The organism is Sutcliffiella cohnii (genome assembly GCF_002250055.1).
In the GTDB taxonomy this organism is placed as follows: Bacteria; Bacillota; Bacilli; order Bacillales; family Bacillaceae_I; genus Sutcliffiella; species Sutcliffiella cohnii.
In genome coordinates, this window is sequence record NZ_CP018866.1 from 3,895,123 (window position 1) to 4,010,465 (window position 115,343).

Here is a 115,343-nt window from a genome sequence, read left to right on the forward strand (position 1 = left end):
ATCTTCAGGGTTAAATCCTAATACTTTTTTATGAGAGGGAGAAGCGTATATAACGTTTCCTTCTAAGTCCCAAACGCCTACTAAATCGAGCATATTTTCCGTAATGATTCTATAATTTGCTTCCCTTAACTTTAACTCTTCCTCGATTTTTTTCCGAGGTGTAATGTCAAAGGAAGAACTGATTACTTCGACAACCTGACCCATTTTCTTTACCGGCTGCAAAGAGGTAATATAGAATACATCGTTTAATTTTGCTTCATACACTACTTTCTCGCCAGACCAAGCACGTTCATAATATGGAAGCTTTTCATTTACTAATTCTTTTTCAAGAAAGTCTTTAAGCTCTTTTCCGATGATTTGTTCTGGAATTAATCCAAATTTGTAAATTAACTCCCCACCACATAATGTGTGAATGAATGCATTTCCTTTTTTGATAAACTTCATAATCATTCCTTGCTGCTTACTAATCGTATCGATAAGTTCTTGGCGATCTACACTATTCGCTTCTTCAATCCAATGTTGGTTGGAAAGGTCTTTTGGTAGCCCGCTTGTAGGAATAACTTGCTCGACATCTTTTAAAATACAAATCAACTCTTCCGGTGGAAGCGGCTTACTAAATAAATAACCTTGTGCTTCATCACAGACGTGTCGCTGGAGGAATAAAAGATGTTCTTTAATTTCTACTCCTTCGGCAATAACTTCTAGGTTTAATTGATGTGCCATCGCAATAATAGTTTTAACGATTGTTGCATCATTCGTATCGATAGAACAATTTCGAACAAATGATTGATCAATCTTCAGCCGGTCAATCGGAATATTTTTTAAATAATGGAGAGAACTATAACCTGTTCCAAAATCATCTAAGCTTATTTGCACTCCGAGGTTTTTTAAGTCTCTTAATACAGGAATACTTTTTTCATGATCCATTAGCATGCTTTCCGTTATTTCAAGCTCTAAGTATGAAGGGTCCAACTCTGTTTCGTTTAAGATTTGCTGAACAATCGGGACAAAACCAGGTTGATGCAGTTGTCTAACAGATAGGTTTACAGACATTAACATGGGAGGATGACCTTCTTCTTGCCAAGCTTTATTTTGGCGGCATGCTTCACGAAGTGTCCATTCTCCTATTGGGATAATAAGCCCGCTTTCTTCTGTAATAGGAATAAACTCTCCAGGTGAAATCAATCCTCTTTTTGGATGTTTCCAACGAATAAGCGCTTCTACACCGACGATTTTTCCAGTCGTTAAGCTTAATTTCGGCTGGTAAAATAAAGTGAACTGCTTTTTATCCAGCGCATACTGTAGCTCAAATGCGGTAATCCATTCTTTCTTTATTAAGGCGTCTTTTTTCACTTGCGGTGAAGGATTATTGACCTCGCTTTGATCTTTTACAACGAGAAAATATCCTTTTAATTCACCCTTTTCTACAATTGGAATAACCTGTACTTCCACGTCCACCTGATCGCCATTTTTATAAGTAAGCTGTGAAGCCATTCTATCTTCATGGGAAATGGAAAAATCGACACGGAGAATTGTTTTTATATGTTTATGTAATAAATCATTGATGCTGTACCCATATTTAATGAGATTTTGGTTCGCACCTACGATCTCTTCTTGGAGATTTATTATAAATACTAGCTCTGCATGATAAAGATATAACAACTTGTAGTATTGATCATAGCTAGTTAACTTTAAAGATTTCATTTACTCCATACCCTTCTGTTATGTAGAAATATCGTATAGTATTCAGTAATATTTCGTAAATAATGTGAGATTTTTCCTCACTCTATTATAATAATACAAATTTCGTGTAAATTCGATACTTTTCGTCAAAATTAGACATTTTATTAGGATGATTTTACTAGGGAAGGTAGTTTAGAAGAAAAGGATGCTAGTGGGAGATAGGCATCCTTTAATGAAATATAACTGTTTTTAAGTGTGACTGTAAATGAATCTTCCAAGCTTCAAAAGCTGGTATAATATGATGTTGAAAAATTTCGTTAGAAGCATGAACCGGTTCCGTACTAATTTTATCTAATTCATGCACTACTACCTCAAATGAAGCAATTGCTTGCACTTTCTCTGTATCATCATGAAAAATATCCAACAACGCCTCATTCATTTGTTGTATTTTAAGAAACGCTAATAAAGAATCGTAGTAGACACGCTCCTCCATTTCGCTACCAGCATTCGTTCGGTCCGAACCTAAATATCGAAGCGCCTCTACTGTTACTTCTAAAAGTTCATTGTATTCTCGGATAAAGGTGATTTGTTCTTCTGTCATGCAGGTCACCTAGTTTCGTTTGTCGTAGTATGTGCCGTCAAGGCTAGGTGCTTGAAAAGAATTAGCATAAGCTTTATTCACCTTTTTTGATTGCTTTATTTTCATCATTTCCTCGCTAATTCTAACTTTACGGTTTTGAAGTAATTGTTGAATTTTTATATCTAACTGCACTACACTTTTACCAATTACCTTTTCTTCTTCTGAGTAGGGAGGTTTTATCACCTCTAATAAAACCTCTCTTTTTTGCAGTAATTCATTCATTGGTTGCAAGTAGTCATCATCTTCTTTAATAGGTGGTAAGTTTTGAAGAAGGTGAAGTAATTCTAAACTAACATCGTTATAAGCTTGCATTCGATTCATTACACTTGTCCACCTTGACCAAATTGCTTCTGGCGATTAATTTTAATTACTTCTTTCCACGTATCTCTTAACTCTACTAAGTATCCTTCCGCTTCTACTAATACATCTGCACTATTCGTCGTATTTGCTTCTACTAATCTACGATTAATGTAATCATACATCGCCATTAACGATTTTGAGATTTCAATGTCCATATTTAATGTCACCATTAGTTCTCTCACGATATCTTGAGCTTTTATTAAATGTGTATGTTTAGCAGAAATGTTACTATCTTGGATTGCTTGTTTTGCTAGTTTCACATTTTTAATAACACCATTATATAGCATAATAGTTAACTCTCCTGGAGATGCTGTTGAAACACTATTTTCTTGGTAAGCTTTGTAAGGATTATTCATTGCCATTTTTTATTTCCCTCTCTTAACTCATAAATTGAGAATATAAGTAGTTCGCTTGACTGTTCATTTGTGATAATGCTTTTTCCATAGCAGTGAACTGGCTCCAGTACCTATTTTCAATTCCTACTAATCTTCGTTCAAAATCTGTAATTCTTTTTTCAACGTCGATTAACTCACGCCCTAATGAAAACTGTTGATTTGTTCGGTATTGATTTCCAGCTTTCGTTTCAATACTTTTAATCGTATTGTCGGCGATAGTACGAAGTCGTTGAGCAAGCCCCTTCTCCGCTTGTGTTGGACCATTTTGTCCAAAAAGCTTCCTTACTTCATCCGGGTTGGAAGCAAGTGCTTCTCTTAGTTTTCCTTCATCAACAATAAGTTTCCCACCTTCACGGAAATCACGGGAAGTTGTTATACCTATTTTCGCTAGTTGGTTGAACGCTGGGTCTACACCTTCTACTATGTTGAACATTTCTCGTCTAAACTGATCTAACGCGCTACGTAATGTCGAATCACTCTGGAGTAATCCACTACGAGCTTTCTCTTCCCAAAGTTCCACTTCACGGTCACTCAATTCACGCTTTTGTTCATCCGTTAGCGGTGGGTAATTTCTATTCTTTTGCTCGTTTACCTTCCCACTTATTTCTCCAATAAGCTCATTATACGTGTTTACAAAGTTCATAACCTCATCAAACGCTTTATCCGTATTAGCATTTACTGTTAAGTTGATGGACTCATTACCAACTGTGTTGCTTTTTAGTGTGATGGTCATGCCGTTCATCGTAAATGTATTACTTTTACGAGACGTTTCTAAACCATTAATGGTGAACCTTGCGTCCGAACCACCTGTTTCTCTAGAAGGATCCATTTGTAAAACACTCGTTAAAAACGCTCCTTCAAAAGTCATTTCTGGTCCTTCAATATTAAAATTCCCTGTTTCTTTTCTAGTAAAAACAATTTGGTCCGATTGACTATCGTAAAGTGCAGTGACACCAGCTGCTGATGTATTTATCCCAGAAATAACTTGGTTTAACGTTGCGGTACCGTCAAATTCGAGCGGAGTTGCTTTTGCCGTGCCGTTCGCATCATACGTTGTAATCGAAAAATTAAAGGAATAATGATCATAAGAAAACGACTGAAGTTCATCTCCCTCTTCAAATGTTTCACTAAAGGTTACTTGTCCGGTGTTTGTGTCAACGAAAAATGCTTGACCACCATTCTCTAATTCTTCAAGCGAATTTACTCTTGTAAAATCACGTGAAGATACAGTTAATGTATTAGGGAATGTCTCGCTATTGATAGCTCCTTTGGAGAGACGAACCGAGTTTTTGTTCGAGAGAGATACTGCTGACTGTTCAAAAGAATTCTCTACCCAAACGTCAGAACCTTCTACGTTTGCTAAACCGGCTACTTTATCACGTTGACTCCATAAACTTTGTGTAGGATCTAATTTATTTTGTTCATCCGAAGAGATCGTCCCGGCGCTAATATTTGTAGCTGCACTTGCTAACGTGATGTTTTCCAGTTTATACGAACCAAACGCAGCCGATGAAGAGGCCGTTGCCGTTGCGATATTAGTATTAGATGTTGAAACTGTTTTTGCTCCTAATGAAGTAGAGAGCGTTAAATTCCTAGATAAATCACGGAAATTGGCTAACATCGTATTCATTTCGCGATACGCATCACGTTGCCATTCTATTGTCGTTCTTCTTTGATAAAACTTGTCCAAAGGTATACGTTCGGCTTTCATTAAGTCTTTTACCATTTGGTCAATGTCCATACCACTTGCAAATCCACTTATTCTCATGTTGTCGTGTTCCTCCTATATTTTTTGGTCTACAAATAATCCCATAAACTTGGCCATTTCTGCATACATGTCTAACAATTTCTTAGGTGGAATTTCCTTCACAACCTCTTTCGTTTCTTGGTCCACTATCGAAACATAGTACTCATTTAATTCATCATGAAAAGAAAATTGCACCGATGTATTTAAAGGTTTTAAAAATTGGTTAATACTATCGACAACATTTTCTACGTTTTTATGTTCTTTTGCAATTTCTACCTCTGAAGTTTCTGTCTTTACGTTGTAAGTGTTAGTAGAAAGAAAATTTGTTAATTTAGAAGAGTTAATCTCCATTCCCCATCCCCGCTTTCTAACAATACAGCTTTTCTTTTTATATCGGTTATTTTGGTGAATTCTTTAGACAAAAAAAAGAGAGCCAAAAAACTTGGCCCTCTTAAGTAATAATTAAAACTTCATATTTTTCCCGTTATTATTGCCACTATTACTTTGAACTTTAACTGTTGTATAGCCTACTACAAGCTGCCCATCAACATAACCTCTAAATTCCAGGACTTGCTCATATTGATTCCAAACAAATTCGTCTCGATTGAATTTGAATTGTCCATTTTCGGCTTGCTTTTGGCTTCCATTGCTCTTATTAATAGCGTTTACTCCATTTATTGTTACCGTATTAAGATTAATACCTTTTGTATTAAATTTCCCCGCTAAGTTAACTTTTACTGTAAACACACCTGTATTTGGTGCAATTACTTTAGGTAATACTTCAAAGTCTACTAGTGGAATGTAAACGACAAATTCTGATTCAAGTGTTGTAACATTACCTGCATTGTCTACCACTTCGAATTTTAACGTATATTTTCCTGGTTGGTCAAGTGCAACAACATCGCCATTGTTGTATTGCTTACCATTAAATAACAATGTTTCTGATTGAATACCGGAAAGTGCATCAAAGGCATCATAAGTTAATGTTAATTCTGTACCTAATGCATACTCATCTTCGTAATCCCAGCTAACAGCAGGAGCTGTTTTATCAATTTTTACGTATTCCGTTTGTTCAGCTTCCACATTGCCTGCTTGATCGACGCTATAGTAGCTTACTTCGTATAGACCTTCTTCTTCAAACGTAATGTTTGTGTTTTCTTCATAGTTAGATCCATTTACAGATACGTATGTTTTCATTACACCACTTAAATTATCCGTTGCAGCTAGTTGTAGTGTAAACGCCTCTGCTAACCAAGCATCTACTATATTTGAACTAGTTTCTGGAACTGTGAAATCAAGCTTCACTTGCTCTGTTTTCACTTCTTCTACATTGACAGCGTTGTCTACACTGTAATAGCTTACTTCATGGATGCCTTCTTCTTCGATTGTGAAGGATGTTCCTTCTACAAAGTCAGAACCGTTTAATGAATAGTACGTAGTTGCTACTCCGCTTTTTTCATCAGTAGCAGTCAATTGTACGCTATACACTTCTTTTAGCCAGCCTTCTTCAATGTTCGAAGTTGTTTCTGGCAGTGTGAAATCAAGCTTCACTTGCTCTGTTTTCACTTCTTCTACATTACCAGCCTTGTCAACACTGTAGTAGCTTACTTCATGGACACCTTCTTTGGAGATAGTAAAGCTTGTTCCTTCTGTAAATGCTGATCCGTTAATAGAGTAATAGGTGTTACCAACACCACTCTTACCGTCTTCAGCTGTAAACTCAACCTTGTAAGCTTCATTTAACCATTTTTCATTACTTATGTTTGATGTCGTTACTGGAGATGATTGGTCTATCTTCACTTTCACCGTCTGAACTTCTTCTTTATTCCCTACTTTATCAACAGAGTAGAAGGATATAGTATGAATCCCTTCGCCCTCTACTACAAAACTCTTTCCTTCCACAAAGGCACTATCATTAATTGAATAATACGTGTTTGCTACTCCTGTATCTTCATCTGTAGCAAATAAAGTTAAAGTAACTGATTCATTTGTCCAATTTTCCGGTGCATTGATGGTAGTAACCGGTGGTTCAGTATCAACGATTAATTTTGCTAAAACGATATTGGAACGTGCTGATTCACCAAATGAGTTACTATAAGACGTTACAACATATTCATGGTTTCGATAAGATAAATCCCTAACTGTGTAAGATAGGTTGTTTACCCTTTCTGCTATTAAAACAGCTTCTCCATCTATTAATTCATAAATATTGTAGCCATTTGCATATGTAACAAAATCCCACGAAATTCGAGCACTCGTCTCACTTAATAAAACTAAGTTTGCTACCGGTGGCTCCATAATTGGATAAATAATCGTTTCTGTTATTCTATTTGACGGTTTTGATTCCCCAAACCTTGTATTAAAAGAAGTAACCTCAAAGGAATGAGTCTCCTCTGTCAAATTGTGAACGGTATAATTTCTCGCTGTACCTTTATAAAGCAACTCTCTGCTTTCATTATTCACTTTATACACACGGTACTCATTTGCCCATGTGGAAGCTGGCCATGATAACGTAACATTATTTGCATTTACAACTGTGCTCGAGATTTGTGGTGACTGTACAGTTGGCCATACTAACGTAAAATCGAGTGTGCTACCTTCTGGAGATTCATCAAAGCGATTACTAAAGGAATGAACAACATACTCGTAATTTCCTTCAGGCATATTCGTAAAAGTAACGGAAGTACCAGATACCGTTCTTTCTAATACTAATTCCTCATCGATGACTCGGTATACTTTATAGTTGTTAGCAAATGTTGAAGCACTCCACTTTAGTGCAATATCATTACCGTTTGAAATACTATTCGTTAAATTACCTGGTGGCTGCATAATTGGATGAAAAAGAGTAAAGGAAATAGTTTCTCCTTCAAACGACTCACCAAAGCGGTTACTGTTCGAGTGAACCACATAATCATATTCCCCTTCAGGCATATTCGAAAACGACGTTACAGTACCTGAAACAGTTCTTTCTAATACTAACTCCTCATTAACGACTCGGTACACTTTATAATTGTTCGCAAACGAAGAGGCATTCCACCTTAAGACAATATCATTTCCATTATTGATACTATAGGTTAAATTTTCTGGTGCTTGCATTGTCGGGTGAATAAGTGTTAAAGATACTTCACTTCCCTCAGCCGACTCACCAAAGCGAGTACTATTCGAATGAACGATATATTTATGTTCACCTTCAGGCATATTGCTGAACGTAGTCGCAGTACCTGACACCGTTCTTTCTAATGCTAGTTCGCCATCAATAAATTGGTATACTACATAATTTGTTGCATATTCCTCTGCATTCCATCTCAACACAACGTCGTTTCCGTTGTTAATAGAGTAAGTGACGTTTTCTGGTTTTTGCATTTGCGGAAAGACAACTTCTTGCGTAACTTCAATACCTTCTGCGGATTCTCCGAAACGATTGCTAAAAGAATGCACAACATACGTACGCTCCCCTTCCGCTTCGTTTGAAAGAATAGTAGATAAAGAGGTCACTGTCCTTTTTAATTCCTTCTCTTCGCCTACCACTTCGTAAATACGATAGTTATTCGCAAAAGGCACTGATTCCCAGTTTAATACTACATCATTACCGTTTTGCACTCTTGATATTGCAGTATTTGGGGCTTCCATAGTCGGATGAACTAAAGAAATTTTAACTTCTGCTCCTTCTGGTGATTCTCCTAGTAATGTGGAGGCAGAATGAACAACGTAATGATAATCTCCTTCTGGTAAATTAATAAAGGATAAAGCTGTACCAGTGATGGAATTTTTAAAAACTCTTTCCCCATCAATGATTTCGTAAATGTTATACCTATTTGCATATTGGACACTTGACCAAGTTAAACGAATATCGTTTCCATTATTAATGGTATGCGATAGATTAGTAGGAGTGGCCATTGTTTCCCCATTCATTGTTACCTTTAGCACTGAACCTTCTGGAGATTCTCCAAAGCGGCTAGAAAAGGCATGAACGACATACGTATAGTCACCCGGTGCGATATTTGAATAGGTAACACTTCTTCCTGACACTGTACTTCTTAATACTTTGTTTCCATCTACTACTTGATAGACTCTATAATTATTCGCGTAAGGAGCTACATCCCAATTTAACGTAAAGCTAGTTGGATTATTTATAGATTGAATTAAATTTTCCGGTGGTTTAACAACCGGGTGTTCTAAAGTGAAAGATAATTGACTTCCTTCTTCGGACTCTCCAAACCTAGTAGAAAAGGAATGTACTACATATTCGTAATTTCCTTCTGGCATATTTGTAAAGGTTACACTAGTGTTGGTTCTTGTGCTTACTAACACCTTTTCTCCATCTACAATTTGGTATATCTTATAGTTATTTGTATTAGATGTAGTATCCCAGCTTAAAGCGATATCATTACCATTATTTATTTTATAACTAAAGCTATTCGGCGCTTCCATATCTACTTTTTCTACTGAGAAAGTAACAACACTACCGTCCACCGATTCACCAAAGCGGTCACTAAAGGAATGTACCTCATATACATAATTACCTGCTGGCATAACAGGATAAGTAACGCTTGTACTAGTTACGGTACTAACTAAACTTTTCCCTTCATCGTTAACTTGATATATTTTGTAGCTTGTTGCGTAAGGGACAGTCCCCCATGATAAAACAATATCGTTATCGTTCTGGATTTTGTAGGTGAAATTAGCTGGTGCTGTCATCGTGATTTCACTTACATTAACATTTAGTAAACTTCCTTCTTCGGACTCTCCAAAGCGATCATTGTTAGAACGAACTTCGTATACATATTCACCCGGAGGTTGGTTTGAAAATGTCACTTTATTATCTGAAATAGTCCTTTTTAAAACCCTTTCGCCATCTAATATTTCATAAACATGATAATTTTTCGCGAAAGAAACAGCATCCCATTTAAGTGACACATCGCTTCCGTTAACTAAAGAATACGTAAAATTTTGTGGAGCTGCCATTGTCGGATAAGCAACTTCCACTTCGACTATATGGGATAACGATGATTCACCGTATAAAGAATGCGAAGCAGAAACAGCATATGTATACAGTCCTTCAGGGGCATTATTAACTTTGTATGTAGTTCCAGCTTCAGTTTCTATTAATGAAGCATCACCTTCTGAGGATATTTCAAAAACATGATACGTTTCTGCATATGGAGAAGCTTCCCAGTTAAGTACAATATCGTTACCATTTTCTATCTTATATGTTACCGTCGATGGTGATTCCATAGTAGGATACGTAATATCAACATTAATCGGGGCACTCGGTCCAGATTCCCAGTCGCCATTTAGTGTAGAAACAACATACCTGTAGGAACCTTCCTCTAAATCATTCAAAGTGAAATTAGCAGCTGTTGTTTCCCCAAGTAAAATTAACTGCCCTTCTGTAATTTCATAAACATGATAGCCTGTTGCTCCGTGAACAGAATTCCATACTAACTTAACATCATCTGGCGTTATATATTCCGCTGTTATATTACTTGGAGGTAACATATTGTTATCGGAATTGGCAAACGCATTAGCTACTGGAAGTAACGTCTGAGCAATAATAAGTAATAATGCTAATAACGTAAACTTCCTAAAAAACGATTTTTTCATCCTTTTGTCCTACCTTTCATTATTTTTGACCAAATAAAAAAGAACCTTCTACAAGGTTCATAGGTTAGGAACTATGATTCCTTGTGGCAACCGGCTACCATCCACGTTTTATCTATCACGCAGAACAGGTCCTTGGCTTTGCGTCTCATAGTTTCCTATGATTTGCCTTTTTCACTTGGTATTTATTACTATAATAATAGGATAATAGATTCAATAAATTAAATGAATGAGTAATTTATCCTATGTTTTATTTAAAAAAATTGGTTTAAAAGAGTAAATAGATTTAATTTTTATGGTAATATATTGAAACTTATCAAAACACCACTAATCTTAGGTATTAATTTTCAAACTCATGTGATGAAAGTGTTTCAGAAAAGCTCATATGAAAAGAGACCTTATTAATAAAGGTCTCTCTTTTTGTTAAAATTAACGAAGTAATTGTAATACAGCTTGTGGCTGTTGGTTAGCTTGAGCAAGCATAGCTTGAGAAGCTTGGTTTAGGATGTTAGAGCGAGTGAACTCCATCATTTCCTTAGCCATGTCAGTGTCACGAATACGAGATTCTGCAGCTTGTAAGTTTTCAGAAGCATTTTCAAGATTTTTAGTAGTATGTTCTAAACGATTTTGCCATGCACCAAGTTGAGAACGCTCAGAAGATAATTCTTTAATTGCATCATCGATAGTCGTTATAGCTCCATCCGCTCCAGTTTGAGTTGCGATATCAACAGCATTTACTGCAAGAACAGTAGTAGCTCCCATATCTCTAATTGTAACATTTAACGCTTGCCCTGCATCTGCACCAATATGAATTTGAGCATCAAAGTTACCGTCAAATAATACTTGTGAGTTGAATGTTGTGTCAGTAGCGATACGGTCAATTTCCTCAATTAATTGTGCCACTTCTTTTTGAAGTTCAGCACGGTCATCGTCAGTATTAGTATCATTGGCTGATTGAACCGACAATTCACGCATACGCTGAAGAATTGCGTGAGTTTCATTTAAGGCACCTTCTGCTGTTTGGATTAAAGAAATACCATCTTGAGCATTTCGACTAGCTTGGTCTAATCCTCTAACTTGCGCACGCATTTTTTCAGAGATAGCAAGACCAGCCGCATCATCACCAGCACGGTTAATCCGTAGACCGGAAGATAACTTCTCCATTGCTTTACCATTAGCGTTTACGTTCATTCCCATTTGACGATGAGCGTTCATTGCGTTTAAGTTGTTATTGATAATCATTTTGATTTCCTCCTTGAATTGTCCATCCACATCCATGTGGGGTATTTTTCAAAAGTTTTTTGTCGGCCGACTTTGAACTTTTGTTTTACATTCTTTATATCGACACGTTTTTATAAAACTTTACACTTATTTTAATTTTTTTATATCTATTTTCCTAGAAATTGCATTTTTGTTTTCGTTTTGGATTGCTTCTAGTACTTCTTTTCGATAAATTTCGATTTCTTTCGGTGCTTTTACACCTATTTTTACTTGTTCACCATCTATACTTTGAATGGTAATTTCGATGTTTTCATCGATAACAATTGTCTCATTTAGCTTTCGAGTCAGAATAAGCATTATTTTTCCTCCTTTTCACTAATAGGGAGGATGTGTTTCGTATTGTATTTCGTACCGTTTACAACAATTTGTTTCGCCAGTTGATTTTCCTTATTAATTACGATAGGGCCTTGTAAGTTAGCTGTCGACTTTTCGAATGGATCTGCAATGGTTAGAACAACATAAATTTCAACAGATTGGCTAGCTGAAATTGCTAGAGCTTGCTGAGTAGATTCTTCTAACTCAAACTCATAGTCATTATAGAAAAGAAATGGATTTGTAACGATAAAAGCTAAGTCTGTTGTATTTACACTTTGCAACGAGAAATAAACATTTTCCTCTGTTAGTGAGAGTAGTACGAACTTTTTTTCATTCTCAAACCCAGGTAAACCGTTTTTAAAGGTAATAATGTCGGACTCCTGAATCGTAATATCTCCGTGATAACATGTATTAATTTTCATATGTACTCCATCCTTATATTTTAAAATCTATATCAATTGAATTATATTGCTTAATCTCAAAATCTAAACTTCCTGGTTGATACGTTAAATTCACTTTATTAGCGTGACTATTAATGATCGCTTTATTCACTTTCACATCAACATTTAACTCGCTTGGTTGATAATCTATTTTGACACTAAAAGGCGATGGAATAAAGCCAATGTTGAATTCATGCATTTTCCTCGTTCCATTCCTTTTACTAATTTCGGTTAATGCATTATATTTATTCTCGATCTTCATTAACTCGTCGCCATCGCTTGCTCTACGGGCCATTCCTTCTTGAACATGCTGATGTCCTTTTTTTGCTTCTTCCTCAATGGAACGAAATATATGTTTTAATCCCATGTCCTCCCATGCTTGTGTTTGGTCAATTGTCAATTTACTCGGTATCGTTTGCATTGATACTTCCGCATGAGGCTGTTGAATATCAATCGTTGCTTGGGGTTGTTCAATTTCAAGCGTATGCCATGTACTCGATGATTCCATAATAAATGGCTTTGTTTCTATCGTTATTTGAGGTATTTTCATAGTCTCCCTCCTAAAAAGAAAGCTACCTACAAAAAGTAGATAGCTAAAATTATCTTAAAAAGTCTAATAAAGAAGGCTGAATAATTCTTGCACCTACACCTAATGCAGCACGGTGTACACTTTCAGCAGTGATTAAATCGGTAATAACTTCTTCTAGGTGAGCATCTTCGTTATCGGATAACACTCTAGTCGCAACATATTCTTGATATGCAAGGCGATCATCAATCATTTCTAAGCGATTATAACGAGCACCGAGCTCTGAACGTTCGGCGTTCATGCTGTCGATTTGGTTATCTAATCTACCTAGAAAAGCGTCTAAGTCTACAGAGTCATCACCTGTTAAGCCTTGTTCAATTTGATTCATGATTGTAAATAATTCCTCGTTAAATACGTTGTTCGCATCAATATTCGCTTGAAGCTTTATTCCCTTTGATACTTCAATCATGAATGGCTCGTTTAAGTCCTTAACTGTAGCCGGGGCGCTTCCATCTGTAACTCGCGGTTCATTTATCGCTGTTCCATTGAAAATATATCGCCCAGTAAATTGCGTATTTGCCACTTGCACAAGTGCTTCTTTTAATTGCCCAACTTCGGAAGCAATAGCATTTTTATCTTCATCTTGAAGCGTTCCATTTAACCCCTGTACTAATAGCTCCCTTACACGACTCAATACATTCGAACCTTGTTCAATCGCAGCCTCGGACTCTTCCATCCACGCATAAGCTTCGGAAAGGTTTCGCTTATATTGTTGAACTTCTGTTAAGTTTGTTCTGTAGTACATTCCCTTCATCGCAACAACTGGGTCATCTGAAGGACGAGTAATCTTTTTACCAGTAGAAAGCTGTTCCTGTAATTTGCCCATTTTATTGAAACCTTGGCTAATATGGCGCAAGGAGTTACCTGCTAACATTGATTGTGTTACACGCATAGCTGTTCACCTACCTTCCTACTAATCCCATACCGTTAATAATTCTATCTAATATTTCATCTGTTGCTGTAATCATTCTTGCAGATGCGTTATAGGCATGCTGGAATTGAATCATATTGGTCATTTCTTCATCTAATGAAACGGAGCTTACCGATTGGCGACGTTGGTCAACAGAAAGTCGTAACGTATCACTATTATACGAAAGTCGATTTGCTTCTTGAGCGTCTACTGCCATTGAGCCTATTAAACTTTCGTAAAAGTTTTGAATAGTCGTAGTGTCTCCACCAATATTTAACGCGCTATTTTTCACTTCAGCAAGTGCAATTGCCCCTTGTCCGTCACCTAAATTTCCGTTTGACGAAGCAGCGATATTATTTAAAGAATCATAGATTACATCATCCAGTTTAATCGCCTTTGCAGCACCATCGCTACTATCTAACGGGGCAAAGAAGTTATATTCTGTATGTTCTCCCGCCTCGATGCTAGATACGCTCCAGCCTTCATTATGAACACGGTTAAATTCGGTAATGAAATCAAAAGCCATCGTGTCTAACGCTTTTAACATTTCTGGATAAAGGCCTTTTTCTTCTGTCCCTTTCATGTACCCGTGTGACTCAAAAAGAGCTTTTAGTTTTCCTGCTGATTTAAACTGGTCTGTCTCTAATGACACAATACCGCCGATGGAAATTTCACTTACTAACCCTGTCGTATTGTCATATTTAACATCAAGATGATTTACTCTATTTGTTTGCCCATCCACTAGTTTTCCAGCCATAGGTATTGGAACACCGTTATCGTCTACTAATTCAATACTATATTTACCTTCTGCTATTTCTAACGCATTACCACCAGATTTAACTGGAGTTACTTTAATATTAACTAATGAAGAAAGCTCGTCCACTAAACGGTCTCTTTCATCATATAAATCATTCGGTAATAGTCCGTGTGGTTCTACACTCGCTATTTGTTCATTTAAGTTATTAATTCTTGTTGATAAAGAATTTATTTGTTTTGCCGTAACATTAATCTCGTTCTTTAAGTCTTGTTGTATAGATTTCATAGAATCTGATAAATAATTAAACGTTTCCGCTACCGCAATTCCTCGTTGGCGAACTACAGAACGAGCACCTGTATTCGTTGGATTTACAGCTAAATCCTGGAATGACTGCCAAAAGCGGTCTAACGTTTTCGATAGACCAGTATCAGATGGCTCGTTCATTATTTCCTCCATCTTTTGTAAGGAATCCGCTTTCGTTGACCAGTAGCCGAACTTATTGTTTTCTCCGCGAAATTGAATATCTAGAAAACTTTCGCGTACACGTTGAATACTTCCTGCCTCTACACCCGTTCCTAACTGACCAGGTATTTGCGGACGATTCATCGAAGCAGGAGGATAAGGTTCTGTTTGGACGAAGTTTACTCGTTGGCGTGAGTAACCAGGTGTATTAGCATTGGCAATATTATGCCCCGTAACTTGTAATGCTGTTTGTTGAGTGGTAAGTCCACGTCTTGCAACTTCAAGACTATGAAACGTTGAACGCATCTGTTTTTCCTCCTATGCTTTTGAATCGAACATCGAACGAGTTGGTGTAGCTGGCTTCTTCCCTGTTGCAGCCTTTTCGTACGTTACGGACGTTGGCTCTGGGTTTATAGAGTTTAACGTGACTTGGACAAATTGTAATGATTGTTGTAAAAGTCCTTCGTTTAGTTCGTTCCGTTCTTGTAATTGTTTAATAACGTGAGTTAATTTATCTTTCAATTGTAGAAGCTTGTCCGCTTCTGAATCTGTCGCTTTTTCGATAAGCTCCGAAATGGTAGCACCCGTACCTAAATTTGCTGTAAGTGTTAGACGCTCTTGCTCTAGTTGACCGATTGCTTTTACAAATTTGTTTTCTTCTTTTGTTAGCTGCTGCAATTCCTTTGCGTCACCAGACTTGACGATGTCTGTCTTTTTCACAGCTAGCTGTAATAAACCTTCATGAAGGGCTAGCAATTTTTCCATTATTACGATCACTGGTTGTAAAGTCATTGCCGGATCCCTACCTTATTTTTTGTAATAAAAATCAATCATTTTATTTGCTACAACGTTAGGGTCTACTTTATACGTACCGTTTTCAACCGCGATTTTCAGCTTATTTACTTTTTCTTCACGCGCTGTTTGGATTTGGTTCATTTCTTGTAATCCCTTTGCTTCTGTAGAAATTTCTACCTTATCTTCTTTAAAAGAACTAACAGATTTTGGCTGTTGATTCATTTGATTACGTTTATATGGATTAATCCCGGAAGGTCCAATATGATTAATTTTCATCGTATCCCTCTTCTCGTACAAATATCTATTATTAGTATCGGTAAAAAATATAAAAAGTTTATTATTTATCCCAAATTCCTTTTGCACCTTTTACAGCATGGTACGTTTTAATTTTTTCTTCAGCACGGTTTCTCTCTTCTTCACGGTCCAAAGCCGAGATTTGACTATTAATATCTTTTTTACAGTCATCACAAAGTTTACCTGTTTTAATGTACGCCCCACAACGGTCACACGGATAACCTAAGTTTGGAAATTGGCTAACCTGAATTCGGCCTTTTTTTATAAATTTTATAATAAGCTTCTCCTCAACACCAGTACCATCTACTACTTGTTGCATCGTTGCTGTCCGATTTACTCGTTGACGAATGAATTTATATACTGTTGTGTACGCTTCTTCTTCTTGCCTATAACATGTCTCACAAACATCACGCACAGAATTTTTAATATGAAGCTGACCACAGTTTGCACAATTCGTAAGCTGTTCCATCGGTAACATCCTCTCCCGCTTTTCTTCTATCTTTTATATCGTACAATTTCACAAAATGTTAACTACGAACGAGGGTGAAGGATGATATTTCCGTTGCACCTGCCTCTTTTAACCGTTTTGCAGCCATTCGAATCGTCGTACCGGTTGTGTATATGTCGTCAATGAGGACGATTCTTTTTTCAGGTGGAGGTTGTTTTACTTCAAAACTATTTTCCGTTCGCAAGCGCTCGTGTCGGGATTTTTTCGACTGCTTTACTGTTTCGTTTTTCGTTAAAATATCAGCGAATTGACCTGGTAGCATTTCTGTTAAAGCAAGCGTTTGGTTGAAACCTCGTTCGTAAAGTCGGTCTTTTCCTAACGGGATTGGTACGAGTAGTAGGTCTTTTTCGGGAAAGTGGTGTTGGAATGCCGCTGTCCACTTTTTTTGGAAAACTTTTACTAACGCCACATCACCACGAAATTTATATTGCGCGAGCACTTCTTTCATAAAATCGTTGTAAGCATATACGGATATGTTCCGGTGAAGTGTTCCTTTATACTGTTCGTCCATTTCCCATTTTTTACAGTCGTCACATACAGTAGCGTCACTTTGTGGGCGGGAGCATTTCGGGCAAGTGTCGCCAGTTATGAGCTCGAACTTCTTTTCACAGTCGGCACAAGTGACATCTGTTTCGTTGGAAAAAAGAGTTGTCCAAGTAAACTGTGCGGAATTGTCACCTTCACAAATAAAACATTTACTCAATATAACCAGCCTCTTTCGCACGATTGTTCATTTTTAAAATATGTTGGCGGGCCCGCACCATTTCGGTTGTTTTGCCGTAGTGGAAAAAACGAATATCTCCGTTTGGAGCGTGGGCACTCCGACCAGCACGACCAGCAATTTGAACGAGTGCACTTTCGGTAAAAATCGGATCTTCTGCACCAAACACTCCGACTTGCACGTCTGGGACGGTGACTCCTCTTTCAAGTATTGTCGTTGTCAGGAGCAGACGAGTTGAACCGTTGCGAAACTGGGATACTTTTTCTTTGCGGTCGGGGTCTTCTGCGTGAACGGAATCTATTTTTTCATGGAACTGAGATTGTAGGAGTGTCATAATTCCCTCCATCTTTTTTATATCCGGGAGAAATAAAAATAGCTGTTTTCCTTGTTGTAGATGTTTTTTTATCCAACCCGTCACTTGGAGAGGTAGCCTCCCCTTTTCTAATTTCTTTTTCCAATTTCCACACCAATGGAACGTTGGTACTGGTAGGGCATGGCGATGGTAGCGGGCCGGTATGGTGACAGCATGAAGTTTTTTGAGCTGTACGTTGCGCTGCATGTCGGTGGATGGCGTGGCGGAAAGGTAAATCGTTGCACTTTGTTCTTTTTGCGCCTGTTGTACAGCGTATTGAAGTGATGCATCGATGGAATACGGAAAGGCATCCACTTCATCAATGATGATTGTATCGAATGCTTTATGGAAGCGGAGAAGCTGATGGGTCGTCGTAATTGTCAGTTGGGCATTTTTCATCCGCTCCTCACTTCCACCGTAAAGAGTAGCCATTTCAGTTGTAGGGAATGCTTGTTTAATCCGTGGAGAAAGTTCGAGTACGACGTCTGTTCTTGGGGTGCAAAGGCAAATTCGGTGGCCAAGCTGTATCGCTTTCTCGATTCCTTCAAAGAGTACTTCCGTTTTTCCAGCACCACAAACAGCCCAAACTAGCAGTTCTTTCTTTTGCTCTATCGCTTGAACTACTTCGTCGGATGCAGCTTGTTGCCCTGGCGATAAAGTACCTTCCCAATGTAACGGATTTGTTTGTGTGTGGAAAATAATCGGAGGGCCTGTCCATTTGACAAGCGGTGTACATTCACTCACCCTTCCCATCATGATGCACTTTCGGCAGTACGTGCAAAGCTCTTCGCAACGAGCACATTGAAAGCTCGCAAAAAGCTGCGGATCACTGTTTCCACAACGGGTACAAGTTTGGTTAGAGATTCCCGGCTCATACGTTATATAGCCATTTTCATAGTGAGATTGGATTTCGTCGATTAGGAACGGGATTTCGTCTAGCAATAAACGTCTTCCTGCTAAATGTTGTTGCAGTTGTTTTGAAAAAGTAAATTTAAGGTTTCGTGTCGGAGTTTTTATCGAAGGAAAAGCATTCATTTTTTTGGTCGGTAGTGGTTCAGGTAATAAGGTTTCTGGTATAACATATTCGTTTTGACTTGCAAATCTCATGGTATCCTCCTTTCATTTTTATATTACGATGCTCGCGTCAAAATTCCTCCTTAAAAGTGAGAAAAAACACTGCATTTCTACAGTGTTTTCTATATTATTTTAAATACCAGCCAACACCGAGGGCACCTTCTCCTAAGTGCGTTCCGATTACAGGTCCAAAATAGCTTACGTAAAATTCAACGTGAGGGTATTTTTCTGATAGCTCTGCTTTTAATTCTTCTGCTTCACTTTCTTGATTACCGTGAATAATAACTGCTCGCATCGGAGCACCTAGTTTTGCATCATCATCGAATAAATCTAAAATGCGTTTTACCGCTTTTTTGCGTGTGCGAATTTTTTCAAACGGCACGATCTTTTTATCAACAAAATGAAGGAGTGGCTTCACCTGTAAAAGACTTCCGACAAACGCTTGAGCACTACTTAAACGACCACCACGTTGTAGATTGGATAGGTCATCAACCATAAAGTATGCACGCATCGTTCTTTTCATATCTTGAAGACGGGCCATAATCGCGTCCGCACCCTTACCTTCTTTCGCCATTTCTGCCGCTTCAATTGCATAAAAGCCTTGTACCATACAGCTAATTTCCGTATCAAACACGTGAACAACAGCACTATCTACCATGTCCGCAGCCGCTACCGCTCCTTGATACGTCCCACTAATTCCACTGGAGAGATGAATACTAACAATAGCATCATAATCTTTCGCTAGTGATTCAAAAAGCTCTACAAACTTCCCAATCGCCGGTTGAGATGTTGAAGGCAAATCAGGGCGATTTTTTATTTCTTCATAAAATTGCCCTGCTGTTATTTCCACTTCTTCTTGATAAGATTCTTCTCCAAAGATGACATTCAATGGAATCATATGTATATTATGCTGCTCACGAAGTTCCTTCGGTAAATACGCAGTACTATCTGTAACAATCGCAGTTTTCATATTAGATTAAAACCTTCCTTAGCATAGAATAGTTTTCTTACTTTTATCTTACTATAAAATAAGAGAGAGTGGTATAACCTTGGGGTATATTTATGTTAAAAGTAGGTTGTTGCTCTAGCCATCGTAATAAGTTAAGTGGTAGGTTGTTCCCTTTGTATTCCCAGTCTTTTTATAGTTCGAGAGGAGCCTTAACGCAGACCTCGGAGCAGTTATTTTTAGGAAGTTTCTTAATTCACAATTATTTATTCCACTATTAACCAAAAGCAAATAATCATTTAATGAAAATTTGAAAGCATCTTTACTAATAAACTCGCAAGATTCACACTTCCAATGCCCTTTTCTACTTTTTATCAAATTAAAATTAAAACAACGTGGACAATGTATCCCACTTATTAACTCCTCTTTTTTCACATCAAATTTTTCTAACACATTTGGATTATAAGGTCTATCTCTTTTTACTAGTATCCTACCTAGCTTTTTTAGGTCCTGATAATTGATATACTCTTTTTTATATGATTGATTCATTTCTGTTAGTTTACTTGGTAATGCCTCAGCTCTAATTAAATTTCTAGGGATTTTCATATAATCTGACTTCATTTTTAACGAAACGGAGGAGTTTGTTAAGACGGCAAGTGTAAGAAGAGGCGTTGGTTGGATATTCAATAAACGTAGGAATTCAATTAATTGTATTTTTTGTCTTTCAACTTGTAGTACTGGATCAGAGAACAATTCCATTTCTGTCCCCTTCTTTCTAACTAACTCATTTGTCTCTATATCATAAACAAGTTCCCCTGAGGTATTTTTAGATTCAATAATTAAGAAAAATCTTGGATTAAGTACTAATGTATCCATTTGAAAGTGAAAGTTATTGTTGTTTTGTAGACGGAGATTAGGAAGGATAATTGTTTGCTCTTTTGGGAGAAGTGATAAATAATAATCTACAGTTTTTTCGCCTCTGAACCCTGATTGATGTTTTAAATACTCTTTTAATATCATTTGTTTATTTGGATGCGTATCTGGGACTCGCCTCAATGCAGCTTCTAACTTCAGAAGATAAATCGGTTTTGTTCTCTCTTTAATAAAAATCACTCCTAACTAATTATATCATTTAAATACTTCTTCATTTTTGCAAAAATCCCTTCTATTACTTATATTTTTTAAAAAATTCTTGATTTAAGTTTAGCTGAAACTGAGGTTTCATTACTAATCGGACTCGTTTTTAGTACCAGCTGGGGACACTATTTTGTAAGTCCGCTGCTAATTACGCCAATTGCGATACTTTTTCGGCCAAACGGAACTTGATTTCACGCCAACTGGGGCTCCTTTTCGGCCATCTGAAATTGCTTTCGCGCCAACTGCAGGCACTTTTCGGCCAACCCAACTTGCTTTCACGCCAACTGCAGTCGCTTTTCGGCCAACCCAACTCACTTTCACGCCAACTGCAGTCGCTTTTCGGCCAACCCAACTTGCTTTCGCGCCAACTGCAGTCAATTTTCGGCCATCACAACTAGCTTTCACGCCAACTGCAGTCGCTTTTCGGCCAACCCAACTTGATTTCACGCCAACTGCAGTCAATTTTCGGCCATCCCAACTCACTTTCAGGCCAACTGCAGTCGCTTTTCGGCCAACCCAACTTGATTTCACGCCAACTGCAGTCAATTTTCGGCCATCCCAACTCACTTTCAGGCCAACTGCAGGCACTTTTCGGCCAACCCAACTCGCTTTCACGCCAACTGCAGGCACTTTTCGGCCAACCCAACTCGCTTTCACGCCAACTGCAGGCACTTTTCGGCCAACCCAACTCGCTTTCACGCCAACTGCAGGCACTTTTCGGCCAACCCAACTCGCTTTCACGCCAACTGCAGGCACTTTTCGGCCAACCCAACTCACTTTCACGCCAACCGCAGTCAACTTTCGGCCAACCCAACTCACTTTCACGCCAACCGCAGTCAACTTTCGGCCAACCCAACTCACTTTTACGCCAAGCGAACTCACTTTTACGCCAACCGAGAGATCTTATGCTCCAACTACCTACCTCGCTCCCAAAAGACAAAAAGAAAAAGCCCCAGCAGCTTTGTTCTCCTGTGGGCTTATCGTACTTCGACCCAGCCGTTTTTGATGGCAACTACTACGGCTTGTGTGCGGTCGTTTACGTTCATTTTTTGTAAAATGTTACTTACGTGGTTTTTCACCGTTTTTTCACTTATGTATAAAGCTTCTCCGATGGATTTGTTACTTTTTCCGTCTGCTAGAAGTTGAAGGACTTCACATTCGCGACGTGTTAATAAATGTAGCGGGCGGCGAATTTCTAATTGTTGTAATACACCATTTACGTGACCAACCGTTACGTGGTCGTTGTTTGCTAGACGGCGGTACTCTTTTACTAGGTTGTGCGTTACTTTCGGGTGTAGGTATGAGCCACCTTCAGCAACTACTTTCACAGCATCTACTAGTGCATCTGCGTCCATGTCTTTTAGTAAATAGCCACATGCTCCTGATTTTAATGCATGTGTTACATAGTTTTCGTCGTCATGGATTGAAAGCATGATTACCTTCGTATCTGGGTTCTCTTCCACTAATTGTTTTGTCGCTTCTACTCCATTTATATCTGGCATGTTTATATCCATAATGACCACATCAGGTGAATATTGATTAATTAAACTTACTGCTTCGTTTCCGTCGTCACCTTCTGCAACTACTTGAAAATTTGGTTCGAAGTCTAAAATACGTTTAACACCTTCACGAAATAGTTGATGATCGTCTATAATTACAATTTTTGTTTTTTCCATCTTTCTCATCTCCCTAATATCAATCTGTCGGTATTTGTATTAATACGATTGTCCCTTTTTTAGGTTGAGACTGAATCGTTAACTCCCCACCTATTAAATCTACCCGTTCCTTCATTCCTAATAAACCAAATGATTCTGCTTTTTTTACAGTCGTATCAAAGCCGACTCCATCATCTTTCACTAGGATGTACACTTTCTTTTTCGTAATTTCCAATTTCACTTGAATAAGTCGAGCCCGTGAATGTTTAATTGCATTTTGTACGGACTCTTGAACTAGTCGGAATATAGCTACTTCTAAGTCATTAGATAGTCTAGTGTCTGTTCCAATCTCTACAAACTGGATACTCGGTTTTTCTTTATTGTACTCTTCGATTGTCGAAATATATTTTTTTAAGGTAGGGATTAATCCGAGATCGTCTAACGCCATCGGGCGCAAATCATATATAATTCTGCGCACTTCGTATAATGCATTTCGTACCATTACTTTTAAATCTTTGATTTCTACTAATGCAGCATCCTTGCCTTTTTCCCGATAAGTTCGTTCAATAAGATCGGAGCGCATCATGACATTTGCAAGCATTTGGGCTGGGCCATCATGAATTTCACGAGAAAGCTTCCTTCTCTCCTCTTCTTGAGCCTCCATAATTTTAAAGCCAAATTCTCTTTTTTCCGCAGCATCAGCAATCAGTTCGCCTACTTGTTGAAGATCGTTAGTCATGTAATTTAGGACAACGGAAATTTGACTTACTAGTTGTTCGGCCTTTGATATCGTTTCTTCAATTCCAATGAGGCGCCTTTCGATTTCATCTCGTCTTACCCTTAATACAGCTTCTTTCTGTGCTAATGAATGAAGCTTTAATTGAAGGGCATGAGCTTGATCATAGGCTTGTCTTATTTGTTCTTCACTATATTTTGTAAATTGCTTACTCACTTCTGATAGTCGGTTTCTTGCAGACCGAACGAGATTTTCTAAAGAATCTTGCTGTTGGATTAATTGCTCCACTTCTACTTTAATTACTTTTAACTCTTCAGATAGGCTTTCAAATTCTTTCCGAGAAGACTCACCGATTTCAAAAACTTCTGATTTACTCTTCTGAACCGTTTGAATCATTTTATCAAGTATTTCATCTAGTTGTTTTGAGTTTATAACTTTACGTGACATCGAACATCCTCCAAAAGTCCCTGTATTCTTAAAAGAATATTGTTCTCATTAGGCGGAGTGAGTAGTTCTTTTTACCTACACACATTATAACACGAACAATATATCATTACCTTTGCACCTCTTTGTTTGTGGGGGTACAACGGATAGTTTATAGTGAAATCTAGAAATTTACATAATCCAGTAATGTGACGTTTGTTACATTTACATTAAATTTTTCTCATTTTGTCGAAATATAAAGGATTTGCACAATTTTTCAATTGATGTACTAATACAATGACCTTATAATAAAATGTATGGTTTCTTATACCTAGTACAATAAGTGAGGAAGTGAAACCTTGTTATCCCATTATTATACCGTGAAAGAGTACGGAGAACACGAAATTTCTATTCAAAAGTCAAGATTTATTGCATACATCAATAGAGCGACCACTGTCGAAGAGGCAGAAACTTTCATACAAGACATAAAAAAGAAGCATTGGAACGCTACTCATAATTGCTCTGCTTATTTAATTGGTGAAAACGATCAATTCCAAAAAGCAAATGATGACGGTGAACCAAGCGGTACAGCCGGAGTGCCGATGTTGGAAGTATTAAAGAAAAAAGGGTTAAAAGATACAGTTGTTGTCGTAACCCGTTATTTTGGTGGCGTGAAGCTTGGTGCAGGTGGGTTAGTAAGAGCATATGGAAAGGCAGTTTCAGAAGGATTAACATCAATAGGCATAGTTGAGCGAAAATTGATGAGAATAATGCATACAACGATTGATTATACATTACTAGGGAAAGTAGAAAACGAATTAAGAAATTCTCACTACTCCTTAAAGGAAATTCATTATTTAGAAAACATTACAATCGACACGTATGTTCTTGAATCTGAAACAAATCAGTTCAAAGAGTGGATGGTTAACTTAACAAATGGGAAAGCCGATATTATTAAAGGCTCCACCACTTATTTAGAAACAGAACTATAACGAGGGGAATTTTATTATGGATAAAAATTCAAGGGTCTCAATGAAAAAGACTAAAAAGAGTAGAAAGAAGCGAACGATATTAGTTACAATTCTTACGCTATTCTTAATAGTCGGTGGATATGCAGGGTATTTAGTATATGAAACAGTTCGAGCAGCAAATGACGCTTACACAGAAATAGATAGAGGGAATAAGTCAAAATTAAGGGAAACAGAAATTACGATGGGAAAAGATCCATTCTCTGTTCTTTTAATGGGGATTGAGGATTATTCTACCGGAGGAACGAACGGAAGAACGGATACATTAATGCTAGCAACGTTCAATCCTGACACACAAACGATGAAGCTCCTAAGTATCCCCCGTGATACTAGAGTGTTCTTCCCAGATCGTAACTATTACTCCAAAATTAATCATGCACACGCTTATGGCGGGAAAGAAATGACGATTGACCGTATAGAAGAATTACTCGGGGTTCCTGTTGATTATTTTGCAACAGTAAACTTTGATGGTTTTAAAAATATTATTGATATTGTTGGCGGAGTAACGGTTGATGTTCCGTTTAGTTTCTCAGAACGAAGTGATACGAGACCGCGTTATGATATTCACTTCACTGAAGGTGAAATGACGTTAGGTGGGGAAGAAGCACTAGCATACGCTAGAATGAGAAAAAAAGATCCTCGTGGGGATTTCGGTCGTAATGATCGACAAAAACAAATTGTGGAAGCTACTATTAATGAACTTACCTCCCCACAAAATTTATTGCGAATCGATCGTATCGCTAGAGAATTAGGACAAAATATTGAGACGAATGTACGGATAACAGATGCTATTGGACTTACATCCGTATACTCGAACTTTAATACGTCGAAAATTGAACAGCTAAGCATTAAAGGTACGGACGACTATATAAACAATATCTATTATTTCATTCCTGATGAAATAGCACTTCAAGAGGTTCAAACAGAGCTCAAAGTTCATTTAGGTATACTACCTGAATCTGCATTAACTATCGATGAAGAAGGAACAGAGGGAACACCAGAAACAACGATTCCACCAGCACAACCTGGTACTCCATAATAAAAGGCTCGCAGCTAAATAACTGCGAGCCTTTTATTTTCCTACTACGATCATATACATTTTTTTAAATATGTTATTCCAATCTTTGCTCTCTGCTAGTTTTTTTCTGTCTTCTACATGCTTCTCGTTGTTATCAGCTAATAGTTTGGAACAATGGGCGATAAATTCGTCAACATTTCTACCCTCTCCATATTCGTAAATCCACTCTTGTTGATACTTTTTCGTTGAGGGTAAATTATAGCCGACTATCGGCTTGCCTGCAGCCAAATACTCAAATAACTTTAGCGGAAATACCGCTTTATTATATTCGGACGGTTTGTACGGTAGTAAGCCAATATCAATTTTATTTAACCAAGCTGGTACTTCATTCGGTTGAATTTTACCTAAATACTTAACATTTTCGTTTTGAAGTAACTGGTGAAAAGTTGGGTCACCATTCGTTCCTTCGGGGCCAGCTAGTAACAACGTCCAATCCCCTCTATGCTTCATCACCTCATTAAGCAAGTCAAAGTCTAATTTCGGCTTAATTCCCCCGATATAGCCAATTACAGAGCCTGACAGGTCATTACCTTTACTTAGCTTAACTCGCTCCTCAAACAGGTGATATTCTACTCCGTTTTCTAACGTCAGTGGCTTTTGGGCAGGATTATACGTTTTTACAAGATAGTCATTTAAGAAGTCTGACGTAGCAAATAGCTTATCGACCGTTCGGACAATTCTTTCTTCCGCTTGTACAATGCTCTGCTCCCTAAGTTTTAGCACAATATTTTTTTTACCAGTCATGGAAGAAGCCCACAAATCGCTACAATCGTAGGTAGTTGTTTCCCAGTCAATTAGCTTCTGAATGGCCGGAAAGCCAGGAAACGTATACCATAAGTATTTTTTCGTACCTTTACTCTGCAAATGCGCTTGTAGTGCTTTTAATTTATGTTTATAAAATAAATCAAAATATCTTCCAAAGCGAAACAATTTATGACTATGCACATCAGGAATTCCGTATTGCACAATTCCGTTAGAAAGTTTCTGGAAGCTTTGTTTTCCGGTAGTGGGACAAACCCATATCACTTCTTCCGTGTCTCTTTGTTTTAATAAAAATTCTGCTAAACGGTGTCTACGGTAACGTAAATGATCTTGGTCCCAATCGCCTGTAGCGACGATAACGTGCGTTTTACTCTCCATTATCGCTCCTCAGGCTTTCGTTTTGTAATTTTGATATTGAAGTGTTTGTAAATATTGAACAACTTCATCTCGTAAGTCTTCACGATCCAAACTGAAATCGATTGTCGCCTTCACAAATCCGAATTTATCTCCTACATCGTATCTCGTTCCGCTAAATTGATATGCTAGCACTTGTTGGATTCCATTTAAACTATTGATTGCATCTGTTAATTGGATTTCTCCACCAGAACCTTTAGGAGTTTTCTCTAAAATATCAAAAATATCAGCAGTTAGTACGTATCTTCCCATAATCGCGAAATTGGAAGGAGCTTCTGCAACGTTCGGCTTTTCAACTAGCCCTGCAATTTTCACAACGTCTTCAGCAATTTCGTCACCCTTCGGAGCAACTATACCGTATTTGGATACTTCTTTTTCAGGAACACCTTGTATTCCAACAACGGACGAGCCGAATTGATCGTATACATCAATAAGCTGCTTTAAACAAGGTGTATCTCCTTTAACGATGTCGTCCCCTAACATAACACCAAACGGATCATTGCCGATAAACTTTCTTGCACACCAAATAGCGTGGCCTAATCCTAAAGGTTCTTTTTGGCGAATGTAGTGAATGTTTGCTAATTCAGAAATACCTTGAATTTCATGCAAAATTTCATATTTTTCTTTTTTTAGTAACGTCTCTTCTAGTTCATACGATTTATCGAAGTGATCCTCAATTGCACGCTTTCCTCTACCACTAACGATAATAATATCTTCAATTCCTGATTGTACCGCTTCTTCTACTATATATTGAATCGTTGGTTTATCTACAATTGGTAGCATTTCTTTTGGCTGTGCCTTCGTAGCTGGTAAAAATCTAGTTCCTAAACCTGCTGCTGGAATAATTACCTTTTTAATTGTCATTTCCTACTACTCCTTTTTACATATATGTCTTATAAAAGTATATCATAGTCAAATGTATGATTAGTAAAGTGACTGTTAAGAACATATTACAAAATAAGACATACGTAGATACTTTAGTTTTTCTAGCATGACCGGAAAATATGAAAAACAGACTAACATAGTAGTTAGCCTGTTCCTCATTAATTTCGCTTGTGAGCTAACTTGTTGCTCGGTTGCTGTTCTTTTACACCTTCTGATTTATCTTTATCAATAATAACTAATAACGTTCTTAAAATGATAAGGATATCAAACATAACTGAATAATTTCTAATGTAGTGCAGGTCAAATCGCAACTTATCCTCTACACTTGTCGTATATTTACCCATAATTTGAGCGTATCCAGTAATACCTGGCTTCACACTATTACGATATTCATACGATTTTAATTCTTTCTTAAACTTTTCAATAAAGAAGCTTCGTTCCGGGCGAGGACCAACAATGGACATATCCCCCTTCAAAACGTTTATTATTTGTGGGATTTCATCAATTCTTGTCGCGCGTAAAAATTTACCGATTTTCGTTATTCTCGGATCTTTATCTGTTGCCATCGTAGGGCCTGTTTTACCTTCTGCATTTTCTACCATAGTACGAAATTTAATAATATTAAATTCTTTATTATCTTTTCCTAAGCGCTTTTGCGTGTAAAAGATGGAGCCTTTCCAGTCATCGATTTTAATTAAAATCATCCCAATTAGGAAGAAAGGGATAAGAAATGGAAATGCTACTATAGAAACAACTAAATCAAAAAATCGTTTCATAAATTGTTGATCAATCGTTAAACCGAATGGCTTAATTGCAAGAGACATCGTATCTTCAAACGGTGTAATTTCTGATTTGGATAGTAACAAATCATAGAACGACGGTACTAAATATAAATTTTTCCCATTTTTAAAAGAGGAATAAATAATTTTAGATTTCTTCTCATCCGTATCTTTTGCACCTAACACAATCGTTTCAGATCGTTTAATCGCGTTATATATTTCTGGAAGTGGTGCATGGTAGTTCACGTATTCGACATCTACTTTTGATGCAAACGTCCCTATTACTTGATATGTTAGTTTATTTTTCTCATGTGGTTCTGCAATTAATAACACTTTTTCAGGCTTAGATTTCTTTAAAGCAAAAAACACAACTTTCCAAAGCGTTAAGAGCACAACCGCAATGATAAAGGACAGCAGGATAACCGATCTTGGTAATGCAAACGCTCGAAAGAAGAACGAAGCAGCCATCGTCGTTACTGTAATCGACGCGGTACTAATAAAAATACTTCCAATATAATCGAATACTCTTTTTCGTCTCGAAGGGTTAACTTCATAAACAAATAAGAAGAAAGTACTGATTATAATAATGTATGGAAGTACCGTGAAGAACGAGTCCCAGTTTCTTGTTACGTACGTTTCACTTCGTATATAAAACGCTAAGAAATAGGACAGTGTAATAATGCTAATATCAATAATAATAAATGATAACCGTTTCGTTTTTTCGTTTGTATAAGTATTCATATAAAAGCTCCTTTGTTAAGGCCTTAATACGTTAGACGTTTTGTTTAACTATTAGTTTCTCCAAACAATGCACAAATTTCCCTTAATTATAATGGAAATTGTAATAAAAAGAAACTTCCAACCTACCAATATATAAGTTTACAACCTTCTCTTCTAAAAATAAAGTTAAAGTTCCATTAGAAAATCGCAAGCCCCATTAACTGGTAGTTAACCTTCACCACTTACTAGAATATTTATTCTCACCCTATAAAAACGTATAGTTTTCTTTAAAATCGACGATGCTAAAACTATATAGGTGAGAGGAGAATTTTGTTATGAATAAGATGCAGTTAGTTCTAATAAGTATATTTATAGTTTTAATTATTATCGTCACACTCCCTACTAAGTCTACTAGTAAACACTTGCCGATACGAGCAGAAACTGCCCTTTTAGAAAAAGAAATTCCTAACGAAAACTTTTTTTCTTTGGATAAAAATGTAACTTTTCCTGTATTCCAAACGTCTAATAATTGGACAGACGAAAATGTTGTTCAACAATACGAAAAGAAGCTAGAACAATTACAAGTAGAAACAGAACAAAAATTGAACGTTGCGCTCGAGGATTTAAAAGAAAAGCTACAGGAAGAACGTAGTTTAGCCTTATTGTTAGAAGGGTACCAAATATTAAAGGAACTTGAAAAAGAAACGGACGAGTCTTTTTATCAAATTTTAGAAGAATTAAAAAGTCATAGTCATGTAGAGGAAGAAAAGCTCCAACACTACCAATCACATTACGAAAAAACGAAAGAAAGCTGGAAAAACAGTTTGATGAACTTTTCTAACTAGTCATATTTAGTTAGTAGTGTTAATAGAATGATAAGTATAAGCATAGGGAGAAGTGAGGGATAAAGATGGCAGAAATAGCGAGTAGATTCGAACCAATAATTAAACGTCTTAAAAGTTATCCTATACATTTTAATTGGGAGGCCTTGTTTTTATATTTAAAAAATTATTCCTTCCGCATCATGATCATTGTTGGCTTATGCCCAATATTTGTTACGATTCCAGCGGTTATGTTTTATTTCGGACTCGAATATAGCACATTTAGCTTTTACGCTCTGTCCATCATCATGCTCGTACCGTGGCTGTTAATACCGTTTCTATTTATTCAATATATAACCGAGCGTTCTAAAGCCGGCAAAATTATTTCATATGTAGTTACTGGATTAGTTCTCGTAGCATTTATCATTTGGGTTTATCTATTTTCGATATGGAAGTTATTTTAAATAAATTAGGACAGTATAATTAATCTATACTGTCCTCTATTTCATCCCCTGTAAAGAAACGCAATAAATATTCTGCCCACGCGTTATTCCCAACCTCATTTGGGTGTTGCGTATCGTCAGAAACATATTGTTTAAACTCGACATCATTATGGTGAGGCCAATTCGTCCAATGATTTAAATATAAATAACTCTGTTGTTCAGCAAACTTTTGTAGCGCTTCTATTTCACGCGGATAGTTTCTAGCTCCGTAAAGCGGCATTGAAGGCTGTATTAACATCACAACTTCTTCATTTTGCTCTTTATAACCATTAATCATTTCGTTTATGTTTGCAAACCTTCTACTCATTTGCACGAGCCCATAGTTATCCTCTATTACAAATGGATCGAGAAGGACAACATCTGGAACGATTTCGTCAAGAAGGTGAAGCTGTTGTTCTACTACTTTTGAAGATGTATGATCGGTAATTTCTTGTATGTAAAACTCGAAAGTGTCCCCATAATATTTTTTCATTTCTTCTTGGAGTATGTTTGGCCAAGCGGATTCACCGGTTAAGCCTTTTGAACCAACGATAAGAAAACGTACTTGTTCACCACTCGTCACCTTTTGTAGAACAGCTTCTTTTAATGGTGAAGGCAGCTGATTTGCGTATTCAGCAGCAAGCTGGGCACCCTGGTCATCATTTTGTTCATCCTGATCCTCAACCTGTGATTTTACCGGTGCTTGTTCATTTAAACTAGCAATATTAGTAGCTTGAATCTCTTGGCCCGTTGATGCAATTTTATTTTCCCAATGGAAATGTCCTGCAACAATCGAACCTAAGCAAATTAATAGGACGGCTAATACAATTCCGTTTCTCATTTTACCACCTCTCTCTCAATATACTATTATTCCCATTACTTTTCTACAATTGTCTACAAAATATTGCAAATTCAACAGACTATTTACCTATAAACAGAAGCGGAGCGCTCAGCTAGACGTAACGAAAGTAAAGCTAACGTTTATAGTTTCCTGGTAAACGATTAAATAAAAAAAATCCAAGCAGTACATCCGCTTGAATTTTTCATATATGTTAAAACAACCCTAGTAGCTTTTTCTTTCGAATACGCTCCGGAATTTCTTTTATAATCGTTTGGCCTTCAATTAAAAGCTCAGCATTTTCCATAAATACGTAACGAGTTTCCTTACCGAACTCTTTATCAATAAGTTCAAACGCCTCGTCCATTTTAAACGTACGATTTTTAATATTGTGAGCATCTGATGCGATAAAATGAGCTAAATTAGCTTGAATAATATCATGTGAAAACTTTTTGATTTTCTTTCCAAAAGCCCCTACTAAACTAGCCGCCGTCAATTGTGTGCATGCACCCTTTTTTACTAATTGGTATAGTTTATCAGGTGATTGTAAAAGTTCAGCATTTCGTTCAGGATGAACAATGACTGGGATCAGCCCTTCAAGCTGTATATCATAGATTAACTTTTCTGTGTAAAGAGGAACGTTTGCAGAAGGAAGCTCAATAAAAACATATTTTCCTTTATCGTTCATCGTAAGAACTTCACCATTTTGATAGGATTCTAGTAATTCACCGTGAATTCTAGTCTCTTGACCCGGAAGTATTGTAATCGGAACATTTTCTTTTTTTAAGCGATCGTTAAGCTCGGCTACAAGTTGGATTATGTCTATTCTTTTGTTTGTATACTTCTCATTTAAATGATGAGGCGTCGCTACAATCGTTGTAATCCCTTGTTCTACCGCAACCCTAGCCATCTCAATACTTTCTGTCATATGTTTAGCACCGTCATCCACACCTGGAAGTATATGACAATGAAGATCAATCATAGTTCTTCCCTCCTATCTTGGTTTATAGACCAAATTTCCCACGTTAGTTATTTATTAATATTACCATAGTATAAACATATTGAGAACGGGTGTATTTTGTCGAAAATTAACGAATCGCGATTTCAGAATTGTTATATTAGTATAACAAAAACACCGAATAAGACTATATTCAGTGTTTTATCATCATTATTTACTTTTTGACTGGTTTTGCATATAAAATATAGCGTTCAGGAGTTGGTCCTAAAACGTGAAAAGGGTAGCACGTAGTTAATATAAATTCTTCCGTTTCCTTTTGCAATGTAATAATCGAAAGGTCATTTTCATCTACTATTTTAGAATCATAAATTTCATACGTATATTCTCCGTACGGCATCTTTACTTGGAACGTATCTCCCATTTCTAATTCTCCCAATCTCAAGAAAACGGTATCGTTATGACCCGACATGACGATTTGTCCAATTTCACCAGGGTAAGAAGAGCCTGTATAATGCCCGACCCCTTTTGCTAGTTCATTTGGATCTGTTCCAGCTACAATTGGAAGTTCTGCCTCTATTTTTGGAAGCTCTAAAATACCTATCGCTTCACCAATTGCAGGATCCCAATCTTCAGGCACTCCATTTTCTGTAACGATCGAGGAGCTTGTTGTTTTCTCGATTGCTTCTTTTAAAGCTGCTTCTGTTTTTTTATCCATACTAATTTTTTCATATAAACCATAGCCAATGAACCCTAATCCGCTAATAATAAGTAAAAACGCAAATACCATTCCTTTTTTCAAAGTAAATCCGTTCCTCTCTTTTCTATATTTTCCTCAAAGCTCCTTCAATGAACTTAATGAAAAAAGGTAAACCGATTGCAAATAAATGGAGCACAATTAAAGTAAAGTGATAAAACCGTTGCTTCGTCATTTTGAATAATAGTGGAATTAAGATTAATAGTATACCAGCAGTACTTAACAACATGTATAACATTTCACCTTGATCTTCGCCAAATCGAATTAATAATATAAAATATCCGATTATACTAACATTATATATTAGAAGTAAAAGTGATAGTGTGAAACATATACCGTTAACGGAACCTTTAAACCATTTACTCGTAAAAAACTTTTTTACTTTTTCCATTGTCAATCTCTCTCCTACACCCCGATATTGTAATTACAATTTATGTATAATTGTATTATATACTATCCTTTAGCCCTACGAATAGACTGAAATTTCTAACTCGAAGTTTATCTGCTATACATTACGGGTAAACAGTAACTTTCTTCATACCTTTCACGACTAATATAAAAACAGGACATAGGAGGTAATATTTATGTTAAAAAAACTGACACCTTTATTTTTATTCGTACTATTCGTTGCAGCTGCTTGCGGGACGACAAACTCGACAGATAATTCATTAACTGAAAATAACTCCTCGCCGTCTACAGGGAGTAAAGAGGAGAAGAAAAGAGAACTGGAACTTACCAATCCTGATAACACGTTGCAAGCCAATGTTCAACTTGAAGAAGATTCGTTTATATTCATAGTCGAAAATACAGATGAAAATGATTTAGAAATACTTTTTTCTTCCAGTCAAGAATTTGACTATATTGTTTTTGATGAAAATGGAAAAAAGATAAAGCAGCACTCCGACGGTATGATGTACACACAAGCAATAGTGGAAACGACACTCTCTAGCGGTGAAAGCTTAACGTACACTGTCTCTACGGACGAAGTAAAAGCAGATTTACCACAAGGTACGTATAAAATACAGTTTCTATTTGCAGGAGCAGACCTACCTGTTCAAGCTTCCACTAATTTTGAAGTAAATTAGTTTGCTTTTGCTTGTTAGGTTGTAACGAAAGTGGAAAAAATCTATAATTAAAGGTATGGAAATTTTTAAAATACTGGGCTCGCCTATTAGTAGGAAGCCTTTTCTTAGTTTTAAAAGCAAACAACTTTTGGATGGTGACGAAATGGACCAGTTTACAACCTTTTTAATAGAAGAATATCCTCTTCAATATGAAGAAAATCGACAACTATTAAGTAAAGCACTTCGGCTCTTTCGTAGTGGGAACGTTCACAACGTCTATCAAGACGGAACGAATATTTTCGGAAAAGTAGAAGTAGGGTCCAGTACATACCATACGCTCATCGATACAGATATGGGAGAGTTCAGCCGCTGCTCGTGTGACACCTCTTCCCTTTGCCCTCATGCACTTGCCGTCTATTTAACGATGTGGGCAAAATCAGAACCGATTACTACTTTAATGGAACAATGGAAAGCAGCAAAAAAAGAGAACGTACCAACACAACTAGTGTACGACGAAAGTTCATTAGCTAGCTGGCTTCAATACTTACAATCACAATATGAACACTTTCGCTCTACAGCATCGACGAATCATCAAATTTCATCTATTTATTATACTTTTTTACCGAAAGTACAGCTTGTTGCTCCGAAAAAAGGGGAAATTAGACAGCTTTTCATCGTCCATGCAGCTATTTTTTGTATGGAAAAAATGATGGAAGAGGCAGATCAACACCCACCTCAATACGTTCGTGATATGATTTTACGCGTAATTGACGTGCTAGAAGAGCAATCGAAAAGTTTGGCCCATCACGCCCTTTCCTTTCAACTTGATACGTTACTGAAGGAAAGTTGCGAGGTAGTAAATCAATTTTTCTTAAAAGAAGACGATTTTTTAAACGAAAAGTTTTTCGTCGTCGAATATATGTGGAAAACCGTGTATCAAAAGCGAAATTGGATGGGAACGGTTCGAAAAGACATTGCCGAACTAACTTCATTCCCAGCATCGATTTTAAACATTCACTTACTCCTATTACTAAAAAAAGAGGAAGAAGCTCTACAATGGATAAAACGAGATCGAATTCGATATGGTCCTTTTATTTTCCATTGGTTACGAATGTTATCCAAAACTGGTGCATGGTCACAAATGGCCAAACTAGTTGATGGTGCCCTATCCTCCGTCATCGATTATATTTTAGCCGAAGGAATCTATAATAAGAAAAGACAGCTTTCCTCCTATTTATTAAAGCTACTAACAAGCTTAGCGAAAGAAACCGGCAATGATGAACCATACATATATGCGATGGAAAAACTATTGCCATACAGCTTTACTGAATATGAATGGTACCTATATGAAACGAAAGAGTATCGAAAATGGATGGAACTGCACTTATTTTTAGGGTTTGATTGGAATGCACTCGATTCTTACCGGTTAAAAATGATTCAAAAAGAAGCTCCTTCTGTTCTTTTACCTTTTTATCATCGCGGGGTGGAAGAAAAAATAAACGAACGTAATCGTAAAAGCTATAAAGAAGCCGTTCGATTATTAAAGAAACTACTCGCTATTTACAAGAAAGAAAAAAAGCTCTCCTATTGGGATGCTTATTTCCCAGAGTTAGCAAACAGGACGAAACGATTACGCTCGTTTCAGGAGGAATTGAAAAGAGGTAAACTTTTACCATGAACGAATTAATGATTCATGCTATTTACTTACAAAAACTACATAAATTTTTCTTATACGGCGAGGAAGACGGGAACATTATTCCTCCTTCTAACTATATTTCATTGCTTTTTACTTGGCATGAAAGCTCCTTTTTTGGCACAGCTTTAAAAGAGGACACGTTCGAAGGAAAAAACGGACTATTTTTGACTGCTTATGAAGCGTTAGAGCTTTTTGCAGAAGAAACTGGTAACTCCTTTTATGAAGTATTTTGGAGTGATCAAGCGGAAATATATCGGCTTGTTGCACCTACTTTAAAAACGATTATCGAGGAAAAAGCGTTTGAACCTTCTTTCGCAGCTTGGAAGGAAAATGAACTTACCTATACCCTTACCGGCGAAGGAAAAAAGCTTACGGATCAAAACATACTAGTTCGTCCACATCTACCTCTTATTCAAACTTGGCTGGAAAGTACGATGCAAAAGCTAGTTGAAGAAAAACAATATTTTCTGCTTGAGCCTATTTGGCCAAACCCTGAAAAGCTTACACCCGCTTTTTTTGAAGATTCATTGCAAGATTTATACGGCGAAAAGGAAGATTGGTTACTAGATATCGGCTGGTATAAAGATGAAACACCGTTTACAATCGGACTTCGCATCTCGGAACCTGAGGAAGATGGGTACGATTGGACGATGCAAACGATATTAAAAGACAAAAAGACAGACACCCAATACGTATTCGGTGAAGATAAGCTTCCAGCTAAGTTTTCGAAACATAAAGCAGCCATCCAGAAAGCACATAGAAAGTGGGAGTTTGTTACACCAACCATTTTTAAAAAGGAAAAGTTGAACGCTACTATTTCAGAAGAAGAAGCATGGGATTTTTTACTCACTGGTAGTGAAAAGCTCATTCAAATGGGCGTCGATATTTATTTACCTTCATGGTGGCAAGCGGTGAAAAACTCTCGTCCGAAAGTAAAAGCGCGAGTTACTAGCACGAATCAAAATAGTCAATCGTTCGTTGGACTAAATTCTCTCGTAAATTTTGAATGGCGCTTTTCCACACGGAATCGCGAACTATCAGAGGAAGAGTTTCTTGCACTTGTCGAGCAAAACCGTCGACTCGTACGAATACAAGGAGAATGGATGGTATTAGATCCATCCTTCATCCAACAAATACGTAAACTAATGCAGCAAGCAGAGCAAAATGGAATTTCGTTAGAAGATGTATTAAAAAATAATGCTGGCGATGGGTCTGAAGCAGACTTTCAAGATGATATATCAGATATACAAATTGAAATGTCCGGTGAAGTAAAAAAACTATTTCACCAGCTGTATGAAGGTAAAGAATATCAACAGTTTGATGTTCCTCCTAGCTTTCAAGGAGAATTGCGCCCCTATCAAACGCACGGAGCTGGTTGGTTAACATTTTTACGAAAACACGGGTTTGGCGCTTGTTTAGCTGACGATATGGGACTAGGAAAGACGATTCAATTAATTGCTTATTTCCTTTCCGCTAAAGAAGAAGCGTTTGAAAAAGGGAATAACATTAATCCATGTTTAATTATTTGCCCTACTTCTGTACTTGGAAACTGGCAAAAGGAATTAGAGAAGTTTGCACCAAATTTAGGAGTGAAATTACATTACGGACCTAATCGTGTTAAAGGGGAAGCGTTCGACTCTTTTGTTAAGGGGGCCGATGTTATTCTTACCTCCTACGCTCTTTCACATTTAGATGAAGAAGAACTCACTAACGTTCATTGGGATGCTATATGTTTAGATGAGGCACAAAATATAAAGAACGCCGATACAAAACAGTCACAATCTGTTCGAAAATTACGCGGCCGTCATCATATTGCATTAACTGGAACACCGATAGAAAATCGTTTATCAGAATTATGGGCTATTTTTGATTTTATAAATCCTGGATATTTAGGATCACTCGGTAGTTTCCATCGCCAATTTGTCGTACCTGTTGAGCGCGAGCAAAATAAAGAGAAGATTGAGCAATTACAAAAATTAATACAACCTTTTCTTTTACGTCGTACGAAAACCGATAAACAAGTTGCATTAAACTTACCGGACAAACAAGAGCAAAAAGAATATTGCCCTTTAACAATAGAACAAGCATCTATTTACGAACGACTTGTGAAGGAAACGCTCGAGCAGGTAGAGAAATTAGCAGGTATTCAACGTAGAGGACTTGTCTTAAAAATGCTCGGTCAGCTCAAGCAAGTGTGCGATCACCCTTCCCTTTATTTAAAAGAAGATGAACCAACAGACTTAATCTCTCGCTCCTCGAAAATGGAGAAGCTAGTAGAGTTAGTAGAAGAAGTACGTGACAGAAATGAGAGCTGTTTAATTTTTACGCAATATATTGGAATGGGTAATATGATCGTTCAAGCTCTGCAAAAAAAATTAGGTGAACGCGTAAAATTTTTACACGGATCTGTCAGCAAAAAAGATCGTGATACGTTAATCGACGACTTTCAAGCAGGAAAGTATAACGTTCTAGTTTTATCTTTAAAAGCTGGTGGTACTGGACTGAACTTAACGGCTGCAAACCATGTTATTCACTACGACCGTTGGTGGAACCCAGCAGTAGAAAATCAAGCAACAGACCGAGCGTACAGAATTGGTCAAAAGCGTTTTGTACACGTTCATAAATTTATTACAACAGGAACGCTCGAAGAAAAAATTGATGCGATGATTGAGTCCAAGCAAAGCTTGAATGATCAAATCATTACGAGCGAAGGCTGGATAACAGAATTAACAAACGAAGAACTACAGGACTTACTAGTACTTCGCAACTAAAACAAAAGCGGAGGCGCTTCGAACAGGCCCGTACAAACTGGACTGTTCCGGTAGGAGATAAAGGAAACACGGCGAACAACGTTTAGTCGATGTTGACTTATCGTACGGACGGAACAGGAAGTTTGATAGGGCCTAAGCGCCGGAGCTAGACGTAAAAACATGTCAGTAGTAACCTAAACAGAAACCAAAGCCAGGCATTGAGCTTTACCCATTGCCTGGCTTTTTTTATTCTTTTTTCGCACGCGGACGAAAGTGTGATAGATATGTAATAGTGTCATTATGCTTAATATATATTCGTTGAAGCAACTCTAAAATAACTGAATCATCAATATTGTAGTTATCGTTATGTCTTAAATACCTACTCCGATATGTTTGCCATCCGTAAGAGTATATGTCAACTTCAAACGTTGGCAAATGGACCATTATCGAAATAATTTGTTTTTTATTCTCGTAAGAACGAAAATGGAACTCAATAGACTGCAGCCGATTAATAACGATAGATCGCCAACATTCCTCTTCTATTACGTTGGAACATAGTTGAAGGGCATCATAAAACGAGCTAGCTTCTTTACTAGAATTGGAAGTGTGAAAGTCTTTCACATAAATATAGTAATTCGAAATATTGGCCACATGCTTATAATCATTCTCATGAAAACTGACACTCGACAAATAAAACATTACTACTTCTCCCGCTCCTTATTTTTATTATTGTTATCATCTACAGCGGTTCTAGTTGCTTTCGGCGTAGTACGCCAGTTTGGTACATCTCATTTGCATGGTTTTTAAATCCAAAATTATCCAAACGATTCTACTTATAGTTTACCTATTTCGATAGATTCGTCAATATCTGTGTTCTTATATGCTTTTTCATAAATTTATATCTTTTTTCTCCATTTTTCTCGTTCTTTCTTCCTCGTACTAACTACCTAATAACTGTTCTGATTATGAACTTTTGTAACCTTTGTTCTTAATTGGAACATTCAACATAATACCTTTCCTATACGGTTATAGTAGCCATTTATATTGAATAGGAGGTATTCTCTTGTCCCATTCTGTTTTAGCTAGAAATATTAAATCGTTACGTACACAAAAAGGCTGGTCGCAAGACGAACTAGGAGAACGTATCAATCACTCCCGTTCACAAGTAAGCAAATGGGAGACAGAAAAGCTCACACCAGATACAGAAACGATTCAAAAGATTAGTGATGTTTTTGGAGTAAGTGTTGCATATTTAATGGGGCAACACACATCAGAACAATCGTATATAAATGAATTTAAACGTCTATATAATTTACCAGAGAATGATACACAACTACTTGATATCGTTAACTTTTTGCAACATGCTCCTAACTTTAAACAGCAATTACATACATATACAACATTATCCAAACAGCAACAAGAGTATATAGAACAAATATTTCAATTATTAATCAAACAACAAACAGATATAAAGAAAAAATAGTAGCCAACAAATAATTGCTGGCTGCGGAGGAGAGTATCGGGGAAGTTTTATTTGATAAATGTGAATGGATGTTCTTCTCTATTTGAGGTTATAGTTTTGTAGAGAAGCAGGACCTACCCAAAGCCCTGCCTCTTCTACATGTACGAAAGATTATAAATACCCTTATTTTGACGTTTCTAATTGTATATCAGTCTTTCTTTCACTTCTACCTTCTGTAAAAATAACGTTTTTCTCTTTTCGTTTGTCCAGAAACCTTACATCGTCTCCCACTACATCTGTCACGTAGACCCAAGATCCGCTTTTGTCTTCGTAGCGACGAGTTTGAATTCTTCCCGTTATGCCGATCAGTGACCCCTTTCGACAATAGTTTGCAACATTTTCTGCAAGCTTACGCCAAACTCGACAAGAAACAAAGTCAGCTTCTATTTCTCCAGCTTGATTTTTAAAATTTCTATTTACCGCTAAATGAAACGTCGCTACAGCAGTTCCTTCACTCGTATAGCGGAGCTCAGGGTCTCTCGTTAACCGACCAACAAGAGTCACTTGATTGATCATTCTCTTCCCTCCTTTCAGTGCTTAACTTGAACTGCAACTCAATAGTATTACGTGTGGAATAATACGTAAAATGAACGAAAAAACATTTTTGCAAGTAAAAAGGTAGAAAACACTCTATTTCTTCTAGCAAAATGAACTTTTTGACTCCTCAATCAACTGTTTTATACTTCTAACATAATTTTAATATTCTCATACATAGAGTGGAAAACATTGCAATATGCTATAATCGTAGTTATAGTAAACGGTAAAAATAAAGTTAAGCAAAATAGTCCTGAAAACTTTTGACTACCTATAGGAGGGAAAGAATGAAAACGTTCAAGCTCGTTAGTTTAGCTCTTATTGAGGAAAATAAAAACCGACCTATCCCATTAATCGACGGCCTTATTATTAATAAAGAGTTGGATGAGCAATGGCTAGTAGAGGCGTACGTTCCAAAGGACAACCTCGTATTATTTGAGAACCTTGTCAATAGTGAAGAGCTTATTCCGATACAAACGATTATTTCTAAACCAACAAATGACCCAGCCACTTTTCATGCTAGAGTAAAGCATATTTCCGTTATGGAAGAGCATATTAGTGTCCTATTCGATGCACAGCTTTTCCGTCGCAACAATAGCTTTCACGTAGACCTCCTATCCAGTCTCGTAGGAGAAGGATTAGCTGGCGACGAATTACTCTCCCAATTTATTACTCGTTCAAAAGATGATACAACGAAGCCACAAACTGCTAAATCATAAAATAAAAGCTACTTACCATCACGGTAGGTAGCTTTTTTATTTTATTCGTTCTGCTATAACAATGTATCGCTCAGGAGCGCTGCCGATAAATTGAAACGGATAACATGTCGTAATCGTTAATTCCTCCCTGGGACGGGGTACAAGGACGGTCCCATCATCCTTATCGACAATTCTCGTCTTTTTTATTTTGTACGTATAGTGTTCGCCATTACTTTCAATGGTGAGCTCGTCTCCAACGCTCCATTCATCTATATGAAGAAATACGGTATCACGATGTCCTGATAAAACGATATTTCCGACCTGTCCTGGGAATGAGCTTTTCGGTAAATGGCCAATTCCTTTTTGTAGTTCTTTCTCAGATGTTCCTTCAAAAATGCTAATCTTTTTTTGTTGTGCAGGAATATGTAAGTAGCCTATTTTCTCACCAGCCATAAAGGTCTGCTCAATAGTAGGCTCGATTGGAGGTGGAACCGTACGCTCAATCACTCCTTCTTCCACTGACCGTATTCCTTCCCAAAACGCAATTCCACTTTGCAGAAATAACACCGCACCCATGCTAATAAAAAACATCGAAATTACTTTCGCCTCTCTCATTGTCGGACCCTTCTCGATAAAAACAATCCAACAGCCATTAAGCCTAGTCCAACTAGCATTCCTGCTCCATTCGAAGTTGCTGTTTGCGGCATCCGAGTTCCATATAACTTGTCACTTAATTGCATAACTACTTGGGCTGTAAAAATAAGCTCTTCTCCCTTTTCTGCTGCATACGCACTTGTTAGCATTTCTTCATTTAAAGTTAGAGAGGCTAAAACATCGGTCGTACTCGCAGTGGAAAGCTCTAAAATCCACGTAGCATTATCCATTTGCTGAGAAGAAAGCATATCTTCCCTATTTATTACTGATCGACCTTGGTCATCCACTTGATAAACTGTGGCACCTAATTGAAACACTTCAAAAAACTGTCGCCAAACAGTAAGCGCCTCTTCATTCGTAGTAACTTGCCTTAAATCGTCTTGAATTTTACTTAATGCTGGTAGTAGCGTATCTTTATCTAAACGTAAAATATGTTGAAATAATAAATGTGCTTCACGCTCTTCAAAGCCCATCGATACGAAAAATCTCTCTGCTCGAGCTACTTCTTCCTCATGTGTTAAGTAAAAATCGATCGCCACATCTAAATCTTCAATGAACGTATAATCTTGAATTTTCTCTCCGAACCTTGCTAACAAAATATTTAATTCTTCCTCTGTAATATTGTACGAATCCAATAATTCGTGTAGACTTTCTTTCGTAATTGGAGTACCTAATTCTTTTCGTAATGCTTCAATATTTTTAAAATCTTGGAGCGATACTTCATAAAAATCTAAATACGCCTTTAATTCCCGCTCAGTCCAACCAATTTCACGAAGATATGTTTGAACTTCTTCGTCTGTAGGTGCAGCCGAAGTTATGTTCGGGAACTGCAATAAAGATAGAATTATTCCAATGACTAGCATTTTTATAATAAATTTCATAAAATCTCCTCCACAAGTTGATGATGTTATTATTACCTGTGATGGAAAAATTTATGTTTGTTTTTTATTAGATAAACTCGCAGATCGCTTAGTCCTTGCTGCGAAGCAATCTGCGCTAGTTTATCTTATGCGACTTTAGGAAGAAAACACTCTTTAATAAATAGAGCTTGTTCGTTATTTATAGATTAATAAACTTTATACTTTCTTATAGGCTCAAAAAAAGAACTAGACTTTATAGTAATCTATAAGTCTAGTTCTTTATGTAGTCCTCGTTATTTTCTCTAATCTTTTACTTATCTTTTCTACTAATTCTTTTGCTGAGATGTTTTTTTGGTTGTTACCTTCCTGGAAAGCATACTGTAAAACATTCAAAATATCATTAGTAGAGTGAAGATCACTTTCCTTTTTCACCCTTTGCACCACCTAATATCTTACAAAACTTAATAAAATAGTACTATATTAGGTTAGGTATTTCAACATGTTTTTACAAAATATTTTATATTTAGCATTTTTCTACCAGTTATTTCAATTGTAATGCTTCGAGACCTACTTCAGCTAAGTTCCGCAAAGGTTGGATAAATATCATTCACTCGTACATATTCTGCCTAATTTGAACCGTATCTTCTATGTGCATATCCAATAACAATAACGATGTTCGCTTTTCCTAACGTAAGTATCGAGATTTGCTCGTTTACGGAAGGCAGCAAACTAACACCAATCCTCCACTGAATTATTTAAAAATCAGTTGTAATGTTTTTGTAATATTAAACATATAGTGATAAGGAAATACAGTTACTATAAGAACTTTTAATTTAACTCTGAATATATAAATATATAACGATCCGAATGGAGGGCATTTTTTAAATGAAGAACTTAATCACAATAGGGTTATTATTTTTATTAGTACTTAATAGTGTCGGTACGAAAACAGAATATGAAGGCTATTCCCCTCTTACTTCGGCAACAAAAGAACAGACTGAACAGGTAGTATCCACAGCTGAAGTCTCAGTAAATAAAGCAGAAGAGGATACAGAAAGTGAACAAGAACAAGCTGAATCGACTGTAGATTCAACTGTTAAAGAAGAAACTAAAGAAAGCGAACAAGACCAGGCTGAATCGAGTGTAGATACAGAGGAAGAAACTGCGACAGAAACTGAACTTCCAAACACTAGAGCGTTTACTGGTGAGGATGGAAAGTTTTATGTAAAAAATAGTCCGACTGATTCAGAAGCAATTACGGTTGGAGATACAGTAGAGCGAGTCAAAAGTGTTTTCGGCGAGCCAAACTATATCGAGCAAGATGAGCTATACTCTTTAGAAGATATGCTCGTTTATGAATATTCTACTGGAGAAAGTACGATTATTCGTATTAACCATCAAGGGTATGCTGATTTTATGATGGTTTTTTCCAATAGTCCCATTATTAATGAAAACTACTTACAGCCTTTTAAAGGTGATATATATAAAATCTCTGGTGAATATTGGATGTATTACTTGCTTAATGATGTAGACCAGTCATTAGCAACATACAGTATGGAAAATAATATGTACACGTTAAAGTTATTTTCGAAGGATCATTATGTAGAAGAAGAACTACAATTTTCATTAGACATGGCTAAAAAAATTATGAAAGATCAATGGTAATGTATAAGCCTTTTCGCTCGCCTTGTTTTAAGGCGGGCTTTTTATTTTTAAAATAATTTTACATAATTTGATATTTTAGAGAGATGTTAAAAAATATCCACTTGTACAAATATGGAACAACGAATATAATTTAATAGATTCGATTACTATAATACAAATAAAGGAAGATACGAGGATGAGATCTGAACGTAGACAAAAGAAGAAAATGAAAAAATGGGTAAAAGTCACTCTTAGCATTCTAGCTGTATTTGTCCTGTTAGTTGGTGGTTATATTGGATATACGTTATTTACTTTAAATAAAGCATTAACAACGATGCACGACCCTTTAGATCGAGATTTCTCAACATTGAGAACAGGTCCTGTCGATTTGTCTAAAAAACAGCCATTTTCTGTCCTTATAATGGGGATTGATAAAGAATCAGGTGGAACAGATCGAGGCCGAACAGACTCTTTAATGGTGGTCACTGTTAATCCTGCAGACGATTCCATGAAAATGATGAGTATACCGCGTGATACTCGTGTTGAGCTTGTTGGTAGAGGAACATTAGATAAAATTAATCATGCTCACGCTTTTGGTGGAGTCGAAATGAGCATACCAACAGTAGAAAAGTTTTTAAACATTCCAATTGATTTTTATGTAAAAATGAATATGGAAGGTTTTAAAGATATCGTAAACGCAGTTGGCGGTGTAGAAGTAAACAATTCCTTTGCTTTTACGCAAGATAAGTTTACTTTCCAAGAGGGCCGAATCTCTTTAAACGGAGATGAAGCACTTGCGTTCTCACGAATGAGGAAACAAGATCCACGAGGAGATTTCGGAAGAACAGACCGACAAAAACAAGTCGTCCAAGGTGTTATTAACAAAGGCGCTTCCGTAACAGGATTGGCTAACGTGAATTCTTTACTTGGTGCAATCGGTCATAACGTCAATACAAACCTTTCCAGACAAGATATGATGCTTATTCAACGTAACTATTTAGAAGCACGTCATAATGTGGATACATTACAACTTAGCGGCTCAGGGTCCACTATTAACGGAGTATACTATTTTGTTGTCCCTGAGGACGAAAGAACGAGAGTGTCAAATATCTTTAAAGAACATTTGAATATAAATTGAAAACTAAGCTGGCTAGTAGCTGTTAGCTATTAGCCACTAGCTTTTTGGCAGTTAACATCGGCTCCTATCCTTCCTTCCAACATCCTACTTTCCACTAACCAACTAAAACCTACCCACCTTTCTCTCAACATCATAAAAAAAGCCCCAATAGCCAGTTATACTGACTTTTGGGACATCCTCTTTTTACTTATTTTAAAGCTTCTGTCAAAACAGGAACGATTTGCTTTTTACGTGATACAACGCCTTTTAACACAGCTGTATGATTATCTAACGTTACGTTAAATGCTTTTTCGACTGCATCCGCTTTTTGGCCGAGTGCTAAAGCAGTGGAATCACTGTTTAGTATATCTGTTACAACTAGAACAAATAAATCTAATCCTTTGCTGGAAATAACATCATTTAGTTTTTCTTCAAGTTCCGTCTGGCGTGCCATTACTTCTGAAACGTCAACAGCATTCACTTGTGCAACCTCTACTTTATAATTACCCATTGCAAATTCCTTTGCATCGATAGAAATTAATTCTGCAGCTGTTTTTTCACTTAAGTCAGCACCAGCTTTTAACATATCTAAGCCGTATTTATCTACATCGACACCTGCGATAGTCGCTAGCTCTTTTGCAGCTGCAATATCTTCATCTGTGCAAGTTGGAGATTTGAATAGAAGCGAATCAGAAACAATTGCAGATAACATTAAACCTGCAATGTTTTTCGGGATTTCTACGCTTTTTTCTTTATAAAGCTTGTTTAAAATCGTTGCCGTACAACCAACTGGCTCCACACGCATGTATAACGGATCTGCCGTTTGGAAATTAGAAACACGGTGATGATCAATCACTTCCAAAATATGAGTATCTTCGATATCAGCTGCACTTTGCTGGAATTCGTTATGGTCTACTAATATTACACCATTCGATTCATTCGCTACAGTCTCTACTAAACGAGGAGCCTCAATCCCGAAGTGTTCAAGTGCGTATTTTGTTTCACCATTTACTTCACCTAATCGCACTGCTTCAACATTCGCACCTAACTCCTTTTTTAAATGAGCATATGCAATAGCCGAACAAATAGTATCCGTGTCTGGGTTTTTGTGTCCGAAGATTAATGTTTTGTTCATTATGAAAACTCCTTTTACGAAGAATAATTTATATTATGTACCTACACTATTTTACACAAAACAAACTAAAAAACACAATAGTTAAGATAGTAACATAAATTTTAAAAACCACCATAAAATTATTATGATGGTTTCATGTATACTACATATTTATATATTCATTTCTCTTTACTGCCTTAGGTTCCATATTATTAAATACCAACTTTACATTTCCAATTAATGAATCATGATTATTATTATTTTCATTCACGAAAACGTAAGTTTCATTTGTATTAATTTCCGGTGCACTATCCAATGCATATTCTAAAACTTCTGGACTACCTATTATTGTTTTATCTGTTTCGACTACTTCATTAACAACAAGTATATCAACCTTGTAGTCATTAACAATTTGGTATACTTCATCTGCAATAGGTTCAAGTGCACTATTATTATAATGAGGCCAATGAAAAATCGCTACCTTATTTCCATTGTCTCGTAAAGACTTAATATGTGCTAAGATTTCTGCATCTGATTTTGAAAAATCAGCAATATAAACAAAATCATATAAACGTGATTCAGGTTTATTAACCATATTTGGAACAGGACAAGGGAAACTTCTATTGACTTTCTTTGGATCTAAATAAAACTCGGAAATGTGACCAATAGACTTATGCCACCATTGGAAAGACTCTCTATAAGTCCTTCTTAAACCATACATAATAGTTTTAACATGAGTTGCACTTTTTCCAGTTAGTGAGTTTTCATTAGATAACGCAAACGATAAAGGCACTTTAGGCAATACGCGAACAATACTTTCTTTACCAAATAAATTCTCTATTCTCCAAATAAATTCAGTGTCTCCTGCTACACGTACACTATCCCAGCCACCAAGCTTTTCTAAAACTGATTTATGAAATAATAGTGAAGAAGAATTCATCATAATAAATTTATTACTTAATAGTGAACCTGCATTAACAGGCGTTAAATCTTCTAATGACCGTATTAAGTAAGAAACCGAACCAACAGAATTGGAATTATCTAAAATTGCTTGGAGTTGTAATTCTAATTTTTGAGAGTGAGACCAATCATCACCGTCATGGATAGTAATATAATCACCGGTAACATGGCCTAGTGCTGTGTTTCTAGCCATATAGGCACCTTGATTGATTTCCTTTTTTATAAGCTTTATTCTATTATCTCTCTTTGTATACTCCGTTACTACTTCTATCGTATTATCCTGACTACAGTCATCTACTACAATAATTTCTATATTTGATAACGTTTGTTTTAATAAGCTTTCTAGAGCAATATGGATAGAGTCGGCAGAATTATAAGCCGGAATGATAATTGATATTTTATACTGATCTAGAGAATTAGCTTTCTTTGCACTTGGATTATAAATGTTTTCAATACTTGCTACTCTACTTGTATCAGTAATTTCTATTGGTGATAATCCGTTTTTCTCATATATTAAATTAAACCATTTTAATTTTTGTTGCTCGTTATCATTTAAGTAAGCCATTGAAATACATAATTCTGCTTCAAATCCATTGTAATCTATTGTTTCCCAAACTTTTTGTTTAGCTTTTTCTGTTTGATCTATTTTTTTCATAACTTTTATTTCTGGTATTACCCGATCAATATTAGGTCTTTTTAATTTTTTTGTTTCATCTATAAATGCTAATTCTGCAGCGGCCTGTTGAAAGTTGCCTTTATCGTAGTGCAATCTTGCTAAAGCTCGGGCTGCTTTAACTCTTTCATCAACTGGTGCCGTTTCAGTATTTTTTATATTGGTAATTTCCTCAAGTGCATAAGTGAAAAATCCTCCCCATAACTTCCGATCTAAATTACGGACATTTTCTCGCTTATTTTTAATTACTGTTGAGCTCGTACTGGTTCTTGAATTCTTCACAGTATTTTTGTTATTTACTTTCAATATACTTTTGAAGATATCAGTACTTTTTCTTATTGGACTAGTTAGTCTCCAACTAGTACTTGTAACGAGTTTATCATATTTCTTTTTTAATTTATTCCTACTATGCTGCTCACTTTTTAAATGGCTTTTTGCTCGATTAACTTGTAACTTAAGTTCATTTATGCGATTTGAAAGCTCTTTATCTCTATAAAGTACATCCTCATATTCTTGTTTTAGATCGTCATATTCATTAATTGTATTGTTTAGCTTACCACTTACACTATCTTCTATATCTTTACTACTATAGGGCGCTTCCATAAGATGTTCCTCCTTAATACGGTATTACTTTTTCCCTTTTATAATATCGACAAATCTCCTTAATGGATAAGTAATCTTCCAAGAAGTACTACTGATTACTTTATCATAGGACTTTTTATAAAAACGCTTTTGTTTTTTTACAGCCTTTCTTTTCCTTTCCAGCTCTTCCAGCTCATTTTCTAGTTTTGATATTTCGTTATAGCGATTCTCGTTCTTTATCGCTTGGTCCGATATTTTATCTCTTAATCGCATTACTTGTAATTCTAAGCGAAGAATTTCAGTAGTGTCTTTTTGATTATTTATCAATACTTGTAGTTTTTCTTCTAAATTGATAAGGTTAACATTCTCATTAATTGTGTTTGATTCAATCATATTCATCCCTCTAAACGTTTTTGCCTGTTTTAAAGCCTCTCCAAAATTTACCGGTTTATTTTGGTAATAGCATATCAGCCTTTTATTCATCTTTTTTTCTGGTATTCTTAATGGTTCTTCTACAATAATGTAATATGATGGTTCTTTTCCCATCCAGCTATTAACTTTTTCTAAATCAATTGGATCGTGCACGTGTTCCTTATCTGAACCTACTGGCCATAAATAGGGAACTGAAATTAATACTTTATCTGATATTTGAAGTAGCTTTCGAGCAAACTCCTGTACATCAGGTATATGTTCCAACACCTGTAAGCAAGTTACAAAATCAAATTTTCTTGTCGGTTCAAACTTTAGGAAGTCCATCTCAATTCCTTGTACTGTGTCAGAACTATACGGATTTTTTATGTCTAATGAATATCTTTCAGGTATCCAATTAAAACTTTCTATGTAACGGGTATTTGCAGTTCCAACATCTATCATGCTTTTTGCATTAGAAGCAAATGCTCCTACTAAAAAATCAACGTATTTATAATACATCATTGATGTTCGGTCACTCCAATATTCCCCTCGCACCCCTTGTTGTTGATATGCCAAATGAATCAGCTCCCGGTATATAAATCTTTCATAAATAACATAAAGTGAAAAACTACCAACTCAAGTAAATTAAACCTAATAATCGACAAAACTTTTCATTATCTTTATTTTATAAACATTAGCATATCATACGAGTATGAAAAAAAAAAGAGGACGGTCACCATCATTAAAATGATTAGGTGGACATCCTCTTTCTAAAAATTACTTATATTTAGGAATATCAAAATGCAAGACAGGAGCTTCTAGTTGATTGTACATATTTTTAATATTTGGTAACTGTTTAGTTGCCCATTCCACATCTGTGGCATATTGTTTGGTTCCAGGATTCGCTGGATTCCACCTCATTTTATATATGGTGTTTTGGCCATTTTGATTATGGATATAGTCTTCTCCAATAAACCTTGCTCCTCCAATTATAGCTGCGTCCACAGTGAACCAACCTTCTCTATAAGCTCTAAACGCACCTAATCTTTCAGCATCTCCGTCATTTGCACCTATGCCGAACATATTATAGGTTGGTTTAATATCTGTTAACGAACTTCTATTAGAAGATGTTACAAGCTGCAAATTACCATTTCTATCTTTCCCGACCTCTAATTTACCGGTAGCTAAATCAGATTTACCATGACTGGTCTCTAATAGAGCATGAGAAATTAAATAAACTTCGTTCACAGAATGTAATAAGCTTGCATCAATAAACGCTTGTCCTTTACCTTGTAATACTCCTTTACCCGAAAGCAAATTATTAATTTGTGTTGCGGAAACACCCACACTAGAAGTTAAAACTAGGTGTTGGAATATATCATTGTTGTTAGGGTCAAGCATTGATAATACGTCGCTTTCTTTTGCATTACGCCAAGCCCCTAAACTAATTTGTTGCCAATTACTATTTTTATTATAGTTTACTAGAACTACTTCACTCTCTGCATTTCTCGTACCATATACGTGACTTGTCGTGCTAGTACTTTCATATGCTGGTGTACTACTAGCAAGCTTTCCTATATTTGTACTAGATGCTAAGTTAGAGTGGATATATAAATCTCTCTTTTCAAACCTAACTTTGTACCAAATATCACTACCATTCCACATATCGCCTTTTTCACTACCTAATATTTCAAAAGTAGTTCCTTGTACTACCGTGAAAGCAACCGAACCAGTTAAACTAGGAGTTGTCCGTAAATTACTACCCGCAGTTGCTATTCCTCTCGTATACACTTCTGATATACTAGAAGTTTGAATATAAGCAGGTGCATTACGATAACGATCAGTTTGTGGTAGGTCTCTTAATGACATTTGAGTTCTTAACGCACTAGAGAGGGTAACATTATATTGAGTGTATGTGATAAACTCTCTTTTAGGTGTTTCTTTTTTCTCAGCAGATACTAAAAGCCTGCTTGCCATTTCTTTAACACTATTCGATACTCCAGGTGCATTTAAAATTCTATTGTATCGATCGATGGCAGTATCAAATCTTCTGTTTTCATGTTGAATTTTAGCCCAGTTTAGTAAATTTAAAGCACTTGCATTTACACCATAAATGAACCTTTCGTCACTCGGATATAATACATACCCATTAATAAATAAATTAAACTTACCTGTAGCACTATTATTGCTTTCAGCTTCATTAATCAATTGATTCGCTGAAGGAATTTGCTGATTTTTTGCTGCATAGCTTTGTTTAATTTCTGCTTCCAACAAAATGTCACTTCTAACTTCTGGGGCAGAAAGAATTCGTTCATAGCGATCCGCTGCAGTACTATAATTACCATTTCTATGCTGATTTGTAGCCCAATTTAATAGGGATACAGCACTAGAATTAATTCCCTCTATAAATCTATCATCTTGCGGATATAATATATACCCATCAATAAATGCAGCTAATAAATGGGATGCACTCGTTTGACTACTCGCATATTCAAATTGTTGTTGTGCAGATGGATAATTTAAATTCTTATTGGCATAACTAAGTTTTAGCTGTGCTTCTTGTTTAATAATGTCAGCTAATACCGGGATATCCAAAATTAATTGGTATCGGTTTATCGCTGTTCCAAATTGGCCATTCTCGTGTTGATTACTAGCCCAAGATAATAAATCTCCAGCAGTTGTATTAATACCGTTAACCAATACTGAGCTTTCATTATAAATTGTCCATCCATCAAGCATCATATTTAACCTATTAGTTAATGTCGGAACTTCCATTGCTATATTATAGAAACCATTAGGTGTTGGTATCAATTCATTCTTTTTAGCGAAACTTAACTGTATAGTAGTTTTCTTAATTAATTCATTAGAAATAGTTGGTGCCGATAGGATATTTTGATATCTACTTAAAGCAGTATCTATATCTCCAGCTTGATGCTTGTTTGTTGCCCATATAAATAATGAAATCGCACTAGGTTCAATTCCACTAACAAACCTGCTGTCATTTGGATAAAAAGTAAATCCTTCAATATACAACTCTAGTATTTTTGAAGCACTTGTTTCTTTTTGCGCTAAATCAAAAATAACATTAGCTGGGCGCTTCCCAATTTTCGCATCAGTTAAACGGGATTGAACACTTCCTAATAAAGAATTATTAATACCTGATACAGCTAAGATCATTTCGTAACGATTAATTGCTGTTTCATAGTTTCCAGCATCATGTTGTCTTACTGCCCAATTAAACAAGTTTTGTGCACTTTTCTGTAATCCCTCAACAAAGCGCTGGTCATTAGGATATAACTCAAAACCCTCAGCATAAGTTTGAAATATAGCTGAAACTTGAGTCTGAGCCTTAGCGGTATTGAACAGTTGATCCGCAGACGGGATAACCTTTTTAGCTAATGCATATTCTAAATGTTTTTCAGTAGACTGAATAATAACGTCGTTTACAATTGGCGTATTTAATATAGTATTATAACGGTCAATTGCTGTATCATAGTTTCCTCTATTATGTTGACCTTTCGCCCAGTTTAACAAAAGTTGAGAGCCTGTTTGAATCCCATCGATAAATCGTTTGTCGTTTGGATAAAACTCATAACCTTCAACATATAAAGCTAGTTTACGAGATGCACTAGATTCATTGACTGCTAAATCTAAAATAATTTTAGCGGATCGTTTCCCAATTTTTGCGTCTGCAAGACGAGATTCTACGTTACTAATAATAGTTTGATTAATCCCAGCAACACTTAATATCGTTTCATAACGAGCGATTGCAGTACTAAAATTACCGGAATCATGCTGTCTTATCGCCCAATTATATAAATTTTGCGCACTCGATTGTAGCCCTTGTTGAAACCTACCATCTTCCGGATACCATTCGTATGCGTCTACATAACTCGCAAATATTCCAGAGACAGTTGTCTGTTTACTAGCGATACTATAAAGACTGTCCGCACTTGGGATTAATTTCTTGCTGTTAGCGTAAGATAAATGCTTTTCTGTTGATTTCTGGATTGCATTATTCAGTTGTGGTGCACGAAGGATTCGCTCATAACGGTCAATAGCAGTTGTAAATTGCTGCTGGTTATGCTGCCTTCTAGCCCAAGTTAAAAGCGATTGAGCACTACTTTGAATACCATCTACAAATCGACTATCATTTGGATACTTTTCATAGCCTTCAATAAATAATTCTAACTTTTTTGAGGCGCTGTTTTCATTTACTGCTTGCTCATAATAGTAATCTGCACCTTTATCTGATTCAATAGATGTTATAGTAGTTGCTTCTACAGTATCCATTTTTCTAGTATTAACAGTTACCGATGATTTTTCAATAACCTCTTGTTCATCAGTCTGTTTATCATTACCAATATCTTTTGCAGTTTCCTCATCTATATCCGAGAGTTCAACTTCTGCAATCTCTTCTTCTTTAATAATATCTTCTTTTCGTGCGTCGGCTTCATCATCAACCGTAAACGCGTTTTCTTCTTCTTTTGATTCCGTATCGACAAACTCTTCTTCGATTACATTGGCATTTGAATCATTTGCCATTACAAACTGAGAAGGGGACAAAAGCAACAAAACACAAAGGGTACTTACTGTTTTTTTCATGTCATCACCTTTCTACTTATATTGCAAGATTCGACTAAAATCTCCTTTATCTACTATAAACTAAACACCACAATTTGAAAACATAATATCGCTTTATATTTTTTGTAAGTTTTTGTAAGAAGTTCAATCAGAATATAAAAACAAGGCTAATTAAGGTAAAAAAATACCAGAATCAGCCTTGTTTCTTATTAATTATTATAAGCTCTTAATTTTAGCCTTCTGTAATGTGTTTCATAACTAGCATTTTCTTTTACGTAATTCCAACCTTTTTCTATTTGTTCTTCATATAAATGAGGATCAGCCAGTAAGTTATTAATTACGTTTTTTACTTCACTAGGTTTAGAGTAAATTGCTGCTTCACCGAACAATATTTCGTACTGTTTTGGAAGAATAACTGGGATACCTACTGCCATAGCTTCTATTATTACTCTCCCGTAAGATTCAATCCAGTTTGGATGTGTAAAATATACGAAAACATCAAGATTTGCTAAGAACTCTTTAGGTGCAACTTCCCCAAACTTATATACAGACCAATTTTCCGGGATGTAACCTAATACATCTTTTACTGAATTGGCCCCACCTAACACTCTAACCTCATATTCTTCTTGCTCAGGGTAAATTGACAATAGTTGTTCTTTGTCATTTGGCCATTTCACAACATTATCCCTTGAATGCCTACCTATAACTATATTATTTGCTTTAGATTCAGAAATTTGTCGGTCATTCTCTTTCCAATCATTTAGATTAATTATATTTGTCCAGTCTTCCTTTGCTAACGGTATTTCTGATAACGATTGGCTATGATAATTTTCTAAAGCTTGCCTTACCAAAGGTCCAATGGGATGCCAAATCCCCGCATTACCAAAGTATTCTATTAAACGATCTTTTACAGTCTTTAAATCATACCTTAAAACACCTTGTGGCCCATAATCACTCATAGGAGTTTGATTAATAATTAACCTTATTTCCTTTGCTTCAACATTCGGAATATACTCTTGTTTTACTTGTAATACAGGAGGATATCTAACTATTAACGTATCACAAGAAACATTTTCACCGTACACTATCATTTCTACATTTTCCCCGTCTAACAAATCTCTTACTTTTTGATTTATTTTCTTTTTAGGGGAATAATCGTAGCGTGCTAATTGAATTAGACCCGTTTTTAATCCGATTTGTTTATGAGCCTTAATTTCCTCTACGCTTGATAGGGTTGAACCTCCATCTAATCGGAAATCTGACAGTATAATTACATCAAAATGCTTACGAGTATCTCGTGGTAACCTGTTCGGCTTCATAGGTTCAGGTATAGGGAAAGGACGGTTCTTTTGTGGAAAATCATAATACAAGTTCTCAGCTTTTTTATGATAATCAACTTGAGCTTCTAAATACTCTTTTCGAGCTCCCATAAAATAACCTGGAAAACCGAAGTAGGAATTGCCAGTTAAAGAAGATTCAGATTGCCTTTGGAAGGAGAGTGGTCCTGTTGGTAATTCTAATATACTATCTTCACCAAAGACATGTTTAATTCGTTTTATAAATTCAGAATCCGCTCCGAACCTCACACAGTCCCAGTATCCAAGAGCCTTTGTTACTTTTTTTCTTCTAAACATAAAAGAAGACATATTACTGAATATATATAAGCCTGGCTTTCCACGTCTGAAAAATTTTAAATTTTCAGTTGCTCTTGCTTGTTGTGAAGTGTTCCCTATAATTCTTGGATTGTTTAATAAATGTGTTACTTGTTTTTCAATTTTTTCTGGGTGTGACCAATCATCTGCATCATTAATTGTTATAAAATCCCCTGTTGCTACTTGTAATGCTAGATTACGCGCTGTGTATGCTCCACCATTTTTACTTGCTTTTACAAGCTTAAGTCGTTCGTCCTTTTTCTGTATTTCTTCTACCAATTGAACTGTGCTGTCGCTACTGCAATCATCAACCACAATAATTTCGAGGTTTTTCCATGTTTGTGTTAAGACTGAATTTAAAGATGTTTCTATTACATCTTCTGCATTATAAACAGGAATAATAATAGATACTTTTCCCGAATTCTCTTTATAGACAGCCTTGGCTTTCTTATGACTTAAATTATCATAAAAATTCTTCGTTGTTTCTTCTTCCAAAAGGACAGATGTTAAGCGATAGAATGTATACATTTTATTTATCCACTTTAGCCGTTCGTCAACATTAGTTTCACAATTTGCCAATGCTAGAAATAAATCAGGATGTTCTTCTCTTTTAAGAGCAGTTAATAATGTACGTTTAGCCTCTTCGTTTTTATTTACAGCTATCAAACATTCTGCTTCTATAATAGTAATTTGTCTTAATTGCTCTTTATCTTGTTCACCCTCATATAAAAACGGGATATACTTTAGACATTCTTTAGCACCTTCCGGAGTTTGCTTATTGGCATGCCATAAAGCAATTTCCCAAGCTGCAGATTTCCTTAAAACTGCGTTTGGACTATTTTTATATAGATCTTCTAAATCCTTTAGCGCTTCTTCAAAAAAACCTAAATTTCGTAATTTATACCTTAGTTGTTCAATTTTTCGTAAATTCGTTTGAGTCTTTCCCTTTTTAAACAACTTCTTTACTCTTTTCCTATTTTTAGAAGAGAGTAAAGTAAAAATTTTACGTCTTTGACTAGAATTAAAAAATTTATAAAAAAACCATTCGAGGATATTAATTATTCTCTTTTTTAAAATCTTTAGCATATTTGCCTACACCTTCGCTCTATTTAAGCTTTTTGTTTTTTTGTTTCACTTTTTCCTTATATAATGCTACAGCTTGTTTTGGATCGCCATCAAAAAGGATTTGCCCTCTTTCAAACCAAATTACTCTTGTACAAACTGTTTCTATATAATTCATACTGTGTGAAACAATTAAAACTGCCTTTGCATCTTCAATCATGTCCTGGATTCTTTCTGTAGCCTTCTGCTTAAATTGCATATCTCCAGTAGATAACGCCTCATCGATAATAAATATATCTGGTTCAAGAGTGGCTGCAATACTGAATCCTAATCTCGCTTTCATACCACTTGAATACGATTTTACTGGTTGGCTAATTTTTTTTCCTAACTCTGAGAATTCAATTATATTATCCACGTTGGAATCAACTTTTTTCAAAGGCATTCCTAATAACATTCCATTTAGATAAATATTATCCTTTCCGGATAATTGTTCGTTGAATCCCGTACCGTATCCTAGTAAAGCAGATGTTTCTCCATGTATCTCTATGCTTCCTTTTTCTGGCTCTAATATATTTGTTAAAACTTTACATAGAGTACTTTTCCCAGCCCCATTGTGGCCTATTATACCGATAATTTCCCCTTCTCTTATTTCAAAAGAAACATCTTTCAACGCCCAGAATGTTCCTTTTTTCAATTGGTATGAAACACTAACATCTTTTGCTCTAATAACTAGATCATCTTTAATATTAGAAGTCGTTTCGTTAAAGTTGATTTCTAATTTTTTCTTTGGTTTTCTAGGAGGAATAGATTCTTTATATTTTTTGATGACCAAAGTAGGGTCTCCAATTTCTTTTATTACTCCCTTGTCTAACCAAATTAATCTATCACAATTTTCTTGTGCAAATTTCATACTATGAGTAACTAGGATTACCATTTTTGCTTTATTTACAAGTTCTTTTATTTTGTCAGCAGCTTTATTACTGAATTCACTGTCACCTGTGTTTAGTGCTTCATCTAATATTAGTATTTCTGGTTCTAAATATGCAGCAACACTGAACCCTAATCTTGCTTTCATCCCACTTGAATAATATTTCATTGGTTGATCTATAAATTCACCTAGACCCGAAAATTCGTGTATTTCTTCAATAAACGAATGAATTTTTTCTTTTTCAATTCCTAACATCATACCGTTTAAATAAACATTTTCTCGACCTGTTAACTCTTTATTAAACCCCATACCTAGCGAAAATAAAGCTGACACCTTTCCCTTGACGGTTAATTGCCCCTCGTCTGGAACTAGAATGCCACTAAGCATTTTACAAAGTGTAGTTTTTCCAGAACCGTTAGAGCCAATAATCCCTAACACTTCCCCTTTATAACCAGTAAAGTTTAAATTTCTTAACGGCCATACAACTTTACTACTCCGCTTTTTTTTCTCTCTTTTAAAAAAATCTATTACATGAGATTTATAATCATCCTTTTGCCCGGTGCTGAAGCTAACTCCTAAATCTTTGGCATCAATAATAACTTCTTTTTTATCTATTGGAACTGTTGCTGAACTTAATGACATAATAAAACCTCTTTTAATTATAATGCTTTTATTATTTTATGTTCGTTTTTACTATAAAAATATATCATTGCTGCTATACATATAATAGAAGTAAATCCAATTACAAACAGACCTAAAAATGCAGGATTTTGATTGTACATTAAGACACTTCGATAAGAATCAACAATGATAGCAACTGGATTTATCGCAACAACCCAGTCATATTTTTCTGGAAGACGACTACCCTCCCAAATAATCGGTGATGCATAAAAGAACAGTCTCATAATATGAGATAGTATATTATCAATATCCCTTATAAATACACATATATACGCAAGAAATAGTGCTATCGCTAAAAGTAATACGAGTTGAACTAATACAATGACTGGCAAGTAAACAATATGCCAACTTGGGAATATTCCAAAAATAACTAAAAATATAGCTACCACGATAAGTCCAAATGCAAAGTTAAATAATTGTGTAGAAGTAGTTGCTAATGGAAATATTGATTTCGGTAAGTATACTTGGTTAATAATAGAACCGTATTTACGAATAGCTTTTGCAGATGTTGTAACGGTCGTGTTCATCCATCTCCAAACTACTAGTCCGATAACAAGATAAACTGCATAATTCTCTCCGCCTCGTTCTAAGATAATCACTACTAAAAAGTAATAAACTAGAACATTTAGAAGTGGATCTAATAGCCACCAAAAGTATCCAAGGTAACTGTTTCGATTTTCTGCTTTTAAACCTGACTTAACTAAGTATAAAAGTAAGTCTTTTCGCTTTAACATTTCTAACAAATATTTACGCATAATTCAACGTGACACCGCCTGAGTTTAACTAATTATAAAAATTCTTTTAGACATCTTACTTTAACATGTCTTTTATAAACTTTCCAATATAATATCATTACATAGAGGCTGTAGTACTATTTTGTTTAACAAATGTCAAATAAATTAATATTACTGTAACAAAATTAAAATCCCTTATTTCATTATATTATTTATCAATATAGCCATAAATATCTCGTAGAAAATTGTAAATTTATGTTGTAAAATGAATGTTGTCTTGTCCGCTAAAAAATTACTGAAAAGGGGTTATAAATGAAAATAAGACTTTTTTTACCATTTATTTTACTATTCATCTTCCCTATTTCAACTTTCGCTGAAACTATTAATAGTCAGGAAGTTGAAAAAACCACCATTCATTCACATGAAGAAGAGGATTCAAATTTTGAGAGCTCATTGAATGAAAAGGATAAAAGCGAAGCTGATGTTGAGGATGGTTCTACTCAATTTTTAGAAATCGAATCTAATGTGTTAGAAGAAGAAGCTGATATAGAGGAAGATATTACGGTAAATACTACTTCTGTTGAAAAGATTAGCGAAGGAAATGTTACTGAAATACATACAACTATAAATGATGAAGTATCTACTAACGATACTACAAACGAAATAATAGACAATCATTTAACTAGTGACGAAATGTATTTAATAGCGGTAAATGAAAATAGCGCCTCAAAAAAATTGGAATTATTTATTGAAGGATATGAAAAGTTTCCAAACGATAGTCGATTTGTAGATGGGATTCAAAGCAGTGCTCAATCCCTTTTAACTTGGGCTAGAAGGCAGCATAACCAGATGCAATTTTCAACAGCTATTGACCGTTATGAGCGAATCCTTCTTGCACCACAACTGAATAGCACAATTCAAAAATCAACAGAAAAGCATTTAACTTACGCTAACAATAATAAATCAGTCCCGAGTGCGGAAGATCTTTCTAGTAACGCTAGTAAACAAACAACCGTATCTGGAATATTTACGAGTTATGTAGACGCATACGAATGGTATCCGGAAGATGGTAGGTTTCAACAAGGGCTACAATCGAGTGCGCAAAATTTATATAATTGGGCGGTAAGACAGCATGATTCCGGTAACTTTAGTACTGCAATAACCCGTTATGAAACTATATTAAGTGTTAATGGAATTAATCAAACCCTAATAGGCAGTGTGAATTCTAGCCTTGCAGATGCAAAAATTGGGAAACGTTCCGCTAATATTATTTTAGAGTTAGCAGTCAATGAATCTAGTGCATCTCGTAAACTAGCTTTATATGTTGAAGGTTATGGTTTCTATCCAAACGATCACCGATTTGTTGACGGGATACGATTAAGTGCCCAACTTTTGTTAAACTGGGCAAGAGGTCAACATAATAGAGGGAATTTTGATACAGCAATTGACCGTTATAATACGATTATTCAAACTCCTGTTTTGGACGATACATTATTAAAAACTACAGAAAAGCATATTCAATACGCGAGTACTGGAAAACTATATCCTACTGTAGAAGAATTAATTCATAATGCAGAAAATCAAGGACAAGTATCTGCTATATTTACAGGTTATTTAGATGCATTATTACATTATTCCGAAGACGAAAGAATATTAGCCGGCCTTCAAAAAAGCGCAAAAAATTTATTTGTTTGGGCTACAAAACAACATGACTTAGGAAACTATGAAACCGCAATTAATAGGTATGAACTACTATTATCGGCTTCAAATGTTAATCAAGCATTAGTTAAAGATATTCATTCCCGTTTACAAGATGCATTAATCGGTAAACGCCCTGCAAATGTAATTCTAGATTTGGCACAAAAAGAAGCTAGTGCTTCAAAGAAACTAGATTTATTTTTAGAAGGGTATATGTTCTATCCTAACAATAAAGATTTTTATAACGGAATATCTACTAGCGCAGAACTTGTATTAAACTATGCGACAAAACAACACCAACAAGGTAGCTTCGATATTGCTATTAGTAGATACGATTTTATTATGAGCATTAAGGAAGTTTTGCAATCAATAAAAGATAGAGCTCAGTTACAAAAACATTTTGCAGAATCAAACAAAAAAATCCCTTCTGCTTCTGAATACTTTGATCAAGCAATGTCTCAATCGACCCTAACTGTAAGGTTAAATACTTTATTAGATGGTTATTCCATTTATAAAGAGAGCCGACAGTTAAGAGATGGTATTCACCAAACAGCAAAAGATTTATTAGCATGGGCAAGTAAGCAACACGAGAGCGGTAACTTTAGTACAGCTATGAATCGTTACGAGACTATTATCGAGTTACCAACCGTCCCAAATAATATAATAGAAGAAACTAAAGTTAAACTTCGTTATGCTAAACAAAATAGTAAATACCCGACAGCTCAAGAAATGTATAACTATGCTAATAACCAAACGAGTGCATCTCATTTATTAACGGCTTATATTGAAGGATACTATTTATATCCTAATGATCAAAGATTCGTTAATGGAATTAATAATAGCGCTCAGTCCTTACTTAACTGGGCAACAAACCAGCAACAAAGTGGTAATTTCAATACAGCTATTGATCGATATGAAAGGATCCTATCTGCTCCTAGAGTGAAAACTACGATAGTACTAGAAGCAGAGGCAAAGCTCTCATATGCGAAAAATAATAAACGCATCCCATCTGTTAATTCTTTAATTAGTGAAGCTAGTAAGAATAGTACTGTTACAGGTAGGTTTAATATTTTGTTAGATAGTTACTTTTTATATCCTAATGACAAGAAACTTATTAGTGAACTAAATGAAAGTGCAAAATCTGTATTAGATTGGGCAACTAAACAACACCAATCTAGGAATTATACAACAGCACTCGACAGATACAATCGAATAATACAAGCATCCGCCATGGAAGTAAATCTTATTAGCGTAGCTGCTATCCAGAAAGAGTACGCAGTAAATAAAATATTACTACCAAGAATTTTATCTATTGCTACTATTAATAGCTCAACAACACTTAAAACTGGCGCAGGTGAATCTTACAACACTATTGCTACTCTATCAAAGAACGATTATGTTGAAGTAGTCGCTATTGAACGAAATGGTTGGTTAAAAGTTATCTACAATAATCGAACCGCATTCATAGATGGAGAAAAAGTAAGTGTTGAATATTATAGAACAGATCAAAAAAATGGTCTGCTTGATGGCATGGTTATTGTTTTAGATCCAGGTCATGGTGGAAAAGATCCTGGTGCTAGTGCAAATGGCATTGTTGAAAAAAACTTAGTACTTGATATATCATTACGTGCAAAAAAGCTTTTAGAAGACCAAGGTGCAATTGTTATAATGACTCGAGAAACAGATGTTTTCCTTGAACTTCACGAAAGAGCTGCAATCGCAAATTCATCTAATGCGGATATTTTCATTAGTGTTCATGCCAATAAGTTCAATGGAAGTGCTAATGGAATTGAATCCTTTTGGTATGGAAAGCACGAAAAAGAATCAAGTATAAAGTTAAGTAATTCGTTACAAAATGCATTAGTACAAGCAACTGGAATGAATTATCGAAGAGTAGCCGAAGGTAATTATCACGTTATACGTGAAACGAAAATACCTAGCTCTTTAATTGAAATTGGTTTTTTGGACCATCCAAATGATAGTAGTAAATTAAAGCAGGCGAAATACAAACAATTAGCAGCTGAAGGTATTTTACAAGGTATTATCAATTATTTTCTAAAATGAAATAATAAAACGTATAAAGGACATTTGTCTTTATACGTTTTTTTATTTCTAAAATACCCCTCCCTAAAATTACCCATATTTTCTATTTACACATATGTGAATGTTCGTTATCATGTATGAGGAATAAGTCATACAAAACTTAAAGGGAAAATGGTCTTTTATAATTTATTGAAAGAAGGAATGGTCCTATTGGAAACAAACTTAAATCAACCTAGAAAATTCAGATACGAAATTGAAGGTTTAAGAGCAGTAGCTGCTTTACTAGTAGCTGTTTACCATATTTGGTTAGGTAATGTATCAGGAGGAGTGGATGTCTTTTTTATCGTATCAGGATTCTTAATAACTACTTCTCTATTAAAAAGAATGGAAAGATACAATAAGATAGATGTACTTGACTTTATCATTGGACTTGCAAAACGATTATTTCCAATGGCCTTTCTAGTATTATTTTCTGTTACGATTGCATGTATTATTTGGTTACCTCAAGTTCGGTGGGATCAAACGATACAAGAAATATTGGCTTCAGCTTTTTATTTTCAAAACTGGCAATTGGCCTTTAATGCCGTTGACTACTTAGCTCAAAATAACGAAGCAAGCCCTGTGCAACATTTTTGGGCATTATCCTTACAAGGTCAATTTTATATTATATGGCCTATTGTTATATTTGGTACAGCTTACCTTGTTAAATCGATATTCAAAAAAACATTTAAACAAAGCCTAGTAATGATGTTATTTACGGTATTTACATTATCGTTTATTTATTCAATTTATAGCACATATACTAACCAAGCTTGGGCTTACTTCAACACATTTGCAAGAGTATGGGAATTTAGCATGGGTGGAATCGTTGCTGTACTCGCATCTCATATTGTCTTACGTAAAACATTAAGCTTTGTTTTAGGTTGGGTTGGACTTGTCGCAATTATAAGTTGTGGTATTGTTATTCAAGTTTCAACTGTATTTCCTGGGTACGCTGCACTTTGGCCGACATTAGGCGGTGTATTTATTATTTTAGCCGGCGTTAGCGGAGGTAAATACGGAGTCCACCGTATTTTAACAAGCAAACCTTTATTAAAATTTGGTAGCATATCTTATGCCTTTTATTTGTGGCATTGGCCTGTATTAACTTTTTACTTTATTATTTCAGGAAATGAAACAGTATCAATTGCTCATGGAATTGTATTAATTCTACTATCCATGTTCTTATCCTACTTCTCTACTAAACTTATAGAAAAGCCGGTACGTTCATTGAAAGTCCCAAATAAAAACTGGAAAACAGTATCATTAATTTTAGCCTTTATGTTGCCAGTTGTTATTTTAACAAACACATGGTCCTTTACAGTGGAAAAACAGCACACGCAATTAGCAAGTGCAGTGATGACGGATGAATATCCTGGAGCTATGGCCCTCCTATACGATAATCAAGACGGTATATATACAGGAGATGCACCCGTGAAGCCTTCACCAATACAAGCTAGACAAGACCTCCCTAAAGTATATGAAGATGGTTGTCACCAAAACCAAACAGACACAAATGTTATTGAATGTATATACGGTGAAACAGAGAATGCCAAATATACAGTTGCTCTTGTTGGAGGTTCTCACTCTGCTCATTGGTTATCAGCACTTGAAGAAATAGCAATTTCCGAAAGTATAAAGATTTTAAGTTATACGAAGAGCGCTTGTCGTTTTACAACAGGCGATGATATGACTGAGTCTTGTCTTGAATGGAATAACAATTTAATTGATACTTTAATTGATAATAAACCTGATCTAATATTCACTACAGCTGATGTAGGAAACAGAAAGAATAATGTAGTTCCAGAAGGATTTATCGAGCAATGGGAAAAACTTAATGAAGCCGGATTAAAAGTATTCGCTATTAGAGATAATCCTTGGTTTGGTTTTGATGTGCCATCCTGTGTGGAAGAAAAAGGTGAAGATTCTTTGGAGTGTACAAAGGAAAGAGAGGATGTTTTATCTTCAATAAGCGCTTGGGAGAAACTAGATAATCCACCACCTAACGTATATTATGCTGATTTAAATGATTACATTTGTGATGACGAATACTGTAAACCTGTTATTGGAAATGTTCTTGTTTATAGAGATGCACATCATCTCACTGCAACTTACGCGCGGACATTAGCTCCAATGCTAAAAACACCACTAATAGACGCTTTACAAAGTAAATAACCATATAAAAACGTCGTATACTTCGACGTTTTTTCTTTTGAATTCTAATTGTATATTATTTTCACTTTTCGGGTATTAATAAAGTAATAATACTACTCGAGGTGAGAATAAATGTTCAAGAAAATTTTAAACTATTTTAATTCTAGACAAGTTCCTGAATATTATGTAGATGAGGAATTTGGACTTTATCAAGAAATAGATGAAGACCTCGGTATGGAGAACGAAAACGAAGAAAATGATAGTGATATTGATGATGATATTGATGAAATATATATTGACGATGAAAATTATTTGTAAAAAGTGTATTCCCAATGGGAATACACTTTTTTCTTTTACAATCTCCACAAATTAATGTTAGGAGGACAAGTATCTTTATTTAATTTAGCTTTAATATCTACAATAATACCTTTATCAGAGCTAAATAATTTATTATATTCATCCCACTCTTTATCAAGGTAGAATTTATGCGGAACAGCCATAACTACCGCATCAGCTGGTTTTAATTCTTCATAATTAGTTAGATCTACTCCGTATTCTTCTTTTGCTTCTTCAACAGATGCATATGGATCAGAAACTTGAACAGTTATTCCGTATTCTTCTAATTCACGAATTACATCAATAACTTTAGAATTTCGTAAGTCCGGCACATTTTCTTTGAAAGTTAATCCAAGAACTGTGACTGTTGAACCAAATACAGGAGATTTTTGTTGGATCATTTCTTTTACTAAAGCTGTCGCGATATACTTACCCATATTGTCGTTGATACGACGTCCAGCTAAAATTAACTCAGGACGATATCCAACCCTTTCTGATTTATGTGTTAAATAGTAAGGGTCTACACCAATACAATGACCACCAACAAGCCCAGGATTAAACTTCAGAAAATTCCATTTCGTCCCAGCAGCTTCTAATACTTCAGCCGTGTCTATATCCATACGGTCAAACATAATAGCTAATTCATTCATTAGGGCAATATTTAAATCACGTTGTGTATTTTCGATAATTTTAGCTGCTTCTGCAACTTTTAGAGAACTAGCTTTAAATACACCAGCCTCGACGACACTTTCATATACTTCAGCTACAATTTCTAAAACTTCAGGAGTTTGTCCAGAAACAACTTTTGTAATATTTCTAAAAGTATGTTCCTTATCCCCTGGATTAATTCTTTCTGGTGAATAACCAATAAAGAAATCTTCTCCAGCTTTTAGTCCAGATTCTTGCTCTAATATTGGTAAACATACTTCCTCTGTAGCTCCAGGATAAACTGTTGATTCATAAACAACAATTGTTCCCTTCGTTAAATTAGCACCTACAGTCTTGGAAGCACCTTCTAACGGACCAAAGTCAGGAAGCTTATTAATATTGATTGGAGTTGGGACTGCTACGATAATAAAGTCGCAGTCACGTAATCGTGATGGATCCATTGTGAAGTCTATATCCGCAGATTTTAGCTCATCCACATCTACTTCATTAGTATAATCCTCATTATTTTTTAAAGTATTTATTCTGTGCTCATTGATATCGAATCCTACAATATGGTGTCTTTGACCAAATGCAACCGCAACTGGTAATCCAACATACCCTAATCCTACTACACCAATTTTTCTATCCAATTTTGTCACCTCTTAGTTCAATTCAATTCAATTCAATTCAGTTGATGTTATCTTTTTATTGATGAATCACAATTATACTTTTTTTGAAAAATCTACTTCTTTTTTATGACATTCTTTACTATATAGTTTAATTAAAAAAAATTCAATTAAAAATATACAATTTTCTACAAAATTCTCTTAGCTTTATGAAATAAATGTATAATAAAAATAATAATACTTTTTACTAGACCAAACCCTTCAATCTCACGATAAACTTTCCAATTTTGTTTTGCCATTTTTAGTTTATTGCTTGAGACAGAGTTAGGTCGTTCCCTATATTTAGCTAGTACTTCTTGTAATCCATGGGCTTGAAACCCTTTTTTTAATATTGTTAACCAAAGTACCCAATCTTGACGAGTACGGATGTTCTCCATTTTCAAATTACCGACTTTTTCTTTGTCCACCATAACCGTTAGACATCCGATAACATTATCTTTAAGAAGTCGTTTATAAGAAAGTGTGTCAGGCGCTTCAACAATTGTTCCTATATCTTTCCCATCTTCATCTACTTTCATATATTTAGTGAATGAAAATGCAATGTCGTTCTCTTGCATGTGTAATAATTGCTTTTCTAATTTCTCGGGTAACCATTGGTCGTCACTGTCTAAAAAAGCTAAATATCGCCCTCTCGCGTTCTCCATAGCGGTATTTCGAGCAACAGCAGGACCACTATTCTTACTTAATTGAACTAGTTTAATTCGCGGGTCAGAATACTGCCTAACCATTTCAACAGTCTTATCTTTAGAGCAATCATCTACAATAATCATTTCCCAATTAACGTACGTTTGTTTAAGTACTGAATCTATTGCGTCCTTAATATACGCTTCTGAATTATAAGCAGGAGTCACGATAGAAATTAACGGATTATTATTTGTGTTACCTAGCATAAAGCTTTCTCCCTTTATGAATTTAGTGCCTGTAAAAACACCTCTTCATACTGTTTTACTATTTTTTTTGCATCAAAATGTGATGCTCGTTCGTAGCCTTTATTAATAATTTCTTCCACTTCTTCTTTTGGCTTAGATAGAATCAATAACATCTTTTCAGCCATCTCATCTGCATCTCCAACTTCACATAACTGACCGTAAAGACCGTTATACAACACTTCGGATGGACCAGATTTACAATTAGTTGATACAACTGGTACTCCAGTTGCTAAAGCCTCAGCGATAACATGGCTAAATCCTTCGTGTTTTGAAGATAACACGAATAAATCCGCATGCTTGAAGTAGATGTACGGATTACTTTGGAAACCGATGAAGTGTACTTTGTCGGCAATGCCTAATTCACTTGCTTGATTAGTCAATTGCTCCTTTAGAGGGCCTTCACCTAAAATAACTAATCGGCTTTTTATCTGTTCGTTTACTTTTGCAAAAGCTTGTAACAACGTTTTTTGATCCTTTTGCTCCACTAACCGTCCCGCTGTTACAATAACCTTTTCGTCCCGATTATAAAGATCCTGTACATGTGGATCCATTTTACCTTGATCGATTCTTTTATTGATAATCTCAACGTCAATTGGGTTATATACGACTTTAATATCAGAAGGCTTTACCTTATAGCGATTTACTAAGTTTTCTTTTACACCTTCTGACAATGATACGATTTGGTTCGAAAATTTATAGGCAAATCCAAATCCTAATAGCTGAAGATTTGTTTTCCAGTCTCCACCTAAATTATCTGCCTCGCGAATAACACATTTCGCTTTTGAATTAGCTAATTTTGTTGCAAGTATTGCTATCGTATTTACTCGTGGTATCGTACTAAATACAATATCAATTTCTTCCTTTTTAATAATACGTGATAATTCAAATATAGATCGACTTAAGCGTGTTGTACTCAACTTGATAAACTGAACATCATCTTTTAGTTCGCTTTCGTATGAGCCGTTAAAGTTAAGGGTAACTAATGTAGGCGAAAATTTAGTTCGATCTAAGTTATTAATAATATTTAATAACGTACGTGCAGCTCCACCGCCACCCATTTGATAAATAAAAAATAAAATTTTCACTTTTTGCATTTGTTTCAGCCTTTCTTATTTTGGCCTTATAATCCTTCTTACAATATACTGTAATTCGTTACTAGTTGACAAATTTCTACCGTACGATAACTTTTGTACAATAAATTGTCGTTTCTTATCTTATCAAAATTATGTAAATATATAAACCGTTACTTTTTATTACATCTAACAAAAAAAAAGGAAACTCATCAATGGACAAGTTTCCGGGTAGAACATAACTATTAATTTTTCAATGCTTCTGTAATTGCATCCGACGCTCTCTTTAACACTCCTTCTGGGTCTCCATTTTCATATAACTCTTCAATTGCATTTTCCACAATGTTCCGCGCTTCTGGAAATACGTTCATTAAGGCTCCTTGTGTCGCAGGAGTTAATTGTGTGTTTTGAAGTTGTTGAACAGCAGTTGTGAACTGAGGGTGCTCTTCGTAAACAGCTTTTAATGTATCTTCTTCATAAGCCGCTTTCGTAATTGGGAAGTAACCGGTTGCTGCTGCCCACTTTGCTTGCATTCCTGGTTGAGTTGAAAACTTAATAAACTCCCAAGCCGCATCTTGCGTGTCCTCTGAAACTTGGTTTGTCATCCATAAAGAACCACCACCAACGATAACACCATTTGGCCCAACACTATCTGGGTGTGGTAGGAAGGCCGTACCAACTTCAAACGGAGAATGTGTAACATTATCTCGAGTAGCTGCCGTACTATCTAAATACATGGCAAGCTGACCTGCACGGAATGCTGCACGAATATCATCCCACGTCCGACCGAAGTTTCCTAAATAGCCACTTTCGTTCATGTCATGTAAAAAGTTGAAAACCGCTTGCCCTTCCGTACCGTCAATTGTCGCTTTAGTTGGATTTCCACTTCTGCCGTTATCAGCATCTAAATATAAACCACCTTGGTTTGCTAATAATTGCTCAAAAAACCATCCGTAAATTAAAATCGCAAATCCATACACTTCCGTTTCATTTCCACTTTTCTTTGTTAGTTTTTCAGCAGCTGCTTTCACTTCAGAGAACGTTGCTGGAGGATTTTCCGGGTCTAATCCCACCTCCGCAAACATGTCTTTGTTGTAGAACATAATCGCATTCGACGTATTAAACGGCATCGAATATAGTTCACCATCTAGCTGATAATACCCTAAAATATTTTCCTCTAAATCACTTAAGTCATAATTATTCTCGTCAATAAACTTTTGCATCGGTGTTATAAAGCCACTTTCACTCATATATTTCGTTCCAACCTCGTACACTTGGACAAGTGCTGGCGCTTCACTTGAACCTCCAACTGCACGCAATTGGTTTAGCAGCTCCTCGTAACTACCTTGATAAACGGCTTCTACTTGCACTGAATCAGATTGCGCGTTGAAGTCCGCAACCATTTGATCAATCGCTTCTCCAGGCCCTCCGCCCATCGCATGCCAAAATGTCACAACTTTCTTTCCATCTTCCGTAACTGTCTCCCCACCACTGTTACTACAAGCTGCAGCAAATACTAGTACTGAGGCGATAACTACTAGTAGTAATGACCTTTTCCAATTCATTCTTTTTCCCCCTTGTTTTGAAGCATTTATCCTTTTAAAGCTCCAGCTAGAAGACCTTTTCGAATATACTTCAAGCCGAAGAATAAAAGCAGAAGTGTTGGCAGTAAAATTAGCACTACCGCTGCCATGACCATGTTCCAGTTCGTAGACGATTCTTGTGCAATCATCATTTTCAAACCAATCTGAACTGTGCGAACATCGTTATTACTCGTAACTAATAGTGGCCATAAATACATATTCCACGTTGTTAAAAAACCATAAATACCAAGTGCGCTTAACGTAGACTTAGATAGGGGCAATACAAATGACCAATAAAAACGAAATCGAGAGCACCCATCCATTTGAGCCGATTCAAAAATGTCTCTTGGAATGGTTAGGAAGTGTTGACGTAATAGGAAGACACCAAATGCTAAAGCGAAAAACGGCAGCGTTAATCCTTGGTACGTGTTCATCCACCCTAAATTTAAAATCGTTAAGTAGTTTGGAATAACCGTTGCTTCCCACGGGATAAGCATCGTTGACAAGAAAACGAAAAATAAAAAATTTCTTCCTTTAAAAGGAATAAACACGAAAGCATATGCAGCTAGACTACAAACTACTAATTGACCAAGCATGACAATGAAGGAAACAACAAAACTATTAAAAAGAAATTGTAAGATTGGAACCCGATTGACAGCTTGACTATAAGCCTCCAAGCTAGGCGATGAAGGAATTAGTGCACCACTAAAAATCTCTTGCGGTGTCATCATACTAGCTGAAATAGCATATAAAATAGGCGCAAACAACAAAAAGGCCGACAAAGTTAGGAGTATATATATAATGATTTTTTTGATCATTGATAATGCACCCTCTTTTCGCCAACCTTAAACTGTACAATCGTAAATACTAATATGATTAAGAATAGGACAATGGCCTGTGCACTTGCATAGCCAAATCTACCGTTATAGAATGCTTCACGATATATAGAATAAACTATTAGATTCGTAGAGTTAGAAGGGCCTCCACCTGTTAAAATATCAATTTGACCAAACGTTTGGAACGAGTTAATCAACGTTACAACGCTAACAAAAAATAATGTGGGAGATAGTAATGGGAGTGTGATACTAAATAATTGTCGCCAATAGCCAGCACCATCCATTTTTGCACTTTCATATAACTCTTCTGAAATATTTTGAATACCACCAAGCAGAATAATAAAATTAAAACCAATATTCATCCAAATGGTAGTAATAGCTACTGATACTAGTGCCCACGAAGAAGAGGTTAACCATTTAATAGAGCCTATTCCAAGTAACCCTAATATGTTATTAAGTACACCGAGTGTAGGATGAAAGAAAAACAACCATATCGTCGCCCCAGCAGCTACCGATATTCCAAGCGATGAAGAAAAAACAATTCGAAAAAAGCCTATTCCTCTTAATTTTTCACTAGCAATAACGGCTAATGCGAGTGCAATGACAATTCCAGTGGGAACGGTATAAAGAACAAATAGAAATGTAGATTTTAGACTACCTAAAAAAAGCTCGGATTGAAATAGCCGTGTATAGTGATCAAACCCTACAAATCCTTGTACAATCCCCGCCCCAGCAGTTTGGAAGAAACTAAAATATAATGTCTTAAACATTGGATAAAATAAGAAAACAACTAAGAAAAATAAAGCTGGCGACAAATAAAGCATGCCAGTCCAAAATAACTTCCTTTCCCTACGCTTCCGATATGTTTTTGCTGTCAAATCTTTTCTCGACTCAACAGCGATATTAGGCTCCATTTAACCACTCCTTCCTCTATAATCACAATATCTTTCAGCCCGTATGGTCACATTCAGTAAAGTGTATACAGGCCCGTATATTTTTATTCCAAAATATTCTAGAACAAAAGATGTAGATGTAGAAAAAGGAGGATAGTACTATTTAAATTTCCTTTAGAAACGGTTCGATCAATTACGATACAGCATAATTTCCTGTCGAATATTTCCTCGGAAATTTGTCAAATGCTTTCTTAATTTGGACTAAGTGTCGAATAAAAGAACAAAAGCGTAGGCGGCTCGCTCAGGTCCAATCAAACTGGAGCCTTTCCGCAGGAGATAAAGGAATCACGGCGAACGTCAGTGAGTCGATGATGACTTATCGTACGGAGGAAAGGTGAAGTTTGAGCTGGACCTAGCCGCCGGAGATAGACGACAAAAAAATGAGCTAGCTCTTATTAGAGTTAGCTCATCATTATTTATACTATTCGTCTTCGTCTGTTAAACAATAGGGTTATTCCACCAATTGTTAGTAACACAAATCCAACAACCAAGAAATTCATCATATTTGTTGCTGTTTTCGGTAGTTTATTTCCTGTGTTACTTATTTTTTCTTCTTTTTCCCCTTCATTTTTTGAAGCCCCATCACCTTTACCTGTTTCCACTTTGTCATTTTCTTTTTCTTCTTTTTCTTCTTTTTCTTCTTTTTCTTCTTCGTCTATCGGTTGTTCCTCTACTTCAGCTAAAGTTTCGATCTCCATTTCATTATAATCAATGAAATCACCGTACTCATCATATGCTGCAATACCTACTGTATATACCGTTTCAGATAGTAACTCGGAGAAATAGAAATATTCTTCATTTACAATATCAACTAGCTCCCCATCTAAATATACTTCATAATGATCTACCTCATATTCACCAGCGTAGAACCACTCTAATTCAATTTCCGAGCTTGTTACATCTAGTAAATGGAAGTATAAATCAGAAGAACCATAGAAATCTTCTTCAGTTAAGAAGACGATAACTCCTCTTTCTTCTAATAGCTGTACGATACGTAATTCCTCCGAACCTTCTTCAAAAGTTAAAGAAGGAATGTTAAATAGAGTCACCATTTCTAAATACTCTAACTCTAGCAATACAGAGATATCAGAAATATTCGTATCGTGTAAAAGTAAGTAATACAAGTCAATCAAGGTAGAAAGAACGTTAATATTTGTAATTGGATTGTTCGATACATCTAAAAAGATTAATGGTAAATTTTCTAAAGCTGTTAAATCTGAAACATTATTACTTCCTACAGATAAAAAGATTAAAGGTAAATTCTTTAATGGAGTTAAATCTGTTATTTCATTACCTTCAACATATAACATTTCTAAATTCGTAGCCTTTTCCAACCCTTCAAGGCTTGTTATGCCTAAGAACCCAGCGTCTAACCACTCTAATCTTTCCATATCAGATTCATAGATTGGACGATTTTTAATGTAAAGACTTGTTTTTATTGCTTGTTCTAACATTTCATCTTCTATAACTACAATTTCTCCAGTTGGCAGAGGTAGTGTATGAAATAGGTAATATCCAACATCTACCACTTCCCCATTTTGGTCATATACATGAACTTCTAGCTCATATTCCGTATCTGGATTTAAGTTTGTCAGTTCTATTTCAAATTCTGTTGTTTCCGTTAAATATTCTCCGTTTAAATAAACTTTGTACGTATAATTTGGATTTTCCTCATCGAAATGCCACCAATAAAAATATGCACTATTTTCATTAACGCCTTCTAACCATATTTCAAAGTTTTCATAGTAATACTCATCGAAAACATCAATATATACACCCGCATCAAACAACGCCATTAATAACTCATATGTTGACGTACCCTCTGAATAATCTACATTTGTCCCTTCAATTGTTAAATGTGTTAAATGCGTAAAGTTTTCAATTACTTGTATGGAAGATACATTCGTTTCATGTAGAAAGAGATATTCTAAATTAACAAGAGTATCAAGGCTACTAATATCTGCTACAGGATTATTCGCAAGCCAAAGAGTAACTAGATTCGTTAATCCCCTTAATGGTGTTACATCAGTTATGTTGTTCATATCTAAGTCTAAGTCAACTAAATTAGTTAACTCGCTTAAGTAAGAAATATTTCTAATTTTATTTCCAAAAATATATAAAACTTTTAGGTTAGTAGCTTTTTCAATCCCTGATAGATTACTAATCCCCATATTAGATGCATCTAAATAAGTAAGCTGTTCCATATCACTTTCATAAATGTCACGCGTAACACCAATTTGTTGTTGAATAGCTTGTTTAAGCTTAGCATCTGTAAAAGTCACTTTATTTCCTGTCGGCATTTTCCAAGTTTTTGCAGTAAGGCTATTTTCGACAATTAGTTTTCCCGAACTATTATATGCTTCTACTTTTACGTAATATTCCGTATCTGGTTGTAAATTAGTAAAAGTATATTCAGTTGTACGATGATTAGGAGATAATACTAAACTATCATTCAAGTATATTTTATAGGATGAAACTCTTTCACTTTCCGAATATGCACCCCAATATATACGAAAACTATTTTCATTCACATAAACCGTGTCAACAAACAGAAAATCACCGTCAATGAACTCTATCTCGTCATCAAGATTAATTTCTTCGCGAATTGCTTGTTTTTCTTCATCAACAGGTTGTTCTACTACTTCATTTTCTTCCGCTTCTTCTGGAATTTCTTCTACTGTTGCTTCAGTTAAATCTACTTCCTCTGTAATTTCTTCTTCTTCTGTAACTACATCTTCAACTGCTTCCTCAACTATCTCTTCTTCTGATGTACTCTCTTCAGATGCTTCCGTATTAAACGGCTCGTCAGTGTTTACTGTCTCTTCTTTCAGTTGAATTTCTTCCCCGGGCTGAACAGGTTCTTCAGCAAAAGTGGAAATTGGACTTAGTAGAGAGATTAGTAACGTTAAAATTACTAAAATAGAAAAGCCCTTTCTCATTTCCCATCCTCCTAAAATTATTATCAAACAAGATGATTATATATCGTATTACTATTTTTTGGAATATAGTAAACTTTCGAAAAACAACAATATTTTTCGACATAAATTTTAGTGTAAAGATGATGTAATTTGTTTGGAAGAAACCTAATAAAAGCAGAAATCTATTAAACGTTACATAAGCTTGTGCAAAATTAAAAATTTACAATATATTCGATGTACATTCGTGTCGAAAAACCGTATAATTCAAAGTAGAATATACAGATAAAGGAAGAAATTAATGAGAAAAAAACTAAAAAACTTAAAAAAGTGGCAGAAATATACTTTCTTAATAATCGGTGTTTTATTTTTAGTCGTTGGAAGTATGGTAGGTTATGCATTTTATAATGTGAATAAAACATTAAGTACGATGCATCAACCGATTGAGAGAGAGCATTCAGATAAACGTCCTGAAAAAGTAAACTTTATAGAACAAGATCCAATTTCTATTCTCTTAATTGGAGTAGATTCTAGAAACGGCAATTTAGAGAGAGGCCTCTCAGACACCTTAATGGTTATAACGGTAAATCCAGACGACAAATCGATGAAAATGGTAAGTATTCCACGAGATACAAGAACGGAAATAGTCGGTAAAGGTTTTGAGGATAAAATAAATCATGCCCATTCGTTCGGTGGAGTGGAAATGGCTATTCCTACTGTCGAAAACTTTTTAGATATACCGATTGATTATTACGTAAAGATCAATATGGAAGGCTTTAAAGATTTAGTAGATGCTGTAGGAGGAGTAGAAGTCAACAATAGTTTTGCCTTTTCTACCGGCGGAATGGACTTTCCAGAAGGGAAGATTTCTTTAAACGGTAAAGAAGCATTAGCGTTTTCTCGAATGAGGAAGCAAGACCCTCGTGGTGATTTCGGACGAACAGATCGACAAAAGCAAATAGTTCAAGCTGTTATTAAAAAAGGCGCGTCATTCTCTGGCATAACAAACTTAGACTCTATTTTAAATGCTATTGGCCAAAATGTTAAAACAGATATAGCATCAACAGAGATGCTAGATATTCAAAAAAATTATAAAGAGGCAATAAATGACCTTGAAGTTCTTCAAATAACCGGAACTGGAACGACGATTAGCCGTATCTACTATTTACAAGTTCCTGAAGAAGAACGTTTACGCATTTCTACTATTTTAAAAGAACATTTAAAATTAAATGAGTAATAGGAAAAGCAGGGAATCTCACAATTGTGAAGCCCTGCTTTTTTCTTTTATACGCTAGTCATTTCTTTTTGCCTTAACTCAATTCTTCTAATTTTTCCAGACGTTGTTTTCGGTAGATCCTCTACAAACTCGATTTTCCTCGGATATTTATACGGTGCCGTCAATTGTTTTACATGCTCTTGTAATGTTGGGATTAACTTCGGATCATTAGAATCAATTTCATTTTGTAATACGATGAACGCCTTTACGACTGTCCCACGTACTTCATCAGGACTAGCTACAACTGCGCATTCGCGAACGTACGGATGTTTTACTAAAGCATCTTCTACTTCAAACGGGCCAATCGTATAACCGGAGCTAATAATAATATCGTCTCCTCTCCCTTCAAACCAAAAATAACCGTCCTCATCTTTTTTCGCTTTGTCCCCAGTTATATAGTATTCTCCTCTAAACTGACGAGAAGTTCGCTCTGGATCTTTATAATACCTTTTAAATAACGCCGGTGTACTAACGTGAACAGCAATATCTCCTACTACTCCTGGATCACACACTTCACCTTCATCATTAATAACTTCTACTACATTACCTGGCGTCGGTTTTCCCATTGAACCAGGTTTTATTTCCATTCCTTTTAACACACCAAGCAATAACGTATTTTCTGTTTGTCCGTAGCCGTCACGCACTTCAACATGAAAGTGACGTTTGAACGTATCAATTACTTCCCGATTTAATGGCTCTCCAGCAGAGACGGCACTATGTAATCCTTTTAATGAATAATCATTTAAGTTTTCCACTTTCGCCATTAAGCGATATTCTGTTGGTGTACAACATAATACATTTATTTGGTATTGATCTAACAACTGTAAATATTTATTCGGTTCAAACTTACCATTATATACGAACCCTGTTGCCCCAGATCCTAAAGTAGAAAGAAAAGGGCTCCAAATCCATTTTTGCCATCCAGGTCCAGCAGTTGCCCAAACAACATCATTTTCCTCAATAGCTAACCAATGGGGTGCAGCGGTTCTTAAATGTGCAAACGCCCAACCGTGTGTGTGGACAACACCTTTCGGATTTCCAGTTGTACCTGACGTATACGATAAAAATGCAATATCGTCTCTTAAAGTTTCTGCTGTTGCTAGTTGATTCGATTGTAATGTCATTTCTTCTTCAAGTTGAATCCAACCGTCTTTTTGATTTCCGACTACAAAACGGGGACTATCCTTGATATTCTCTACTTTCTCTAACTCTTCTACGTAAGGAAAATAGGAAACGACTGCCTTTACATCACCATGCTCGATTCGATAAGCAAAGTCTTTTGCACGTAGCATTTCTGAACACGGAATAACGACCAAACCTGCCTTTAACGCTCCTAAATAAACTTCGTATGCTTCCACAAGCCTTGGTACGACTACTAGGACAACATCACCTTTTTCAAGGCCTTTATTTAAAAAAACATTTCCAATCTTATTCGCACTATCTACTAATCTCTCATATGTAATTGCCTTACTTTCACCTAATTCATTTTCCCAAATTAAGGCTACTTTCTTTTTGTCTGAAGTAAATCTTTCCACTTCAGAAACTAAATTATACTGTTCTGGAGCAATCAAATCTTCTCTTTTCATTGGACACACTCCTCTTTAAAATTAACTTCTTTTAATTGTACTAAAAATTAAGAATTATTTGAATAAGTGTTTATGTCCAATTTATTGCAAATATTGTCTAGTTTTGTAGGAATATATGTTATAAAAGTAATTTATTTATGATATTATCTTATAGTAAACACCAATCAACTCGGAGGAAAGAAAATGGTTTATGACGGTATATTGGTTGGAATAATAGTTGCCCTTCTTAGAGGAGGAAACTTCAGTAAATTTGCAGAGTTAAAGTTTAAGTATGCTCTAGTTTTCCCTATTTTACTAATAGTGCAAATTACTATATTTGCTATCCAAAACAAATTTGAATTAGTAGGAAATTATAGCAACATTACTTTTATGTTAATCTACGTAATTGGTATTTACCTATTATGGCTTAATAGAGAACATAGAGGGTTTAATTTAATTTTAGTTGGAGTAGTTTTAAATTTCATAGTTATGGCAGTAAACGGGGGAAGAATGCCTGTTTCAATAGAAGCAAGTCAAATGCTTGACCCATATTTCGTTGAAGCTTTAACAAATAGCTTATATGGAAAACATGAGGCAATAACAGAAGCTACTAGACTAGCATTTCTTGGTGATATTATCCCATTGCAAGCTCCGTATCCTAAAGAACAGGTTATCAGTATTGGAGACGTTATAATGAATATTGGTGTTTTCATTTTTATTCAATATGTAATGGTGGAAAGTCGAAAAAACGCAAATAAAGTTTCTAGTTCTACAAATTAAATACAATTAAATATTTGAAGGAGGTGACAAACATGAGCGCAAAAACAAAAAACACTATTATCAACCTAGTAGTTTTAGGATCATTAATTGTTGCACTAACTTCAGGTTATAAGTTAGTCTAATAATGGTGGGAGGAGTAATACTATATATTGCTTCTCCTAATATTTTTGAAAGTGGTATGCATATGAAATTTTTACAGAAATTATATATTTTCACTATATGTATTATTGGTATACCTTTAGCTATTTATCATCTGTCCCCCCTTAATGTAACGATACAGGGATGGGTTCTTATATATATATTAACAGGCTCAATTTTACTACTGAATTTCTTTATTATATTTTTACCTCCTAAAGGTAATGCTCTGTCAATGGACAGTTCCATTTATCTCGCTTGTATTTTCCTTTTTGGTCTCGATATTACGTTACTAGTACTATTACTAAGTAGCCTTTTAGGTTTATTTATTAGAAAAACTACATGGTGGAAGCACCTTTTTAACTTTTCAATTTATACTATAATGATTGTTGGTTCCTATTATTCATATATACTGTTCAATGGCACTCAAGATGGAACAAATTTCACAAACCTATTGCCTTACCTTGTTGCACTTACAGTTTACTTCTCATTAAATGTCATTATGATTAGTGCATACTTTTTCATCCTTGAGCCAAAAGATGCAGTACAACTAATTAGGAATCTCTCTAAAAAAGGAATTATAAAAGAATCTATAGTCAGCTACGTGAGTACACTATTATTAGCTCTAGTTTTAACTATTCTATTAGAGGCAAACAGTTATTTTGGACTTTTTCTTTTCATTTCCCTAGTTGTATCACTATCCTTCGCCTTTACTAAATTCTTTACCCTTTATAAAGAAGTAGAAGAAAAAGCAAATAAAGACTTTTTAACTGACTTGTTTAACCATGGTTATTTTAAACTACAACTAGATGAACATATTAAACAAATGGAATCGTACGAAGCATTTTCTGTTGCAATTTTAGATATTGATGATTTCAAAAAATATAATGATTTGAATGGTCACTTGCAAGGTGATGAGTTATTAAAGTATTTTGGTTCTTATTTAAAAGAAAAAACGGAACCATTCGGATATTTACCTGCAAGATATGGTGGAGAAGAATTTACAATTTTAATGCCTAAAACAGATAAGCGGGCAGCTTCAGCATTCTTAAATAAAATCCGAAAAGAACTGAACGACACACATTTTAACGGTAGTGATGATCTCCCTCTTCAATGTTTATCTTTCTCAGCGGGAATCGCGCAATATGAAGAAGATACGTATAATTCAGCTGAACTATTAAATAAAGCAGATAAAGCAATGTATTATGCAAAAGCTCAAGGGAAAAACACTGTTCAAATATACGAAGAAAATTCTCATTTATATAATGAAGAGCATTTTCTACTTAAAGAAATAGATGCTCTCGAGCAGCAACTTTCTATCTTTTTATCAAAAGATATGTACACATACCAACATAGTAAACGTGTCTTCACTTACGCAGTTGAAATGGCCAATCGCCTTCCATTAACGAGTGAAGAACGCCGCGAGCTCATACTTGGTGCTCTTATCCATGATATCGGGAAGCTAGAAATACCTCGTGACATTATTAATAAAAAAGGGAAACTCGATGCCCACGAATGGGACTTAATGAAAAAGCACGTTACGTGGGGGAAAGAAATTATGGCCTCGACGAAAAAGTATGATGACCTCATTCCGCTAGTAGAGCTACACCATGAACGGTTCGACGGAAAAGGATATCCTTACGGGCTAGTAGGTGAAAAAATCCCTAAACTAGCACGTATACTTTGTGTTATTGATTCTTTTGACGCAATGACAACGGAAAGACCGTATCAACGAACAAAAACATTCCAAGAAGGAATAGATGAGTTGAATCGTTGTGCTGGTGAACAATTTGATCCAGTCTTCGTTAAGCCATTTATTCGAATGATTCAAGAAAAATATCCTGAGAAGGTTAATAATAATTAAACAAGACAAGGCACTTTCTACGAACGAGAAAGTGCCTTGTTTCGGTTATATAGTTTAGACAAACAATAATATATGACAATGCCTATGAACGCTCCAGCACTATCAATAAGCACATCCCTAACCTCTCCACTTCTACCTGGTACGAAAAGTTGATGTACCTCGTCTGAAATTGCGTAAACAACTGATAAGAAAAAGGCAAAAATCCCCGCCTTCATTCCAATAACTCCACTACGCCTAAAAGCATGTTTCGATAGAACACCTAAAATAAAATAAGCAAAAAAGTGAGCATTTTTACGAATAAACGTATGGAAAAACTCCTTATCAATAGTAACAACAGGGACTACTGTTTCAATTGTTTCAATAATCGGCTCCACAATCCCTCCACTTAAACTGGAAGATTGTTCAGCAGGCTGAGCCGAGAAGGAGAAAATAAGTACCATCCATGCGACTACTAAGAGCCACGGTATAATTAAGCGTTGCATAAACTAAGCTCTCTTTCTATTTATCATTACCTATTATTATAGTAAAAAACAGGAAAATAGTCATTAACATTCGGTAGTCGTTGCCACGGTTAATTTAACACGGTAAAATAAGTGTATGTTCATTAGACTTACGAAATAATCCAAAGTGAGGCCCCAATATGACTGCTTTATTATTTATTTTAAAAGATATTATTCTACCAATTTTTATTATTATGGCGATCGGGTATATCCTACAAAAAAAGTTTAAGCTTGATTTGTCCACTCTAGCAAAACTGAATATTTATTTCGTTGTGCCAGCATTTATTTTTGTAAAACTATATGAATCCTCGTTTACGATGCAGCTTTTTGTTAATGTGCTTTCATTTTTCATTTTACTTGTCGTTTTGCTGTATATCATTGCTTCAATCACTGCCAAAATAATGAAAATGGACAATAAGAAAAAAACAACGTTCGCTAACTCGACGATGTTTTTTAATTCAGGTAACTACGGAGTACCTGTAAATGATTTAGTTTTTAAAAGCGATCCGTATGCTATGTCCATCCAAGTAATTATGTTAACACTGCAAAATATATTTGTGTTTTCATATGGTATTTTTTCGTTAAAATCTGCAGATGTAGGAAAGCTGAAAGCAGCTCTTGGCTATTTTAAAATGCCTGTTCTTTATGCCATGTTGTCTGGCGTTCTATTAAACTATTGGAATGTACCGATACCGGATTTTATATGGGTACCTGCTCACTATATCGCGGACGCAATGGTCGCTTTAGCACTACTAACTTTAGGTGCTCAAGTCGCAAACTTAAAAAAAATTGCGATTTCTTCATTTGTGCTAGTTAGTGGTGGAATCCGTTTAATTATTGGGCCTACTCTTGCACTCGCTATTATCTATTTATTCAACGTTGACGGTATCACGGCTCAATCATTACTAATCGCAAGCTCTATGCCTACAGCTGTGAATAGCGCTGTCATAGCACAAGAATACAACAGTCATCCTGAGTTAGCAGCGCAAACTGTACTATTTTCTACAATATGTAGCTCTCTTTCAGTAGCGTTCGTCATTTATTTAGGAAGTGTTTTATTTTAATTCGTATAAAAAAAGTAGGTGGAATCTAGTTCCCCTACTTTTTACGTTAAACTTTTAGTCACTTTTAAATCTTGTATAAAGTTTTGCAGAACTTGTGAAACACCTTCTTGCCCAGCTGCCGCTAAGCCGTACACGAACGGTCGACCGAGACATACTGCATCGGCACCGAGAGTTAACGCTTTTACCGCGTCTGCACCGGATCGGATTCCGCTATCTAGTAATACCGGTATTTTATTTTGAATTTCTTCGACAATTGCGGGTAACGCCTCAATGGAAGAAATAGCTCCGTCTAATTGTCGACCACCGTGATTAGAGACAACAATGCCATCCACACCATAGTTAAGCGCCTGTTTCGCGTCTTCAGGATGTAGTATTCCTTTAATAATGATTGGCAATGATGTATATTCACGTATAAAGCGAATATCGTCCCAAGTTAATTTCGGTTCTAGCACAAGTTTAATCATTTCTTCCGCTGCTGCCGTACTGTCTTCCTGTGGCGAACGCTTTAAACGTTGTAGAAAAACAGGATCTGAAAAATAGTTACCTGCCCCTTTGCCAACTTTTAGTGGAGAATACCCATTAGTTAAGTCTTTTTCTCGCCATCCTAATAATGGAGTATCTACTGTCACAACAATTGCACTGTATCCTGCTTTTTCAGCGCGGTGAAGAAAGCTTGCTGTTATTTCCCAATCGCCACTCCAATACAATTGGAACCATTTTATCGTGTCTGGTAGCTCTGCCGCTATCTCTTCCAAAGAATATGTCGTGACCGTACTAGCAATGAATGGAACCTTTAGTGCGTTAGCTGCACGTGCTGTTGCGAGTTCCCCATCCCTATGTGCAATTCCTTGCATGCCAACTGGTGCTATCATAAACGGATACGGTAATGTTTCTCCTAAAATATTCGTTTTCAAACAAACGTTTGAAACATCTTTTAAATATCGTGGAATGAGCTTTATTTTTCGAAAGTCCTCTTCATTACTTCGCAGCGTTTCTTCTCTGCCTGCTCCAGATTGAATGTACGTAAAAGCATTATGATCGATATTTTCTTTTGCGAGTTTTTCCCATTCTTCAAATTGAACAACGCGACTTACATCTACTGTTTTTTCCAAAAGGACCATCTCCTAATCTTTCTTAAGCTTCGCGGCGACAATATTTCCAGCCGATTGAATAATGATAACGAGAATGATTAGAAGGAAGACGGTTACATACATAACGTCCAACTGGTAGCGTAAATGCCCGAAACGATAAGCTAGGTCTCCTAATCCCCCTGCTCCTACTAAACCAGCCATTGCCGTTGCACCAATTAAACCAATTGTTGCAATTGTTAAACCGAGGACAATGGAGGAACGCGCTTCACGAATCATCACATTCCAAATGATGTGGCGAGTTTTAATTCCCATCGCTTCGTACGCTTCGACTACTCCTTTATCCACTTCTAAAAGTGAATTTTCTATTAGTCTCGCGATGTACGGTGCTGTATAAACAACAAGCGGTACGATTACACCACGCACTCCCATCGAAGTACCCGCGATTAGTTTCGTAAAAGGTAAAATAAAGAAGAGTAATATAATGAAAGGAATAGAACGTGTAATATTAATACTAATATTTAAAAAACCGTACACATATTTATTTTCTAAGCTTTTACCTGGACGTGTAAGAACGAGGAATACACCTAGCGGAATACCAATTGCTGCTGAGATAGACAAAGAAATTCCCAGCATTTGAAACGTTTGAATAATCGCTTCCCAAATCGTATCTCCCCACTCATGAAGGAATTCGCTTACTGTTGACGTCATAGTTTACCTCTCCTTCCACTTGTACTCCTTCTTCCAATAAATAATCAATTGCCTTTTTCACTTCGGGCTCTTCACCATTTAAATGAACGAGTAAGCTACCAAACGGTTGCCCTTTTAAATGAGTGATATGACCAGATAAAATATTAGGGAACACTTCAAACTTTTTACTTACATACGCTAAAGCCGGTTCCTTTGACGTGTTTCCGATAAATTTTAAAGAAACAATTTTGCCTTGGTCTTTTAGAGAATCGATAATATCCTCTGATACATCGTGATTAAAGATTGAATTAACGAACTTTTTTGTTGTATAGTGTTGAGGCGCAGTGAACACATCGAGCGTCATACCTTGCTCCACAACTTCTCCATTTTCCATAACCGCAACTCGATCACATATTTTTTGAATAACATGCATTTCGTGCGTGATAAGGAGAATCGTTATTCCAAGTTCCTTATTAATTTTTAATAAGAGCTCTAAAATCGCTTCTGTCGTATCAGGGTCTAGCGCACTTGTTGCTTCGTCACTTAACAGAACAGAAGGCTCAAACGCTAAAGCTCTTGCAATCGCGACTCTTTGCTTTTGACCACCGGATAGCTGTGCTGGATAGGCGTCCTTCCTCTCCATAAGACCAACGATCGTTAAATATTTTTCAACTCGTTCTTTTATTTCATTTTTAGGTACACCTGTTAGTTTTAATGGAATTGCGATATTTTCATAAACTGTCGCCGTTTTTAATAAATTGAAACCTTGAAAAATCATTCCGATTTTTCTGCGTGCATCTAACAGTTGCTTCGCTGAGAGGCTCGTTAATTCCTCTCCATCCACTTTGACAGTTCCGCTTGTTGGCTCCTCTAGTAAGTTAACACAGCGGATTAGCGTACTTTTTCCTGCTCCACTATAGCCAATAACTCCAAAGATTTCCCCTTTTCGTACGTTTAACGATACGTTTTTCAACGCTTCGACTTTTCCCTTTTTCGATACAAATGTTTTCGTTATGTTGGATAGTTCTATCATAAATATCCTTCCTCCCTATTTATTATAGGAGAGAGCCGCATTTTTAGTTTGCGGCTCTGTTTCTATCTTGCGGTTTCCCGTTGTTATTTGCGGTAACTTCAGTTTTATTTGCGGTAATCATTTTTTATTTGCGATAACCGAATTTTATTTGCGATAACAGCTGCTTTATTGGTACTGTCAATAATTATGTGTAAGCATTTGTACTCAATGAGTTATATGTCTTTGTTAGTGGAGGATTCAGGCAGCCGCGGCTGCCTGAATCCTCCACTTTTAGGCTTTGGGATACCGCTCCTCAAACATTTTTAATATTTGATCATGAGCTAGGCCGAATCCACTTAGTTTTCTTCTTGACCAGCGCTCGTTATAGTCGATAGAGGTCAGGTACGTAATCTTTTCAGCTGCTTCAATGTTAGGCAGGCTATTCATGGTTTTTAACCTCTTGCGGATTTCCTTAATGGTACGCTCAATAAGATTTGTAGTGTAGATGTACTTTTGGACATCCTCAGGGTAGCGTAAAAAGGTTAAGAGTACTGGAAGGTCTTCTTCCCAAGAAGCTATTTCTCGACTGTAGCGCTTTTTCCATTTCTCCCTGAGCTCTCCGAACGCTTTCTCAGCTTCTTCGTATGTGCTTGATGTATAGACTTTTTTAAAATCAGTACTTAGCTCAGCTTGATCCTTCTTACGTGCTTTATTCATAGTGGAACGGACCTTGTGTATTACACAACGTTGAACATCAGCTTTTGGAAAGATGGAACGAAATGCCTCTTCGAGACCAGTCAGTCCGTCAAAAACGCCTAGCAGTACTTCCTGTACTCCTCTGTTGCGCAGGTCCTGGAGGATTTCCTTCCAACCATTTGAAGATTCTATTCCTCCTACATAAAAACCAAGGATTTCCCTGTGGCCTTCCGGAGTAATTCCTAGAACAATATAGACAGCTTCTTTGGCTACTGTATCTCTACGAATCTTTACAAATAAAGCATCAAGAAATAAAGCACAATAGCGCTCCTTTAAAGGGCGGTTCTGCCATTCAATCACATCCTCCATCACGGCAGATGTGATATTCGATATGGTGCCAGGGGAATATTGTTCCCCAAGCAAGTTTTTCAAGATGCTCCCTACCTGACGGACTCCAACCCCGTGTTGATAAAGTTGAACAACGAGCTCATCTACTGCAACCATTCGCCTCTGATAAGGCTCAAACATATTAGTTGTGAACTCTCCCTTACGATCACGGGGAACAGCCAAATCTTCAACGCGGCCATACATGGTGTCGAGAGTCCTCGGATAGTATCCGTTACGCGAATTTCCTTCTCCGACAGGTTCGTTCTCTAGTACACTCTTGATTTCCTCACGCAAGATAGTTTCTATTTTCTCCTTTAGGAGATCCTGCATGGAGATTTTTAAGATAGTGGCTAAATCTAATTTATCTGTGTTAAAATGAGACATGGATAAAGTACTCCTCTCAAAGGTTATTGTGGTGATAACTCAGAGAGTACTTTGTCCTTTTTTATTTGTCTAGCAAAAGGACTTACACATACTTTTATACATCATCGCTTTATTTGTGGTAACCGTGTTTTATTTGCGATAACAGCTGCTTTATTTGCGGTAATCAAACATTATTTGCGATAGCCCACTCGCTCCTTACCAAGAAGGAATAACAGATCCACTAAACGTTTCTTCGATGAATTGTTTTACTTCATCGGAGTGGTACGCTTTTAGTAATTTTTCTAAAACAGGATCTTCTTTATTTTCACCACGAACAACTAGTAAGTTTACCCACGGTGAGTCACTACCTTCGATAAAGATGGAATCTTCTGTTGGAACATATCCGTGTTCAATTGCAAAGTTCGTATTAATTGCAGCTCCAGCTAGTTCGTCTAATTGTCTAGGAAGTTGAGATGCTTCTAATTCGATAAATTCAAAGTTCTTCGGGTTATCAACGATATCTTTTACTGTCGCTTGGTCACCAACTCCATCTTTTAACGTAATAAGACCAGCAGATTGGAATAGGATTAATGCGCGACCTCCGTTAGTCGGGTCATTCGGTAAGCCTAATTTTGCTCCCTCTTCTAGTTCATCAACAGACGCAAATTTTTCAGAATAAATACCCATTGGGAACGTTAATGTTGGTGCAATGTCGACTAGATCATAATTTCTTTCCTTCACAACGTTATCTAAAAACGGTTTCGTTTGGAAACTATTCACATCTAGTTCACCTTCTGCTAGAGCAGTATTTGGCATTACATATTCCGTAAACACTTTAATGTCAATTTCTAATCCGTCTTTTGCAGCTACTTCTTTCACTTTTTCCATTACTTGCTCATGTGGTCCTGCTGTTACTCCAATAACTAATTTATCTTCACTTAGTGCCCCTCCAGTATCCTTTCCTCCACATGCTGCTAAAAATGCTACTAATAATAAACTTACAATGGACAATAATATCTTTTTCATGTTCTTCACCTCGTAATTTTTTTGTATGCTTGTAATTTTTCTATTGCGGATATAATGTCCGCTTTTTTATACGAATCTTTCATATAATGAATAGATTCAGAGGGTAATAATGTTTTTTCGGCTATTAAATCAAGCTCTTCACTATTTTGTAACGTTAGTCCTAACGATTCTAATGAGGCAGGTAAACCTAGCTTCTCATATAGAGGGAGGAGCAGTTCGATTTCATCCCACTCTTTCTCTAATGCGAGTTGAACTAAAACACCGTAAGCAACTTTTTCTCCGTGAAGGAGAGAATGGCATGCACGTATATGTGTTAGTGCGTTATGAACAGAGTGTGCTGCAGCAACTCGACCGTAATAATCACCGTAACCGCCAACCATTCCACCTAATAATATGTTCGCTTCCACTACAGCTAGTAAATCATCCGTCACTTTTTGAGCTTCTACTGCTTCAATAGCAGGTAAACTTTTTTCTAACAAAAGGTCTTTACATAGCCTTGCTGCCTGTAATGCTATTTGTACCGATACAGGAAGTGGATCTAAACTATGTATTAACGACTTGGCTTCGTACCATTTTGCGAGCGTATCTCCAATACCTGCTTTTAGAAATTGGACAGGAGCCTCGCTAATAATTCGCGGTTCTACTAAAACGTAAAAAGTACTCTTTGAATAATATTCAAACCTTATAAACGAGCCTTCATCGTCATAAAGTACACTTAACGGTGTCCACGCTGCACAAGTAGCCGCTAACGTCGGAATGAGTATCACATCTTTCTTAACACTATCACCGACAGTTTTCGTTAAATCTAAAACTTTTCCTCCCCCAAGCCCGATTATGGCATCATATTGCTCTCGTTCGATTATACGATGATACCGCTGAACTTCAGATGGCGAACATTCCCCGTTGTACGTTTCAAAAGATACAGAAACAGTCGAGAAATTCGGTAAATAGTTTGAAGCTGCCTCCAGTGATTTTTCACCAGTAATACACAATACTTTTTGATATCCTTCATTCTGTAAAATTACCTCTAAGTCATCTAACACTCCAACTCTACATTGATAATTGTTAGGAGCACCTCTTACAATCATTCGCTTCCCTCCTTTTCATAAAGACCAAATAAAAATCCCCTCTTGTCAGAACAAGAGAGGATAAGTGAATATAACAATTCTTCCTCTCTCATCTTCCAAAACATTTCTGTTTTGCAGGAATTAGCACCTTTTCTATAAAAGAAAGGTTGCCGGGCGTCATCGGGCCAGTCCCTCTGCCACTCTGGATAAGAGTTTTTTGAATAAAGTTTATTATGAAATTATTTATTAGTATATGATGTTACATTTCGCGTGTCAATAAGAAAACTTCACTAATATAAAAGATTAAAATTTTAACGCAATAGTGTAGCGCTTACATTGCTTTAACACCGCTAATATACGAAAAATAATAAAATTGTCGTAACAATCCCTACCCAAATACTAAGGAGGATACAATATCCCATAATGTGACGAATATGCAATCCCACTACACTTAAGATCGGTAATGCCCAAAACGGTTGAATAAGATTTGTCCAAGCATCTCCCCAACCTACAGCCATGGCAGTCACGGCTGGATCAACACCTAATTGCATCCCTGCCGGAACTTGTAATGGACCTTGGAGTACCCATTGTCCACCACCGGATGGAGCCAGTATATTTACTAAGCCGGCTGTCCAATAGGAGAAGACAGAAAATGTTTGTTCGTTCGCAATGGATGCCATGCCGTTAATAATGGACTCCGCAATTCCAGAACTACCTAATACGGCGATAATACCTGCATAGAACGGAAATTGTAAAATGATTGGTGAAATCGCACCAGCCGCTTCCTTAAACGCTTTTGCGTACTGACCAAGCGAGCGATGAAGAAATAACCCTAATGATAAGAAGATTAGATTAATAATATTTAAATCTAAATCACGCCCACCTACAAACTCTATAACAATATAAATAATGCCAATAGCCCCAATGATCATACCAAGAATAGGGGTATTTTCTAAACGTAAAGCTGGGCTTGAACTATTCGTTTCATTTTCAGGAGTACGAGCATTTTTAAGAATAGGAGGATTGTAAGAAATAATATCTTTTTTCGGTGCCATCAGGACGATGAATAGTGGAACAGTGATTAGAAGAGTTAGTAGTATAATAAAAGTACCTGGATGAAAAATCGTTTGCGAAGTTGGTATGACACCCATAACACCTTCTAGAAAATGGCCTTCCGTCGCAACCGTTAATCCAATGGAACTGGAGAATCCTGCCGTATATAATACTGTCGGTGTATATGCTGATGCTACTAACAGCGGAAAATGTGCTTTTTTATTCCTCTTTCCAACTTCTCTTGCAATAATCGCACCTACTACGACCGCTAATCCCCAGTTAATATAATAGGCAGCCGATGCTACTAAAAATGTTAGCACATACGCTTGATTTGCCGTTTTCGCCTTTGATGCTAGCGCTGTAAGTAAACGCTGAATAACAGGAACGGATGCTAACGCCATACCAGTCATTAATAAGAGAACCATTTGCATCGTAAAGGCTAGGTACGCCCAAAATCCATTTCCAAAAGAAGTGAATAGCGTCTTCGGTTCCATTGGATTCATGAAAAAACCGATAAGCAGAACGAAGAGCGTCATCAATACCGCAATGACAAACGCATCTGGTAAATAACGCTCCACAAACTTAGAAAACTTATTCGCTATCCTGTTTAACATGTGAACACCCCCATATTTATAGTTGTTTCTGTACATAAATATGGAGCTTACACATATTTTAGAACGAGCTAAAAAGCCTCCAATGAAAACGGAGACTCTTCTTGTTATTCCTTTATCCTTGCAGCGTTTTCTTCACCGGTTGTACTTTAAACCATTTTGAAATCGATAAAGTGTATAGGGTTAAGGCTGCCCATATACAAATAAACGAGAATAGGTGTACCCCAGTAAATGGTTCATTAAATAAGAAAACACCTAAAATAAGCGTAATCGTTGGAGCAATATATTGTAATAGTCCTACTAGCGATAACGGAATTCGCTTTGCCCCACTTGCAAATAATAGAAGTGGTACAGCTGTAGCGATACCTGCTACAATTAATAGTATGGTAGTTCCACCACTCGTACCGAACGCATCGCCCCAAGGCATAAACACCAAGAAAAGTAGTGCGAACGGTGTGATAAGTAATGTTTCAATTGCTAGCCCTACTAACGCACCTAATTGAACCATTTTCTTCAACAATCCGTAAATACCGAAGCTGAATGCTAATAAAAGTGCTAACCATGGGAATTCACCGAAATTGAACGCTAAATTTAGTACCCCTACTGCAGCAATAATAAAAGAGATCGTTTGTAGTGTTGATAGTTTTTCTTTTAATACAATTATACCTAGTAAAATACTAACGAGCGGATTAATGTAATAACCAAGACTCGCCTGTACTAACTGTTCACTAGCGACAGCCCAAATATACAATCCCCAATTGATGCTAATAAAAACAGAGGCAAAGCTAATCGCTACTAGTCGTTTCCGATTCGTCAACAATGCCTTTAATTCTTCCCAAAAGCTAGTAAATTTTCCAACTAATAAAAGAATAATAAACATAAATACGAGTGACCAGACAACTCGATGGGCTAGTACCTCAGCCGCTGGAATATCATCTACTAACTTCCAATATAGTGGGAGAAACCCCCATAATACATACGATAGGGCGGCAAACAACATTCCGATCCCTTGTTCTCTATTAGAATTTGTGTTCATTCGAACAACCTCTTTTTCATTCATATTTGCTTATAATAGTTTAGGAGCTTTGTAACAAAAAAGCAATAGATATGTTTCGGGTCTCGAGATAAAAACGCTTACTATTTATAAATAATATTTTTCTTTTTTGTCATATAAATTAAGAAGGTAAAAAAGCTATTCTAATTTTCATTATTATATGTATATTTATTCGTTACATTTTTCATGTGTATTGTCAGGAGTCCTAACAAGCTTCTTTTTATACATATTTATAAATTTAGTAGATTTAAAGTTATCCTTCTTAAATTTACAGAAAAATGAAACGAAAAATCATTGAAACAATTCTGCTATTCTGCTAAACTATTTTAGAATTATTATATTATTTTAGACAAGGGGGATAATAAACATGAAAAGAATTGCACTTCTATTTGTAAGCGTTTTACTAATTGGTACTGTGCTAGCTGCATGTGGGGGAAATGATAGCGGCGGTAACGCTAGTGAAGATGGATTAGATACGAACATTGTAACGATTGCAACTGGTGGATCTTCAGGTCCATATCATATTATTGGTACTACTTTAGCGAATGAGTACACAAATACGTTTGATGTGAACTCAAAACCTCAATCAACTGGTGCTTCTGTTGAAAACATTAACTTAATTAAAGAAGGTAAAGTAGAAATGGCCTTCGTTATGAGTGACGTATTAACAGACGCAGTAAATGGAACAGGAAGCTTCTCTGAACCTGTAACAGAAGTAGCGCAAATGGCTAGACTGTATCCGAACTACGTTCAAATTATTACAACTGCTAACTCTGGAATTGAAACAGTTGAAGACTTAGTTGGTAAACGTGTTGCTGTTGGGGATCAAAACTCTGGTGTAGAAGTTAACGCTAGAAACTTACTTGCTGGACATGGCATTACATATGATGACATTACAGTAGATTACTTGGGATATGCAGAAGCGGCTGACGGATTAAAATCTGGTGCCATTGATGCAGCATTTTTAACAAGTGGTCTTCCAAATGCATCTGTTCTAGAACTTTCTAAAACACTTGATATTAAATTAGTTTCTGTAAAACCAGAAAACATTGAAAAAATTGCGCAAGACCAACCATATTTCGTATCATTAGAAATTCCAGCTGATACGTATGGTAACGCTGAACCTATTCCTACTGCTGCAATTATGAACGCGTTAGTAGTAAGTAGTGACTTAAGTGAAGACGATGTATATCAATTAACAAAGCTATTTTTCGAAAAGCTTGATGTACTAGGTAACTCTCACCAAGCTGCAACAGAGGTAACGTTAGAACTTGCTCAAGAAGGAACGGTTGCACCAGTGCATCCAGGAGCACAAAAATATTACGATGAGCAAAAATAAGTTTTTATATTTAGGGGGCACTTTCCTATTAGTGCTCCTTGTTTTCCTCTTTTATCGTGTTTCTATTATACAAGTTTCCTATAATAATAGTAGCTTTTATATAGAAGACGATATGTTCGAAATCGGGTGGATCCATTCCGTTGAAAAAGAACCGTGGTATGAAACATACGAAAATATTAATGACCAGCTATATTTAACCGTAACGAAATTTAAAACGTTCGGAGCTGGAACCCCCTCTGATGAAGAAGTTATTCCTTCCCAGGATGGATTTATTCATATGAAAGTGAACCGCCCAATGGATGCCGTCCATTTAGTTGTCTCGAAAAATGTTAAATCCACCCTTTATACTAATGATAAGATAATCCCTTTATATGAACTCGTTGATGATTATGAAACGATTACGATTGAAATAATAGATATACCGTTATGGCGGTTGCTGAGAGGTGCTTAACAATGACGGAAAAAGATACGAAAAACCATTTAGTAGAAGAAGAAATTTCCGAAGACAAAAAGCAACAAATATTAGAAAAATTCGATGCTGAATCAAAGGTCCGTAAGTTTGTTAATAAAAAAACGATCATCTTTGTTTCTATTCTTGCTATTTTGTACTCACTCTTTCATTTATATATTACATTTAATCCTATGCCAACGTTGCAGCAAAGAGCGATTCACGTTGCGGCAGGTATAGCTTTAATTTTTATTATTTATCCAACGACGAAAAAGCAAAACCGTAGTAAAGTAGCTTGGTATGATTGGATTTTATTCATAGCTGCACTAAGCTCTGCTGGATATTTAATTGTGGAATATAATGCTATAGTTACCGAACGAGGTGGCATTCCTAACAAACTTGATGTTGCTTTTGCAATTATGACAGTTGTACTAGTATTAGAAGCTGCTAGACGTGTAACAGGTATTATTCTACCAATTTTAGCATTAGTTTTCTTAGCATATCCATTCGTTAGTCATATGAGTTGGATACCTAGAAAAATGATGACTCGTCAATACGACTTAGGAGATATTTTCGGTCAGCTATATTTAAAAACGGAAGGATTGTTCTCGACAGCAATCGGTGCTTCTGTTAACTTCATTTTCTTATTTATTTTATTTGGAGCTTTTTTAGCGAAGTCAGGGATGGGGAAATTTTTCAACGATCTTGCCCTTGCCATTGCGGGACATAAACAAGGTGGACCTGCAAAAGTTGCCGTTATTTCTAGTGGATTTATGGGAAGTATTAACGGTGCCGCAGTTGCAAACGTAGTTGGTACAGGTGCGTTTACGATTCCACTAATGAAGCGTATCGGTTATTCAAAAAACTTCTCCGGTGCAGTAGAAGCTAGTGCCTCTGTTGGTGGACAAATATTACCACCAATAATGGGTGCGAGTGCGTTTGTTATGGCGGAAACGACTGGTGTTGCTTACGGAACAATTGCACTTGCAGCGTTAATCCCGGCCGTACTTTATTTCTTAGCGGTAATTATGCAAGTTCACTTCCGTGCTGGAAAAGAAAACTTACGAGGCATCCCAAAAGCGGATCTTCCTCGCGTAAAAGAAATTATGGCAGACCGAGGACATTTATTATTGCCTATTTTAGTCCTTGTTGTATTACTATATCAAAATATGCCAATCGGACATGCTGCATTTTGGACACTAGTATCTACTGTCGTTATTGCAAGCATTAGAAAGAGTACGAGAATGGGAGTAAAGGATATTATTGAAGCGTTAGATTCCGGGGCAAGACAGTCATTATCTGTTATGGTTGCCTGTGCGGTTGTAGGTATTATTATCGGAGTTGTAAGTTTAACTAGCTTCGGTAACGTAATGACATCGTCTATCGCATCATTAGGTGGGAATTCACTATTTTTAACACTATTCTTTACGATGATTGCTTCAATGATTTTAGGAATGGGTTTACCTTCTATCCCTGCTTATATCATTACTGCTACAATGGCAGCACCGGCGTTAGCAGAGTTCGGGATTCCGATTTTAATTGCACATATGTTTGTATTCTACTTCGGTATTTTTGCAAACATTACACCACCAGTTGCGCTAGCAGCATTTGCTGGTGCAGGTATTTCAGGTGGAGATCCGATGCGGACTGGATTCGCTGCCTTAAAGCTAGCAATCGCCGGATTTTTAATTCCATACCTATTCGTATACAACCCTGCATTGTTAATGATTGATACGACAGGTGTAGCAGTAAATGCAAGGGAATTCCCGATGGCACCTATATTAGATATCGTCTTAATTACGATTACGGCTATTATCGGTGTTATTGCATTAAGTGCTGCTGTAGAAAGATTTTTCATCACTAAGCTTAACGTAGTAATGAGCATTATTTTAGGTGCTGGTGCATTAATGTCGATTATTCCAGGAACATATTCAGATATGATTGGTATCGCCATTATCGCTATCATCTTCGCACTAAATTACATGCAAAACAAAAAAGAAAATACGAACAAGACGATAAGTGCTTAATAAAAAAGGTATCAGAGTTGTTGTACTCTGATACCCTTTCTTTTTTACTAATACCCGTATCTTCCAATGTACGTCATTTCAGTAAGATAGTTGTAAACAACATTTCCATCTTTATCAATATATCCTTCATTCTCGTCATCTAAGATGGCATAGGCTAACCCATTTTGAAAGTTATCTGCCCATACATATTGTTTTTCAGAAGGATTTAAAACATAATTCCCTTTTTTATTTATATATCCGTATGCTTCGATATCCCAATCTGCGACTACCGCTAGCCCGTCACTAAAACTACCTGCCCAATCAAATTGAGGATTAATAACGAACGATCCTTCTTTATTAATAAATCCATATTTTCCTCCTACAGAAACAGAAGCTAAACCGTCTGTAAACGGATTTGCCCATTCAAACTGAGGATTAATGACATACTGGCCTTTGTGATCAATAAAACCAAATGTGTCTTTCACCATTACTAACGCAATACCATCGCGAAAATCAAGATTACCGTAATCCATGTAATAAGGACTGTCGAACTGAGGATTAATCACATATTTACCTGTTTTATCAATGTAACCTATTCTCTCACTCAACTCTACCCAAGCAAGCCCCTCCGAAAATTGTCCTACATATTCAAATTGTGGATTGATTGTGTACGTTCCATCTTTATCAATAAATCCAAATTTATCTCCAACGGATACTGCTGCTAACCCTTCTGAAAACGGATAGGCATTATCAAATTGAGGGTTAATAACATACTCGCCCTTTTTATTAATATAGCCATACTTGCCATTTAATTGGACCGCCGCTAAACCGTCTGTAAACTTTTCGGCGTAATCATATTGAGGATTAATAACGTACTCACCAGATTCGTTAATAAATCCATACTTATCCCCTATGTACACGACTGCTAATCCTTCCGAAAATTCACCAACATAATCAAACTGATAATTAATAACCACTTCACCTTTTTTATTCATAAACCCGTAACGAATGTCATTAACGAACTCATAATAATCTTCGTCATATTTGTAATCACGCACTTTATATAGTGTATTTTTACTAGAGTTAGATTTACTAGAATTACTAGACGTGCCTGATGTACATGCTGCTAAAAATAATAGAGCTAAACAAAAAATTAGCAATAAACCTTTCTTCATAGGAACCACTCCCATCTATTTTCTGATACTATTTTACTACATATTCGACAATAAGTTTTATCTTTTTGTAGAAAATACCGAAATTTTGTTATTATACGACAACTAGCCCTCGTCGTATTCCAATGATATAATCTTACTATATGTCAAAATTTGAAAATACATAGTTCGGGGGTAAAATAATGGCTATTTTAGTAACAGGTGGAGCCGGATATATTGGTAGTCACACTACTGTGGAATTATTAGAAGCAGGATACGACGTTATCATTTTAGATAACTTTTCGAATAGTAAAATGGAATCGTTACGCCGTGTAAAAGAAATTACTGGGAAGGACTTTGCATTTTACGAGGCTGATTTACTTCAGATAGAGAAAATCGAACAAGTTTTTCAAGAAAATCAAATTGATGCGGTAATACATTTTGCAGGGTTAAAAGCAGTGGGTGAATCAGTAGAAAAGCCACTCTACTATTATCAAAATAACATTACAGGCACCATAAACCTTTGTGAAACAATGAAAAAAAATGATGTAAAAAAACTTGTTTTCAGTTCGTCTGCAACGGTTTATGGGATGCCAGAAAGTGTACCTATTTCTGAAGATTTCCCATTGAGCGCAACAAATCCATACGGCCGTTCTAAGCTTATGATTGAGGAAATTCTCAGAGATTTATACGTTTCTGACTCTACTTGGAGTATCTCTTTACTACGTTACTTCAATCCAATTGGTGCACATGAAAGTGGAAAAATTGGCGAAGACCCGAATGGAATTCCGAATAATTTAATGCCATTCATTACACAAGTTGCGGTAGGGAAACTACCTAATCTTCAAGTATTTGGAGACGATTATGACACAGTTGATGGAACAGGTGTAAGAGACTATATTCACGTTGTCGACTTAGCTAAAGGGCATTTAAAGGCGTTAGAGAAAGTGAAGAAAACTACTAATGTTGATGCTTACAATTTAGGGACTGGCCAAGGCTATAGCGTACTAGAAATGGTACAAGCATTTGAGGAAGCTTCCGGAAAAGAAGTACCATACCGTATTATTAACCGTCGCCCTGGTGATATTGGGGAATGCTATGCCGATCCAACAAAAGCAGAAAAAGAGTTAGGATGGAAAGCAGAAAAAGGAATTGAAGAAATGTGCCGTGATTCTTGGAGATGGCAAAGCAATAATCCGAATGGATACGGAGAGTAACACTTACTATGGAGGTTAGATAAGTTCTAACCTCCCTATTCTTCTAAGTCAGTTTTTCGTTACTTATCCTTCAACATTCTGTTCACTTGATCTCGATTAAAGCTTTCATACCCTTGACTTCTCCCCCATGAATACATGTGCTCGTATTCTGGATGTTTTTTGTCAGCTAGCACTTCCATAAAATATTCGAAACCACCTTCTCCACCTACATCTTCCGGCGGTGTATTGCCTTCCCCATCAACACAAGTTGGAAAAGGATTGGAATAATCATTTATCAATTTTTCTACTTCAATGACATGCTTCCACTCGTCCCCAAAGTCATAAACATACAACATCTTATTTGGAAGGTATTCGGATAGAATAACATCCTTATTCATTTTCATTGGGACTTCATCTCTTGCATATGCAAAGGCTTCTTCAGTAGCAACTAAATGTGCTATCGGTTTGCCAGCTAGATTTAGTATATAAAATTCATGCAAATGTTCGTCTTGCCAATTAAAAGCAGCTTGCATTACTGTGTGTAACTGTGAAAAAGTTTTATGTATTGGGACGATAACTCTCCGCCAAATACGATAATTCTCTAATTGGAGTGTTATTTTTAATTGAACCGCCTCGGTATGAAAAATAGGCTGACCGTTCCAGGCAGCTATATCTTTATACATTTCTTCGTTTGGTTCGATATACCCCTTTCCTTCGCCTGCATATATTCGACTCACTCTTTTACTTAGCTCTACTTGATTTATAGCTTCTTCTTGAATGTCTTCTTGAAAGTAGTATACATTTTCACACGCTTTGTTCATTCTAGCAACGAACGTCCTACCTTGTGTTTTCGAAAAGACTACTTCATTACGGAAAAACGGTTCAATAAATTCATCTTTTATTCCTTCCGCTTGAAGTGTTTCTCGGATCGCGTCCCTCATTAATTGCTGTATATTTTTCATCTGCTTTGCCTTTAATCCAAAAAGAACGACAGTATAACGATTGCGATCATTAACTAGTACTAACGTTTTTTTACGACCAATCAACATAAGATTGGCATGCCAAGAAAATAAACGTTCTGCATCTGTTGGTGGTTCAGCTGGTTTTATTTTCAATTCATCTAATAGTTTCTTCGTACACTGTATTAGCATCGAAAAGGCTCCTTTTTTGTAGGGAAGTGCAAGTTCTCTCCCTTTATTCATTAATAATAGTTTATCACTTTATCGCTACATTTTTAATCATCACTAAACTACCCTTGCTTTCTGTTGAACGTTTTCGTTATGGTACCATCATATTTTTTTAAAAAAATTTACTAGTAGCGCTACTTTTCCTTCCACAGGCTTTATATAGAAGGTGAAGGAGGTGATAAGGATGGCACAAGCAGTACTAGAAAATACACAGCTTCGCTTAATCTTTGAGGTAGGGTTGGACGAGCATGGAAACGTACAATTTAAAACAAAAAACTACAACAACATCGCAATTGATGCAACAAACGAAGGGTTAATTGCAGCAGCACAAGCGATTAGTAGTCTTCAAGTGTACCCGTTAGATGCAGTGAAGCGTAACGACTTACAGCTAATCGTTGAATAATGGTTAGCAAGTAACTAGGAAGAAAGGTAGGTGAAAGACATGAAAACGTTAGAGCTAATTTTCTTAAATGAAATGGGAAGACAAGCGAAATTAGTTGTTGATGAGCCACGTGAGGACGTAACGGAAGCTGAAATAACTAGTGCGATGGATGCAATTATTGCTTCCGGCGTATTCACAACGAACGGTGGTAACTATGTTACGAAACATAGTGCAAAGGTAATCGAGCGTACCGAAACTGTTTTTGAAATGGCAGAATAATAAGCTAGTAGGGTCAGGGCAAGCTCTGGCCCTTTTTTAAGGAGGTGTGAACGTTAAATGGAACAATGGTGGAGCTGGATAAGTGACGTTGGATTTCCAGTGGCTGTCACGTTTTATTTATTAACGAGGATGGAAAATAAGCTAGACACGCTCATTGCGACAGTACAACAGCTAGTCTACCAAGATCCATCGGTAATTAGTAGAAGAAAACAAGCAAACTAACTAGAAAAGCGGAGACGGCTCGATCAGGTCCAATCAAACTGGAGCTTTTCCGCAGGAGATAAAGGAATCACGGCGAGCGATCTTCGAGTCGATGATGTCTTATCGTGCGGAGGAAAAGTGAAGTTTGAGCCGGACCTAGCCGCCGGAGCTAGACAATTAGAAAAGCGGAGACGGCTCGTTTGGCCCCACAAGCATAGGAGACAGAGCAATCTCTGTCCCCTTTATCCTTTTCGAAACTCATTCGGTGTTAAACCGGTATATTTTTTAAACACTTTACTGAAGTATTTTTCATTTTGATATCCGACTTTGTAGGCAATTTCATACACTTTTAATTGCGGCTTGGTTAAAAGCTCCTTTGCCTTTTCTATCCGTATTTTCATTAAATAATCAGTAATTGTTTCGTTGTACTCTTGCTTAAACTTTCGTGAAATATGTTCCCGACTTAAATAAAACTTTTCTGCAATGTCTTGAAGTGTAACATCAGACTGGTAGTTCTCAAAAATATAGTCTTTTATTGCCTTCATGCTCGTATCATCTTCTTCGCGATCTTCGAGTTCAACGCTCCCTCCAAACTCTTCCTTCCACTTCCCAATTGCTCTCGCTAACGTCTCATTTAAAATTTCTGGGTCAATTGGCTTTAATATATAATCAAAACTATTATAGTAAATTGCGTTTCGCATATATTCGAAATCATCATAGCCGCTTACGACAATTGTTTTGCAATTATACTTAGAGTTGAATATCCACTCTAAGAGCTCAATACCATTCATTTTTGGCATTCTCATATCTGAAAACACAATGGCAGGACGATGAGTAGCAATTAACTCTATCGCTTCCTCTCCATTTTCCGCTTCTAACACTTCCTCTATCCCGTTACCTTTCCAATCAGCTAATAAGTTTAAACCATCCCGAACATGCTTTTCATCATCGACAATTAACGCTTTCACTTCATCCCCACCTCCTTAGTAGAAGAAGTTGGAATACTCATCGTAACGATCCAGCCTCCTTCCTTACGGTTGTCTACTTGTAAACTAGCTGATTCACCGTAATAAAGCTTTAAGCGCATGTATACATTTTTTAAGCCGATATGCGTTCCATCATTTTCTTTAGGAAAGCGTACTTCATTTTTCAAATGCCGGTAAATGTCTAGTAATCGCTGCTCTGATACTCCAACTCCGTTATCTTTCACGATTAATATTAATTCGTTATCCTCAACACTACCTTCCACCGTTATACTACCTATTTCATTGCCTCCATCAAAACCGTGCTTAAAATAATTTTCGATAATTGGCTGTAGAATCATCTTCGGAACAGGTACATCCATCGCTTCCTCTTCTATATTTAACTCATATTCAAACCGATTTGCGAACCGTTCTTTTTGTAGAAGGAAAAACGCTCGAATGTAGTTTATTTCCTTTTTGAGTGGGACAATTTCCTCCTCCATATTCATTCCGTAGCGCATTATTTTCGAAAGATGGGTAATAAGCGTATATATTTGTGGCACATTATTTTTCAACGCTACTGTCCCGATTGACTGTAATGCATTATATAAAAAATGTGGATTAATTTGAGATTGAAGAGCGCGTAGTTGGTTCGTTTTATTTTCAATCTCTAGTCTATATTCACGATTAATTAAATGATTAATTTTTTCCATCATTTGTTTGAAACGTTCACCTAGTACACCAATTTCATCTTTACCTAATGAATCGAACTGTACCTTCATGTCGCCTTTTTCAACTTGTTTAATATTTTGCATTAAAACACGTATTGGAGAAGTAATTTTGAACGACACGAAAAGTGTAGATAGTATAACGAGCGTTAAGCCGACAACCCCGAACAGTATGTTAATTTTCGTTACGGTAAACGCATTATCGTATAGCGACGTATACGGTACCCGTTTTACTAGCAGCCACCCACCAACAGTAGGAGATATTTGCTCGTACATAATGACACCATGAAAATCGTCGCCTCTCCACTCGAATTGGTCGTGTGCTACTACATCTTCTTTTACAATTTGTTGTATCCATTCCTCTTCCTCCATCACTGTGTTCATGGAATTATATATTAGTTCTCCTTCTGATGACAGGATGAAAAATTGTTCATTTTCACTATTATAAAGGTTCGTACTTAAATCTAGAATTTTCTCTGTAGCGATTTCTAGCGTAATATACGCCAACACCTCTTCGCTTGGAACATTCCGGAGCGCACGATGTAAATAGATCGTTCCATGAGAAAGGCCTTTCGTGTCAAAGTACATATTATTTGGACTCTGTTCCGCTCTTTCGTATAAATCTTGATATTTATCCGTTACTGTATTAGAAAAAACAACATTCGACCGCTTCGAAACGGTAATTAATTGGTTCTCATCCGCAAAAGATATTTCTACTCGCCTTATATTTTCTTCCGCATATAGTACTGTTTGTAAAATATTTCTTACGATTCCAAGTGTTAAATAATTATCCTCCTTATGAGGTGCTCTCATATAATTAATAAAATCAGGATTGTTATATAAGGAAAGGGTAAGTCCGTTAAGTTCCGTTAAGTAACTTTCCATATTAATTTTACCTTGATATAGTAAATTACTATTATTTTGCACAACTAAATCTTTAAACGCTTCTTTCGTATGATAGTACGTTATAATGATGGACGTACCGAAAGGCAGAACCGTTACAATCAATAGTAAAATAATAAGTCTATTACGAATACTTCCTTTAAACATACGCCCACCACCTCGAGTTTAGTTTTATCAATCATTATAATAGAAAAACGAAGACTTCCATAGAGGAGTTTACACTTTTCAGTTCAATTTATAGCACTAATTTGTAATAAATACGCCGAAAAGATGGCAGCCATTTCGGCCACCACCTTTTAAAATTGAAACTTATTTAAAGCTATCCCAAGTGCTTTGGAATCGTTGTAATACTGTATCGTAGTCAATTTTACCAGCAGCATATTCTTGAATAGTTGCTGCGAATTCTTTGTTTGCTCCATCTGGCCATCTGAACCAAGTCCAAGGAATCGTGTTGTCTTCCACAGAGTATTCTAAAATAGATTGACCAAGATCTCCTAAACCAGCAGGCTCGATGTTATCGAACGCAGGGATAAATGCGAACTCTTCTGTGATGAAACGTTTACCTGTCTCAGAAGAAACCATCCAGTTTAAAAATGTTTTTGCTTCTTCAAGATTGTCAGAGTTTTTGTTTAAAACCCAGTTGTTCGGTACGCCAACTGGTAGACGGTTCGCGCTTGCATCGTCTGTCATTGCGATTGGTAAAAATGCCATGTTAATATCAGGGTTGATTTCATAAATCATGTTTTCTACCCAGTTACCTTGTTGTAGCATTGCTGTTTTACCTGTTGCAAATTGTGTTACTTGTGTGTTGTAATCCGTTGTAATCGGGTTAGCGTTACCATATTGTAACTCAGCATCTAAAACTGTTTGGAAGTCTTGGAAATGCTTGTTGCCAACGAAACTTTCTGTTCCGTCATATAATCCTTCAATAAATGCTACCGGATCATCTTGTTGTGCAAATGGAATGTTTAATAAATGCTGTCCAATTACCCACCACTCGCCGTAACCAGCTGAGAAAGGAGTAATTCCGTTTGCTTCAAGCTTTTTCGCTGCATCAATTAACTCAGAAACCGTTGTTGGAGGCTCTGTAATACCAGCTTCTGCAAATAAATCTTTATTGTAAATGAAACCATAACCTTCTAAGTTAACCGGCATACCGTAAAGTGTGCCATCTTCATCTGTCATAGGTACTTTCCCGATTGGAAGAACGTGCTCTGCCCAAGGCTCATTAGAAAGGTCTGCTAAATGCTCTTTCCAAAGCTCTAACTCTTTGAATCCACCGTTATTGAAAATGTCTGGTTGCTCACCAGAAGCGAATTTTGCTTTTAATGCAGCACCGTAGTCCGCACCACCACCAACACTTTCAAGCTTAACTTTAATGTTTGGATGCTCTGCTTCGAATTCTTTAATTAATTCTGCGAGTTGATCTGCAATTTCTACTTTAAATTGGAACATGTTTAACGTTACTACGTCACCATCTGATTTGGACTTTTCGTCACTAGAGCCACTTGAAGAACAACCAGCTACTATGCCAATTACTAGGAATAACGAGATAGATAATAAAAGCAATCGTTTCATTGATAAATCCCCCTTAAATGTTGTTTGTTTATAGTAAACTCCTGATTCTCTCGGAAACAGAAGCTTATTACTGACGTGATCCTTATTTTACAGAACCTTGAGCAATACCTTTGATAATGTGCTTCTGTAAGAATAGGAAGAAAACAATAACTGGTGCGATACCTAGTACAAGCGCCGCTAATCCCATATCCCATTGCTTCGTATATTGAGCAAAGAATGAGCTTGTTGCTAATGGAATGGTACGTAATTCTGCATCTTGTAATACTAGAAGTGGTAATAAGTAGTCATTCCAAATCCATAGTGTATTTAGGATAATAACTGTTACCGTAATTGGTTTTAATAACGGGAATACAATTCTCCAGAACACTCCGAATTGACTACACCCGTCAATTCTTGCTGCCTCCTCAATCTCAACCGGAATTCCTTTTACGAATCCGTGATATAAGAATAGTGAAAGCGGAACTCCAAATCCGAAATACATAATGATAATTCCGGGAATACTATTAATAATACCAAGTGTCCCACCAAGCTTCATTAACGGAATCATAACCGTTTGGAACGGGATAACCATCGCTGATACAATTAGGATGAAAATAATTTTGCTGAGTTTACTTGGTGTACGAACCATTTTCCACGCTGCCATCGAGCTTAGCACAACAATACCGATAATGCTAAATACCGTAATGACTAAAGAATTCATAAACGCTTTCGGGAAGTTAATAATTTCCCATACTTTTGCATAGTTCGAGAATAAAATCTCTTTTGGCCATGCCGCCGCATCAATTAATATTTCGCCAAACCCTTTTACGGAGTTAACGAGAACGAAGTAAAACGGTACGAGGAACAGAAGCGCTAACATAATCGCAAATATTTCAAGCACGAATGTTTTTTTCGTGTACTTGTTCATTACGCTTCAACCTCCTTCTTCTTCGTTGCTGTTACTTGTAACGTTGTAACAATCGCAACTATTACAAAGAATATAATCGACTTTGCAGTTCCTAACCCGTAACGGTTGTTTTGGAATGCTTCTTGGTAAATGTTAATGGCTACTGACTGTGTAGAATTGAACGGGCCACCGCCAGTTAAAGAAAGGTTTAAGTCAAAAATCTTAAATGCCATCGAAATCGTTAAGAAGAAACAGATAGTAAATGCTGGTAATATTAATGGAACAATTATTTTCGTAATTGTTTGGAACGTAGAAGCTCCGTCAATTTTTGCTGCTTCTAATAATGATTGGTCCACACCTTGTAAAGCTGCGATGTAAATAACCATCATATAACCACTAATTTGCCATGCGAATACGATAACTATTCCCCAGAACGCAGTCGTTTCATCTCCTAACCAAGGTAACTGGAAGAAGCTCCACCCTGTTGCCTCTCCAACAGATGCAAACCCTCTGACGAAAATAAATTGCCAGATGAAACCTAGTAATAATCCACCGATTACATTCGGTAAGAAAAATACTGTTCGTAATATATTTTTTGTTTTCAGAGCAGCGTTTAAAATTAACGCTAAACCAAAACCTATTAAGTTACTTATTAACACTGCCGCAAGCATGAATTTTGTCGTAAACATAAACGATTGGAAAAATATTGGATCATTCGTAAAAATTCGTTTATAGTTTTCAAAACCAACCCACTCTACTGCAGAACTAACTCCATTCCAAGAAGTAAAGGAATAATAAATCCCCATTAAGAATGGAACAATCTGTATTACAAGAAAGAATAATAATGCCGGCCCTACAAACGCTAAATACGTTAAGCCTTTTTTCCAGTTACGCTTCTTTTTACTTTCTGTTTTAATTTGTGTAGAAGCTTTCGCTGACTTTGTCTCTAAATTTGCATCCATTCTCTTCACCGCCTTTTGTGTAACCGCTTACCTAAATTATATTGTAAGCGCTTCAATAATACGGTCTACTAGATTGACTATTTAGGTGCACTATATTGATGGATGTTTTCGTTAGAATAGAAAAAAGAGACCAGTGTCAAAACTGATCCCTCTTTTTATATTATTACATTCCTAATTTTAAATGATGATACGATAGCTTTTTCTTAAGCTGCATTTTTAACTCTTCGTCAAGGCAGTCTTCAATAAGAATGGAGTAGTACGTAACAAACAGCTTATGATAGATTTTCATATCAAGTTAACCTCCTATATGTTCGTACGGAGGAAGTATTCGGTAACTGGCTAGCATAGTTAACCCTTAGCCCCTATAGTTTTGCGTCATCATTTTTCAATGACTTTGCCCTTTCGTACGATACTATTATTCTATCTTGATATCGACAAAACGAGATTCACTTTAACAGTTCGTAAGCACCAACTTTTTTCATGGTTCTTTTTACCTATTAACATTATCTTTAGCTTGTCTTATACATTATAGTTAATAGTAAATAATGATCTCGGCAGTTTCAACTAATATTCCTACAAGAATATGCTACTATTTAATATTTACTGATCTCCCAGTTTTAATTGAATCCCAGCATGCATCCATTACTTTCATATTGTTGATTGTATCGTCAATTGTGTACGAAACAGTTCCATCGTTCAGTATTGCGCTTGAGAAATGTTCAACTTCTAAACGGTATATATCTCCACTAAATTTCTCTTTGCGAATCTCATTATCCTTTTCCACAATAACAGTCCCCACTCCGCCCACTTTATCAGGTCGAAATGCGTGTGGTACTTTAACGATTCCTTTCGTTCCGATGATTTCATACTCATCCCGATTTGCCATATCAATACTACTTTCCGTTTTAGCAATCACATTTCCCGCAAACTTCATAAACGTTGAAGTTGTTAAATCAACACCACTATCTTGATCGTTAAGGCTAAATGCCTGTAACTCTATCGGTTCGCTTCCAAGAATCATCCGAGCAGCATGAATAGGATAGCAGCCAACATCATACAAACTTCCGCCACCGTATTCCTTTTGCATTTTTATCGAATTTTCTCGATCCCCTAAATGAAAAGAAAAACTACTATTGAACTGCTTCACTGTTCCTATTTCACCAGAAGCAATTATCTCTTTCACCCTTTCATGTTGAGGGTGAAACTGGTACATAAAGCCCTCCATATATTTTACTGGAGAAGAAATAAGCGCCTCTTTAATTTCAGTCGCTTCTTCCGCTGTTAATGTAGCAGGCTTTTCTGAAAGTACATGTTTTCCTTTTTGAATCGCGCTTATAGCCCATTCTTTATGTAAGTGATTTGGAAGCGGAATATATACTGCATCAATGTCTGGATCATTTAATAACGCTTCATAACTTTCGTATGCACGTGGAATATTTAACTCCCTTGCGATATTATGTACTTTATTGTTTCGACTTGCGATTGCTACTACTTCCGCATTTTCCGCTCTATCTATCGCAGGAATAAATTGCGTACGCGCAATCCGTGCGGTACTAAGAATACCCCATTTAATTTTCATTATTTTCACCTCAGCCCTTATTTTAACAATGAAAAAGAAGGTAGACTAGTCTACCTTCTTCTTTGATGAACTATTCGGTTAGTTGAATATTGGTAGTTTTGATGTGTTTGGAAAAGTTAATTGATGCACCTGCACGTGTTTTTGACGCACTTGAAAAATTAATTGACGCATCTCAAATTTACTTTCACCCTTACAACCTACTCAATGTTCACCTTTACTAATTCTACTTCACTTAGTTCTTCAGCTTTTCCACCATTATCTTGCTTTTCAACACTAAACGTAACATTGATATATCCTTTACCGTTTATTTTTCCAAGCTTTTTCAAATCAATATCAGTAAGTGCAATCACAAATGTGCTCGTTTCTGTTTGAATTTCTACTTTTGCATTCGGTTGAGATTTTTGTAATTGTTTAATATCGTTTGCCGGTAGCTGTACGACAACCGACCCATCTGTAGTTGGACGATCAACTTGAATCGTAAATAGATTAGCATCATTCTTCTTACTTAATAATGCTTTCTCAGCAACAGTTGCTGTTACTTTTTCACCCTCAACTTTCACGTTTACATCATTCACAGTAGTCGCATGCCCTTTAGCTTTACCTCGTTTCTTTTTCTCGTTTTCTTCACCAACAGAAGCATAAATGCTATTTGCTAACAATCGGTAACTATGGTCGGTATGTGCTCTAAAAGCTAATGAATTAGCAAAAAGAGTAATGGACGTCCCATCAACATCTGTTGTAAATGCTAACGTTTCACCTTTAGCCCCTTCATGCCCTGGCCACCATCCAGCCACGTAAAAATCTTCAGCATTACTAAAAGTTGCAAGAACTTCGGCGCCATCAGGAACGGAAGAGATCCACGCACCAGTTGTAACATACAACAACTCGTCATTCCCATAACCGGATGTTAATAAATGATCATTTACATTTGCTTTTACTAGCCCTTCATGACTAGTTCTCGTATAACCGAAATCATATCCAGGTAGTATTCCACTTAACCTAACAGCACTTAAAGCGGAAACTCCTAATCCGATGTATGCTTTCCCTTCAATATTATTTCGATTAAAACTCGTATTGTCACTTACGATAACATCTGCATCAGCTTGACTTACTAAATCAAAACCTAATTCCTTCAACGTATAGCTTAATTGAGAAGAACCTGTTACAGACACTTTCGGTTGCACTAAAACATTCGTTTTAATATTTTTTGAATTTCCTAGAGAAATTGCTTCAAAATAATAATCATTAGCATACGAACGTAGATCCTTCGTTTCTACGATAAAATCACCTTTGTTTACACGGGCATTTGTTTCTAATGCTACTTCGACTGTTTTACCGTCTTTTAATAATTCGTTCACTAGTTTCACTGTGTCGTTATTCGTATTTTTCAATACTTGCTTCGGTGTATTCCCAACGATTTTTCCAGTTGTAAAATTAACTTCATCAACTGAATTGGTCACATTCGAAAATACTCCTTCTTCTCGAACTTCATGAATAGTAAACCCACGTAAATCTGGGAAATTCACGACGATTGGATCATACATTGCTGCCCAATCTGATACATCTTCTCCTTTATAAAGGACAGCATTAGCTAAACCACGTTTTGCTTGATTCATCGGAACTACGTACGTCCCCTTCGGATATTTCGTACCATTCAAATGCACACTTTTCGTCGTTTTTTCTACTTTTACACCGTTACGAATTAAGTAATCTACCATTTTTTCTGCTTCTGATAGATTTTTTTGCTCCTTTGTATCTGTTGGAATTACATAATAATCTGGGAAAAAGTTTTCATGCTCCCCACGAACACGTCCTATCGTTTCCCCTGCTGCATTGACATAATATTGGTCAACCGCTCGATTATCCTCACCGTTCACACCACGCTCGAATACTCTCAATTGGTTAGCATATAGCTCATCTTTATTTTCTGTTACAAATAGAGTTGCACCTAAGCCTGCTCCAACCATTGCACGATAAGAATCTTGGCCTAATTCAGGAACTTCAACTGTATGACCGAGTGAGCCGTGTAACATGGAAAATACCGCTGTATACGCTGGTGTCATATCATCCCAGCCATCCTCCCACTCCAGTTTTGGTATAAAGTAAGAGTCTAAGTTTGAATTACCAATCCCCGCCTGCCCCATCGCATGTGCTTGATTAATCATGTTTCCATGTAATAAATCATATTCAAAGTTAGGGTTATGCGGTGGTGTTGTCGGTTCAATTAAAAACCCGTTAACATAGCCGTGCATGTCAATGAAAGAAAGCGGCGTCCACTTTGCAATTAGTTCATTTACTTGCTGTGTTTCTACTTGTGTTTGGTATGCATTGTCACGGTTTAAGTCAAATCCGTTCGCATTTGCCCGAGTGTTAGCAACTCTTCCGTCTGGATTGCTAGTGAAAAGGTATAGGAAAATAACGTCATCTAACACTTCGTCTACGTTTAATGTAACCTCTGTTTCCTCTTTCGTATTTGGGTCTTGAGTTGTAAAAGTAATTTCCTCTTCTAGCGCAAATTCCCTTAATAATTCAACTTGCGCATCAACACCTTCTACTTCATCAGGATGGATATTGTTAATCCAAATAGGAATTTGGTAGTCTCCTATCGTCCCATTTTCTATTTTTTCTAGTAAACTACTAGGATCGTCTAACGCAGTTGGTAACGTTTCATTTAAGTACTTATTTACTGCTGATTCGTCTTTTGCCAACGTTACAAAATGGATGTCACGTCCCTCAACCGATTGACCTGCAACTTCGTATTTTAAGTAGCGATCATTCGCCTCGGCTTGTGCAAACACTTCATCAATCGCAGGCTTTATTTCTTCATAAAATAAAAATTCGTCATATACATTGAACTTTACATTTTTTGCAGCTTTCTCACCGGAAACAGTGTTAATTAAAGCTAATTCATAGTTACCAATCAATTGCTGGTACTGAACACGAATCGTTCGATTGGATAGATTAGTAGTGCCAAAAGGTAAGTCAAATTGCATTGTCGCCTTTACGACTGTTGTATCATCAACAAAATGAGGTTCTTCCACTACTGTGATGAATGGTGCACCGTTATAGTTTGTACCCCCACTCCATTTTTTCCACTCTGAAAGGTTTTTCCCACCAAATTGGAATTGTAGTTCGTCTAAATCTACTCGTTCCCCGAAGTCCGCTTGAACCTCAACTGTACGAGCTTCCGTTAAGGAAAATACTGTTCTACTAGTTTCTAGTTCTAGTTCGCTAGTTTCAGCACTATTCGCTAAAACTGGTACTTGTGCAAAACTAGATAAAACTAAAAGAACCGCCATCCAACACACCAATATTTTTCTCATAAACTACCTCTCCCACCGGTTAAAATTTCGACAACAGAAAGAATAATTATACAAATATAACTTATAATTATTCCAACGCTATTTCTTTTTACCATAAAAACCAATTCGTAACATCCCACTAAGGTCTTGATAGAATATACCTATGTTAACCATTTAGTTCTTTGGAGAAGGCGTTTCTTCTTCGAAAAATGCAAAAAACCCTTGTAGCTCTAAACTACAAGGGTTTTTTTTAATCTCTACTAAACACATCTCGCGTATATACTTTTTCTTTTACATCAACAAGGTCGTCTGATAAACGATTTGCCACGATAACATCACTAATGTTTTTAAACTCTTCGAAATTATTTACAACTCTAGAACCATTAAACGTTTCGTCTTTTAAAACCGGTTCGTAGATGACAATCTCAATTCCTTTTTCTTGTAGGCGCTCGATAACACCTTGAATGGCTGATTGTCTAAAGTTATCGGAATCCATTTTCATCGTTAATCGATAAATCCCTACTACTTTTGGATTTCTGCTAGCAATCATATCTGCAACATGTTCTTTTCTCGTACTATTCGCATCCACAATCGCTTTAATGATATCGTTAGGTACTCCTTCATAGTTAGCTAACAGTTGCTTCGTATCTTTCGGAAGACAATATCCACCGTAACCAAATGAAGGATTGTTATAATGACCACCGATACGCGGATCTAGTCCTACACCTTCAATAATTTGTTGAGCGTTCAAGCCTTTTAATTCCGCGTAAGAGTCTAGCTCATTAAAGAAGGAAACTCTCATCGCTAAATAAGTGTTCGCAAAAAGCTTAATTGCTTCAGCCTCTGTAGAGTTCGTAAACAATACAGGAACATCTTCTTTAATTGCCCCTTGAGCGAGCAAATCAGCAAAAACCTTTGCTCTTTCAGATTGCTCCCCAACAATAATGCGGGAAGGATATAAATTGTCATATAAAGCTTTTCCTTCTCTTAAAAACTCAGGAGAGAAAATAATATTTTCCGTGTTGAATTTTTCTCTTACTTGAGCAGTATAGCCAACAGGAATTGTCGACTTAATTACCATCACAGCGTTAGGGTTAATCGCTAATACATTTTGAATGACTGCTTCTACAGAGCTTGTATTAAAGTAATTTTTTTCTGTATCATAGTCTGTTGGTGTAGAAATAATAACATATTCTGCATCTTTAAAAGCTTCTTCATTATTAGTAGTTGCCTTTAAATTTAATTCTTTCGTAGCTAAAAACTCTTCAATCTCTTTATCAACAATAGGAGATTTTTTATTATTAATCATATCTACTTTTTCTTGAATAATATCTAGAGCAATGACTTCATTATGTTGCGCTAAAAGAATAGCATTCGATAAACCGACATAGCCAGTTCCAGCGACTGTTATTTTCATTTCTTTTCCCTACCTTAAAATCAAGTTTATATGTAAAAACTTTTCCTTTTTATCCTTTTTCAACATACCATATTTAGTGGCAGAAATCCAAGTTTTCAATAAAAATAAGAGTAGCAACTTCTGCTACTCTTTCAATTAACTAATTCACACAAGTAAGTGAAGTCTTTACACTTTCCTATGTATTGCTTGCAATCCAATTAGTTTTAGCTTCTTTAGCCAACATTCAACCACTTTTCTTATAAACAATAATAAAATATAGATCCGTCTTATTTTATCTCGTTTTTGAGAGATTCGATATAGCCACTCACAATGACATTTTTGCCAAATGATTGGTGCCCTTTTACATTCGCCAGCTAGTACATCTAAACTTCCTCCAACCCCGATAAACACACCGCTCTCAAAAATAGAAAAGTAAGTAGAAATCCACGTTTCTTGCTTTGGTGCACCGAGGGCAACAAAGGTTAAATCGGGCTTCAATTGACTAATTTCGTTCGCTATTTTTTCACCATCATTTTTAATAGAGAAAAAACCATGATGAGAACCGACTAATTTTATATCGGGATATTTCATTTTTATATTATGTATCGCTCGATTTAAAACAAATTCTTCTGCACCGAGCAAATAAACCTTTTTTTTCTTTCGATTGGCAAATTCTAATAAGTGTAACATTAAATCGAACCCTGTTATTCTTTCGGGAAACGATTTTTTTGTTAATATTTTTGAAGCTAATATAACTCCTATACCATCTGCTGTTACATAGGTCGCATCTTCAATACAACCCTTATATGACTTACTTTTGAACGTTTCTACCATTATTTGAGGATTACCAGTTACTACATAGGCTTTTTCTTTCTGTAATACATGCTTTTCCATTACTTTTGCAAATTCGGAAAATTTACTATTAACAAAGTCCACGTCAAAAAGCCTAATTTTATCTATCAACATGCTTTTCACCACTCTAATAGTTTAGCGTTCTTTTGTAGGGGTAACTTGTTCTTTTGCTATATTAATTTCATCAATTAAAATATTTCTTGTATGCTCCGTTCTCTTCCAAGTTTTATTATCCTTCGTAAATAAGGACCAAAAAAACAATGGTACGTATGAAAGATTAAATAGTATTAAAGATAATATTCCTTTTATTTTATTTAATCGTTTATTAGAATCTGAAATTAATGTATAGACTACATAACTGAATTGGAAAATAATCATAAATAACCAAATTTGCCATGGTAAAATTGCTTGGAACCAGGATTGAGCAAAAGCTAAATTGGATAGTAGGATGATAGCTCCGGATAAAGAATTTAATATTATACGCCCTGGGTTTACTAAGTAAATGGCACCATCTAAAGCTAAAATATCGAATTTTCGAATAAATCTCCACAATAACTTTCCAGTATATTTAAAACAAACATCCCAGTGACCGCGTGCCCACCGTAGTCGTTGAATACAAGAGGCGATAAAACTCTCAGGCTTTTCATCATAAACTCTCGCATAATGACACCATCTTGCAGGAGTTCCTTTTAACAAACATTGCATCGTAAATTCTAGATCTTCCGTTAACGATTGGGCAGTCCAACCTACCTCTGTGAAAAGCTTCGTATCAACACAAAACCCTGTTCCACCAATTGCATTACCAAGACCTAATCGTGACTTACCTAATTGCCACGCTCGGTTCATATAATAATAACTAGTCGCATAAGAAAGAGTTACCCAGTTATCATCCGGATTTTTTGAATCTAAATAACATTGAATTAATCTGTCTCCATTTAATAAATGGTTGTTCATCTCTTGTAAGTAGTTTAAAGTGACTAAATTGTCTGCATCAAAAAAGCAAATAGCATCGTATTTTTTCGTTAAATCTTTTCCAATCTGTTCTACCGCATACTTAATTCCGTACGGTTTCCCTCGTAGTTCCCCCGGTTTACTTTCATGCTCAATTACTTTTGCACCGAGACTTCTAGAAATTTCGGCGGTTTTATCGTTACAGTTATCTGCAATAACGACTACATCATATAATTTATTGGGATAATGTAAGTTTTGAAGATTTTCTACTAAATTACCAATTACTTTTTCCTCGTTATGAGCTGGAACTAAAATTAAGAAGCGCTTTTTAGGGGATTTATTTTCTAACTTTTTTGCTCTACCAAACCCGAATAGACTGATAAATAACCAGTATATCCAAAAGAATAATAATACAATTTGCAATCCATAGAAGCTTATTATGAGAATATCGTTCCAGTTAATCACAAGCATTCTTCCTTCCTATACCTATAAAGTAAAGCACATACAACATTAAGGTTGTAACAATTACTAATTTTAGGCTGCTCATAAATAGTAAAAATGGAACAACTGACATTTGCCAGCTGTTCCAACTTTATTAATTTGATACTCTTTCTTCTGCTGCATCCTTAATATGTTGCGGTACACCATCAGTTGCTAATAGTAAGAAATATGCATTATAAGCTTCTAAATATTTATTGTTAGCAAGATCGTCATCAGCTTTAGCTAAAAGTGCTGGAGCAACTCTTGCCATTACACCGTCTGCACGAGCATCTCCTTCACTATAAGCAAGACCTGTAAAGTGTACTGCGTTGTATAAGTTTCCTACTTCTTCATACCATAATGCATCACCAAGATATGCAGATTTCACAGCGAGTTTGCTTTCCGCTTCCTCTTTCACGTCTTGAGGTACACCTGTAGTTTCTACTAGTAATTGATAAGCAAATTCAGCTTCAGTAAAGTTGCCGTTAGCTAATAATTCATTTGCTTCCGCTAATAAAGCTTCAGCTACGTTCGCCATTAGCGCTTCTACACGAGCATCCCCTGCTTCAATTGCTTGTCCTGCAAAGTGTACAGCATTATAATAGTTTCCTAGCGACTCATACCAAAGTGCAATTGCAAACTCTTCAGATTTCACAGCAATTTTGCTTGCTGCTTCCTCTTTAACAGCTTGAGGAACACCTTCAGTTTCTACTAATAGCTGATAAGAATATTCAGCAGTAGTAAAGTCACCTTCTGCTAGTTGAGTATTAGCTTCATTTAGAAGTTCTACAGATACAGTTTCTAATAATGATTCTGCACGAGAATCTCCATCTAATAATGCTAATCCTGCAAAGTATACAGCATTAAAGAAGTTATTTACTGACTCATACCAAACAGCGTCGTCATAGTGTGGACTATTTGGAGCTTCAACAGTTAAATCGAGAACATGCTCAGAAGAGTTACCCGCAACATCTTCCACTGATAACGTTAATTCGTTTTCCCCAACAGGTAAACTTGGTAAAGATAAAACGAAGTTACCTTCTTGGTCTAACTCAACAGAAGCGTTATCTAGTTCTTCTCCATCAGCATCTAATAACACATATTCAACCGTTAATTGGTCATTAACGTCATAATCTAATCCTAGTACATTTTCAACAGTTGATTTGTAATCAACAAAACTATCTACTACAGTACCTA

The 115,343-nt window shown here is 36.1% G+C and carries 98 protein-coding genes and 3 riboswitches (2 of these 101 only partly in view); of the genes, 25 read left to right on the forward strand and 73 right to left on the reverse strand.

Translation table 11 applies throughout. The annotated features are described in order from the left end of the window. From BC6307_RS19725 to BC6307_RS19840, 23 genes are all read right to left on the reverse strand, one after another. Positions 1-1,704 carry the 5' portion of an EAL domain-containing protein gene (locus BC6307_RS19725; protein ID WP_066419128.1) on the reverse strand. 231 nt of this gene lie to the left of the window's left edge, so only the first 1,704 of its 1,935 coding nucleotides appear in the window; the start codon lies at positions 1,702-1,704; its stop codon lies off the left edge, out of view. Between the two features lie 208 nt (positions 1,705-1,912). After that, positions 1,913-2,284 (reverse strand): DUF8042 domain-containing protein, encoded by a 372-nt coding sequence (locus BC6307_RS19730; protein WP_066419126.1) that lies wholly within the window; start codon positions 2,282-2,284, stop codon positions 1,913-1,915. Between the two features lie 9 nt (positions 2,285-2,293). After that, the gene (locus BC6307_RS19735) at positions 2,294-2,644 is read right to left on the reverse strand and encodes a flagellar protein FliT (protein WP_066419117.1); all 351 of its coding nucleotides are present in this window, start codon (positions 2,642-2,644) and stop codon (positions 2,294-2,296) included. Continuing rightward, positions 2,644-3,045, reverse strand: a complete 402-nt coding sequence (gene fliS, locus BC6307_RS19740) for a flagellar export chaperone FliS (protein WP_066419115.1) — start codon at positions 3,043-3,045, stop codon at positions 2,644-2,646. Before fliS ends, BC6307_RS19735 begins: the two co-directional genes overlap by 1 nt. Positions 3,046-3,061: 16 nt before the next feature. Then, on the reverse strand, positions 3,062-4,846 hold the full coding sequence (gene fliD / locus BC6307_RS19745) for a flagellar filament capping protein FliD (protein WP_066419112.1): 1,785 nt from the start codon (positions 4,844-4,846) through the stop codon (positions 3,062-3,064). 15 nt (positions 4,847-4,861) lie between these two features. Further along, entirely contained in the window at positions 4,862-5,176 is a 315-nt protein-coding gene (gene flaG, locus BC6307_RS19750) for a flagellar protein FlaG (RefSeq protein WP_066419109.1), read from the reverse strand. Positions 5,177-5,287: 111 nt separating this feature from the next. Then, positions 5,288-10,429, reverse strand: coding sequence for an OmpL47-type beta-barrel domain-containing protein (locus BC6307_RS19755; protein WP_066419107.1), 5,142 nt, complete (start codon positions 10,427-10,429; stop codon positions 5,288-5,290). An 82-nt stretch (positions 10,430-10,511) separates the two neighbouring features. Then, positions 10,512-10,606: riboswitch (cyclic di-GMP riboswitch) on the reverse strand. A gap of 249 nt (positions 10,607-10,855) precedes the next feature. Beyond that, a complete protein-coding gene (locus BC6307_RS19760) occupies positions 10,856-11,668 on the reverse strand; it encodes a flagellin N-terminal helical domain-containing protein (RefSeq protein ID WP_066419105.1) in 813 nt (270 codons plus the stop codon). A 126-nt stretch (positions 11,669-11,794) separates the two neighbouring features. Continuing rightward, the gene (gene csrA, locus BC6307_RS19765) at positions 11,795-12,004 is read right to left on the reverse strand and encodes a carbon storage regulator CsrA (RefSeq protein WP_066419101.1); all 210 of its coding nucleotides are present in this window, start codon (positions 12,002-12,004) and stop codon (positions 11,795-11,797) included. After that, positions 12,004-12,444 (reverse strand): flagellar assembly protein FliW, encoded by a 441-nt coding sequence (fliW, locus tag BC6307_RS19770; RefSeq protein ID WP_066419100.1) that lies wholly within the window; start codon positions 12,442-12,444, stop codon positions 12,004-12,006. Before fliW ends, csrA begins: the two co-directional genes overlap by 1 nt. Positions 12,445-12,457: 13 nt before the next feature. Then, the gene (locus BC6307_RS19775; RefSeq protein WP_066419097.1) at positions 12,458-13,012 is read right to left on the reverse strand and encodes a DUF6470 family protein; all 555 of its coding nucleotides are present in this window, start codon (positions 13,010-13,012) and stop codon (positions 12,458-12,460) included. 49 nt (positions 13,013-13,061) lie between these two features. Further along, on the reverse strand, positions 13,062-13,940 hold the full coding sequence (gene flgL / locus BC6307_RS19780; RefSeq protein ID WP_066419094.1) for a flagellar hook-associated protein FlgL: 879 nt from the start codon (positions 13,938-13,940) through the stop codon (positions 13,062-13,064). A gap of 10 nt (positions 13,941-13,950) precedes the next feature. Beyond that, positions 13,951-15,483, reverse strand: coding sequence for a flagellar hook-associated protein FlgK (gene flgK, locus BC6307_RS19785; RefSeq protein ID WP_066419091.1), 1,533 nt, complete (start codon positions 15,481-15,483; stop codon positions 13,951-13,953). Positions 15,484-15,495: 12 nt separating this feature from the next. After that, positions 15,496-15,969 carry a flagellar protein FlgN gene (locus tag BC6307_RS19790; RefSeq protein ID WP_066419089.1) on the reverse strand — a complete coding sequence of 158 codons (474 nt, stop codon included), beginning with the start codon at positions 15,967-15,969 and terminating at the stop codon, positions 15,496-15,498. 15 nt (positions 15,970-15,984) lie between these two features. Then, complete coding sequence (gene flgM / locus BC6307_RS19795) at positions 15,985-16,248, reverse strand: flagellar biosynthesis anti-sigma factor FlgM (RefSeq protein ID WP_066419086.1); 264 nt, start codon at positions 16,246-16,248, stop codon at positions 15,985-15,987. Between the two features lie 61 nt (positions 16,249-16,309). Next, on the reverse strand, positions 16,310-16,735 hold the full coding sequence (locus BC6307_RS19800; protein ID WP_066419083.1) for a TIGR03826 family flagellar region protein: 426 nt from the start codon (positions 16,733-16,735) through the stop codon (positions 16,310-16,312). A gap of 58 nt (positions 16,736-16,793) precedes the next feature. Next, positions 16,794-17,477: a ComF family protein gene (locus tag BC6307_RS19805; protein ID WP_094366189.1), complete on the reverse strand. Its 684-nt coding sequence runs from the start codon at positions 17,475-17,477 to the stop codon at positions 16,794-16,796. Then, the gene (locus tag BC6307_RS19810; RefSeq protein WP_084380594.1) at positions 17,470-18,954 is read right to left on the reverse strand and encodes an ATP-dependent helicase ComFA; all 1,485 of its coding nucleotides are present in this window, start codon (positions 18,952-18,954) and stop codon (positions 17,470-17,472) included. The genes BC6307_RS19805 and BC6307_RS19810 overlap by 8 nt, the downstream gene beginning before the upstream one ends. Positions 18,955-19,048: 94 nt before the next feature. Then, positions 19,049-19,891, reverse strand: coding sequence for a DegV family protein (locus tag BC6307_RS19815; RefSeq protein ID WP_066419081.1), 843 nt, complete (start codon positions 19,889-19,891; stop codon positions 19,049-19,051). A 114-nt stretch (positions 19,892-20,005) separates the two neighbouring features. Beyond that, on the reverse strand, positions 20,006-20,980 hold the full coding sequence (locus BC6307_RS19820; RefSeq protein ID WP_066419079.1) for a nuclease-related domain-containing protein: 975 nt from the start codon (positions 20,978-20,980) through the stop codon (positions 20,006-20,008). 168 nt (positions 20,981-21,148) lie between these two features. Continuing rightward, the gene (locus tag BC6307_RS25140) at positions 21,149-21,886 is read right to left on the reverse strand and encodes a hypothetical protein (protein ID WP_169714894.1); all 738 of its coding nucleotides are present in this window, start codon (positions 21,884-21,886) and stop codon (positions 21,149-21,151) included. A gap of 95 nt (positions 21,887-21,981) precedes the next feature. Further along, entirely contained in the window at positions 21,982-22,680 is a 699-nt protein-coding gene (locus tag BC6307_RS19835) for a response regulator (protein ID WP_066420458.1), read from the reverse strand. 19 nt (positions 22,681-22,699) lie between these two features. Next, positions 22,700-23,842 carry a sensor histidine kinase gene (locus BC6307_RS19840; protein ID WP_066420457.1) on the reverse strand — a complete coding sequence of 381 codons (1,143 nt, stop codon included), beginning with the start codon at positions 23,840-23,842 and terminating at the stop codon, positions 22,700-22,702. A gap of 335 nt (positions 23,843-24,177) precedes the next feature. Between BC6307_RS19840 and BC6307_RS19845 the strand changes: the two genes are divergently transcribed. Next, entirely contained in the window at positions 24,178-24,810 is a 633-nt protein-coding gene (locus tag BC6307_RS19845; RefSeq protein WP_066420456.1) for a YigZ family protein, read from the forward strand. 16 nt (positions 24,811-24,826) lie between these two features. Continuing rightward, on the forward strand, positions 24,827-25,885 hold the full coding sequence (locus tag BC6307_RS19850) for an LCP family protein (protein WP_084380685.1): 1,059 nt from the start codon (positions 24,827-24,829) through the stop codon (positions 25,883-25,885). Positions 25,886-25,918: 33 nt separating this feature from the next. Here the strand turns inward: BC6307_RS19850 and tuaH are convergent, their stop codons facing one another. From tuaH to BC6307_RS19865, 3 genes are all read right to left on the reverse strand, one after another. After that, positions 25,919-27,064: a teichuronic acid biosynthesis protein TuaH gene (tuaH, locus tag BC6307_RS19855; RefSeq protein WP_066420455.1), complete on the reverse strand. Its 1,146-nt coding sequence runs from the start codon at positions 27,062-27,064 to the stop codon at positions 25,919-25,921. A gap of 9 nt (positions 27,065-27,073) precedes the next feature. Further along, complete coding sequence (galU, locus tag BC6307_RS19860; protein ID WP_066420453.1) at positions 27,074-27,964, reverse strand: UTP--glucose-1-phosphate uridylyltransferase GalU; 891 nt, start codon at positions 27,962-27,964, stop codon at positions 27,074-27,076. Positions 27,965-28,143: 179 nt separating this feature from the next. Then, the gene (locus BC6307_RS19865; protein ID WP_066420451.1) at positions 28,144-29,505 is read right to left on the reverse strand and encodes a sugar transferase; all 1,362 of its coding nucleotides are present in this window, start codon (positions 29,503-29,505) and stop codon (positions 28,144-28,146) included. Between the two features lie 314 nt (positions 29,506-29,819). Here BC6307_RS19865 and BC6307_RS19870 point away from each other — a divergent pair, with 314 nt between their 5' ends. Continuing rightward, entirely contained in the window at positions 29,820-30,329 is a 510-nt protein-coding gene (locus tag BC6307_RS19870; protein ID WP_066420449.1) for a hypothetical protein, read from the forward strand. Positions 30,330-30,394: 65 nt separating this feature from the next. Continuing rightward, positions 30,395-30,769 carry a hypothetical protein gene (locus BC6307_RS19875; RefSeq protein ID WP_066420447.1) on the forward strand — a complete coding sequence of 125 codons (375 nt, stop codon included), beginning with the start codon at positions 30,395-30,397 and terminating at the stop codon, positions 30,767-30,769. Positions 30,770-30,788: 19 nt separating this feature from the next. Here BC6307_RS19875 and BC6307_RS19880 read toward each other — a convergent pair whose 3' ends face one another. The 4 genes from BC6307_RS19880 to BC6307_RS19895 form a co-directional block, all read right to left on the reverse strand. Next, positions 30,789-31,628, reverse strand: coding sequence for an SGNH/GDSL hydrolase family protein (locus tag BC6307_RS19880; RefSeq protein ID WP_066420445.1), 840 nt, complete (start codon positions 31,626-31,628; stop codon positions 30,789-30,791). Between the two features lie 211 nt (positions 31,629-31,839). Continuing rightward, the gene (locus BC6307_RS19885; RefSeq protein WP_066420443.1) at positions 31,840-32,607 is read right to left on the reverse strand and encodes a tyrosine-protein phosphatase; all 768 of its coding nucleotides are present in this window, start codon (positions 32,605-32,607) and stop codon (positions 31,840-31,842) included. Positions 32,608-32,797: 190 nt separating this feature from the next. Then, positions 32,798-33,370, reverse strand: coding sequence for a class D sortase (locus BC6307_RS19890; RefSeq protein WP_066420460.1), 573 nt, complete (start codon positions 33,368-33,370; stop codon positions 32,798-32,800). A gap of 34 nt (positions 33,371-33,404) precedes the next feature. Next, positions 33,405-33,728, reverse strand: coding sequence for a hypothetical protein (locus BC6307_RS19895; protein ID WP_066420441.1), 324 nt, complete (start codon positions 33,726-33,728; stop codon positions 33,405-33,407). Positions 33,729-33,921: 193 nt separating this feature from the next. Here BC6307_RS19895 and BC6307_RS19900 point away from each other — a divergent pair, with 193 nt between their 5' ends. The 3 genes from BC6307_RS19900 (at position 33,922) to BC6307_RS19910 (ending at position 38,868) form a co-directional block, all read left to right on the forward strand. Continuing rightward, positions 33,922-34,422, forward strand: coding sequence for a BsuPI-related putative proteinase inhibitor (locus BC6307_RS19900; protein ID WP_066420440.1), 501 nt, complete (start codon positions 33,922-33,924; stop codon positions 34,420-34,422). A 142-nt stretch (positions 34,423-34,564) separates the two neighbouring features. Then, a complete protein-coding gene (locus BC6307_RS19905; protein ID WP_066420438.1) occupies positions 34,565-36,079 on the forward strand; it encodes a hypothetical protein in 1,515 nt (504 codons plus the stop codon). Then, entirely contained in the window at positions 36,076-38,868 is a 2,793-nt protein-coding gene (locus BC6307_RS19910) for a DEAD/DEAH box helicase (RefSeq protein WP_066420435.1), read from the forward strand. The genes BC6307_RS19905 and BC6307_RS19910 overlap by 4 nt, the downstream gene beginning before the upstream one ends. Before the next feature lie 225 nt (positions 38,869-39,093). Here BC6307_RS19910 and BC6307_RS19915 read toward each other — a convergent pair whose 3' ends face one another. After that, positions 39,094-39,546 (reverse strand): hypothetical protein, encoded by a 453-nt coding sequence (locus BC6307_RS19915; protein ID WP_066417515.1) that lies wholly within the window; start codon positions 39,544-39,546, stop codon positions 39,094-39,096. 364 nt (positions 39,547-39,910) lie between these two features. Here BC6307_RS19915 and BC6307_RS19920 point away from each other — a divergent pair, with 364 nt between their 5' ends. After that, the gene (locus BC6307_RS19920; RefSeq protein WP_066417521.1) at positions 39,911-40,330 is read left to right on the forward strand and encodes a helix-turn-helix domain-containing protein; all 420 of its coding nucleotides are present in this window, start codon (positions 39,911-39,913) and stop codon (positions 40,328-40,330) included. A gap of 162 nt (positions 40,331-40,492) precedes the next feature. Here BC6307_RS19920 and ssb read toward each other — a convergent pair whose 3' ends face one another. Next, on the reverse strand, positions 40,493-40,885 hold the full coding sequence (ssb, locus tag BC6307_RS19925; protein WP_084380505.1) for a single-stranded DNA-binding protein: 393 nt from the start codon (positions 40,883-40,885) through the stop codon (positions 40,493-40,495). Positions 40,886-41,190: 305 nt separating this feature from the next. Between ssb and BC6307_RS19930 the strand changes: the two genes are divergently transcribed. Next, positions 41,191-41,622, forward strand: coding sequence for a YwpF family protein (locus BC6307_RS19930; RefSeq protein WP_066417524.1), 432 nt, complete (start codon positions 41,191-41,193; stop codon positions 41,620-41,622). Between the two features lie 36 nt (positions 41,623-41,658). On the opposite strand, the gene BC6307_RS19935 is transcribed toward BC6307_RS19930, so the two are convergent. The 3 genes from BC6307_RS19935 to BC6307_RS24910 all read right to left on the reverse strand — a co-directional run bounded on the left by BC6307_RS19935 (position 41,659) and on the right by BC6307_RS24910 (position 43,547). Further along, the gene (locus BC6307_RS19935; RefSeq protein ID WP_094366197.1) at positions 41,659-42,216 is read right to left on the reverse strand and encodes a class D sortase; all 558 of its coding nucleotides are present in this window, start codon (positions 42,214-42,216) and stop codon (positions 41,659-41,661) included. Beyond that, positions 42,213-43,136 carry a processed acidic surface protein gene (locus BC6307_RS19940; RefSeq protein WP_066417527.1) on the reverse strand — a complete coding sequence of 308 codons (924 nt, stop codon included), beginning with the start codon at positions 43,134-43,136 and terminating at the stop codon, positions 42,213-42,215. The genes BC6307_RS19935 and BC6307_RS19940 overlap by 4 nt, the downstream gene beginning before the upstream one ends. 258 nt (positions 43,137-43,394) lie before the next feature. After that, a complete protein-coding gene (locus BC6307_RS24910; RefSeq protein WP_157076668.1) occupies positions 43,395-43,547 on the reverse strand; it encodes a YwzD family small protein in 153 nt (50 codons plus the stop codon). A gap of 453 nt (positions 43,548-44,000) precedes the next feature. On the opposite strand from BC6307_RS24910, the gene BC6307_RS19945 reads away from it, so the two are divergent. Continuing rightward, on the forward strand, positions 44,001-44,780 hold the full coding sequence (locus tag BC6307_RS19945; protein WP_066417530.1) for a hypothetical protein: 780 nt from the start codon (positions 44,001-44,003) through the stop codon (positions 44,778-44,780). Between the two features lie 175 nt (positions 44,781-44,955). After that, a complete protein-coding gene (locus BC6307_RS19950) occupies positions 44,956-45,897 on the forward strand; it encodes an LCP family glycopolymer transferase (RefSeq protein WP_066417533.1) in 942 nt (313 codons plus the stop codon). Positions 45,898-46,084: 187 nt separating this feature from the next. On the opposite strand, the gene BC6307_RS19955 is transcribed toward BC6307_RS19950, so the two are convergent. The 7 genes from BC6307_RS19955 to BC6307_RS19985 form a co-directional block, all read right to left on the reverse strand. Continuing rightward, positions 46,085-47,011, reverse strand: coding sequence for a manganese-dependent inorganic pyrophosphatase (locus BC6307_RS19955; RefSeq protein WP_066417536.1), 927 nt, complete (start codon positions 47,009-47,011; stop codon positions 46,085-46,087). A gap of 142 nt (positions 47,012-47,153) precedes the next feature. Then, positions 47,154-49,226 (reverse strand): glycosyltransferase family 2 protein, encoded by a 2,073-nt coding sequence (locus tag BC6307_RS19960; RefSeq protein WP_066417538.1) that lies wholly within the window; start codon positions 49,224-49,226, stop codon positions 47,154-47,156. A gap of 24 nt (positions 49,227-49,250) precedes the next feature. Continuing rightward, positions 49,251-50,192: a methyltransferase domain-containing protein gene (locus BC6307_RS19965; RefSeq protein WP_094366199.1), complete on the reverse strand. Its 942-nt coding sequence runs from the start codon at positions 50,190-50,192 to the stop codon at positions 49,251-49,253. A 201-nt stretch (positions 50,193-50,393) separates the two neighbouring features. Further along, on the reverse strand, positions 50,394-54,221 hold the full coding sequence (locus tag BC6307_RS19970; RefSeq protein WP_066417540.1) for an SH3 domain-containing protein: 3,828 nt from the start codon (positions 54,219-54,221) through the stop codon (positions 50,394-50,396). 188 nt (positions 54,222-54,409) lie between these two features. Continuing rightward, the gene (locus BC6307_RS19975; protein ID WP_235858174.1) at positions 54,410-56,809 is read right to left on the reverse strand and encodes a glycosyltransferase; all 2,400 of its coding nucleotides are present in this window, start codon (positions 56,807-56,809) and stop codon (positions 54,410-54,412) included. Between the two features lie 148 nt (positions 56,810-56,957). Continuing rightward, on the reverse strand, positions 56,958-58,484 hold the full coding sequence (locus tag BC6307_RS19980) for an ABC transporter ATP-binding protein (RefSeq protein WP_066417545.1): 1,527 nt from the start codon (positions 58,482-58,484) through the stop codon (positions 56,958-56,960). Between the two features lie 17 nt (positions 58,485-58,501). Continuing rightward, positions 58,502-59,278: an ABC transporter permease gene (locus BC6307_RS19985; protein WP_066417549.1), complete on the reverse strand. Its 777-nt coding sequence runs from the start codon at positions 59,276-59,278 to the stop codon at positions 58,502-58,504. Between the two features lie 291 nt (positions 59,279-59,569). Here BC6307_RS19985 and BC6307_RS19990 point away from each other — a divergent pair, with 291 nt between their 5' ends. The 3 genes from BC6307_RS19990 (at position 59,570) to BC6307_RS20000 (ending at position 65,509) form a co-directional block, all read left to right on the forward strand. Beyond that, the gene (locus BC6307_RS19990; protein ID WP_066417551.1) at positions 59,570-63,019 is read left to right on the forward strand and encodes an N-acetylmuramoyl-L-alanine amidase; all 3,450 of its coding nucleotides are present in this window, start codon (positions 59,570-59,572) and stop codon (positions 63,017-63,019) included. Positions 63,020-63,208: 189 nt separating this feature from the next. Then, positions 63,209-65,212, forward strand: a complete 2,004-nt coding sequence (locus BC6307_RS19995) for an acyltransferase family protein (protein ID WP_066417553.1) — start codon at positions 63,209-63,211, stop codon at positions 65,210-65,212. A gap of 111 nt (positions 65,213-65,323) precedes the next feature. Then, the gene (locus BC6307_RS20000; protein ID WP_066417555.1) at positions 65,324-65,509 is read left to right on the forward strand and encodes a hypothetical protein; all 186 of its coding nucleotides are present in this window, start codon (positions 65,324-65,326) and stop codon (positions 65,507-65,509) included. Between the two features lie 35 nt (positions 65,510-65,544). Here BC6307_RS20000 and BC6307_RS20005 read toward each other — a convergent pair whose 3' ends face one another. The 7 genes from BC6307_RS20005 to BC6307_RS20035 all read right to left on the reverse strand — a co-directional run bounded on the left by BC6307_RS20005 (position 65,545) and on the right by BC6307_RS20035 (position 75,171). Continuing rightward, positions 65,545-66,825 carry a nucleotide sugar dehydrogenase gene (locus BC6307_RS20005; RefSeq protein WP_066417556.1) on the reverse strand — a complete coding sequence of 427 codons (1,281 nt, stop codon included), beginning with the start codon at positions 66,823-66,825 and terminating at the stop codon, positions 65,545-65,547. Between the two features lie 164 nt (positions 66,826-66,989). Beyond that, the gene (locus BC6307_RS20010; protein WP_066417559.1) at positions 66,990-67,751 is read right to left on the reverse strand and encodes a glycosyltransferase family 2 protein; all 762 of its coding nucleotides are present in this window, start codon (positions 67,749-67,751) and stop codon (positions 66,990-66,992) included. A 14-nt stretch (positions 67,752-67,765) separates the two neighbouring features. After that, positions 67,766-68,884 (reverse strand): glycosyltransferase, encoded by a 1,119-nt coding sequence (locus BC6307_RS20015; RefSeq protein ID WP_066417562.1) that lies wholly within the window; start codon positions 68,882-68,884, stop codon positions 67,766-67,768. A gap of 221 nt (positions 68,885-69,105) precedes the next feature. Continuing rightward, entirely contained in the window at positions 69,106-70,425 is a 1,320-nt protein-coding gene (locus BC6307_RS20020) for an ABC transporter substrate-binding protein (RefSeq protein WP_066417564.1), read from the reverse strand. Positions 70,426-70,451: 26 nt separating this feature from the next. Further along, positions 70,452-71,261, reverse strand: coding sequence for a carbohydrate ABC transporter permease (locus BC6307_RS20025; protein WP_066417566.1), 810 nt, complete (start codon positions 71,259-71,261; stop codon positions 70,452-70,454). Next, the gene (locus BC6307_RS20030) at positions 71,258-72,193 is read right to left on the reverse strand and encodes a carbohydrate ABC transporter permease (RefSeq protein WP_066417568.1); all 936 of its coding nucleotides are present in this window, start codon (positions 72,191-72,193) and stop codon (positions 71,258-71,260) included. The genes BC6307_RS20025 and BC6307_RS20030 overlap by 4 nt, the downstream gene beginning before the upstream one ends. Positions 72,194-72,648: 455 nt before the next feature. Next, positions 72,649-75,171, reverse strand: a complete 2,523-nt coding sequence (locus BC6307_RS20035; RefSeq protein WP_066420870.1) for a leucine-rich repeat domain-containing protein — start codon at positions 75,169-75,171, stop codon at positions 72,649-72,651. A 277-nt stretch (positions 75,172-75,448) separates the two neighbouring features. Between BC6307_RS20035 and BC6307_RS20040 the strand changes: the two genes are divergently transcribed. Then, a complete protein-coding gene (locus tag BC6307_RS20040; protein WP_066420871.1) occupies positions 75,449-76,384 on the forward strand; it encodes an LCP family glycopolymer transferase in 936 nt (311 codons plus the stop codon). Positions 76,385-76,431: 47 nt separating this feature from the next. On the opposite strand, the gene mbcS is transcribed toward BC6307_RS20040, so the two are convergent. Then, positions 76,432-78,009, reverse strand: coding sequence for an acyl-CoA synthetase MbcS (gene mbcS / locus BC6307_RS20045; RefSeq protein WP_066420872.1), 1,578 nt, complete (start codon positions 78,007-78,009; stop codon positions 76,432-76,434). Positions 78,010-78,192: 183 nt separating this feature from the next. Here mbcS and BC6307_RS20050 point away from each other — a divergent pair, with 183 nt between their 5' ends. After that, positions 78,193-78,768 (forward strand): DUF5317 domain-containing protein, encoded by a 576-nt coding sequence (locus BC6307_RS20050; protein ID WP_066420873.1) that lies wholly within the window; start codon positions 78,193-78,195, stop codon positions 78,766-78,768. A gap of 184 nt (positions 78,769-78,952) precedes the next feature. Beyond that, positions 78,953-80,767: a bifunctional diguanylate cyclase/phosphohydrolase gene (locus tag BC6307_RS20055; protein ID WP_342351647.1), complete on the forward strand. Its 1,815-nt coding sequence runs from the start codon at positions 78,953-78,955 to the stop codon at positions 80,765-80,767. A 17-nt stretch (positions 80,768-80,784) separates the two neighbouring features. Here the strand turns inward: BC6307_RS20055 and BC6307_RS20060 are convergent, their stop codons facing one another. Then, positions 80,785-81,249 (reverse strand): VanZ family protein, encoded by a 465-nt coding sequence (locus tag BC6307_RS20060; RefSeq protein WP_066420875.1) that lies wholly within the window; start codon positions 81,247-81,249, stop codon positions 80,785-80,787. A gap of 158 nt (positions 81,250-81,407) precedes the next feature. Between BC6307_RS20060 and BC6307_RS20065 the strand changes: the two genes are divergently transcribed. Continuing rightward, the gene (locus tag BC6307_RS20065) at positions 81,408-82,331 is read left to right on the forward strand and encodes an AEC family transporter (RefSeq protein WP_066420876.1); all 924 of its coding nucleotides are present in this window, start codon (positions 81,408-81,410) and stop codon (positions 82,329-82,331) included. Between the two features lie 41 nt (positions 82,332-82,372). On the opposite strand, the gene BC6307_RS20070 is transcribed toward BC6307_RS20065, so the two are convergent. From BC6307_RS20070 to rarD, 8 genes are all read right to left on the reverse strand, one after another. Beyond that, on the reverse strand, positions 82,373-83,443 hold the full coding sequence (locus BC6307_RS20070; RefSeq protein WP_305791250.1) for an alpha-hydroxy-acid oxidizing protein: 1,071 nt from the start codon (positions 83,441-83,443) through the stop codon (positions 82,373-82,375). 12 nt (positions 83,444-83,455) lie between these two features. Further along, complete coding sequence (locus tag BC6307_RS20075; RefSeq protein WP_066420878.1) at positions 83,456-84,130, reverse strand: methionine ABC transporter permease; 675 nt, start codon at positions 84,128-84,130, stop codon at positions 83,456-83,458. Continuing rightward, complete coding sequence (locus tag BC6307_RS20080) at positions 84,099-85,142, reverse strand: methionine ABC transporter ATP-binding protein (protein ID WP_066420880.1); 1,044 nt, start codon at positions 85,140-85,142, stop codon at positions 84,099-84,101. The genes BC6307_RS20075 and BC6307_RS20080 overlap by 32 nt, the downstream gene beginning before the upstream one ends. A gap of 270 nt (positions 85,143-85,412) precedes the next feature. Beyond that, positions 85,413-86,588 (reverse strand): IS256 family transposase, encoded by a 1,176-nt coding sequence (locus BC6307_RS20085; protein WP_094366035.1) that lies wholly within the window; start codon positions 86,586-86,588, stop codon positions 85,413-85,415. A gap of 195 nt (positions 86,589-86,783) precedes the next feature. Beyond that, positions 86,784-87,593, reverse strand: a complete 810-nt coding sequence (locus tag BC6307_RS20090; protein WP_174522394.1) for a MetQ/NlpA family ABC transporter substrate-binding protein — start codon at positions 87,591-87,593, stop codon at positions 86,784-86,786. Between the two features lie 5 nt (positions 87,594-87,598). Continuing rightward, positions 87,599-88,681, reverse strand: a complete 1,083-nt coding sequence (locus tag BC6307_RS20095; RefSeq protein WP_066420820.1) for an iron-containing alcohol dehydrogenase family protein — start codon at positions 88,679-88,681, stop codon at positions 87,599-87,601. A gap of 85 nt (positions 88,682-88,766) precedes the next feature. Further along, positions 88,767-88,873, reverse strand: a riboswitch (SAM riboswitch). A gap of 137 nt (positions 88,874-89,010) precedes the next feature. Then, entirely contained in the window at positions 89,011-90,327 is a 1,317-nt protein-coding gene (locus tag BC6307_RS20100) for a short-chain fatty acid transporter (protein WP_066420819.1), read from the reverse strand. Between the two features lie 112 nt (positions 90,328-90,439). Further along, positions 90,440-91,360 (reverse strand): EamA family transporter RarD, encoded by a 921-nt coding sequence (gene rarD, locus BC6307_RS20105; RefSeq protein ID WP_066420818.1) that lies wholly within the window; start codon positions 91,358-91,360, stop codon positions 90,440-90,442. Between the two features lie 385 nt (positions 91,361-91,745). Here rarD and BC6307_RS20110 point away from each other — a divergent pair, with 385 nt between their 5' ends. The 3 genes from BC6307_RS20110 to BC6307_RS20120 are packed head-to-tail and all read left to right on the forward strand — an operon-like array spanning position 91,746 to position 95,192. Beyond that, a complete protein-coding gene (locus BC6307_RS20110; RefSeq protein ID WP_066420816.1) occupies positions 91,746-92,717 on the forward strand; it encodes a TAXI family TRAP transporter solute-binding subunit in 972 nt (323 codons plus the stop codon). Beyond that, a complete protein-coding gene (locus BC6307_RS20115; RefSeq protein ID WP_094366201.1) occupies positions 92,704-93,168 on the forward strand; it encodes a DUF1850 domain-containing protein in 465 nt (154 codons plus the stop codon). Before BC6307_RS20110 ends, BC6307_RS20115 begins: the two co-directional genes overlap by 14 nt. 2 nt (positions 93,169-93,170) lie before the next feature. Further along, complete coding sequence (locus tag BC6307_RS20120) at positions 93,171-95,192, forward strand: TRAP transporter permease (RefSeq protein ID WP_066420815.1); 2,022 nt, start codon at positions 93,171-93,173, stop codon at positions 95,190-95,192. 47 nt (positions 95,193-95,239) lie between these two features. Here the strand turns inward: BC6307_RS20120 and BC6307_RS20125 are convergent, their stop codons facing one another. Beyond that, positions 95,240-96,346 carry a WG repeat-containing protein gene (locus BC6307_RS20125; protein WP_066420814.1) on the reverse strand — a complete coding sequence of 369 codons (1,107 nt, stop codon included), beginning with the start codon at positions 96,344-96,346 and terminating at the stop codon, positions 95,240-95,242. A gap of 179 nt (positions 96,347-96,525) precedes the next feature. Here BC6307_RS20125 and galE point away from each other — a divergent pair, with 179 nt between their 5' ends. Next, complete coding sequence (gene galE, locus BC6307_RS20130; RefSeq protein WP_066420813.1) at positions 96,526-97,539, forward strand: UDP-glucose 4-epimerase GalE; 1,014 nt, start codon at positions 96,526-96,528, stop codon at positions 97,537-97,539. Between the two features lie 59 nt (positions 97,540-97,598). Here galE and BC6307_RS20135 read toward each other — a convergent pair whose 3' ends face one another. Continuing rightward, a complete protein-coding gene (locus tag BC6307_RS20135) occupies positions 97,599-98,669 on the reverse strand; it encodes a plasmid pRiA4b ORF-3 family protein (RefSeq protein ID WP_066420812.1) in 1,071 nt (356 codons plus the stop codon). A gap of 220 nt (positions 98,670-98,889) precedes the next feature. On the opposite strand from BC6307_RS20135, the gene BC6307_RS20140 reads away from it, so the two are divergent. From BC6307_RS20140 to BC6307_RS20150, 3 genes are read left to right on the forward strand one after another with little or no spacing between them, the layout of a single operon-like run. Further along, complete coding sequence (locus BC6307_RS20140; RefSeq protein WP_066420810.1) at positions 98,890-99,108, forward strand: DUF1659 domain-containing protein; 219 nt, start codon at positions 98,890-98,892, stop codon at positions 99,106-99,108. Positions 99,109-99,147: 39 nt separating this feature from the next. Next, complete coding sequence (locus BC6307_RS20145) at positions 99,148-99,366, forward strand: DUF2922 domain-containing protein (protein WP_066420824.1); 219 nt, start codon at positions 99,148-99,150, stop codon at positions 99,364-99,366. 57 nt (positions 99,367-99,423) lie between these two features. Beyond that, positions 99,424-99,588 (forward strand): YvrJ family protein, encoded by a 165-nt coding sequence (locus tag BC6307_RS20150; RefSeq protein WP_084380716.1) that lies wholly within the window; start codon positions 99,424-99,426, stop codon positions 99,586-99,588. 221 nt (positions 99,589-99,809) lie between these two features. Here BC6307_RS20150 and BC6307_RS20155 read toward each other — a convergent pair whose 3' ends face one another. From BC6307_RS20155 to BC6307_RS20205, 12 genes are all read right to left on the reverse strand, one after another. Beyond that, complete coding sequence (locus BC6307_RS20155; RefSeq protein ID WP_066415517.1) at positions 99,810-100,535, reverse strand: response regulator transcription factor; 726 nt, start codon at positions 100,533-100,535, stop codon at positions 99,810-99,812. After that, the gene (locus tag BC6307_RS20160) at positions 100,532-102,307 is read right to left on the reverse strand and encodes a sensor histidine kinase (RefSeq protein WP_066415514.1); all 1,776 of its coding nucleotides are present in this window, start codon (positions 102,305-102,307) and stop codon (positions 100,532-100,534) included. The genes BC6307_RS20155 and BC6307_RS20160 overlap by 4 nt, the downstream gene beginning before the upstream one ends. Positions 102,308-102,469: 162 nt before the next feature. Further along, positions 102,470-103,738, reverse strand: a complete 1,269-nt coding sequence (locus BC6307_RS20165) for an ABC transporter substrate-binding protein (protein ID WP_066415513.1) — start codon at positions 103,736-103,738, stop codon at positions 102,470-102,472. An 82-nt stretch (positions 103,739-103,820) separates the two neighbouring features. Beyond that, entirely contained in the window at positions 103,821-104,645 is an 825-nt protein-coding gene (locus BC6307_RS20170; protein ID WP_066415512.1) for a carbohydrate ABC transporter permease, read from the reverse strand. After that, positions 104,645-105,586, reverse strand: a complete 942-nt coding sequence (locus BC6307_RS20175) for a carbohydrate ABC transporter permease (RefSeq protein ID WP_066415511.1) — start codon at positions 105,584-105,586, stop codon at positions 104,645-104,647. The genes BC6307_RS20170 and BC6307_RS20175 overlap by 1 nt, the downstream gene beginning before the upstream one ends. A gap of 163 nt (positions 105,587-105,749) precedes the next feature. Continuing rightward, positions 105,750-105,875 (reverse strand): hypothetical protein, encoded by a 126-nt coding sequence (locus BC6307_RS25600; RefSeq protein ID WP_268874270.1) that lies wholly within the window; start codon positions 105,873-105,875, stop codon positions 105,750-105,752. A gap of 38 nt (positions 105,876-105,913) precedes the next feature. Continuing rightward, positions 105,914-105,995, reverse strand: a riboswitch (cyclic di-GMP riboswitch). Positions 105,996-106,175: 180 nt separating this feature from the next. Next, on the reverse strand, positions 106,176-107,165 hold the full coding sequence (locus BC6307_RS20180) for a Gfo/Idh/MocA family protein (RefSeq protein WP_066415504.1): 990 nt from the start codon (positions 107,163-107,165) through the stop codon (positions 106,176-106,178). A 197-nt stretch (positions 107,166-107,362) separates the two neighbouring features. Continuing rightward, on the reverse strand, positions 107,363-110,488 hold the full coding sequence (locus BC6307_RS20185) for a M14 family metallopeptidase (RefSeq protein WP_084380393.1): 3,126 nt from the start codon (positions 110,486-110,488) through the stop codon (positions 107,363-107,365). Positions 110,489-110,717: 229 nt separating this feature from the next. Beyond that, the gene (locus tag BC6307_RS20190) at positions 110,718-111,884 is read right to left on the reverse strand and encodes a nucleotide sugar dehydrogenase (RefSeq protein ID WP_066415502.1); all 1,167 of its coding nucleotides are present in this window, start codon (positions 111,882-111,884) and stop codon (positions 110,718-110,720) included. 165 nt (positions 111,885-112,049) lie between these two features. Then, the gene (locus BC6307_RS20195) at positions 112,050-112,829 is read right to left on the reverse strand and encodes a WecB/TagA/CpsF family glycosyltransferase (protein ID WP_066415500.1); all 780 of its coding nucleotides are present in this window, start codon (positions 112,827-112,829) and stop codon (positions 112,050-112,052) included. Between the two features lie 21 nt (positions 112,830-112,850). After that, positions 112,851-114,131 carry a glycosyltransferase family 2 protein gene (locus BC6307_RS20200; RefSeq protein ID WP_157729294.1) on the reverse strand — a complete coding sequence of 427 codons (1,281 nt, stop codon included), beginning with the start codon at positions 114,129-114,131 and terminating at the stop codon, positions 112,851-112,853. A gap of 130 nt (positions 114,132-114,261) precedes the next feature. After that, positions 114,262-115,343, reverse strand: partial view of a S8 family serine peptidase gene (locus BC6307_RS20205; protein WP_066415496.1) — the end only. It continues 2,773 nt past the right edge of the window; only the last 1,082 of its 3,855 coding nucleotides appear in the window; its start codon lies off the right edge, out of view; it ends in the stop codon at positions 114,262-114,264.

Bases quoted from the DNA above. Each gene is read 5' to 3' on its own strand.
- BC6307_RS19755 (WP_066419107.1), bottom strand. From the start codon at position 10,429: ATGAAAAAATCGTTTTTTAGGAAGTTTACGTTATTAGCATTATTACTT.
- BC6307_RS19940 (WP_066417527.1), bottom strand. From the start codon at position 43,136: ATGAAATTTATTATAAAAATGCTAGTCATTGGAATAATTCTATCTTTA.
- BC6307_RS20090 (WP_174522394.1), bottom strand. From the start codon at position 87,593: ATGAAAAAGATATTATTGTCCATTGTAAGTTTATTATTAGTAGCATTT.
- BC6307_RS19810 (WP_084380594.1), bottom strand. From the start codon at position 18,954: ATGAGATTTGCAAGTCAAAACGAATATGTTATACCAGAAACCTTATTA.
- BC6307_RS19950 (WP_066417533.1), top strand. From the start codon at position 44,956: ATGAGATCTGAACGTAGACAAAAGAAGAAAATGAAAAAATGGGTAAAA.
- csrA (WP_066419101.1), bottom strand. From the start codon at position 12,004: ATGCTTATTCTGACTCGAAAGCTAAATGAGACAATTGTTATCGATGAA.
- BC6307_RS20020 (WP_066417564.1), bottom strand. From the start codon at position 70,425: ATGAATTGGAAAAGGTCATTACTACTAGTAGTTATCGCCTCAGTACTA.
- BC6307_RS20175 (WP_066415511.1), bottom strand. From the start codon at position 105,586: ATGGATGCAAATTTAGAGACAAAGTCAGCGAAAGCTTCTACACAAATT.
- BC6307_RS20040 (WP_066420871.1), top strand. From the start codon at position 75,449: ATGAGAAAAAAACTAAAAAACTTAAAAAAGTGGCAGAAATATACTTTC.
- BC6307_RS20195 (WP_066415500.1), bottom strand. From the start codon at position 112,829: ATGTTGATAGATAAAATTAGGCTTTTTGACGTGGACTTTGTTAATAGT.
- rarD (WP_066420818.1), bottom strand. From the start codon at position 91,360: ATGAACACAAATTCTAATAGAGAACAAGGGATCGGAATGTTGTTTGCC.
- fliW (WP_066419100.1), bottom strand. From the start codon at position 12,444: ATGAAAATTAATACATGTTATCACGGAGATATTACGATTCAGGAGTCC.
- BC6307_RS19735 (WP_066419117.1), bottom strand. From the start codon at position 2,644: ATGAATCGAATGCAAGCTTATAACGATGTTAGTTTAGAATTACTTCAC.
- BC6307_RS20080 (WP_066420880.1), bottom strand. From the start codon at position 85,142: ATGATAGAACTATCCAACATAACGAAAACATTTGTATCGAAAAAGGGA.
- BC6307_RS25600 (WP_268874270.1), bottom strand. From the start codon at position 105,875: ATGAAAATCTATCATAAGCTGTTTGTTACGTACTACTCCATTCTTATT.
- fliD (WP_066419112.1), bottom strand. From the start codon at position 4,846: ATGAGAATAAGTGGATTTGCAAGTGGTATGGACATTGACCAAATGGTA.
- BC6307_RS20050 (WP_066420873.1), top strand. From the start codon at position 78,193: ATGGTTTATGACGGTATATTGGTTGGAATAATAGTTGCCCTTCTTAGA.
- BC6307_RS20095 (WP_066420820.1), bottom strand. From the start codon at position 88,681: ATGATTGTAAGAGGTGCTCCTAACAATTATCAATGTAGAGTTGGAGTG.
- flgK (WP_066419091.1), bottom strand. From the start codon at position 15,483: ATGCGTTCAACGTTTCATAGTCTTGAAGTTGCAAGACGTGGACTTACC.
- galU (WP_066420453.1), bottom strand. From the start codon at position 27,964: ATGACAATTAAAAAGGTAATTATTCCAGCAGCAGGTTTAGGAACTAGA.
- BC6307_RS20125 (WP_066420814.1), bottom strand. From the start codon at position 96,346: ATGAAGAAAGGTTTATTGCTAATTTTTTGTTTAGCTCTATTATTTTTA.
- BC6307_RS20085 (WP_094366035.1), bottom strand. From the start codon at position 86,588: ATGTCTCATTTTAACACAGATAAATTAGATTTAGCCACTATCTTAAAA.
- BC6307_RS20075 (WP_066420878.1), bottom strand. From the start codon at position 84,130: ATGACGTCAACAGTAAGCGAATTCCTTCATGAGTGGGGAGATACGATT.
- BC6307_RS19970 (WP_066417540.1), bottom strand. From the start codon at position 54,221: ATGAAAAAAACAGTAAGTACCCTTTGTGTTTTGTTGCTTTTGTCCCCT.
- BC6307_RS19800 (WP_066419083.1), bottom strand. From the start codon at position 16,735: ATGGAACAGCTTACGAATTGTGCAAACTGTGGTCAGCTTCATATTAAA.
- BC6307_RS19980 (WP_066417545.1), bottom strand. From the start codon at position 58,484: ATGTCATTAAGTTCAGCAACAGTTCCAATAGATAAAAAAGAAGTTATT.
- BC6307_RS19935 (WP_094366197.1), bottom strand. From the start codon at position 42,216: ATGAGAGAGGCGAAAGTAATTTCGATGTTTTTTATTAGCATGGGTGCG.
- BC6307_RS20140 (WP_066420810.1), top strand. From the start codon at position 98,890: ATGGCACAAGCAGTACTAGAAAATACACAGCTTCGCTTAATCTTTGAG.
- BC6307_RS19840 (WP_066420457.1), bottom strand. From the start codon at position 23,842: ATGTCACGTAAAGTTATAAACTCAAAACAACTAGATGAAATACTTGAT.
- BC6307_RS20190 (WP_066415502.1), bottom strand. From the start codon at position 111,884: ATGAAAATAACAGTCGCTGGAACTGGCTATGTCGGTTTATCGAATGCT.
- BC6307_RS20065 (WP_066420876.1), top strand. From the start codon at position 81,408: ATGACTGCTTTATTATTTATTTTAAAAGATATTATTCTACCAATTTTT.
- mbcS (WP_066420872.1), bottom strand. From the start codon at position 78,009: ATGAAAAGAGAAGATTTGATTGCTCCAGAACAGTATAATTTAGTTTCT.
- BC6307_RS20055 (WP_342351647.1), top strand. From the start codon at position 78,953: ATGAAATTTTTACAGAAATTATATATTTTCACTATATGTATTATTGGT.
- galE (WP_066420813.1), top strand. From the start codon at position 96,526: ATGGCTATTTTAGTAACAGGTGGAGCCGGATATATTGGTAGTCACACT.
- BC6307_RS20025 (WP_066417566.1), bottom strand. From the start codon at position 71,261: ATGATCAAAAAAATCATTATATATATACTCCTAACTTTGTCGGCCTTT.
- BC6307_RS19885 (WP_066420443.1), bottom strand. From the start codon at position 32,607: ATGATTGATCTTCATTGTCATATACTTCCAGGTGTGGATGACGGTGCT.
- BC6307_RS19865 (WP_066420451.1), bottom strand. From the start codon at position 29,505: ATGAATACTTATACAAACGAAAAAACGAAACGGTTATCATTTATTATT.
- BC6307_RS19930 (WP_066417524.1), top strand. From the start codon at position 41,191: ATGAAAACGTTCAAGCTCGTTAGTTTAGCTCTTATTGAGGAAAATAAA.
- tuaH (WP_066420455.1), bottom strand. From the start codon at position 27,064: ATGGAGAGTAAAACGCACGTTATCGTCGCTACAGGCGATTGGGACCAA.
- BC6307_RS19900 (WP_066420440.1), top strand. From the start codon at position 33,922: ATGTTAAAAAAACTGACACCTTTATTTTTATTCGTACTATTCGTTGCA.
- BC6307_RS19985 (WP_066417549.1), bottom strand. From the start codon at position 59,278: ATGCGTAAATATTTGTTAGAAATGTTAAAGCGAAAAGACTTACTTTTA.
- BC6307_RS19990 (WP_066417551.1), top strand. From the start codon at position 59,570: ATGAAAATAAGACTTTTTTTACCATTTATTTTACTATTCATCTTCCCT.
- BC6307_RS20185 (WP_084380393.1), bottom strand. From the start codon at position 110,488: ATGAGAAAAATATTGGTGTGTTGGATGGCGGTTCTTTTAGTTTTATCT.
- BC6307_RS20160 (WP_066415514.1), bottom strand. From the start codon at position 102,307: ATGTTTAAAGGAAGTATTCGTAATAGACTTATTATTTTACTATTGATT.
- flgM (WP_066419086.1), bottom strand. From the start codon at position 16,248: ATGAAAATTAATCATATTGGACCTTCCGGGATTAATCCATATAAACGT.
- BC6307_RS20145 (WP_066420824.1), top strand. From the start codon at position 99,148: ATGAAAACGTTAGAGCTAATTTTCTTAAATGAAATGGGAAGACAAGCG.
- BC6307_RS19915 (WP_066417515.1), bottom strand. From the start codon at position 39,546: ATGTTTTATTTGTCGAGTGTCAGTTTTCATGAGAATGATTATAAGCAT.
- BC6307_RS19880 (WP_066420445.1), bottom strand. From the start codon at position 31,628: ATGAGAAACGGAATTGTATTAGCCGTCCTATTAATTTGCTTAGGTTCG.
- BC6307_RS19850 (WP_084380685.1), top strand. From the start codon at position 24,827: ATGGATAAAAATTCAAGGGTCTCAATGAAAAAGACTAAAAAGAGTAGA.
- fliS (WP_066419115.1), bottom strand. From the start codon at position 3,045: ATGGCAATGAATAATCCTTACAAAGCTTACCAAGAAAATAGTGTTTCA.
- BC6307_RS20015 (WP_066417562.1), bottom strand. From the start codon at position 68,884: ATGCAAAAAGTGAAAATTTTATTTTTTATTTATCAAATGGGTGGCGGT.
- BC6307_RS19835 (WP_066420458.1), bottom strand. From the start codon at position 22,680: ATGGAAAAAACAAAAATTGTAATTATAGACGATCATCAACTATTTCGT.
- BC6307_RS19955 (WP_066417536.1), bottom strand. From the start codon at position 47,011: ATGAACAAAACATTAATCTTCGGACACAAAAACCCAGACACGGATACT.
- BC6307_RS19875 (WP_066420447.1), top strand. From the start codon at position 30,395: ATGGCAGAAATAGCGAGTAGATTCGAACCAATAATTAAACGTCTTAAA.
- BC6307_RS19905 (WP_066420438.1), top strand. From the start codon at position 34,565: ATGGACCAGTTTACAACCTTTTTAATAGAAGAATATCCTCTTCAATAT.
- BC6307_RS19775 (WP_066419097.1), bottom strand. From the start codon at position 13,012: ATGAAAATACCTCAAATAACGATAGAAACAAAGCCATTTATTATGGAA.
- BC6307_RS20150 (WP_084380716.1), top strand. From the start codon at position 99,424: ATGGAACAATGGTGGAGCTGGATAAGTGACGTTGGATTTCCAGTGGCT.
- BC6307_RS20170 (WP_066415512.1), bottom strand. From the start codon at position 104,645: ATGAACAAGTACACGAAAAAAACATTCGTGCTTGAAATATTTGCGATT.
- BC6307_RS19895 (WP_066420441.1), bottom strand. From the start codon at position 33,728: ATGGAAAAAGTAAAAAAGTTTTTTACGAGTAAATGGTTTAAAGGTTCC.
- BC6307_RS19815 (WP_066419081.1), bottom strand. From the start codon at position 19,891: ATGAAAACTGCGATTGTTACAGATAGTACTGCGTATTTACCGAAGGAA.
- ssb (WP_084380505.1), bottom strand. From the start codon at position 40,885: ATGATCAATCAAGTGACTCTTGTTGGTCGGTTAACGAGAGACCCTGAG.
- BC6307_RS20100 (WP_066420819.1), bottom strand. From the start codon at position 90,327: ATGTTAAACAGGATAGCGAATAAGTTTTCTAAGTTTGTGGAGCGTTAT.
- BC6307_RS20180 (WP_066415504.1), bottom strand. From the start codon at position 107,165: ATGAAAATTAAATGGGGTATTCTTAGTACCGCACGGATTGCGCGTACG.
- BC6307_RS20030 (WP_066417568.1), bottom strand. From the start codon at position 72,193: ATGGAGCCTAATATCGCTGTTGAGTCGAGAAAAGATTTGACAGCAAAA.
- flgL (WP_066419094.1), bottom strand. From the start codon at position 13,940: ATGCGTGTAACACAATCAATGTTAGCAGGTAACTCCTTGCGCCATATT.
- BC6307_RS19790 (WP_066419089.1), bottom strand. From the start codon at position 15,969: ATGACTTTACAACCAGTGATCGTAATAATGGAAAAATTGCTAGCCCTT.
- BC6307_RS20135 (WP_066420812.1), bottom strand. From the start codon at position 98,669: ATGCTAATACAGTGTACGAAGAAACTATTAGATGAATTGAAAATAAAA.
- BC6307_RS19910 (WP_066420435.1), top strand. From the start codon at position 36,076: ATGAACGAATTAATGATTCATGCTATTTACTTACAAAAACTACATAAA.
- BC6307_RS20000 (WP_066417555.1), top strand. From the start codon at position 65,324: ATGTTCAAGAAAATTTTAAACTATTTTAATTCTAGACAAGTTCCTGAA.
- BC6307_RS20110 (WP_066420816.1), top strand. From the start codon at position 91,746: ATGAAAAGAATTGCACTTCTATTTGTAAGCGTTTTACTAATTGGTACT.
- BC6307_RS19730 (WP_066419126.1), bottom strand. From the start codon at position 2,284: ATGACAGAAGAACAAATCACCTTTATCCGAGAATACAATGAACTTTTA.
- BC6307_RS19960 (WP_066417538.1), bottom strand. From the start codon at position 49,226: ATGGAAGCGCCCTATAGTAGTAAAGATATAGAAGATAGTGTAAGTGGT.
- flaG (WP_066419109.1), bottom strand. From the start codon at position 5,176: ATGGAGATTAACTCTTCTAAATTAACAAATTTTCTTTCTACTAACACT.
- BC6307_RS20060 (WP_066420875.1), bottom strand. From the start codon at position 81,249: ATGCAACGCTTAATTATACCGTGGCTCTTAGTAGTCGCATGGATGGTA.
- BC6307_RS20120 (WP_066420815.1), top strand. From the start codon at position 93,171: ATGACGGAAAAAGATACGAAAAACCATTTAGTAGAAGAAGAAATTTCC.
- BC6307_RS20165 (WP_066415513.1), bottom strand. From the start codon at position 103,738: ATGAAACGATTGCTTTTATTATCTATCTCGTTATTCCTAGTAATTGGC.
- BC6307_RS20010 (WP_066417559.1), bottom strand. From the start codon at position 67,751: ATGCTAGGTAACACAAATAATAATCCGTTAATTTCTATCGTGACTCCT.
- BC6307_RS20115 (WP_094366201.1), top strand. From the start codon at position 92,704: ATGAGCAAAAATAAGTTTTTATATTTAGGGGGCACTTTCCTATTAGTG.
- BC6307_RS19945 (WP_066417530.1), top strand. From the start codon at position 44,001: ATGAAGAACTTAATCACAATAGGGTTATTATTTTTATTAGTACTTAAT.
- BC6307_RS19760 (WP_066419105.1), bottom strand. From the start codon at position 11,668: ATGATTATCAATAACAACTTAAACGCAATGAACGCTCATCGTCAAATG.
- BC6307_RS20035 (WP_066420870.1), bottom strand. From the start codon at position 75,171: ATGAGAAAGGGCTTTTCTATTTTAGTAATTTTAACGTTACTAATCTCT.
- BC6307_RS19870 (WP_066420449.1), top strand. From the start codon at position 29,820: ATGAATAAGATGCAGTTAGTTCTAATAAGTATATTTATAGTTTTAATT.
- BC6307_RS19890 (WP_066420460.1), bottom strand. From the start codon at position 33,370: ATGGTATTTGCGTTTTTACTTATTATTAGCGGATTAGGGTTCATTGGC.